The organism is Mycobacterium sp. 852002-51152_SCH6134967, assembly GCF_001667105.1.
In the GTDB taxonomy this organism is placed as follows: domain Bacteria; phylum Actinomycetota; class Actinomycetes; order Mycobacteriales; family Mycobacteriaceae; genus Mycobacterium; species Mycobacterium neumannii_A.
The window spans coordinates 1-96,365 of sequence record NZ_LZIK01000033.1; the positions used below are offsets into that span (position 1 = coordinate 1).

Annotated in this window: 103 protein-coding genes and 1 tRNA gene; 71 read left to right on the forward strand and 33 right to left on the reverse strand. The window is 66.5% G+C overall.

Annotation, left to right across the window (positions count from 1 at the left end; translation table 11 throughout):
- Positions 1-209: 209 nt before the first annotated feature.
- A complete protein-coding gene (locus A5790_RS10700; protein ID WP_066843432.1) occupies positions 210-713 on the reverse strand; it encodes a methylated-DNA--[protein]-cysteine S-methyltransferase in 504 nt (167 codons plus the stop codon).
- Between the two features lie 245 nt (positions 714-958).
- Here A5790_RS10700 and A5790_RS10705 point away from each other — a divergent pair, with 245 nt between their 5' ends.
- On the forward strand, positions 959-1,525 hold the full coding sequence (locus tag A5790_RS10705; RefSeq protein ID WP_066843435.1) for a dihydrofolate reductase family protein: 567 nt from the start codon (positions 959-961) through the stop codon (positions 1,523-1,525).
- A 68-nt stretch (positions 1,526-1,593) separates the two neighbouring features.
- Here A5790_RS10705 and A5790_RS10710 read toward each other — a convergent pair whose 3' ends face one another.
- Entirely contained in the window at positions 1,594-1,890 is a 297-nt protein-coding gene (locus tag A5790_RS10710) for a hypothetical protein (RefSeq protein ID WP_066843438.1), read from the reverse strand.
- Positions 1,891-1,905: 15 nt separating this feature from the next.
- Complete coding sequence (locus tag A5790_RS10715) at positions 1,906-2,721, reverse strand: SDR family oxidoreductase (protein ID WP_082961678.1); 816 nt, start codon at positions 2,719-2,721, stop codon at positions 1,906-1,908.
- A 166-nt stretch (positions 2,722-2,887) separates the two neighbouring features.
- Between A5790_RS10715 and A5790_RS10720 the strand changes: the two genes are divergently transcribed.
- The gene (locus A5790_RS10720; protein WP_066843441.1) at positions 2,888-3,592 is read left to right on the forward strand and encodes a TetR/AcrR family transcriptional regulator; all 705 of its coding nucleotides are present in this window, start codon (positions 2,888-2,890) and stop codon (positions 3,590-3,592) included.
- Here A5790_RS10720 and A5790_RS10725 read toward each other — a convergent pair.
- The gene (locus A5790_RS10725) at positions 3,589-5,082 is read right to left on the reverse strand and encodes a DNA-3-methyladenine glycosylase 2 family protein (protein WP_066843645.1); all 1,494 of its coding nucleotides are present in this window, start codon (positions 5,080-5,082) and stop codon (positions 3,589-3,591) included. The two genes, A5790_RS10720 and A5790_RS10725, sit on opposite strands and share 4 nt — an antisense overlap.
- A 186-nt stretch (positions 5,083-5,268) precedes the next feature.
- Here A5790_RS10725 and A5790_RS10730 point away from each other — a divergent pair, with 186 nt between their 5' ends.
- Positions 5,269-5,799, forward strand: coding sequence for a hypothetical protein (locus A5790_RS10730; RefSeq protein WP_066843444.1), 531 nt, complete (start codon positions 5,269-5,271; stop codon positions 5,797-5,799).
- A gap of 143 nt (positions 5,800-5,942) precedes the next feature.
- Here A5790_RS10730 and A5790_RS10735 read toward each other — a convergent pair whose 3' ends face one another.
- Positions 5,943-6,398, reverse strand: a complete 456-nt coding sequence (locus tag A5790_RS10735) for a hypothetical protein (RefSeq protein WP_066843447.1) — start codon at positions 6,396-6,398, stop codon at positions 5,943-5,945.
- A 98-nt stretch (positions 6,399-6,496) separates the two neighbouring features.
- On the opposite strand from A5790_RS10735, the gene A5790_RS10740 reads away from it, so the two are divergent.
- On the forward strand, positions 6,497-7,381 hold the full coding sequence (locus A5790_RS10740; protein ID WP_231987719.1) for a cytochrome P450: 885 nt from the start codon (positions 6,497-6,499) through the stop codon (positions 7,379-7,381).
- A gap of 38 nt (positions 7,382-7,419) precedes the next feature.
- On the opposite strand, the gene A5790_RS10745 is transcribed toward A5790_RS10740, so the two are convergent.
- Positions 7,420-8,076 (reverse strand): TetR/AcrR family transcriptional regulator, encoded by a 657-nt coding sequence (locus A5790_RS10745; RefSeq protein WP_231987721.1) that lies wholly within the window; start codon positions 8,074-8,076, stop codon positions 7,420-7,422.
- Between the two features lie 65 nt (positions 8,077-8,141).
- Here A5790_RS10745 and A5790_RS10750 point away from each other — a divergent pair, with 65 nt between their 5' ends.
- Together A5790_RS10750 and glsA are read left to right on the forward strand one after the other, a co-directional pair.
- Positions 8,142-9,575: a carotenoid oxygenase family protein gene (locus A5790_RS10750; RefSeq protein WP_066843454.1), complete on the forward strand. Its 1,434-nt coding sequence runs from the start codon at positions 8,142-8,144 to the stop codon at positions 9,573-9,575.
- Between the two features lie 9 nt (positions 9,576-9,584).
- A complete protein-coding gene (gene glsA / locus A5790_RS10755) occupies positions 9,585-10,877 on the forward strand; it encodes a glutaminase A (RefSeq protein WP_066843457.1) in 1,293 nt (430 codons plus the stop codon).
- Here the strand turns inward: glsA and A5790_RS10760 are convergent.
- The gene (locus A5790_RS10760) at positions 10,866-12,467 is read right to left on the reverse strand and encodes an adenylate/guanylate cyclase domain-containing protein (RefSeq protein WP_066843459.1); all 1,602 of its coding nucleotides are present in this window, start codon (positions 12,465-12,467) and stop codon (positions 10,866-10,868) included. The two genes, glsA and A5790_RS10760, sit on opposite strands and share 12 nt — an antisense overlap.
- Positions 12,468-12,512: 45 nt before the next feature.
- On the opposite strand from A5790_RS10760, the gene nucS reads away from it, so the two are divergent.
- Together nucS and A5790_RS26180 are read left to right on the forward strand one after the other, a co-directional pair.
- The gene (gene nucS / locus A5790_RS10765) at positions 12,513-13,184 is read left to right on the forward strand and encodes an endonuclease NucS (protein WP_066843461.1); all 672 of its coding nucleotides are present in this window, start codon (positions 12,513-12,515) and stop codon (positions 13,182-13,184) included.
- Entirely contained in the window at positions 13,184-13,480 is a 297-nt protein-coding gene (locus A5790_RS26180) for a hypothetical protein (RefSeq protein ID WP_082961674.1), read from the forward strand. The genes nucS and A5790_RS26180 overlap by 1 nt, the downstream gene beginning before the upstream one ends.
- Here the strand turns inward: A5790_RS26180 and mce are convergent.
- Complete coding sequence (gene mce / locus A5790_RS10770) at positions 13,477-13,953, reverse strand: methylmalonyl-CoA epimerase (protein ID WP_066843463.1); 477 nt, start codon at positions 13,951-13,953, stop codon at positions 13,477-13,479. The genes A5790_RS26180 and mce overlap by 4 nt on opposite strands.
- Positions 13,954-14,036: 83 nt before the next feature.
- Here mce and A5790_RS10775 point away from each other — a divergent pair, with 83 nt between their 5' ends.
- From A5790_RS10775 to A5790_RS10785, 3 genes are read left to right on the forward strand one after another with little or no spacing between them, the layout of a single operon-like run.
- Complete coding sequence (locus tag A5790_RS10775; RefSeq protein ID WP_066843465.1) at positions 14,037-15,239, forward strand: acetyl-CoA C-acetyltransferase; 1,203 nt, start codon at positions 14,037-14,039, stop codon at positions 15,237-15,239.
- A gap of 44 nt (positions 15,240-15,283) precedes the next feature.
- Entirely contained in the window at positions 15,284-15,667 is a 384-nt protein-coding gene (locus A5790_RS10780) for a DUF3817 domain-containing protein (RefSeq protein ID WP_094292326.1), read from the forward strand.
- Between the two features lie 13 nt (positions 15,668-15,680).
- Complete coding sequence (locus tag A5790_RS10785) at positions 15,681-16,574, forward strand: tetratricopeptide repeat protein (protein WP_197696766.1); 894 nt, start codon at positions 15,681-15,683, stop codon at positions 16,572-16,574.
- A 91-nt stretch (positions 16,575-16,665) separates the two neighbouring features.
- Here the strand turns inward: A5790_RS10785 and glgB are convergent, their stop codons facing one another.
- Both glgB and A5790_RS10795 read right to left on the reverse strand, forming a co-directional pair.
- The gene (gene glgB / locus A5790_RS10790; RefSeq protein WP_066843471.1) at positions 16,666-18,879 is read right to left on the reverse strand and encodes a 1,4-alpha-glucan branching protein GlgB; all 2,214 of its coding nucleotides are present in this window, start codon (positions 18,877-18,879) and stop codon (positions 16,666-16,668) included.
- A gap of 4 nt (positions 18,880-18,883) precedes the next feature.
- A complete protein-coding gene (locus A5790_RS10795) occupies positions 18,884-20,968 on the reverse strand; it encodes an alpha-1,4-glucan--maltose-1-phosphate maltosyltransferase (RefSeq protein ID WP_066843474.1) in 2,085 nt (694 codons plus the stop codon).
- A gap of 220 nt (positions 20,969-21,188) precedes the next feature.
- On the opposite strand from A5790_RS10795, the gene A5790_RS10800 reads away from it, so the two are divergent.
- The 3 genes from A5790_RS10800 to A5790_RS10810 all read left to right on the forward strand — a co-directional run bounded on the left by A5790_RS10800 (position 21,189) and on the right by A5790_RS10810 (position 25,497).
- Positions 21,189-23,813: a glycosyltransferase family 1 protein gene (locus tag A5790_RS10800; protein ID WP_066843477.1), complete on the forward strand. Its 2,625-nt coding sequence runs from the start codon at positions 21,189-21,191 to the stop codon at positions 23,811-23,813.
- Entirely contained in the window at positions 23,810-24,658 is an 849-nt protein-coding gene (locus A5790_RS10805; protein ID WP_066843481.1) for a virginiamycin B lyase, read from the forward strand. The genes A5790_RS10800 and A5790_RS10805 overlap by 4 nt, the downstream gene beginning before the upstream one ends.
- A gap of 104 nt (positions 24,659-24,762) precedes the next feature.
- Positions 24,763-25,497, forward strand: a complete 735-nt coding sequence (locus A5790_RS10810) for an MspA family porin (RefSeq protein ID WP_369816255.1) — start codon at positions 24,763-24,765, stop codon at positions 25,495-25,497.
- Here the strand turns inward: A5790_RS10810 and A5790_RS10815 are convergent, their stop codons facing one another.
- The 3 genes from A5790_RS10815 to A5790_RS10825 all read right to left on the reverse strand — a co-directional run bounded on the left by A5790_RS10815 (position 25,498) and on the right by A5790_RS10825 (position 30,298).
- On the reverse strand, positions 25,498-26,937 hold the full coding sequence (locus tag A5790_RS10815; RefSeq protein WP_066843484.1) for a neutral zinc metallopeptidase: 1,440 nt from the start codon (positions 26,935-26,937) through the stop codon (positions 25,498-25,500).
- A gap of 67 nt (positions 26,938-27,004) precedes the next feature.
- Complete coding sequence (locus tag A5790_RS10820; RefSeq protein WP_066843487.1) at positions 27,005-28,972, reverse strand: ATP-dependent DNA helicase; 1,968 nt, start codon at positions 28,970-28,972, stop codon at positions 27,005-27,007.
- A gap of 18 nt (positions 28,973-28,990) precedes the next feature.
- Positions 28,991-30,298 (reverse strand): nicotinate phosphoribosyltransferase, encoded by a 1,308-nt coding sequence (locus A5790_RS10825; protein ID WP_066843490.1) that lies wholly within the window; start codon positions 30,296-30,298, stop codon positions 28,991-28,993.
- Positions 30,299-30,352: 54 nt separating this feature from the next.
- Here A5790_RS10825 and clpS point away from each other — a divergent pair, with 54 nt between their 5' ends.
- From clpS to A5790_RS10885, 12 genes are all read left to right on the forward strand, one after another.
- Positions 30,353-30,667, forward strand: a complete 315-nt coding sequence (gene clpS, locus A5790_RS10830) for an ATP-dependent Clp protease adapter ClpS (RefSeq protein WP_064397324.1) — start codon at positions 30,353-30,355, stop codon at positions 30,665-30,667.
- 7 nt (positions 30,668-30,674) lie between these two features.
- Positions 30,675-31,259: a DUF2017 domain-containing protein gene (locus tag A5790_RS10835; protein WP_066843493.1), complete on the forward strand. Its 585-nt coding sequence runs from the start codon at positions 30,675-30,677 to the stop codon at positions 31,257-31,259.
- The gene (locus A5790_RS10840) at positions 31,256-32,275 is read left to right on the forward strand and encodes a P1 family peptidase (protein WP_066843495.1); all 1,020 of its coding nucleotides are present in this window, start codon (positions 31,256-31,258) and stop codon (positions 32,273-32,275) included. Before A5790_RS10835 ends, A5790_RS10840 begins: the two co-directional genes overlap by 4 nt.
- 59 nt (positions 32,276-32,334) lie before the next feature.
- The gene (locus A5790_RS10845) at positions 32,335-32,769 is read left to right on the forward strand and encodes a M67 family metallopeptidase (protein ID WP_255361543.1); all 435 of its coding nucleotides are present in this window, start codon (positions 32,335-32,337) and stop codon (positions 32,767-32,769) included.
- A 13-nt stretch (positions 32,770-32,782) separates the two neighbouring features.
- Complete coding sequence (locus A5790_RS10850; protein WP_064397316.1) at positions 32,783-33,064, forward strand: MoaD/ThiS family protein; 282 nt, start codon at positions 32,783-32,785, stop codon at positions 33,062-33,064.
- A gap of 10 nt (positions 33,065-33,074) precedes the next feature.
- Positions 33,075-34,037 carry a cysteine synthase gene (locus A5790_RS10855; protein WP_066843500.1) on the forward strand — a complete coding sequence of 321 codons (963 nt, stop codon included), beginning with the start codon at positions 33,075-33,077 and terminating at the stop codon, positions 34,035-34,037.
- The gene (locus A5790_RS10860; protein ID WP_066843503.1) at positions 34,028-34,711 is read left to right on the forward strand and encodes a rhomboid family intramembrane serine protease; all 684 of its coding nucleotides are present in this window, start codon (positions 34,028-34,030) and stop codon (positions 34,709-34,711) included. The genes A5790_RS10855 and A5790_RS10860 overlap by 10 nt, the downstream gene beginning before the upstream one ends.
- Positions 34,712-34,719: 8 nt before the next feature.
- Positions 34,720-35,541, forward strand: coding sequence for a glutamate racemase (gene murI, locus A5790_RS10865; RefSeq protein WP_066843649.1), 822 nt, complete (start codon positions 34,720-34,722; stop codon positions 35,539-35,541).
- Positions 35,542-35,599: 58 nt separating this feature from the next.
- The gene (locus A5790_RS10870) at positions 35,600-36,379 is read left to right on the forward strand and encodes a cyclic nucleotide-degrading phosphodiesterase (RefSeq protein ID WP_066843506.1); all 780 of its coding nucleotides are present in this window, start codon (positions 35,600-35,602) and stop codon (positions 36,377-36,379) included.
- A gap of 44 nt (positions 36,380-36,423) precedes the next feature.
- Complete coding sequence (gene rph, locus A5790_RS10875) at positions 36,424-37,206, forward strand: ribonuclease PH (protein WP_064397309.1); 783 nt, start codon at positions 36,424-36,426, stop codon at positions 37,204-37,206.
- On the forward strand, positions 37,203-37,811 hold the full coding sequence (rdgB, locus tag A5790_RS10880) for an RdgB/HAM1 family non-canonical purine NTP pyrophosphatase (RefSeq protein ID WP_156656360.1): 609 nt from the start codon (positions 37,203-37,205) through the stop codon (positions 37,809-37,811). Before rph ends, rdgB begins: the two co-directional genes overlap by 4 nt.
- Before the next feature lie 89 nt (positions 37,812-37,900).
- A complete protein-coding gene (locus A5790_RS10885) occupies positions 37,901-39,361 on the forward strand; it encodes an MFS transporter (protein ID WP_066843511.1) in 1,461 nt (486 codons plus the stop codon).
- Here A5790_RS10885 and A5790_RS10890 read toward each other — a convergent pair.
- Both A5790_RS10890 and A5790_RS10895 read right to left on the reverse strand, forming a co-directional pair.
- Complete coding sequence (locus tag A5790_RS10890) at positions 39,339-39,671, reverse strand: DUF3817 domain-containing protein (protein WP_066843513.1); 333 nt, start codon at positions 39,669-39,671, stop codon at positions 39,339-39,341. The two genes, A5790_RS10885 and A5790_RS10890, sit on opposite strands and share 23 nt — an antisense overlap.
- The gene (locus A5790_RS10895; protein ID WP_066843515.1) at positions 39,668-40,045 is read right to left on the reverse strand and encodes a hypothetical protein; all 378 of its coding nucleotides are present in this window, start codon (positions 40,043-40,045) and stop codon (positions 39,668-39,670) included. The genes A5790_RS10890 and A5790_RS10895 overlap by 4 nt, the downstream gene beginning before the upstream one ends.
- A gap of 83 nt (positions 40,046-40,128) precedes the next feature.
- On the opposite strand from A5790_RS10895, the gene A5790_RS10900 reads away from it, so the two are divergent.
- Positions 40,129-40,212: transfer RNA gene (locus A5790_RS10900), tRNA-Leu, on the forward strand.
- A 5-nt stretch (positions 40,213-40,217) separates the two neighbouring features.
- On the opposite strand, the gene A5790_RS10905 is transcribed toward A5790_RS10900, so the two are convergent.
- From A5790_RS10905 to A5790_RS10915, 3 genes are all read right to left on the reverse strand, one after another.
- Complete coding sequence (locus A5790_RS10905; protein ID WP_066843522.1) at positions 40,218-40,709, reverse strand: SRPBCC family protein; 492 nt, start codon at positions 40,707-40,709, stop codon at positions 40,218-40,220.
- 35 nt (positions 40,710-40,744) lie between these two features.
- Positions 40,745-40,963 carry a hypothetical protein gene (locus A5790_RS10910; RefSeq protein WP_066843651.1) on the reverse strand — a complete coding sequence of 73 codons (219 nt, stop codon included), beginning with the start codon at positions 40,961-40,963 and terminating at the stop codon, positions 40,745-40,747.
- 87 nt (positions 40,964-41,050) lie between these two features.
- Positions 41,051-41,365 (reverse strand): WhiB family transcriptional regulator, encoded by a 315-nt coding sequence (locus tag A5790_RS10915; RefSeq protein ID WP_066843524.1) that lies wholly within the window; start codon positions 41,363-41,365, stop codon positions 41,051-41,053.
- Positions 41,366-41,489: 124 nt separating this feature from the next.
- Between A5790_RS10915 and A5790_RS10920 the strand changes: the two genes are divergently transcribed.
- Positions 41,490-42,119, forward strand: a complete 630-nt coding sequence (locus tag A5790_RS10920) for a TetR/AcrR family transcriptional regulator (RefSeq protein WP_066843526.1) — start codon at positions 41,490-41,492, stop codon at positions 42,117-42,119.
- 7 nt (positions 42,120-42,126) lie between these two features.
- Here the strand turns inward: A5790_RS10920 and A5790_RS10925 are convergent, their stop codons facing one another.
- Positions 42,127-42,990: a helix-turn-helix transcriptional regulator gene (locus A5790_RS10925; protein WP_066843529.1), complete on the reverse strand. Its 864-nt coding sequence runs from the start codon at positions 42,988-42,990 to the stop codon at positions 42,127-42,129.
- A 24-nt stretch (positions 42,991-43,014) separates the two neighbouring features.
- On the opposite strand from A5790_RS10925, the gene A5790_RS10930 reads away from it, so the two are divergent.
- The gene (locus A5790_RS10930; protein ID WP_066843532.1) at positions 43,015-44,277 is read left to right on the forward strand and encodes an amidohydrolase family protein; all 1,263 of its coding nucleotides are present in this window, start codon (positions 43,015-43,017) and stop codon (positions 44,275-44,277) included.
- Positions 44,278-44,310: 33 nt separating this feature from the next.
- Here the strand turns inward: A5790_RS10930 and A5790_RS10935 are convergent, their stop codons facing one another.
- Genes A5790_RS10935 through A5790_RS10945 form a run of 3 tightly spaced genes read right to left on the reverse strand, consistent with a single transcriptional unit; the run spans position 44,311 to position 46,412 of the window.
- Positions 44,311-44,541: a hypothetical protein gene (locus tag A5790_RS10935; RefSeq protein WP_066843535.1), complete on the reverse strand. Its 231-nt coding sequence runs from the start codon at positions 44,539-44,541 to the stop codon at positions 44,311-44,313.
- Positions 44,538-45,611 (reverse strand): dihydrodipicolinate reductase, encoded by a 1,074-nt coding sequence (locus A5790_RS10940; protein ID WP_066843538.1) that lies wholly within the window; start codon positions 45,609-45,611, stop codon positions 44,538-44,540. The genes A5790_RS10935 and A5790_RS10940 overlap by 4 nt, the downstream gene beginning before the upstream one ends.
- Before the next feature lie 12 nt (positions 45,612-45,623).
- Positions 45,624-46,412, reverse strand: coding sequence for an SDR family NAD(P)-dependent oxidoreductase (locus tag A5790_RS10945; RefSeq protein ID WP_066843541.1), 789 nt, complete (start codon positions 46,410-46,412; stop codon positions 45,624-45,626).
- 74 nt (positions 46,413-46,486) lie between these two features.
- On the opposite strand from A5790_RS10945, the gene A5790_RS10950 reads away from it, so the two are divergent.
- From A5790_RS10950 to A5790_RS11015, 15 genes are all read left to right on the forward strand, one after another.
- Positions 46,487-47,086: a TetR family transcriptional regulator gene (locus tag A5790_RS10950; RefSeq protein WP_066843542.1), complete on the forward strand. Its 600-nt coding sequence runs from the start codon at positions 46,487-46,489 to the stop codon at positions 47,084-47,086.
- 79 nt (positions 47,087-47,165) lie between these two features.
- Positions 47,166-47,846 carry a hypothetical protein gene (locus A5790_RS10955; protein ID WP_156616988.1) on the forward strand — a complete coding sequence of 227 codons (681 nt, stop codon included), beginning with the start codon at positions 47,166-47,168 and terminating at the stop codon, positions 47,844-47,846.
- Between the two features lie 58 nt (positions 47,847-47,904).
- Positions 47,905-48,507 (forward strand): TetR/AcrR family transcriptional regulator, encoded by a 603-nt coding sequence (locus tag A5790_RS10960; RefSeq protein ID WP_066843653.1) that lies wholly within the window; start codon positions 47,905-47,907, stop codon positions 48,505-48,507.
- A 157-nt stretch (positions 48,508-48,664) separates the two neighbouring features.
- Positions 48,665-50,200 carry a nitric oxide reductase activation protein NorD gene (locus A5790_RS10965; protein ID WP_066843548.1) on the forward strand — a complete coding sequence of 512 codons (1,536 nt, stop codon included), beginning with the start codon at positions 48,665-48,667 and terminating at the stop codon, positions 50,198-50,200.
- A gap of 32 nt (positions 50,201-50,232) precedes the next feature.
- Positions 50,233-51,036: a CbbQ/NirQ/NorQ/GpvN family protein gene (locus tag A5790_RS10970; RefSeq protein ID WP_066843551.1), complete on the forward strand. Its 804-nt coding sequence runs from the start codon at positions 50,233-50,235 to the stop codon at positions 51,034-51,036.
- Positions 51,037-51,049: 13 nt separating this feature from the next.
- Positions 51,050-51,178: a hypothetical protein gene (locus A5790_RS26390; RefSeq protein WP_255361544.1), complete on the forward strand. Its 129-nt coding sequence runs from the start codon at positions 51,050-51,052 to the stop codon at positions 51,176-51,178.
- Entirely contained in the window at positions 51,163-51,858 is a 696-nt protein-coding gene (locus A5790_RS10975) for a hypothetical protein (RefSeq protein WP_066843554.1), read from the forward strand. The genes A5790_RS26390 and A5790_RS10975 overlap by 16 nt, the downstream gene beginning before the upstream one ends.
- Before the next feature lie 16 nt (positions 51,859-51,874).
- Positions 51,875-52,318 (forward strand): hypothetical protein, encoded by a 444-nt coding sequence (locus tag A5790_RS10980; RefSeq protein WP_066843557.1) that lies wholly within the window; start codon positions 51,875-51,877, stop codon positions 52,316-52,318.
- Positions 52,315-53,538, forward strand: coding sequence for a cytochrome P450 (locus A5790_RS10985; RefSeq protein WP_066843560.1), 1,224 nt, complete (start codon positions 52,315-52,317; stop codon positions 53,536-53,538). Before A5790_RS10980 ends, A5790_RS10985 begins: the two co-directional genes overlap by 4 nt.
- Entirely contained in the window at positions 53,535-54,584 is a 1,050-nt protein-coding gene (locus A5790_RS10990) for a dihydrodipicolinate reductase (protein ID WP_066843562.1), read from the forward strand. Before A5790_RS10985 ends, A5790_RS10990 begins: the two co-directional genes overlap by 4 nt.
- On the forward strand, positions 54,577-55,635 hold the full coding sequence (locus A5790_RS10995; RefSeq protein ID WP_066843565.1) for a dihydrodipicolinate reductase: 1,059 nt from the start codon (positions 54,577-54,579) through the stop codon (positions 55,633-55,635). The genes A5790_RS10990 and A5790_RS10995 overlap by 8 nt, the downstream gene beginning before the upstream one ends.
- The gene (locus tag A5790_RS11000) at positions 55,632-56,054 is read left to right on the forward strand and encodes a hypothetical protein (protein WP_066843569.1); all 423 of its coding nucleotides are present in this window, start codon (positions 55,632-55,634) and stop codon (positions 56,052-56,054) included. The genes A5790_RS10995 and A5790_RS11000 overlap by 4 nt, the downstream gene beginning before the upstream one ends.
- Positions 56,051-57,220 carry a cytochrome P450 gene (locus A5790_RS11005; RefSeq protein ID WP_066843571.1) on the forward strand — a complete coding sequence of 390 codons (1,170 nt, stop codon included), beginning with the start codon at positions 56,051-56,053 and terminating at the stop codon, positions 57,218-57,220. Before A5790_RS11000 ends, A5790_RS11005 begins: the two co-directional genes overlap by 4 nt.
- Positions 57,217-58,443: a cytochrome P450 gene (locus A5790_RS11010; RefSeq protein WP_066843575.1), complete on the forward strand. Its 1,227-nt coding sequence runs from the start codon at positions 57,217-57,219 to the stop codon at positions 58,441-58,443. Before A5790_RS11005 ends, A5790_RS11010 begins: the two co-directional genes overlap by 4 nt.
- Positions 58,443-59,018, forward strand: a complete 576-nt coding sequence (locus A5790_RS11015) for an isomerase (RefSeq protein ID WP_066843577.1) — start codon at positions 58,443-58,445, stop codon at positions 59,016-59,018. The genes A5790_RS11010 and A5790_RS11015 overlap by 1 nt, the downstream gene beginning before the upstream one ends.
- On the opposite strand, the gene A5790_RS11020 is transcribed toward A5790_RS11015, so the two are convergent.
- The 6 genes from A5790_RS11020 to A5790_RS11045 all read right to left on the reverse strand — a co-directional run bounded on the left by A5790_RS11020 (position 58,935) and on the right by A5790_RS11045 (position 65,840).
- Positions 58,935-60,239 (reverse strand): MFS transporter, encoded by a 1,305-nt coding sequence (locus tag A5790_RS11020; protein ID WP_066843655.1) that lies wholly within the window; start codon positions 60,237-60,239, stop codon positions 58,935-58,937. The two genes, A5790_RS11015 and A5790_RS11020, sit on opposite strands and share 84 nt — an antisense overlap.
- A gap of 117 nt (positions 60,240-60,356) precedes the next feature.
- A complete protein-coding gene (locus A5790_RS11025; RefSeq protein WP_066843579.1) occupies positions 60,357-61,655 on the reverse strand; it encodes an MFS transporter in 1,299 nt (432 codons plus the stop codon).
- Between the two features lie 29 nt (positions 61,656-61,684).
- Entirely contained in the window at positions 61,685-63,151 is a 1,467-nt protein-coding gene (locus A5790_RS11030) for an adenylate/guanylate cyclase domain-containing protein (RefSeq protein ID WP_066843581.1), read from the reverse strand.
- A gap of 13 nt (positions 63,152-63,164) precedes the next feature.
- On the reverse strand, positions 63,165-63,467 hold the full coding sequence (locus A5790_RS11035; RefSeq protein WP_066843583.1) for a hypothetical protein: 303 nt from the start codon (positions 63,465-63,467) through the stop codon (positions 63,165-63,167).
- 13 nt (positions 63,468-63,480) lie between these two features.
- Positions 63,481-64,980 carry a class I adenylate-forming enzyme family protein gene (locus A5790_RS11040; RefSeq protein WP_066843586.1) on the reverse strand — a complete coding sequence of 500 codons (1,500 nt, stop codon included), beginning with the start codon at positions 64,978-64,980 and terminating at the stop codon, positions 63,481-63,483.
- Positions 64,977-65,840 (reverse strand): NAD(P)-dependent oxidoreductase, encoded by an 864-nt coding sequence (locus A5790_RS11045; RefSeq protein ID WP_066843589.1) that lies wholly within the window; start codon positions 65,838-65,840, stop codon positions 64,977-64,979. Before A5790_RS11045 ends, A5790_RS11040 begins: the two co-directional genes overlap by 4 nt.
- Positions 65,841-66,049: 209 nt before the next feature.
- Here A5790_RS11045 and A5790_RS11050 point away from each other — a divergent pair, with 209 nt between their 5' ends.
- From A5790_RS11050 to A5790_RS11065, 4 genes are read left to right on the forward strand one after another with little or no spacing between them, the layout of a single operon-like run.
- Positions 66,050-67,627 carry a methylmalonyl-CoA mutase family protein gene (locus A5790_RS11050; protein WP_066843592.1) on the forward strand — a complete coding sequence of 526 codons (1,578 nt, stop codon included), beginning with the start codon at positions 66,050-66,052 and terminating at the stop codon, positions 67,625-67,627.
- On the forward strand, positions 67,627-68,043 hold the full coding sequence (locus tag A5790_RS11055) for a cobalamin B12-binding domain-containing protein (RefSeq protein WP_066843594.1): 417 nt from the start codon (positions 67,627-67,629) through the stop codon (positions 68,041-68,043). The genes A5790_RS11050 and A5790_RS11055 overlap by 1 nt, the downstream gene beginning before the upstream one ends.
- Before the next feature lie 36 nt (positions 68,044-68,079).
- Positions 68,080-69,036, forward strand: coding sequence for an LLM class F420-dependent oxidoreductase (locus A5790_RS11060; protein WP_066843597.1), 957 nt, complete (start codon positions 68,080-68,082; stop codon positions 69,034-69,036).
- Positions 69,033-70,085 carry a CaiB/BaiF CoA-transferase family protein gene (locus A5790_RS11065; RefSeq protein ID WP_082961675.1) on the forward strand — a complete coding sequence of 351 codons (1,053 nt, stop codon included), beginning with the start codon at positions 69,033-69,035 and terminating at the stop codon, positions 70,083-70,085. The genes A5790_RS11060 and A5790_RS11065 overlap by 4 nt, the downstream gene beginning before the upstream one ends.
- Here the strand turns inward: A5790_RS11065 and A5790_RS11070 are convergent.
- Positions 70,073-70,375: a 2Fe-2S iron-sulfur cluster-binding protein gene (locus A5790_RS11070; RefSeq protein WP_066843599.1), complete on the reverse strand. Its 303-nt coding sequence runs from the start codon at positions 70,373-70,375 to the stop codon at positions 70,073-70,075. The two genes, A5790_RS11065 and A5790_RS11070, sit on opposite strands and share 13 nt — an antisense overlap.
- A gap of 112 nt (positions 70,376-70,487) precedes the next feature.
- Here A5790_RS11070 and A5790_RS11075 point away from each other — a divergent pair, with 112 nt between their 5' ends.
- The 4 genes from A5790_RS11075 to A5790_RS11090 are packed head-to-tail and all read left to right on the forward strand — an operon-like array spanning position 70,488 to position 74,526.
- Positions 70,488-71,885 carry a class I adenylate-forming enzyme family protein gene (locus tag A5790_RS11075; protein WP_066843601.1) on the forward strand — a complete coding sequence of 466 codons (1,398 nt, stop codon included), beginning with the start codon at positions 70,488-70,490 and terminating at the stop codon, positions 71,883-71,885.
- Positions 71,870-72,682, forward strand: a complete 813-nt coding sequence (locus tag A5790_RS11080; protein ID WP_066843603.1) for an acyl-CoA dehydrogenase family protein — start codon at positions 71,870-71,872, stop codon at positions 72,680-72,682. Before A5790_RS11075 ends, A5790_RS11080 begins: the two co-directional genes overlap by 16 nt.
- Positions 72,669-73,757, forward strand: coding sequence for an acyl-CoA dehydrogenase family protein (locus A5790_RS11085; protein ID WP_066843608.1), 1,089 nt, complete (start codon positions 72,669-72,671; stop codon positions 73,755-73,757). Before A5790_RS11080 ends, A5790_RS11085 begins: the two co-directional genes overlap by 14 nt.
- A 1-nt stretch (position 73,758) precedes the next feature.
- Positions 73,759-74,526, forward strand: coding sequence for an enoyl-CoA hydratase/isomerase family protein (locus tag A5790_RS11090; RefSeq protein WP_066843610.1), 768 nt, complete (start codon positions 73,759-73,761; stop codon positions 74,524-74,526).
- A 225-nt stretch (positions 74,527-74,751) separates the two neighbouring features.
- Here the strand turns inward: A5790_RS11090 and A5790_RS11095 are convergent, their stop codons facing one another.
- Positions 74,752-75,516, reverse strand: a complete 765-nt coding sequence (locus A5790_RS11095; protein ID WP_066843611.1) for an SDR family NAD(P)-dependent oxidoreductase — start codon at positions 75,514-75,516, stop codon at positions 74,752-74,754.
- A gap of 74 nt (positions 75,517-75,590) precedes the next feature.
- Here A5790_RS11095 and A5790_RS11100 point away from each other — a divergent pair, with 74 nt between their 5' ends.
- Together A5790_RS11100 and A5790_RS11105 are read left to right on the forward strand one after the other, a co-directional pair.
- Positions 75,591-76,736, forward strand: a complete 1,146-nt coding sequence (locus A5790_RS11100; RefSeq protein WP_066843614.1) for a thiolase family protein — start codon at positions 75,591-75,593, stop codon at positions 76,734-76,736.
- A 47-nt stretch (positions 76,737-76,783) separates the two neighbouring features.
- Complete coding sequence (locus tag A5790_RS11105) at positions 76,784-77,671, forward strand: ArgK/MeaB family GTPase (protein ID WP_066843616.1); 888 nt, start codon at positions 76,784-76,786, stop codon at positions 77,669-77,671.
- Here A5790_RS11105 and A5790_RS11110 read toward each other — a convergent pair.
- Positions 77,626-78,252 carry a TetR/AcrR family transcriptional regulator gene (locus tag A5790_RS11110; RefSeq protein WP_066843619.1) on the reverse strand — a complete coding sequence of 209 codons (627 nt, stop codon included), beginning with the start codon at positions 78,250-78,252 and terminating at the stop codon, positions 77,626-77,628. The genes A5790_RS11105 and A5790_RS11110 overlap by 46 nt on opposite strands.
- Positions 78,253-78,339: 87 nt before the next feature.
- Here A5790_RS11110 and A5790_RS11115 point away from each other — a divergent pair, with 87 nt between their 5' ends.
- The 4 genes from A5790_RS11115 to A5790_RS11130 are packed head-to-tail and all read left to right on the forward strand — an operon-like array spanning position 78,340 to position 80,773.
- On the forward strand, positions 78,340-79,047 hold the full coding sequence (locus tag A5790_RS11115; protein ID WP_066843621.1) for a hypothetical protein: 708 nt from the start codon (positions 78,340-78,342) through the stop codon (positions 79,045-79,047).
- A complete protein-coding gene (locus tag A5790_RS11120; protein ID WP_066843623.1) occupies positions 79,044-79,883 on the forward strand; it encodes a hypothetical protein in 840 nt (279 codons plus the stop codon). Before A5790_RS11115 ends, A5790_RS11120 begins: the two co-directional genes overlap by 4 nt.
- Entirely contained in the window at positions 79,880-80,476 is a 597-nt protein-coding gene (locus A5790_RS11125; protein ID WP_066843625.1) for a cytochrome c oxidase subunit 3, read from the forward strand. The genes A5790_RS11120 and A5790_RS11125 overlap by 4 nt, the downstream gene beginning before the upstream one ends.
- Positions 80,477-80,479: 3 nt before the next feature.
- On the forward strand, positions 80,480-80,773 hold the full coding sequence (locus A5790_RS11130; protein ID WP_066843628.1) for a cytochrome C oxidase subunit IV family protein: 294 nt from the start codon (positions 80,480-80,482) through the stop codon (positions 80,771-80,773).
- Positions 80,774-80,870: 97 nt separating this feature from the next.
- Here the strand turns inward: A5790_RS11130 and A5790_RS11135 are convergent, their stop codons facing one another.
- Positions 80,871-82,475 carry an FAD-dependent oxidoreductase gene (locus A5790_RS11135; protein ID WP_066843630.1) on the reverse strand — a complete coding sequence of 535 codons (1,605 nt, stop codon included), beginning with the start codon at positions 82,473-82,475 and terminating at the stop codon, positions 80,871-80,873.
- A gap of 29 nt (positions 82,476-82,504) precedes the next feature.
- The gene (locus A5790_RS11140) at positions 82,505-83,281 is read right to left on the reverse strand and encodes an IclR family transcriptional regulator (RefSeq protein ID WP_082961676.1); all 777 of its coding nucleotides are present in this window, start codon (positions 83,279-83,281) and stop codon (positions 82,505-82,507) included.
- Positions 83,282-83,422: 141 nt separating this feature from the next.
- On the opposite strand from A5790_RS11140, the gene A5790_RS11145 reads away from it, so the two are divergent.
- The 13 genes from A5790_RS11145 to A5790_RS11205 are packed head-to-tail and all read left to right on the forward strand — an operon-like array spanning position 83,423 to position 96,266.
- Positions 83,423-84,340, forward strand: coding sequence for an alpha/beta fold hydrolase (locus A5790_RS11145; RefSeq protein ID WP_231987746.1), 918 nt, complete (start codon positions 83,423-83,425; stop codon positions 84,338-84,340).
- Entirely contained in the window at positions 84,337-86,037 is a 1,701-nt protein-coding gene (locus tag A5790_RS11150) for a bifunctional 3-(3-hydroxy-phenyl)propionate/3-hydroxycinnamic acid hydroxylase (protein ID WP_066843633.1), read from the forward strand. The genes A5790_RS11145 and A5790_RS11150 overlap by 4 nt, the downstream gene beginning before the upstream one ends.
- Positions 85,985-86,905, forward strand: coding sequence for a 3-carboxyethylcatechol 2,3-dioxygenase (locus tag A5790_RS11155; RefSeq protein WP_066843664.1), 921 nt, complete (start codon positions 85,985-85,987; stop codon positions 86,903-86,905). Before A5790_RS11150 ends, A5790_RS11155 begins: the two co-directional genes overlap by 53 nt.
- Entirely contained in the window at positions 86,898-88,670 is a 1,773-nt protein-coding gene (locus A5790_RS11160) for an FAD-binding protein (RefSeq protein WP_066843635.1), read from the forward strand. Before A5790_RS11155 ends, A5790_RS11160 begins: the two co-directional genes overlap by 8 nt.
- Positions 88,667-90,007, forward strand: coding sequence for an LLM class flavin-dependent oxidoreductase (locus tag A5790_RS11165; protein WP_066808152.1), 1,341 nt, complete (start codon positions 88,667-88,669; stop codon positions 90,005-90,007). The genes A5790_RS11160 and A5790_RS11165 overlap by 4 nt, the downstream gene beginning before the upstream one ends.
- 23 nt (positions 90,008-90,030) lie before the next feature.
- Positions 90,031-90,849: a coniferyl-alcohol dehydrogenase gene (locus tag A5790_RS11170; protein WP_066843636.1), complete on the forward strand. Its 819-nt coding sequence runs from the start codon at positions 90,031-90,033 to the stop codon at positions 90,847-90,849.
- A gap of 30 nt (positions 90,850-90,879) precedes the next feature.
- The gene (locus A5790_RS11175) at positions 90,880-91,875 is read left to right on the forward strand and encodes a cyclase family protein (RefSeq protein ID WP_066843637.1); all 996 of its coding nucleotides are present in this window, start codon (positions 90,880-90,882) and stop codon (positions 91,873-91,875) included.
- Between the two features lie 11 nt (positions 91,876-91,886).
- On the forward strand, positions 91,887-92,477 hold the full coding sequence (locus A5790_RS11180) for an NADPH-dependent FMN reductase (RefSeq protein WP_066843668.1): 591 nt from the start codon (positions 91,887-91,889) through the stop codon (positions 92,475-92,477).
- Positions 92,478-92,512: 35 nt separating this feature from the next.
- A complete protein-coding gene (locus A5790_RS11185; protein ID WP_066843671.1) occupies positions 92,513-93,313 on the forward strand; it encodes an alpha/beta fold hydrolase in 801 nt (266 codons plus the stop codon).
- Complete coding sequence (locus A5790_RS11190) at positions 93,310-94,119, forward strand: SDR family NAD(P)-dependent oxidoreductase (RefSeq protein ID WP_066843638.1); 810 nt, start codon at positions 93,310-93,312, stop codon at positions 94,117-94,119. The genes A5790_RS11185 and A5790_RS11190 overlap by 4 nt, the downstream gene beginning before the upstream one ends.
- The gene (locus tag A5790_RS11195; RefSeq protein WP_066843639.1) at positions 94,116-94,832 is read left to right on the forward strand and encodes a TetR family transcriptional regulator; all 717 of its coding nucleotides are present in this window, start codon (positions 94,116-94,118) and stop codon (positions 94,830-94,832) included. The genes A5790_RS11190 and A5790_RS11195 overlap by 4 nt, the downstream gene beginning before the upstream one ends.
- Positions 94,829-95,023, forward strand: coding sequence for a ferredoxin (locus A5790_RS11200; protein WP_066843674.1), 195 nt, complete (start codon positions 94,829-94,831; stop codon positions 95,021-95,023). The genes A5790_RS11195 and A5790_RS11200 overlap by 4 nt, the downstream gene beginning before the upstream one ends.
- 10 nt (positions 95,024-95,033) lie before the next feature.
- The gene (locus tag A5790_RS11205; protein ID WP_066843640.1) at positions 95,034-96,266 is read left to right on the forward strand and encodes a cytochrome P450; all 1,233 of its coding nucleotides are present in this window, start codon (positions 95,034-95,036) and stop codon (positions 96,264-96,266) included.
- Positions 96,267-96,365 lie beyond the last annotated feature (99 nt).

Sequence of the window (96,365 nt, forward strand, 5' to 3'; positions counted from 1 at the left end):
CCGGAAGCTAAGCCTGCCAGCGCCAATGATACTGCCCCACCCGGGCGGAAAAGTAGGACACCGCCGAACACAAATTAAGCCCTGTGGCCCCCAATTCGATTGGGGGCCACAGGCATTTGTACGGCACGTATCATTACCGGCGCTCTGAATTCGGAGTGGCGCCCCGCGCGCTAATTGCCGTGTTGATTGCCGTGGCCGTGTCGGCCGATTCAGTCGAACAACGTCAACGCCGGAGAGACACGACTCTTCTCCATGTCGAGCAGCGCCCTTTTACGGTCGAGGCCGCCGCCGTATCCGGTCAGGCTGCCGTTGGCCCCGATGACCCGATGGCACGGCACGATGATGCCGATCGGGTTGTGCCCGTTGGCCAGACCGACCGCACGGAATGCACCCACGGCTCCGATCTGGCGGGCGATCTCACCGTACGACCGCGTCTCACCGTAGGGAATTGTCAGCAGCGCCGCCCACACCTTTCGTTGAAACGCCGTACCGACCATGTCGAGCTCCAAGTCGAATTCGGTGAGCTCACCGGCGAAGTAGGCCTCGAGCTGTCCGACAGCCTCGGGAAAGGCGCCATCGTCGGCAATCCAGCCTTCGCGACTGGGCTCATACGTCTGGGCGACCATCCGTAGGTGCCTCAGCCGCGTGTCCTTGCCCGCAAGGGTAAGCGGACCGACCGGGCTGTCGATAACGCGAAAGTGTATGGCTTCCATCGCTTCTCCTTTGGCAGCCACCGTCCGTCTGGCATGCGACCGCCGATGCTGGTCACCGGTTCTCGCCGAAGCGGCCAACCCCGTCGTGGTCAGCTCACTGTGGATGTCGTGCACATCCCACGATGGCACGTGTCCACGGCTCAAGCTGGCGGAAATCCGACATCGTCGTCGCGAGTGCTCGCGGCGCCAGGACGACACGGTGTGGCATCGCGATGACTTCTGCCCTCCGGTGCAGTCTGATCGTCGTGGGCAGACTCATTTATGGCTTCAACGTGTCGGTGGACGGGTACATCGCGGACGCGCACGGCAGCATCGACTGGTCCGATCCGAGTGAAGAACTGCACCAGTACTGGAACGACTTCGAGCGGCAGACCGCCTTGTCGTTCTACGGGCGGCGGCTCTACGAACTGATGTCAGCGTACTGGCCGACCGCCGACGAGGCACCGGACGCGACACCGTTGATCGTCGATTACGCCCAGATCTGGCGGGATATGCCCAAGGTCGTGTTCTCTCGCACCCTGGAGTCCGTTGACTGGAACTCGCGCCTGGAGCGCGGCGACCCCGTTGAGGTGGTGACAAAGGTGAAAGCCGAAACCGACGGCAATTTGGAGGTCGCCGGTGCGACGCTGGCCGCACCGATCGTGCAAGCCGGCCTGGTGGACGAGTATCGGCTCGTGTTGGCGCCCACCGCTGTGGGCGGCGGAACTCCATTCTTTCCGACACTGCCGTCCTGGACCTCGTTGCGGCTGTTGGAGAACCTCACCTTCGGGTGCGGCACGGTCCTGCTGCGCTACGAAGCCAAGCGGGACTGATCGGACACAGCTAACGGCCTGCGGTCGCACGATCAGCGAGCTGTAGGTATCTCAGCCGCCAGAGGCGGTCAGCACCGAACCGTGACGTAGACCGTGCTGTAGCGGATGCGCTCCTGAGAACCGGTGGTACCGACGGGATCACGCACCGTGACGTCGTGTCCTTCGGCCACGCTGCTCACGTTGCAGTGTGACAGTGGCGCTGTGCCCACGCGGTTGACGATCACCCTCTTACCCTGGCTCTCGAGGTTGCGGATGGTGTCAATGGCGGTGCCGGGACCCGACGGCGCGGACTGCGCGACGCCGGCCAGGCCGACCGCCGAGAGCAGCGCCGCCGCGGCCATGGTGGAGACAATCGGTGTTCGCATTGCGCTTTTCCTTCCTCATACGATGCCGCCGTTGGCGAAGACGGTCTGGCCGTTGACCCAGCCGCCATCGTTGCTGCAGAGCCCCGAGACGACGTCGGCGATATCGGATGGTTCTCCCAACCGTTGGTGCGGCGTGCGCTGCGTGAAGCCCGCGATCTGATCAGCGCTCTTACCGTCGGTGAACAAGCTGGTATTGACGACGCCGGGCGCCAGCGCGTTGACCGAAATTCGTCGTCCCGCAAGCTCTTTGGCTAGGACCGCGGCAAACATGTCCTGGGCCATCTTCGTTGCGGCGTACGGCCCGTAGGTGGAGGTCCGCAACTGAGTGATGCTCGAGGAAAGCGTCACGATCCGCCCGCCGTCGCGGATTCGGCGGGCCGCTTCGCGCAGCGTGTTGAAGCTGCCTTTGGCGTTGACGGCGAACATCCGATCGAAGTCGCCGTCACTCATCTGGGCGAAGGGGGAGAGGCGCATGATCCCGGCGTTGGCGACGACGGCATCGACGCCGCCGAAGGCTTGTTCATGTTCGTCGAACAAACGGCGGACCGACACGGGATCACTGACGTCGGCCTGGACCCAGATCGCGCGTCCGCCGTCCGACTCGATGCCGCGGACCACCTCGGCGGCCAGGTCGCGGTTCACCACGCAGTTGACGGTGACGGCATAGCCGTCGCACGCCAGCCGTCGTGCCGTCGCCGCACCGATGCCGCGCGACGAGCCCGTGACGAGAGCCGACATGCCATTCGAACGTCGATCGTCGCCGATGGTCGCCGTCGCGATGCCTGCGACGCCGGCCGCGCCGACGCCTGCGGCAACGACCGCGGAAAGCATCGACCGTCGTGACAATCGAGTCGCGGCGCCTTTGCCTCCGCTTCCGGTGTCTCGTCCGGCGTCCGTCGGTTCCACAGCCCGGCGCTCCGATCCGTTATCGATGGTATCCAACTAGTGATATCGCTGATGTTATCAGTAGAACCTTGAAAGTGCTATCGTCGATAACGTGCAGAAAACCGAACTCGGGCCGCGAGAGCGCATCCTTCGCGCGGCCGCCGACCTTCTGACGAGGGAGGGCCGCGATGCGGTCACGACGCGCAGCGTCAGTGCGGCCGCGGCAGTGCAGCCGCCCACGATTTATCGGCACTTCGGTGATATGCAGCAACTGATCGACGATGCCGCCAGCCTCGGCATGGTCGAGTACCTCACCGAGAAGCGAAGTCGACGTCTGACCGATGATCCGATCGAAGACCTGCGAGGCGGGTGGGATTCACATATCGACTTCGGCGTGCGTAATCCACACGTCTACGCGGTGCTGTATGCAGACCCGCGGCCCAACGCCAGACCCAAGGCAGTGGTCGAGGGTGACGCGATCCTGCGCTATCTGATGCAGCGCATCGCCGAAGCCGGCCGCCTTCGCGTCGATGTCGACCGTGCCGCGGAGATGATGCATTCGGCCTGTCGCGGTGTCGCGTTCACGCTGATCTCGCAACTACCCGAGGACCGTGACCCCGGCCTGTCGCATGCGACGCGAGAAGCAATACTGGCGGCCATCACGACCGAAGGCTTCGACGACCCGTTCGGCGACACCCGTATCGCCACCCGCGCCATCGCCCTGAAATCTCTGCTGGAGTCGGCTGATACGAAAACCCTCAGCCCCACCGAAGCCGCACTGCTGCGAGAGTGGCTCGACCGTCTCGTGCGGAGCTAGACCGAGCCGCGCGCTTTCGGAGGCCAGTCGTTGACCGCATGATCGAGCGCGGTCCACAGGTGCTGGGTCACGTATGACCGCCACGGTCGCCAGCGGGTGCTGTGCTCGGTGAGCGAGCGTGCCTCGGCGGGCAGGCCCAGCTGTTCGGCCGCCATTCGCACGCCGAGGTCGGTGACCGGGAACGCGTCGGGGTCTCCCAACCCCCGCATGGCGATGATCTCCGCGGTCCACGGGCCGATGCCGGGCAACGCCTGCAGCTGCCCACGCGCGCTGTTCCAGTCGCAGCCGGCATCCAGTACCACGTCTCCGTCGGCCAGTGCGCGGATAAGCGATGCCAGGGACCTTTGTCTGGACGTCGGGAAGGCCAAATGGGCGGGGTCGATCTCCGCGAGATGCTCGACGGTCGGAAAGACGTGCGCCAGACCACCGTTCACATCGGTGATCGGTCGACCGTACGCCGACACGAGCCGGCCGGCATGCGTGCGCGCCGCCTTCACCGACACCTGTTGGCCGAGCACCGCTCGTACGGCCAGTTCCTGTTCGTCCACGGTGCGTGGGATGCGCTGTCCGGGAGCCTTGGCGACCAAGGCACTCAGGTCGGCGTCGGCGCCGAGCGCGTCGACGACCGCCTCGGGGTCGGCATCGAGGTCGAGCAGCCGTCGGCAGCGGGCGATGGCCGTGGCGAGGTCGCGGAAGTCGTCGAGCGCGACGCGGCACTGCACATGGTCCGGCTGCGGTGTGAGACAGACGATCCCGTTCCCGTTGGGCAGGCGCATGGTGCGGCGATAGGCGCCGTCGCGCACCTCTTCGACGCCCGGCACCGCACTGGCTGCCAGGTGCCCGAACAACCCCTCGTATGCGAACGGGGTGCGGACCGGCAGCCGTAGGGATATGGTGCCGGCACCGTCCTCGCTTCGGCCCATGCGCGTTCGCGCGCGGTGGCGCAATGCGGTTGGAGGTAGGTCGTACACCGTTCGGACGGTGTCGTTGAACTGGCGGATGCTGGAGAACCCTGATGCGAATGCGACGTCGCTGAATGGCAATTCGGTGGTCTCGATGAGCACACGTGCCGTCTGCGAACGCTGCGCCCGCGCCAGCGCGAGCGGATTGGCGCCGACTTCCGCCTGCAGGAGCCGCTCGACCTGGCGGGTGGTGTAGCCGAGCTTGGCGGCCAGCCCGGTGACACCTTCGCGGTCGACGATGCCGTCGGCGATCAGCCGCATGGCCCGCGCAACAACGTCGCCACCGACATTCCATTCCGGCGAACCCGGCGAGGCGTCGGGTCGGCACCGCTTACAAGCGCGGAATCCGGCCTTCTGGGCAGCCGCAGCGGTCGGATAGAACCGCATATTGCGGGCGTACGGCGGGCGGACCGGACAACTCGGCCGGCAGTAGATCCCGGTGGTCAGCACCGCGGTGACGAACCAGCCGTCGAACCGGGCGTCCTTGGACTGGACGGCCCGGTAGCAGCGGTCGAAATCGTCGTACATGCCTCTCACCATTACACGCGGCCCCCGAGGGGACTAGCGGAAAACCGACATCGTCGTCGGAGGCTCATGAGTCGACGATCGAGACGGTTTGATCCTGCTAACGGGCTGGTTTCGGCGTGCTAACGATTCGAACCCGTCTGTCATTGTCGGGTGCGCGGATGCCGATGTCGTGGTGTCGTGGAAGCAATGTCGAATCGAGGGTGGGTTCTTGTCGGTGCCGTGGCCGCATGCTCGGCCGCGGCTGCGTTCACCGTGCCGTCGGCCGTCGCAGCGCCGGCATCCGACACCCGCGGCTACGTCGACTCGACCGCGCGTTGTGCGGCGCCCTACTCGGCGGTGGTGTTCGGCAGTACCGCCACGTCGCGCGTGGCGATCTGCGAGACACCCAACGGCAGCTATGAATACCGCGGAGTGCGGTTGCGCGACGGCGCCAAACTGATCAAAACCGCCGAGAAGTCGGGCAACACGTTCACGGTCGACAACGACGGAATCACGTATACCGTGTCCGAGGAATCGCTGATCCTCGCGGCGGGGTCGCGCGTCATCCGCGACGAGGCGATGCTGGATTTCCACGAGGTCTCCGCGTCGAGCCCAGGGAAGTCGCCGCCCGCATCGAACCCGGGGGCGTCGCCGCCCGCGGCGAGTTCGGCCCCCACGACATCGCAGAAGCCGCTGCCACCACCGCTGCCCGCCGAAGTGGGGCACGACGAGAGCTGAGCGGACCGCAGCCTCTCAGTCGGCGACGTTGGACACCCGGCTCGACGGGGCGGCTCCGGCTTCGTGATCGCCCATCAAACGTCCTCGCGCGACTGAGGCGGCGCCGTCGCCGGTGATCAGCCACAGCGTGGTCAACTGAGAGATCAGCTCGTCGACGGTGATCGCCGCGGTGCCGTCGACGAAGGCCAGAACAGCATCGGCGGTGCCTCCGACCAGAAATGCCGGCGCGACCTTCGCCAGCGGTCGCGGGCGAGTTCGACGCCGTGCACCGTGCGCGCGTGCTCGATGAGCACGTCGGTCAGGCTGCGCATCACCGCAACGCGGTGCGTGCGCAGACCCGGGGTCGCAGCGACCCCACCCAGCAGGACCCGCGCGCGGCGCGGACCGTCGACCAGGCTGTGCACCAAGGCCGTGACGCACGCAAATGCCTGCTGTTCAACGGGTTTCGTCTGCGTTTGGACGGCAGCGCCTACGGTTGCGTCGCGGACGGCGGCGGCGATGTCATCGATCACGGCACCAGCCACCGCATCGACCTCGGTGAAGCTCTCGTAGAAGTAGCGCTTGTTGAGGCCCGCGTCGGCGCACAGGCGCTCCTGCACTCAACACATATCTCACCGAGACTGCTGAAAGCATCGACCGCGCGCTGGCCACCTGGCGGCCGGCGACCCGCTTTCCGATGTATCCGTCGATCAAACAGATGTTGTTGCAACAGGCGGCCGAGGTGTTCATCGGCACCGAAATCGGCGCGGAGTCCGACCAACTCATCCGCGACTTCCACGACACCGTGCACGGCGGGCAGGCCATCGTCCGCGCCGATGTGCCCGGCGGGACGTGGGCGCGAGGACTGCGGGCGCGAGAACGCCTCGAGCGCTACTTCGGCAGGCAGATCGCGGACCGCCGTCGCGGCGAGGGCGCCGATCTGTTCTCGATGCTGTGTCGCAGCGAATCCGACGACGGTCAACGTTTCACCGACGCCGACATCGTCAACCACATGATCTTCCTGTTGATGGCCGCTCACGACACCACGGCCATCGCCCTGGCCATGCTCGTCTATGAGCTGGGGCGAAACGGTCACTGGCAGAACATGCTTCGTGACGAGGCTGTCGCCCATCCGATCGATTCGCCCACCCTCGACGACCTGGAACAGTGCGCCTTGCTGGACGCTGCGTTCAAGGAAGTGCTGCGCATGTATGCCCCGGCGGGATCCCTGTTCCGCCAGGCGATTCGCGACACTGAGATCTGCGGGCACTACATACCGCGCAAGGCCCAGATCGCGATCAGCGTGCACGCCTCGATGCGGCTGGCCGACTGGTGGCCCGCGCCCGACACGTTCGACCCTTCGCGGTTCACCGACGCGACCAACCGCGCGGCGGTCAACCGCTATGCGTTCGCGCCGTTCGGGGGCGGCGCCCACAAGTGCATCGGCCAACAGTTCGCCGATATGACGGTCAAGACGGTGATGCACAAGCTGTTGCGTCGCTTCCGCTGGAGCGTGCCCGACGGATACCGCGTGCCGCTCACGTGGGGGACCGGACCCACACCGGCCGACTCACTGCCGATCGAGCTCGAGACTCTCACTTGAGATTTCGGTCCTGCGCGGCAGCCCATGGCGCGTGATGGCTACGACCCGAACAGGGTCGTCATCGCGGTCGTCAGAGAAGCCATCGTGCGGTCGCGTTCGTCACCCAGTCCGACCAGCGCGTCGACGGTCAACGGACCGAGGATCTGAGTCAGGCCGTGCCCCTCGTGCCCGAAGAACCCGGCGATCTCCAGCAGCACCGCACCGTGGCAGATGCTCCACAGCCGCCCCGCGACGGCCGCCTCCCCGTCATCGCGGATGCGCCCGGCCTCGATCATCCGGCGCACGCCGGTGAGTAGTGCATCGAACGACACCGCCCACTCGCTTCGGGCGCTGGCGCTGCCGGTGACCGTGAGGTCGGCGTGGTACCGGTTCAACGACTCGGCCGCGGTGCCGAACATCATCTGGTAGCGCTGGGGGTTCTGCAGCGCGAATTCCCGGTAGCGAGCGCCCATCACGAAGAAGTCCGCGACCGGGTCCTCGGTCGGTGCCACTTCAGTCAAAGCCCGCGTGAAGCGGGCGAACGACTCGCCGGCGATCGCGTCGATCAAACCGGACATGCCCTCGAAGTGGGTGTACACCGCCATCGTGGACGTACCGGTTTCGGCGGCCAACTTGCGCGCGCTGAGGGCGGCCAGGCCGTCGCGTTCGAGGATGCGGATGCCGGTCTCGACCAGGTGCTCTCGAGCGCCGCTCACCCTTGCCATGGTGCCATAACGGTGTTATACAGAGGGTGTCATAACACTGTTATAGGGATGACCCGATGACGAACCGTTACCTCGATGGCGTCTTCGCGCCGATTCACGACGAGCACACGCTGACCGACCTCGAGGTCACCGGGACGATTCCCGACCACCTCGACGGTCGCTATCTGCGCAACGGCCCGAACCCGATCGGGGAGCTCGATCCCGAGCTGTACCACTGGTTCATCGGAGACGGGATGGTGCACGGCATCCGGATCCGCGACGGCAGGGCGGAGTGGTATCGCAACCGGTGGGTCCGTGGCCCGCAGACCGCGCGGGCCCTGGGAGAGCGGCCGCCGAAAGGGTCCTTCCCGATCTCGGGAATCGGCGCCAACACCAACATCATCGGGCATGCCGGCAAGACGATCGCGCTGATCGAGTCCGGCGTGACGAACGTCGAACTCACCGACGAGCTCGACACCGTCGGCGCATGCGATTTCGACGGGACGCTGACCGGCGGTTACACCGCGCATCCGAAGCGTGACCCGGACACCGGTGAGCTGCACGCCGTCTCGTACAGCATGTACCGCGGCAACACGGTGCAGTACTCGGTAATCGACACCGGCGGACGCGCGCGACGCACGGTCGACGTAGAGGTCGCGGGAAGCCCGATGATGCACGACTTTTCGCTGACCGAGAACCACGTCGTGTTCTACGACCTGCCGGTGACCTTTGACGCCGGTATGGCAGTGGAGATGACGGTTCCGCGCGGTCTTCGGTTCGTCTCCCGGCTGGTGTTGTCGGCCCTCATCGGCCGGGTCCGCATCCCCGACCCGATCAGCGCACGGCAACCGCGGGGCGAAACCACCGATCGCCGCTTCCCGTACTCGTGGAACCCGCGGTATCCGGCGCGCGTGGGTGTGATGCCACGCCAGGGCGGCAACGCCGATGTGCGCTGGTTCGACGTCGAACCCTGCTACGTGTTCCATCCGATGAACGCCTACGACGACGGCGACACCATCGTGCTCGACGTCGTTCGTCACCCGAAGATGTTCGACACCAACCGGCTTGGCCCCGACGAGGGACCCCCGACGCTCGACCGCTGGACGGTCGATCTCGCCGACGGCAAGGTCCGCGAATCGCGCATCGACGATCGCGGTCAAGAGTTTCCCCGTGTCGACGAACGCCGCGCCGGTAGACGCCACCGCTACGGGTATGCGCCGAACGTCGGCGAGGGCGAGACCGCCGACGTCCTGCTCAAGCACGATTTCGTCGGCGGTGCAACCCAGTCACGGTCATTCGGTGACGGAAAAGTGCTCGGGGAGTTCGTCTTCGAGCCGTCCTCGCCGGAGGCGGCCGAGGACGACGGCGTGTTGATGGGCTATGTCTACGACCGCCGGACCGACCGCAGTGAGCTGGCGCTGCTCGACGCCCAGACCCTCGAGGACGTCGCGGCCATCCGGCTGCCGCACCGCGTGCCCGCGGGGTTCCACGGGAACTGGGTACCGGCCTAGGATTGCGCCATGGCCGAACTGGTGCAGAGGTTCCTGGACCAGATTCGGGAGCAGCACGCCGACAACGACGAAGGTGCGCTGGCCGACTACATCCCCGAACTGAGATCGGTCGACCCGAACGGCTTCGGTCTGTCGCTGTCCATGGCCGATGGCCACGTCTACGAATCCGGCGACACGGCAATCGAATTCACCATCCAATCGATATCGAAGCCGTTCACCTACGCGCTCGCGCTCGAGCGCGTCGGCATGGAAGCCGTCGACGCCAAGATCGGCGTCGAACCCTCCGGCGAGGCGTTCAACGAGATCAGTGTGGACGAAACCACCAAGACGCCGAAGAACCCGATGATCAACGCGGGCGCGATCGCCGCGGCCTCGCTGATACCCGGCGCCACTGCTGACGAGCGGTTCAACCAGATCCACGAGTTCTATTCGGCGTTCGCGGGCCGCGAGCTCGCAATCGATCACGACGTCTACGGTTCAGAGCAGGCCACCGGTAGTCGAAACCGCGCGATCGCCTACATGCTGCAGAGCTTCGGCGTACTCGACGGCGATCCCGACGAGGCTCTCGACGTCTACTTCCGGCAGTGCTCGATCAAAGTGACGAGCACCGATCTGGCCGTCATGGCCGCCACGCTCGCTCGCGGTGGCGTCGAGCCGGTGGCTGGGCGGCGCGTGGCCAGTGCGGCGGTCGTGCAACGCACGCTGAGCGTGATGGTCATGTGCGGGATGTACGACGCGGCAGGGGATTGGGCGAGCGCCGTCGGCATGCCCGCCAAGAGCGGTGTCGGCGGCGGCATCGCGGCCGTGCTGCCGGGGCAGCTCGGAATCGGCGTCTACTCACCGCGGTTGGACGCCAAAGGCAACAGCGTGCGAGGGACCGAAGTGTGTCGCAGCATGTCGGCGGAGCTCGGCCTGCACTTCCTCGCGCACACCCGGGAATCCCGGTCGACAATCCGCAACGCGTACGACGTCGAACCGGGTGTGCGGGTTTTCGAACTGCACGGCGACCTATTGTTCGCCGGTGCCGAACAGGTGCTGCGCAGGGTCTATCGCGAGCGCGACGTATTCGACGTCGCGATTCTAGAGTTGTCACGGGTCGACGACATCGACGACGCGGCGCGTCGCATGTTCGCGGGCATGCGCGAATCGCTCGTCGCGGCCGGCAAGGAGGGCTACGTGGTCGACCCCGACCGGGTCCTGACCGCGAGCCACACCGAAGGCTTCGACGCCAGGGTGTACGGCACGCTCGAAGACGCGCTGAGCGCCACGGCGAACCTGCGCACCGGTGACTCAGGCGGGTAGGGCCAACCTCGTCGGCTCGTCGTGGCCCCGCAACGTCACCTCGTCGCCCAAACGCCAGTGGACGCGCTCGGTTTCGCTCGCGCCGGACACCGCATCAGAGCTGGCCAGTACGTGGCCGGGAGTTTCCTTGGCCAGTTCACATAGCCGTGCCGCCTCGTTGACGGGCTCGCCGATGACGGTGTACTCGAAACGTTCTCGGGCGCCGACGTTGCCCGCCACCGCTTCGCCGGCGGCGACCCCGATGCCGGCGTCGAACTCGGGCACCTCTTCGTGGATGCGCCGCGCGATCGCCCGCGCGGCGGCCAGCGCCGAATCCTCCGGGTTCTCCAGACGCACCGGAGCCCCGAACACCGCGAGCGCACCGTCACCCTCGAACTTGTTGACGAAGCCGTGATGACGATCCACTTCCTCGACGACCACCGCAAAGAACCGGTTGAGAAGGCCGACGACGTCGGTCGCGCGCTTGGACGTGACCAGCTTCGTCGACCCGATGATGTCGACGAAGATGACCGCGACATGACGCTCCTCGCCGCCGAGCTTGGGCCGTTGCTTCTCGGCCTCGGCGGCGACCTCCCGGCCGACGTGGCGCCCGAAGATGTCGCGCAGGCGTTCACGTTCCTTGAGCCCGTGCACCATCTTGTTGAACCCCCGCTGTAGCTCACCGAGTTCGGTGCCGTCGAAAACGACGAGACTGCAGTCCAGATCGCCCTCCTCGACGTGCTTGAGAGCCGAGCGCACAACTCGGACCGGGGTGGCGATGAGCCACGACAGCAGCCACATCAGAGTCAGCCCGAAGGCGAGGGCGATCACCGCGATGATCATCACGGCTACCGCGAACTGGGTAGCGGTGAGGTTCCGCAGCGCCAGTGTGAACACCGCGAGCAGAAGGATGCCGAGCACCGGCACCCCGGAACTGAGCAGCCAGACCGTCATCGTTCGCCCCATGACGCCGTGCGCCAACCGCCGCGGAGGACGACCGGCCTCGAGTGCCTGAGCGGCGATCGGGCGCAGAGCGAACTCGGTGATCATGTAACACGCGGTCGCCACCACGATGCCGGGGAAGCCCACCGCGAGCAGGAACCGCGGAATGAACGCCGGGTCCTGCATGCCGTACAGCACGGTCAGCAGTACCGTGCCGATGCCCCACAGCAGAAGAAGCTTCTTGGCCACTCGCCATGGCGCCAGGAACACGTTTCGCTGGTCCTCGCGGGTGGGGGGCCGCTCCTCGATCGCCCACCGCAGCGAGCCGACGGTGCGCGAAGTGATCCAGGTCGTGCCGAAGACGAGCGCGACCACCATGTAGGCCGGCACCACGCCCCAGGTCAGCCAGGCCGGTGCGTCGGTGAAGACACTGGGAACCGGGATGGCGACCCCGTTGAGCAGCAGCGAGACCGCGATGCCGAGGATGTTGGTGAACAGGATGAAGAACGTCAGGATCACCTGGATACGGACGCGTCGGCGCGCCTGACTTTCTTGGGGCTTTCCGAGTAACCACGACCCGTATTCCGGGGTGCCCAACCGTCCACTCTGGCGGGTCACCGTCTCCAGGACGCGACCCAGCCGATGTGCGACGCTCCTGTTGGCGGTCATCGTCCCCTCAGCCTAAATTGCCGGGCGGCCACCTAAGGTGGTCGGGTGCGTCTCGTGATCGCCCAGTGCACTGTCGACTACGTCGGACGCCTGACCGCTCACCTGCCTTCGGCGCGGCGGCTGCTGCTGATTAAGGCGGATGGTTCGGTGAGCGTGCACGCCGACGACCGTGCCTACAAACCGTTGAACTGGATGACCCCGCCGTGTCGCCTGACCGAGGACACCTCCGGCCCGACCCCCGTGTGGGTGGTCGAGAACAGGGCCGGTGAGCAGCTGCGGATCACCGTCGAAGCTATCGAACACGACTCCAGCCACGAACTCGGCGTCGATCCCGGCCTGGTCAAGGACGGCGTCGAGGCGCATCTGCAGGAGTTGTTGGCCGAGCACGTCGAATTGCTCGGGGCGGGTTACACGCTGGTGCGGCGCGAGTACATGACTGCGATCGGACCGGTCGACCTGTTGTGTCGCGACGCCAACGGCGGGTCGGTTGCGGTCGAGATCAAGCGCCGCGGCGAGATCGACGGAGTGGAGCAGCTCACCCGTTATCTCGAGCTACTCAACCGCGACACCCTGCTGGCCCCGGTCGCCGGAGTCTTCGCCGCCCAGCAGATCAAGCCGCAGGCCCGCACGCTGGCCACCGACCGCGGCATCCGCTGCGTCACGTTGGACTACGACAAGATGCGCGGCATGGACAGCGACGAGTTCCGGCTGTTCTGATGGCCCGCAAGCGGTCTCGTCGGCGGTCCGAGCGGCCGCCACCGCCGCTGCCTGCATCCCGACGCGTCGAGACCGGGCCGGACGGCTACGAGTACGAGGTGCGTCCGATCGCCGCCGCGCGGGCCACCAAGACATACCGGTGTCCGGGCTGTGATCACGAAATCCGGCCTGGCACAGCACATGTCGTGGTACTTCCGGCCGATGTGGGGGAGCGGGCGGCCGACGACCGTCGGCACTGGCACACGCCGTGCTGGACGCACCGCGCGACGCGTGGCCCGACCCGCAGGTGGTCTTAGTGGTCGCCGTCCGCAGCGGGCTCGACGAGCTCGATGAGGACGCCGCCGGCGTCCTTCGGGTGGATGAAGTTGATCCGTGAGTTCGCGGTGCCGCGGCGCGGGGCGTCGTAGAGCAACTGCACGCCGTCGGCGCGCAGGCGCTCGCTGAGCGCGTCGATATCGCTGACGCGGTAGGCCAGTTGCTGAAGACCGGGGCCGCGTTTGTCGATGAATTTGGCGATCGTCGAGGTCTCGTCCAGCGGCGCCATCAACTGGATCTGCGCGCTGCCCACAGGGGCGCCACGCACCGAGAGCATCGCCTCGCGCACGCCCTGGTCCTCGTTGATCTCCTCATGGAGAACGATCATGCCGAGATGATCGTGGTACCACTTGATCGCGGCGTCGAGGTCCGGAACGGCGATCCCCACGTGATCGATCGCCGTCACCAGTGCGCTGGCGAGCGCTGGACGTGCGCCTACGTGTTCGGTGGTCATAGCGTAACGGTAACCTTGAGACAGATGTTTGTGGAATGTGTCATGGAACACAGATCGCTATACCCACTTTTCGGAGGTAGTAAATGACCACGTCGGTGATCGTTTCCGGGGCACGCACACCGGTCGGCAAGCTGATGGGCTCGCTGAAGGACTTCTCCGGCAGCGACCTCGGCGCGATCGCGATCAAGGCGGCGCTCGAGAACGGCAACGTCGACGCGGCTGCCGTCGAGTACGTGATCATGGGCCAGGTCCTCACCGCGGGCGCCGGGCAGATGCCGGCCCGGCAGGCCGCCGTCGAGGCGGGTATCGGCTGGGACGTTCCCTCGCTGACCATCAACAAGATGTGCCTGTCGGGTATCGACTCGATCGCGCTGGCCGACCAGTTGATCCGTGCCGGCGAGTTCGACGTCGTCGTGGCCGGCGGCCAGGAATCGATGACCCAGGCGCCGCACCTGCTGATGAACAGCCGGTCGGGCTACAAGTACGGCGACGTCACAGTGCTCGACCACATGGCCTACGACGGTCTGCACGACGTGTTCACCGATCAGCCGATGGGCGCGCTCACCGAGCAGCGCAACGATGTCGACCAGTTCACCCGCGCCGAACAAGACGAGTTCGCCGCCCGGTCCCACCAGAAGGCCGCAGCCGCTTGGAAAGACGGTGTCTACGCCGACGAGGTAGTGCCGGTGCAGATCCCGCAGCGCAAGGGCGACCCGCTGGAGTTCGCCGAGGACGAAGGCATCCGCGCCAACACCACCGTCGAGTCGCTGGCCGGTCTGAAGCCGGCATTCCGCAAGGACGGCACCATCACCGCCGGGTCGGCCTCGCAGATCTCCGACGGCGCGTGTGCCGTCGTCGTGATGAACAAGGCCAAGGCCGAGGAACGGGGGCTGTCGTGGCTGTGTGAGATCGGTGCGCACGGTGTCGTCGCAGGCCCGGACTCCACGCTCCAGTCGCAGCCGGCCAACGCCATCAAGAAGGCGGTTGCGCGTGAGGGCATCTCGGTCGATCAGCTCGACGTCATCGAGATCAACGAGGCGTTCTCCGCGGTCGCGCTGGCCTCGACAAAGGAGCTCGGAGTCGATCCCGGCAAGGTCAACGTCAACGGCGGTGCGATCGCCATCGGACATCCGATCGGGATGTCGGGCGCCCGCATCACGTTGCATGCGGCGCTCGAGCTCGCCCGGCGCCGGGGCGACGGGAAGAAGCAAGGTTCTGGTTACGCCGTGGCCGCGCTGTGCGGGGCCGGCGGTCAGGGTGATGCGCTGATCCTCCGCGCGCGCTGAGGTCCTACGACGGCGTGTAGTAATCGACACGTGTTTCGGGCACAATGGCGGCCATGACTCGCCTGCTGAATCAGCGCACCGTCGCGGGATGGTTCCGTTTCGTCGCCCTGCTCGAGGCGGTGAGCTGGGTCGGACTGCTGATCGGCATGTACTTCAAGTACCTCGGCACCCCGCGCACCGAGATCGGCGTCAAGGTGTTCGGCCCCGCCCACGGAGCGGTCTTCGTGGCGTTCGTCGCGCTCGGGTTGCTCGCGGCCGTGATGTTCAAATGGGCGACTGGTACGTGGTTGCTGGGGATCGTCGCGAGCATCGTGCCGCTCGCCAGTGTGGTCTTCCTCATGTGGGTGGAGCGCACCGGCCGGCTGGGAGCGGAGTCCGTCGTTGCGCCGATCGCGCAACCGGGGCAGCCGGTCGGTGAAACGACGTGACAAACTTATGGGCGTGAGTCGTCCACGCCCCTCTATCGCGGCCTCGATGGCCGGTGCGGTTGATCTGTCCGCCCTCAAGCAGCGGCCCTCGACGGGTGGTAGCGAATCGTCTTCGCCCGCCGGTGGAGTGGAAGTCACCGAGGCGAACCTCGAAGCCGAGGTGCTGGTCCGGTCCAATCAAGTTCCCGTCGTGGTGCTGCTGTGGTCACCGCGCAGCGATGCGAGCGTCCAATTGGGTGATGCCCTCGGTCAACTGGCCACAGCCGACGGCGGGAAATGGGCGTTGGCGACGGTCAACGTCGACGTCGTCCCCCGCGTGGCGCAGATGTTCGGTGTGCAGGCGATCCCGACCGTGGTCGCGCTGGCCGCCGGACAACCCCTGTCGAGTTTCCAGGGCATGCAGCCTCCCGAGCAGTTGCGCCGGTGGATCGACTCGCTGCTGAACGCGGTCGCGGGTAAGTTGCCCGGCGGAGCTGAGGAGGGGGAGTCCGAAGAGGTCGATCCCGAACTCGCGCAGGCGCGTTCGCATCTGGACGCCGGTGACTTCGATGCCGCGCGCTCCGCGTACCAGGCGATTCTCGACGCCAACCCCGGTCACGCCGAAGCCAAGGGCGCCGTCCGCCAGATCGATTTCCTGCAGCGGGCCACCACCCGGACGCCCGACGCGATCGCCGCCGCCGACGCGGACCGCGGCGACATCGAGTTGGCGTTCGCCGCCGCCGACGTCGAGGTCCTCCAGCAGAACATCGCGGCGGCCTTCGACCGGCTCATCGACCTCGTCAAGCGGACGTCCGGCGACGACCGCACCACCGTGCGTACGCGACTGATCGAGCTGTTCGACCTGTTCGATCCGGCCGATCCCGAGGTCATCGCCGGTCGGCGCAAGCTGGCCAACGCGCTGTACTGACCTTCAATACCTTTCGTCGAAGCCGACGAATTGGCGGTTTCTCGTTGTGTTTTTCCGCCATTGCGTCGGTTGCGGCGCAACCTGGCGTCCCCTACTCGGCGACGTATTCGAACCAAAGCGCGGACAGCGGGGGCAGCACCATGACCGCCGACGCCGGACGCCCGTGCCACGGCTCGTCGGTCGCCTCCACCGCACCGTAGTTACCGATGCCCGACCCGTTGTAGATGTCGGCGTCGGTGTTGAGCACCTCGCGCCAGGTGCCTGCGTGCGGTAACCCCAGGCGATAGCGGGAGTGCTCGGCGCCGGAGAAGTTGAACACGCACGCCAGCACGGAGCCATCGTCGCCGTAGCGCAGGAAGCTCAGCACGTTGTTGGCCGAATCGTTGGCGTCGATCCAGCTGTAGCCCTCGGGTCGGGTGTCTTGGGACCACAGCGCCCGCCGGGTTCGGTAGACGGTGTTCATGTCGTGCACCATGCGCTGGATGCCGGTCGAGAAGCTGTTCTCGTCGAGCTGATACCAGTCCACGCCACGCTCCTCGGACCACTCGGCGCGCTGGCCGAACTCCTGGCCCATGAACAGCAGCTGCTTGCCTGGATGCGCCCACTGATACGCCAGCAGGCTGCGCAGCCCGGCGGCCTTGTTGTGGTCGTTGCCCGGCATCCTGCCCCACAGCGTGCCCTTGCCGTGCACGACCTCGTCATGGCTGATCGGCAGCACATAGTTCTCGCTGAACGCGTAGAGCATCGAGAAGGTGATCTCGTGGTGGTGGTAGCTGCGGTGGATCGGATCGCGTTTGATGAACTCCAGCGTGTCGTTCATCCAGCCCATGTTCCACTTCATCGAGAAGCCAAGGCCGCCAAGGTTCGTCGGCCTGGTCACTCCGGGCCACGAGGTGGACTCTTCGGCGACCGTCACGATGCCGGGGGCGGCCTTGTGCACGGTCGCGTTCATCTCCTGAAGAAACTGCACGGCTTCGAGGTTCTCGCGACCGCCGTAGATGTTCGGGGTCCATCCGCCTTCGGGGCGCGAGTAGTCGAGGTAGAGCATCGAGGCGACCGCATCCACCCGCAGGCCGTCGATGTGGTACTCCTGCAGCCAGTACAACGCGTTGGCCACCAGGAAGTTGCGCACCTCGGCACGGCCGAAATCGAAGACGTAAGTGCCCCAATCCAATTGCTCTCCGCGGCGAGGATCGGAGTGCTCGTAGAGCGCGGTGCCGTCGAAACGGCCGAGCGCCCAGGCGTCCTTCGGGAAGTGGGCGGGCACCCAGTCCATGATCACGCCGATGCCGGCCTGGTGCAGCGTGTCGACGAGGTGGCGGAACTCGTCGGGGGTGCCCAGCCGCGACGTCGGCGCGTAATACGAGGTGACCTGATAACCCCACGAGCCGCCGAACGGATGCTCGGCCACGGGCATCAGCTCGACATGGGTGAACCCGTTCTCGACAACGTATTGGGTGAGCTGGGAGGCCAGTTCGCGATAGCTCAGACCAGGACGCCACGACATCAGGTGCACCTCGAGGGTGCTCATCGGCTCGAACACCGGGTTCTGGGCCGCGCGGCGCGTCATCCACTCGTCGTCCGCCCACGTGTAGTCGCTGCGGGTCACCTTCGAGGCGGTCTTGGGCGGCACCTCGGTCGCGAACGCCATCGGGTCGGCGCGCTCGCTGACCGAACCGTCGGCGCCGTGGATGCGGAACTTGTACAACCCGCCGATCTCGAAGCCCGGCCAGAACACCTCCCACACGCCGGTCGACCCGAGCACACGCAACTGGGCTTCGTTGCCGTCCCAGTGGTTGAACTCGCCGATCAGGCTGACGCCCTTGGCGTTCGGCGCCCACACCGCGAACGAGACACCGTCGACGACGCCGTCGGGGGTGGTGTAGCTGCGGGGGTGTGCCCCGAGGATCTCCCATAACCGCTCGTGGCGGCCCTCGGAGAAAAGGTGCAAGTCGACCTCGCCGAGCGTGGGCAGGAACCGGTACGCGTCGGCCACCGTGTGCACCTGGGTCGAGCCGTCGCCGCCGGGGTAGTGCACCTCGAGCCGATAGTCGGCCAGCCCGGTGAACGGCAGCGCGACCGCGAACAGCCCGGCTTCGATGTGCTGGAACACATATCGCTCACCGCCGATGACCGCGACCACCTCGACGGCATGGGGTCGATAGGCGCGGATCACGGTGTGGTCGTCGTACTCGTGGGCGCCGAGCACCGAATGCGGGTCGTGGTGCTCGCCGGCCAGCAGCCGGTTGAGGTCGGCGGTGTGCGGCCGCAGATGTGGGCTGCTCGCTTGTTTGGTCTGCGTCATGTCGTCACTCCCTACGCAGCAGATTGAGTCGTTGGTCGGCGGGCACCTGCGGCATGTTCAACACGTGTGCCACCGCGCGCACCGGGTCGAGGCGCACGTAATTGGACTGCCCCCATTGGTATTCGTCACCGGTGATCTCGTCGCGGACCCAGAACCGGTCGTAGGGCTCCATCCCGAGGGCGGGCATGTCCAGCCACAGGGTGGCCTCCTCGGGTCCGAACGGGTTGAGCGTGACCACCACCAGCACCTGGTCTCCGGTGGCCGGATCGAACTTGCTGTAGGCCAGCAGCGCGTCGTTGTCGGCGTGGTGGAACGTGATGGTGCGCAACCGGTGTAGGGCGGGATGCAGTCGACGGATCTCGTTGAGCCGGGTGATGAACGGCTCCAGCGATTCACCGTCGGCGAGCGCTGCGTCGAAGTCGCGGGGTCGCAGCTCGTACTTCTCGGAGTTGAGGTACTCCTCGCTGCCTTCCCGGACCGCACGGTGTTCGTACAGTTCGAATCCCGAGTACATCCCCCACGCCGAACTCATCGTCGACGCCAGCACCGCGCGGATAGCGAACATCCCGGGGCCTCCGCGCTGCAGGCTTTCGTGCAGGATGTCGGGCGTGTTGACGAACAGGTTCGGGCACGCGTAGTCGGCGTGCTCGGCGATCTGTTGGCCGAACTCAGTGAGCTCCCACTTGGCGGTGCGCCAGGTGAAGTACGAATACGACTGTGTGAACCCCAGTTTGGCCAATCCGTACAGCCGTGCGGGACGGGTGAATGCCTCGGAGAGGAACAGCACATCGGGGTGCTCGTTTTTCACCTGGCCGATCAGCCAGGCCCAGAAGTTCGGCGGCTTGGTGTGCGGGTTGTCGACCCGGAAGATCTTGACGCCGTGCGAGATCCAGTGCCGTACCACCCGCAGCACCTCTTCGTAGAGCCCGGCGGGGTCGTTGTCGAAGTTCAGCGGGTAAATGTCCTGGTACTTCTTCGGGGGGTTCTCCGCGTAGGCGATGGTGCCGTCGGGCAGCACGGTGAACCACTCGGGGTGTTCCTTGGCCCAGGGATGGTCGGGGGCGCACTGCAGCGCGAGGTCGAGCGCCACCTCCATGCCGTCGTCGCGAGCCGCGGCGACGAAGTCGTCGAAGTCGTCGATCGTGCCCAGGTCCGGATGGACCGCGTCGTGGCCGCCCTCGTCGCTTCCGATGGCCCACGGCGAGCCGACGTCGTTGGGCGCGGCGGTGACGCTGTTGTTGCGGCCTTTGCGGTGCACCTTGCCGATCGGGTGGATCGGCGGGAGGTAGACCACGTCGAAGCCCATCCGGGCGATCCGGGGCAGCGCCTTGGTGGCGGTGGCGAAGGTGCCGTGCACCGGGTTGCCCTTGGCGTCCCAGCCGCCGGTCGAGCGGGGGAAGAACTCGTACCACGCGGTGAACCGCGCCTCGGCGCGGTCGACCCAGACGCCGTACTGCTCGCCGCGGGTCACCAACTCGCGCAGCGGATATTCGTCGAGCAGACGGGTGACCTCCGGTGCCAGCGCGGCGCCGGCACGGGTGAACGGATCGCCTGGCTGGCGCAGCCGTGCCGCAGCCTCGATCAGCGGATAGCGATGCTGACGCGGCACACCGGTTGAGGCGCGTTCCAGCAGCCGGGCGCCGACCAGTAGGTCGTTCGACAGCTCCGATTCGCTCTGGCCCGCGTCGAGCTTGGCCGTGACGTTCTTGCGCCAGGTCGCGACCGGATCACCCCAGCCGTCCACCCGAAACGTCCACAGACCGGGGCAGTCGGGGGTGAACGCACCATGAAAGACGTCGGGAGTCCGCCCCGTCGTCATCGGCAGATGCTGCGGCTTCTTGCGCGGCGTAGCGCCGAGCACGGTCTCGATGGGCACCGCTTCGGCGGTCACCAGCCCCGGCGGATCGTCGGCGAGCTGGGGATATGCCGTGCCGTGGTAGCGCACCACCAGGGTGGCCGCGACGGCGTCGTGGCCCTCGCGCCAGACTGTGGCCGCGACCGGAACGATTTCGCCGACGACCGCCTTCGCGGGGTACCGCCCCTCGGAGACGACAGGCGCGACGTCATCGATCTCGATTCGACCGGCCACCTATCACTCCTCCTTCTGGCGCGGCCGCCGAAGTGCTCTGCCGGCATCGCCGGCGTGGCCGCTGTGTCGTCTTGGTCGCGTTCACAGTCAAGATGAATAAGCCTCGTCGCGCCCTATACCCACGTTAGTGCGCAGCCCAACCCGAAGCGGGCCAAGCAGTCCGACCGGGCGCCCTGCGAGCCGCCGGATTGTCAGTAATGTTGTTCCGCGTGATAGCCCGATGAAAGCGCTGAGAAGGTTCACCGTCCGAACGCATCTGCCCGACCGGCTGGCTGCGCTCGAACGGCTGTCGATCAACCTGCGCTGGTCCTGGGACCGACCGACGCAGGATCTGTTCGAGACGATCGACCCCGAGCTGTGGAAGCGGGTCGGCTGCGATCCGGTCGGCCTGTTGGGGCAGGTCAGCCCGCAGCGCCTGGACACGCTCGCCGGCGACGAGGAGTTCTTGCGCCGTCTCGACGGGCTGGCCGCCGATCTCGACGACTACCTCAACCGGCCGCTGTGGTACCAGCAGGAGCTCGAACACGGTGCCCAACTGCCCAACGGCATCGCGTACTTCTCGATGGAGTTCGGGGTGGCCGAGTCCCTCCCGAACTACTCGGGGGGCCTGGGCATCCTCGCCGGCGACCACCTCAAAGCCGCGTCGGATCTGGGCCTGCCGCTGATCGCGGTCGGGCTGCTCTACCGTTCGGGTTACTTTCGTCAGTCACTGACCGCCGATGGCTGGCAGCACGAGAGCTATCCGGCGCTGGACCCGCAGGGGCTGCCGCTTCGGCTGCTCACCGACCGCGACGGGCAACGGGTCCTCGTCGCCGTGGCGATGCCCAGCGAGAACGGGTACGACGGTCAGCTGCAGGCGCGGGTGTGGATCGCCCAGGTGGGCCGAATTCCGTTGCTGCTGCTGGATTCCGACGTCCCGGAGAATGACCACGACCTGCGTGGCGTGACCGATCGGCTCTACGGCGGCGATCAGGAGCACCGGATCAAACAGGAGATCCTCGCCGGTGTGGGCGGGGTGCGGGCGATCCGCGCGTTCATCGAGTTGGAAGGCCGGCCCTCGCCCGAGGTGTTCCACATGAACGAGGGACATGCCGGCTTCCTCGGTGTCGAGCGCATCCGGGAACTCATCGACGCCGGGCTCGACTTCGACACCGCGCTGACGGTGGTGCGGTCCTCGACGGTGTTCACCACGCACACCCCGGTGCCCGCGGGGATCGACCGGTTCCCGGTGGAGATGGTGCGGCGGTACTTCGGCGGTTCGACCGACGGCCCCTCGGGTGCGATGTCGCGGCTGCTGCCGGGCCTTCCGCTCGATCGCATCATCGCGTTCGGCGAGGAGGACGACCCGACCAAGTTCAACATGGCCCACATGGGTCTGCGGCTGGCCCAGCGCGCCAACGGTGTCTCGATGCTGCACGGCAACGTCAGCAGGCACATGTTCAACGAGCTGTGGCCGGGTTTCGATCCCGGCGAGGTGCCGATCGGGTCGATCACCAACGGTGTGCACGCGCCGACCTGGGCGGCGCCGCAGTGGATGGAACTCGGCCGCGAGCTGCTCGGCAGCGAGGACCTCACCAGTGCGCGCGAACCCGCGGTGTGGGGCCGCCTGCAGCAGGTCGACACCGGCCACCTGTGGTGGATCCGCTCGCAGCTGCGTGAGCAGCTCGTCGAGGACGTGCGCGCGAGGCTGCGCCGTTCCTATCTGGAACGCGGCGCGGCGGAAGCCGAACTGGGCTGGATCGCAACGGCTTTCGATCCCAACGTCCTGACGATCGGGTTCGCGCGGCGGGTGCCGACCTACAAGCGTCTGACGTTGATGCTGCGCGACCCCGAACGGCTGGAGCGACTGCTGCTCAACGACGAGCGGCCGATCCAGCTCATCGTCGCGGGGAAATCCCACCCCGCCGACGACGGCGGCAAGGCCCTGATCCAGCAGGTGGTGAAGTTCGCCGACCGGCCCGAGGTCCGGCACCGGATCGCCTTTTTGCCCGACTACGACATGTCGATGGCCCGCCAGCTGTACTGGGGATGCGACGTGTGGCTCAACAATCCGCTGCGGCCGTTGGAGGCGTGCGGCACGTCGGGCATGAAGAGCGCGCTCAACGGCGGGCTGAACCTGTCCATCCGCGACGGGTGGTGGGACGAGTGGTACGACGGCGAGAACGGGTGGGAAATCCCCACCGCCGACGGTCTGGCCGACGAGAACCGGCGTGACGACCTCGAAGCGGCCGCTCTGTATGACCTGCTGGAGACGACGGTGGCGCCGAAGTTCTACGACCGCGACGAGCGTGGCGTCCCGGCGCGGTGGGTCGAGATGGTGCGGCACACGCTGATCGTGTTGGGTCCCAAGGTGCTGGCGTCGCGGATGGTGCGCGACTACACCGAGAAGTACTATGCGCCGGCGGCGCAGTCGCTGCGACGCACCGTCGAACCCGGTAATGATGGTGAACCGTTCGGCGCCGCAAGGGATCTGGCCGGCTACCGGCTGCGTGCCCAGGAATCGTGGCCCAAGATCCAGATCACCGACGTCGACAGCTACGGTCTGCCCGACACTCCGCTGCTGGGTTCGGAGCTCACGTTGACCGCCACCGTGTACCTGGCGGGCCTGCGCCCCGAAGAGGTTGCCGTGCAAGCGGTGCTGGGTCGCGTCGACGCGAGCGATCAACTCGTCGAACCGGTGACGGTGCCGATGGCGCACACGGGGAGCGCCGACGCCGGCAGGGAAGTGTTCTCCGCGACCGCTCCGTTGCCCGTCGCAGGGCCGGTGGGTTACACCGTGCGCGTCCTGCCGCACCACCCGCTGCTGGCGGGCGACAACGAGCTCGGCCTCGTCACGCTCGCGTGACACACGCGATCAAGGTCGCGCTCGACGGCGGGCCCTACGGGATCGCGGCAGGTCCGGACGGCGCGCTCTGGGTGACGCTGGTGCACGACGGCGCGATCGCGCGGGTCACCGACAGCGGCGAGGTCGCGACGTATCCCGTAGCGCCGGGCTGTCGGCCTTCGATCATCACCGCGGGCCCCGACGGAGCGCTGTGGTTCACCCGCAACGGCGACGACCACATCGGCCGCATCACCACCGCCGGCGAAGTGGGCGCGTTCGAACTCCCGGCGGGAAGCGCTCCATACGGCATCACGACGGGCCCCGACGGGGCGCTGTGGTACACGGCGATGGGCTCCGGAATGGTCGCTCGGATGTCGACGGACGGTGAGGTTTCGGAGGCTCACCGTGTCGGCGGGGCGCCGGCGATGATCGTCACCGGTCCCGACGGCGCGCTGTGGTTCACGCTGAATCAGGCCAGCGCCGTCGGCCGCCTCACCCTCGGCGGTGACGTTTCCATCCGCGAGACACCCACGGCCGCCTCGGGTCCCGTCGGCATCACGGCAACCCACGACGACGCGCTGTGGTTCACCGAGATCGTTGCCGAACGCCTCGGCCGGATACCGATCGACGATGCCATCCAGGAAATCGACCTGCCCGGCAAGCCGCATGCGGTGATCGCCGATCCCAGCGACGGCGTGTGGGTGACGCTGTGGGGGTCCAGCCAGCTCGCCCGCGTCGGCGGCGACGGTGACATCGTGACGATCGACCTGCCGCCGGGCAGTGAACCGCACGGGCTCGCGGTGGACCGCGATGGCGCCGTCTGGGTTGCACTGGAGGCAGGTCACGTCCTGCGAATGCCGTCCTGACCGGGCAATCGGAACGATTCTGGGAGCATCCGCACGCGTCGCACATCGGGCGCGGTAGGTTCCCAAGCGTTGCTAACGACGGAGGGTGGCCAGTGACGATTGGGATTGTGCTGCGGCGAGGCCTCACCGTGATCACGGTCGCGGGGGTGCTCGGCAGTTTGGGCGCCGCATCCGCGTCGGCCGATCCGGAGGCCGAGCCTGTCGTGGCCGAAGTGCCCGCCGAGGGGGCGCCCCCTCCGCCGCCGCCTCCGGACGGCGCCGTCGAATCCACCCCGCCCGCGGTGACCGAGACTCCCGACGGTTGGCGCCTGGAAATGAGCGCCGAGAAAGAGACCCAGGCACCGACACCTCCCCTGACGACCGCACTGTCGTCGCGCGAGTACGTCGTCGGCGGCACCTATAAGGGTCGGCTGATCGGCCCGGGGGGAGGCGAAGCGCCGGAGGGCAGCCTTGAAGTCGGTTACGAGATCGGCTGCGGCATCGACATGAGCACCTCGAACGGCGTCTCCCTGACCGGCACGGCAGGCATCAACCCGTCCATCGGGCTCCTGGGGCTCACCGTGGTCGGTGGTGGAGAGGACTTCGGAATCCTGCCAAGCCTCGGCGGCAATGTCGGCGGCGGTATCACCGTGGGCCTCAAACCGGGTCTGGTCAACGTGGTGCCGGTGACGAAGAAGAAGTTCACCGGCGCGGAGCCATGGGTGATGGTGAGCAACTTCCGGGTCAAGATCGACGGCTGCGTCGGCGAGTCCTTCATCCGCTCGTATGCGTACCTCAGCCATTCCACCGACCAGTCCGAGGCGATCGTCGCCTGGTACGGCGTGACGAAAAAGATCTGATCAGTCGAAGCGCTTGAAGCAGCGTTCGGTGTCCCCGAGGACGCCGACGCGGAAGGCGTCGATGCGGGAGAAGCCCGAGGGCACCGATTCGCCGTTGACGTCGCTGGCCGCCAGGCCGTTCATCAGGATGCCCGACACGGCCTCGTCGACGTCGCCTGCGGTCAGCGCGACGGTGTTGCCGTCGGGGGTGGTCACGCTCTTCGAGAGTTTGGTGGTGGCGACACCGGTCAGGCACGCCGTGCGCAGCGCGGCCTCGGCGTTGTCCAGTGCGACGCCGCCGTGCTCGTTCTGGATCGCCTGCATGTACCGCGACACCAGTACCGAGTAGGCGGTGTTGTCGCCGGTGGCCAACCCGACCGGGTCCTCGAGGTCGGGCTGGGCGCCCATCACCGCCAGCTCGTCGAGGTCCACGGCGATCGTGTTGGTCGCCGGGCAGTAGGACACCGGCGGACTCGGTCGCGCGTTCGTGCACTGCGGGGGGTCGAAGCTCAGCCGCGGTGGGTTGGCGGGTGTGAAGAGGATGTTCATCGCGTCCATGACGGCGCGCACCGACTCCTCGGAGACGGCCCATTCGCCGGTCTCGTCTTCTTGCAGGAGCACCGGCAGATCACCTCGGCGTTGGCCGATCTCGCGCATGTCGATGGCCGCGCAGGCCGATGGTCCGTCGGTGAAGCCGAACTGGAAGGCCGACAGGCGTTCGAACGCCGAACCGTGTTCGTCGACACCGACTTCGGGGTCGTCCTCGCTCAACAGCGGATCCCGGAACGCGATGACGGACGCCAACACGTTGTTGAGCCCTTCGCCGGTCGACAGCGTGAATCGCGGCGAGTTGTCTTCTGCGACCCAGCGCATGTAGGCGCCCGCCAGACAGTCGGCCTGCTGTTCGGACACCAGCGTCGGGGTGTCGTCATCGACCAGGCCCGCCTGCCTCTGCACGGCGTGGCCGTATTCGTGGGCGAGCACCATCGTCACACCCATGTCGCCGAACTCCTGCCGCAGACTGGGCAGGAGCTCGCCGCGATCCCATCCGATGGTGTTGTCAGTGGTGCAGTAGCCGGCGTTGACCAAGGCGTAGGTGTCGGTGTCGCAGAACCCGGTGCTGTCGAATCCGTTGGCGTCCCAGGAATAGACGCGGTCGACCGGCTCGAACCGGCCGTCGAACGCGGTGCCGTAGGCGCCTTCCCAGAACTCTTCGATGTCGCTGATCGCCTGGCGGGCCAGCTCGTCGGAGTCACTCCCGTTGGTGCCCACCACCACTCGCGTCGGATCGCGCGCGTCCGGCCGTAAACCGGTGGGGCCGTCGGTCGCAGGCATGCCTGCGACACGGAACGGATCGTTGAACACCGATACGGGTTCGCCGCGAAGCGTTGTGGTGCAACCGGTGATGACGAGCACCGCCGACATCGCGGTCACGGCGCCCCGCACGTGTCGTCGATTCATGGACGCCGCCCTTCACGTCGAGGCGGCCGCAGGGCGCGCACTGAACCGTTGTCAGAATAGAAAACAATCACCGCGCGCGGAGACGTTCGAGTGCCTGACGCACGCGGCTCGAGTCGGTCGTCGCCCAGAACGGTGGCAGAGAGGCTCGCAGGAATCCGCCGTAGCGGGCGGTGGCCATCCGCGAGTCCAGCACGGCGACCACGCCGCGGTCGTCGACGGTGCGCAACAGCCGTCCCCCACCTTGGGCCAACAGCAGCGCGGCGTGGCTGGCGGCAACGGCCATGAAACCGTTGCCCCCTCGGGCAGCCACCGCCCGTTGCCGCGCGGTCAGTAGCGGATCGTCGGGGCGCGGGAACGGAATCCGGTCGATGAGCACCAGCGACAGTGACGGGCCGGGCACGTCGACGCCCTGCCACAGCGACAGCGTGCCGAACAGCGACGTCTCGGGATCGTCGGCGAACCGCTTGACCAACGCCGACGTGGTGTCCTCGCCCTGGCACAGCACCGGAGTGTCCAGCCGCTCCCGCATGATCTCGGCTGCCGCCTTGGCCGCACGCGTCGAGGAGAACAGACCGAGGGTGCGGCCACCCGCCGCGGTGATCAGCGTGGCGATTTCGTCGAGTTGTTCGGCGGACCCGGTGCCGTCACGTCCCGGCGGCGGCAGATGTGCTGCGACGTAGAGGATGCCGGACTTCGCGTGCTCGAACGGGGATCCGACGTCGATGCCCTTCCACTCGGTCTCCCCGCCCGTCAGCCCCCACGCCGATGCCATCGCGTCGAACGTGCCGCCGATCGTCAGCGTCGCCGATGTCAGAACGGTCGTGGTGTTCTCAAAGAGCCTGGTGCGCAACAGACCCGACACCGAAAGCGGGGCGACGCGCAGTATGGTCCGCACCGCTGCGCGCGTGTCCTCGCGTTCGATCCACACCACGTCCGTGCGGTCGGGGATGGCGGGCAGGAAGGAGTCGAGGACGCGGGAGGCGGTGTCGCCGATATCGGTCAACGCCGTGACGGCTTCGGTGCGCGCGGACGCGGCCGCCGGGTCGCTCGGCGCGGTGTCGATCGTCGACCGGGCCCGGTACGCGGCGTCGCGCACCGCAGTCAGGTAGGTCGCCAATTCGTCGTCGAGGACGTCGATGCGGCCCGGCTCGGTGTCGTGGATGGCCGACGACAGCGTCGCCGTCGCCGCCTCCAGCCGTTGTGCCAGTTCCTGGTCGACCAGGCGCGCGGCCCGGCGGTGGGCGATGCCGAGCGAGGTCGCGGACATCTCACCGGTGGCCACCGACGTCACGCGGTCGACCAACTCGTGCGCCTCGTCGACGACGAGCAGGTGGTGTTCGGGGAGTACGGCGGCATCGGAGATCGCGTCGATGGCCAGTAGAGCGTGGTTGGTGACGACGACATCGGCACGGCCGGCTTTCTCCCGTGCCTTTTCTGCGAAACAGTCGGTGCCGAACGGGCACCGGGCGACTCCGATGCATTCACGCGCCGACACGCTGACCTGTGACCAGGACCGGTCCGGAACGCCCGGGGTCAGCTCGTCGCGGTCGCCGGTGTCGGTGTCCGACGACCAGGCGATGAGCCGCTTCACATCTCGACCCAGGGCACTGGTCGCCACCGGTTCGAAAAGATCTTCCTGGGACCGGTCGTCGGGCTCGGTGACACCGCCGGCCGAACTTCCGTTGTGAATCTTGTTCAGGCACAGGTAATTACCGCGGCCCTTGAGCAGGGCGAACTCGGGGGCGCGCGGCAGCATGTCGGCCAGCGATTCCGCCAGCCGCGGAAGGTCGCGGTCGACGAGTTGGCGTTGCAGCGCGATGGTCGCCGTGGACACCACGACGGGGTCGTCGGCGTCGACGGCACGGGCTAGTGCGGGCACGAGGTAGGCCAGCGACTTCCCGGTGCCCGTCCCGGCCTGGACGGCAAGGTGCTCACCGGTGTCGAAGGCATTGGTGACGGCCTTCGCCATCTCGACCTGGCCCGCGCGTTCGCGTCCACCGAGGGCCGCGACGGCGGTGGCCAGCAACTGGGTGATGTCCGACGTGGTGACCTCCTACGCGCCGGGAGGGATCAGCCGCGTCGGCACGGCGGGTTCGCCGCGGGACAGTTTCAACCCGTCCCACGGCAGGCTCGTCAGGCCGTCTCTGACCCGGGCGCGGGCCGCGGCGAGGCCCAGATCGGCGACCGGTTCGCCATGCCGTATCAGTGGAACGGTCAGAACTCGCGCGGTGAGGCCGTCGGGGTCAGCCGGCGGGCGCTCGTAGGGGAAGACGACCTCTTCGACGATCGTGCCGGTCGTTTTGGCCATCCGCATCGCCTGTTTACGTCCGCCGTGAGACTGCTTGTGGCTGCTGCGCTTCTCCACCGGAAGGCCGTCCACCTCGGTCAGCTTGTAGACCATTCCGGCCGTCGGGGCGCCGGAACCGGTGACCAGCGACGTGCCGACGCCGTAGGTGTCGACCGGTTCGGCGCGCAACGCCGCGATCGCGAATTCGTCGAGATCGCCGGAGACGACGATCTTCGTCTCGGTGGCGCCGAGGTCGTCGAGCTGAGCGCGCACCTGGCGCGCGAGCACGCCGAGGTCTCCGGAATCGATGCGCACCGCACCGAGTTCCGGACCGGCGACCTCGACGGCCGTCGCCACCCCCGCGGTGATGTCGTAGGTGTCCACCAGCAGCGTCGTGTCCACACCGAGCGCCTCGACCTGCGCTTGGAACGCCGCACGCTCGTCGGGGCCGTCACCGGTGGTGTACAGCAGTGTGAACGCGTGCGCGCTGGTGCCGAGCGCCGGGACCCCGTAGTCGCGCTGGGCCTGCAGATTGGACGATCCGGAGAAGCCGGCCAGGTACGCCCCACGAGCGGCGGCGACGGCGGCGTGCTCGTGGGTGCGCCGCGAGCCCATCTCGATCAGGTGGCGGCCCTCGGCGGCGCTGACCATGCGGGCGGCGGCGGATGCGATCGCGGTGTCGTGGTTGAAGATCGACAACGCCAATGTCTCCAGGACGACACATTCGCCGAACGTGCCGTGCACCGAGAGCACCGGTGAACCCGGGAAGTAGAGCTCGCCTTCGGCGTATCCGTCGACATCGCCTCCGAATCGGTACTCGGCCAGGTACGCGAGCGTCTCGGCGTCGAGAAAGTCCGCGAGCGAAGCCAGCGCCGCATCGTCGAATTCGAACTGCGCCAAAGCATCCACGAACCGTGCGGTGCCTGCCACCACGCCGTAGCGGCGGCCTTCGGGCAGTCGGCGCGCGAAGATCTCGAAGGTGGTGCGTCGGTGCGCGGTGCCGTCGCGCAACGCGGCCGCGAGCATCGTCAGCTCATACTTGTCGGTGAGCAGGGCCGGGGATGCGGCGGTCACACCGTCACCGTAGTAGCTCGAAGTGCCGGATATGCGTTGGCTATCCTGAACGACATGGTTACGCCGGCGAAGGCTCGACCGGGGACTCGCGAAGAGCGGAACGTCAAGTCCGTCGCGACTGAAGACGCCGCCGTCGACACGCCCTGGGTGACCATCGTGTGGGACGACCCGGTGAACCTGATGACCTACGTGACCTACGTCTTGCAGAAGCTGTTCGGCTACCCCGAGGCGCACGCGACCAAGTTGATGCTCCAGGTGCACAACGAAGGCAAGGCCGTGGTCTCGGCGGGCAGTCGCGAGGCGATGGAGATCGACGTGACCAAGCTCCACGCCGCCGGGCTGTGGGCCACCATGCAGCAGGACCGCTGACAGACACGTGCGTAAGTGGAAGCGGGTGGACACTGCCGATGGAGCGCGTTTCCGGTCGGCCATCGCACCGCACGAGGCCGCCCTGTTGCGAAGCCTGGCCACCTCGGTGGTGGGAATGCTGGAGGAGCGCGAATCATCAGCGCCCGCAGACGAACTCGAAGCGATCACCGGCATGCGTACCGGCAATTCGACGCCACCCGAAGACGACACGATGAAACGGTTGCTGCCGGATTTCTACCGGCCGCAGACCGAGCACCCCGCCGGCTCCAGTGCCGCCGAGAGCCTCAACAGTGCACTGCGCGGCTTGCATGAGCCCGACATCATCGATGCCAAACGCGAAGCGGCGCAGACACTTTTGGACACCATGCCGGCGCAGGGCGGCAAGTTCGAGCTGAGCGAGGACGACGCGCACGCGTGGGCCGCCGCGGTAAACGACATGCGCTTGGCGCTGGGCACCATGCTCGCGATCTCACCGGAGGGGCCCGACGAACTGCCGCCCGACCATCCGATGGCCGGGCACCTCGACGTCTACCAGTGGCTGACCGTGCTGCAGGAGTATCTGGTGCTGGGACTGATGGGGAAGTCGAGATGACCTCGATCACCGACGTGGCCGGCATCCGGGTGGGGCAACACCATCGCCTCGATCCGGACGTGACGTTGGGTTCGGGTTGGGCCAGCGGTACAACCGTCGTCCTGACGCCGCCGGGCACCGTGGGAGGCGTCGACGGCAGGGGAGGGGCGCCCGGCACCCGAGAGACCGACCTGCTCGACCCGATCAATTCCGTTCGGCACGTCGACGCCGTGGTCCTCAGCGGCGGCAGCGCCTACGGGCTGGCGGCCGCCGACGGGGTGATGCAATACCTCGAGGAGCAGGGTCGCGGCGTCGCACTGGACGGCGGCGTGGTCCCGATCGTGCCCGCCGCGGTCGTGTTCGACCTCCCGGTCGGCGGTTGGCAGTGCAGGCCGACCGCGGAGTTCGGCTACCAAGCGGCCGCAAACGCAGGCACCGAGGTGGCGACCGGCACCGTGGGCGCGGGCACGGGAGCGCGCGCCGGTGTGCTCAAGGGCGGTGTGGGCACGGCTTCGATGCAACTGGATTGCGGCGTCACTGTCGGCGCGCTGGTGATCGTCAACTCCGCGGGCGAGGTCTTCGACACGGCGACGGGCCTGCCCTGGCTGGCGTACCAGATCGAGGAGTTCGGGTTGGTCCCGCCGCCCGCCGACCAGATCGCCGCCTACGCCGACCGACACCAGGAGTTCAGCCCGCTCAACACGACGATCGCCGTGGTGGCCACCGACGCGGCGATGAGCCCCGCGGCCTGCCGACGGGTCGCCGTCGCCGCACACGACGGTTTGGCGCGCACCATCCGGCCGTGCCATACGCCGCACGACGGGGACACGGTGTTCGCGCTGGCCACCGGTGCCGTCGAGGTGCCGCTGGATCCCACGACCCCGGCGTCGATGACCCCTGAGATGCCGCTGATCACGCAGGTGGGCGCCGCCGCGGCGGACTGTCTGGCCCGCGCGGTGATGATCGGGGTACTGGCCGCCGAGTCGGTGGCCGGAATACCGGCGTACCGGGACATGTTGCCTGGAGCGTTCGAGTAATCGCGAAATTGCATTCCAGCAGCCGTTTACTCGATTTTTCGCTGCTGGAATACAGTTTCGTGCAGAAAGGGGTAGCTGCTGTGTTGGTGATCCGAGCGGATCTGGTCGACGCCATGGTCGCCCATGCCCGCGCCGACCATCCCGACGAGGCCTGCGGGGTGATCGCGGGACCGGAGAACTCGGACCGTCCGGAGCGCTTCATCGCAATGACCAACGCCGAGCGCTCGCCGACGTTCTACCGGTTCGATTCGATGGAGCAGCTGCGGGTGTGGCGGGAGATGGACGACGCCGACGAGGTCCCTGTCGTGATCTACCACTCGCACACCGGGACCGAGGCCTATCCCAGCCGCACCGACATCTCACTGGCCCAGGAACCCGACGCCCACTACGTGCTGGTGTCGACCCGCGACCCCGAGGAGCACGAACTGCGGAGCTACCGCATCGTCGACGGCGTCGTCACCGAGGAACCCGTCAAGATCGTCGAGCAGTACTAGAAAGGCTTCACCGATGGCAGTCAACGTTTCCATCCCGACCATCCTGCGCACCCACACCGGAGGCGAGAAGCGCGTCACCGCCTCGGGCGACACCGTCGCGGCCGTGATCAGCGATCTGGAGGCCAACTACTCCGGCATCTCCGAGCGCCTGATGGACAAGGACAACCCCGGGAAGCTGAACCGGTTCGTCAACATCTACGTCAACGACGAGGACGTGCGGTTCTCGGGTGGGCTCGACACCACGGTCGCCGACGGCGACTCGGTGACGATCCTGCCCGCAGTGGCTGGAGGGTAACGGGCGTCTGATGGCGCGATACGACTCGCTGCTCGACGCGCTGGGCGGTACCCCGTTGGTGGGCCTGCGCCGGCTCTCACCGCGCTGGGACGAGGCGCCCCATGTGCGGCTGTGGGCCAAGCTCGAGGACCGCAACCCCACCGGCTCCATCAAGGATCGGCCGGCGCTGCGGATGATCGAGGAGGCCGAACGGCAGGGCCTGCTGCAACCCGGTGCGACGATCCTGGAGCCGACGAGTGGGAACACCGGCATCTCGCTGGCGATGGCGGCCCTGCTCAAGGGCTACCAGATGATCTGTGTGATGCCGGAGAACACCTCGATCGAACGCCGCCAGCTGCTCGAGTTGTACGGTGCGCGGATCATCTACTCGCCCGCCGAGGGCGGCTCGAACACCGCCGTCGCCCACGCGAAAGAGCTTGCGCTGCAGAATCCTTCGTGGGTGATGCTCTACCAGTACGGCAACGAGGCCAACTCGCAGTCGCACTACGAGGGCACCGGCCCCGAATTGCTCGCAGACCTGCCGGAGATCACCCATTTCGTCGCGGGCCTCGGCACCACCGGCACCCTGATGGGGACCGGGCGGTTCCTGCGCGAGCGCAAACCCGACGTCAAGATCGTCGCCGCCGAACCGCGCTACGGCGAGGGTGTCTACGCACTGCGCAACATCGACGAAGGGTTCATCCCCGAGTTGTACGACCCGGACGTGCTCACCACGCGGTACTCCGTCGGCTCCTACGACGCGATCAGGCGCACCCGCGATCTGGTTCAGGTGGAGGGGATCTTCGCGGGCATCTCGACCGGCGCGGTGCTGCACGCGGCGTTGGGCATGGCGGCCAAGGCGGTCAAGGCCGGCGAGCAGGCCGACATCGCGTTCGTCGTCGCCGACGCGGGTTGGAAGTATCTGTCGACCGGCGCGTACGCCGGTAGCCTTGATGACGCCGAAGACGCGCTCGAAGGGCAGCTATGGGCATGACCGAATATCCGGGGACCACACCGTCGCAACCGCGCAAGCGGCCCGCGTGGGTGATCGGCGCCGTCACCGTCTTCAGCTTCGTCGTGCTGCTGTGGGTCATCGAACTGTTCGACTCGTTGTCGAACCATCGCCTCGACGACAACGGGATCCGGCCACTGGAGTCCGACGGGCTCGTGGGCATCCTGTTCGCCCCGCTGCTGCACTCGAACTGGGACCACCTCATCGCCAACACCGTTCCGGCCCTGGTGCTGGGCTTCCTGATGACGCTGGCGGGGATGTCGCGATTCATCTTCGCGACCGCGATCGTGTGGATCCTCGGCGGTCTGGGCACGTGGCTGATCGGCAATATCGGCATGCACTGCCCGTACGTGGGGGTGCGGTGCGAGGCCAACCACATCGGCGCTTCGGGGCTGATCTTCGGTTGGCTGGCATTCCTCATCGTGTTCGGGTTCTTCACCCGCAAGGCCTGGGAGATCATCGTTGGCGTCATCGTGATGCTGGTCTACGGCAGCGTTCTGCTCGGCGTACTGCCCGGCACGCCGGGGGTGTCGTGGCAGGGCCACCTGAGTGGGGCGGTCGCGGGCGTCATCGCGGCGTATCTGCTGTCCGGTCCGGAGCGCAAGGCTCGCGAGAAGCGCAAAAGCGTGACGTCGAACCCGTACCTGCCGTCGTGAACCCGGCCGTGTCGGCCGAGGCGCCCGTCGGCATCTTCGACTCGGGTGTCGGCGGGCTCACGGTCGCTCGCGCGATCATCGACCAGTTGCCCGCCGAGAACATCGTCTACGTCGGCGACACCGCCAACGGGCCGTATGGGCCGCTGTCCATCCCGCAGGTCCGCGCACACGCCCTGGCGATCGGCGACGATCTCGTCTCGCGCGGGATCAAGGCACTCGTCATCGCCTGCAACACGGCGTCGTCGGCCTGCCTGCGCGACGCCCGCGAACGCTATGCACCGGTGCCCGTGATCGAGGTGATCCTGCCCGCGGTGCGCCGCGCGGTCGCGACCACCCGCAACGGTCGCATCGGTGTCATCGGCACCGCGGCAACGATCGCGTCGGGTGCCTACCAGGACGCGTTCGCGGCGGCCCGCGACACCGAGGTGATCGGTGTGGCCTGCCCGCGGTTCGTCGACTTCGTCGAGCGGGGCGTGACCAGTGGGCGCCAAGTGCTCGGGCTCGCCGAGGGATACCTCGAACCGCTTCAACGCGCCCACATCGACACGCTCGTGCTGGGCTGCACCCACTACCCGATGCTGTCGGGACTGATCCAGTTGGCGATGGGCGAGAACGTCACGTTGGTGTCGAGTGCCGAGGAGACCGCGAAGGACCTGCTGAGGGTGCTCACCGAGCTCGATTTGCTGCGGCCGCACGACTCCGCGCCGCCGCAGCGGATCTTCGAGGCGACGGGCGACCCGGATGCCTTCACCACCCTTGCCGCACGGTTTCTCGGCCCGACGCTCGACGGCGTTCGACCTGTTCAACGTCACGTCAGCGCGCAGAGATGACTTCGGTCGCTCAAACCGGCCATGTTTTCGTCAACTGTGGACCGGGCATGGCAAGCTAGTGACTGTGCGAATCACCGTACTCGGTTGCTCCGGCAGTGTTGTCGGGCCTGATTCGCCGGCGTCCGGATATCTCGTCACAGCACCCGACACCCCGCCGTTGGTGCTCGACTTCGGCGGTGGCGTGCTCGGTGCGCTGCAACGCCACGCCGATCCCAACGACGTTCACGTGCTGCTGTCGCATCTGCATGCCGACCACTGCCTCGATCTGCCGGGCCTGTTCGTGTGGCGGCGCTACCACCCGTCGCCGGCGCAGGAACGCGGAATCATGTACGGCCCGGCCAACACCTGGGCCCGGCTCGGTGCGGCGTCGTCGCCCGAGGGTGGGGAGATCGACGATTTCTCCGATGTCTTCGAGATCCGCCACTGGGTCGACAACGAAACGGTCACCATCGGCTCGCTGAACGTGACACCGAAATTGGTTTGCCACCCGACCGAGTCCTACGGAATGCGCATCACCAATCAGGACGGTGCCACGCTCGTCTACAGCGGCGACACCGGCTACTGCGAGCAACTCATCGACCTCGCCCGCGGCGCCGACGTGTTTCTGTGCGAGGCGTCCTGGACGCACTCGCCGGACCGGCCGCCGAGACTGCATCTGTCGGGCACGGAGGCGGGCCGCGCCGCCGCCGAGGCCGGCGTCGGCGAGTTGCTGTTGACCCACATTCCGCCGTGGACGTCGCGCGAGGACGTCATCAGCGAGGCCAAGGCCGAGTTCGACGGTCCGGTGCACGCGGTCGTCTGCAACGAGACGTTCGATATCGTGCGCGCGACGGCCTGATGGTCTCAAGCGATGGGGTCGGAGTCAGCCGATAGGGTTGGCTCGTGTCCCGAAGAGAAGACGGCCGGCTTGACGACGAGCTGAGGCCGGTCCGCATCACCCGCGGTTTCACCACCCATCCCGCCGGTTCTGTGCTGGTGGAATTCGGCGAGACGCGCGTCATGTGCACGGCAAGCGTCACCGAGGGCGTGCCGCGCTGGCGCAAGGGCTCTGGAAAGGGCTGGCTGACAGCCGAATACGCGATGCTGCCCGCCGCAACCCACGATCGGTCCGATCGCGAGTCGGTCAAGGGCCGTGTCGGTGGCCGCACCCAGGAGATCAGCAGGCTGGTCGGCCGGTCGCTGCGGGCGTGCATCGACCTCGCCGCGCTGGGCGAGAACACGATCGCAATCGACTGCGACGTGCTGCAGGCCGATGGGGGTACGCGAACCGCCGCGATCACCGGGGCCTACGTCGCGCTCGCCGACGCGGTGACCTATCTGTCGGCGGCGGGCAAGCTCTCCGATCCGCGACCGCTGTCGTGCGCGATCGCTGCGGTCAGCGTCGGCGTTGTCGACGGGCGCATCCGCGTCGACCTGCCGTACACCGAGGACTCGCGCGCCGAGGTCGACATGAACGTCGTGGCCACCGACACCGGCACTCTCGTCGAGATCCAGGGCACCGGTGAGGGCGCAACGTTCCCGCGCTCGACGCTGGACAAGATGCTCGACGCGGCGATGACGGCGTGTGAGCAGATCTTCGAGATCCAGCGGGAGGCGTTGGAGTTGCCCTATCCCGGGGTGCTGCCCGAACCGAAGGACCCGCCCAAGAAGGCGTTCGGAAGCTGACCGAGCTGCTGGTGGCCAGCCGCAACCCGAAGAAGCTGGCCGAGTTGCACCGGGTGCTCGCGACGGCGGGGGTGTCGGGGTTGACGCTGCTCTCACTCGACGACGTGCCCGCCTTCGACGAGGCGCCCGAAACCGGGACGACGTTCGAAGAGAACGCGTTGGCCAAAGCACGCGATGCTCACCGCGCGACGGGTCTTGCGGCGGTCGCCGACGATTCCGGGCTGGAAGTCGCGGCGTTGAACGCAATGCCCGGGGTGCTCTCGGCGCGGTGGGCGGGCCGGCATGGGGACGACGCCGCGAACACGGCGCTGCTGTTGGCGCAGCTTTCGGACGTACCCGACGTGCGGCGCAGCGCGGCGTTCGTGTCTGCCTGCGCGCTGGTGCACTCGGCCGGCGAGGTCGTGGTGCGCGGGGAGTGGCTGGGCAGCATCGTGCGCTCACCGCGCGGGGAAGGCGGGTTCGGCTACGACCCGGTTTTCCTGCCCGCCGGGTCGACGCGGACCGCGGCCGAACTCGACGCCGCCGAGAAGGATGCGGCCTCGCACCGGGGCCGTGCCCTGAGGGCACTGCTGCCCGCGCTGCGGGAGTTGGCCGCCCGAACCTGACTTTGTGCGCGAGATTCGGCCCTGCGATCACAAGCTCACGCTGGGCAAGGAAATTTTGTATAGCTCAACTAAGCGGTAGCATCCCCGGGGTGCGCCGCCCCTCCGCCCAAGCCGACGTCGGCAGGACTCGGCACCCGGCGATCGTCGTGGCGGTGCTCGCGGCGGCGGGCATCAGCGTGTCGCTGATGCAGACGCTCGTCATCCCGCTCATCCCCGAACTTCCCACACTGCTGGACACCAGCGCGTCCAACGCATCGTGGGTGATCACCGCGACGTTGCTCACCGCGGCCGTGGCAACCCCGATGTTCGGCAGGCTCGGCGACATGTACGGGCCCAAGCCCATCCTGATCATCTGCGCCGTGCTGCTCACGGTGGGATCGTTGATCGCGGCGACGACGACATCGCTGGTTCCGGTGATCGTGGGCCGCGGGCTGCAGGGCTTCGGAATGCCGATCATCCCGCTGGGCATCAGCGTGATGCGCGCATCGGTGCCGGCTCACCGGGTCGGCACCGCGATGGGTTTGATGAGCGCATCGCTGGGTGTCGGTGGGGCGCTTGGGCTTCCACTGTCGGCGATCATCGCCGATCGCTTCGACTGGCACGCGTTGTTCTGGTTCGGCGCCGCACTCGGGGTGATGTCGGCGGTGTCATTCGCGGCGCTGGTACCGCGGTTGCCCTCGGTTTCCGCCGATCGCTTCGACGCGCTGGGCGCGATCGGTCTCGCGGGCGGGCTCGTCACGCTATTGCTGGGCATCTCCAAGGGCGGAAGCTGGGGCTGGTCCAGTGCGATCACCGTGACGATGTTTACCTCGTCGCTGGTGATCTTCGGGTTGTTCGCGCTGTGGCAATTCAGGACCGTCGCCCCGATCGTCGATCTGCGCACGACGCTGAAACGGCCGGTGCTGACGACGAATCTGGCGTCGATCGCGGTGGGCTTCTCGTTGTTCGCGATGTCGTTGATCGCGCCGCAGATCCTCGAGCTGCCTGCCGGCTCGGGTTACGGCCTCGGCCAGTCGCTGTTGCAGACGGGTCTGTGGATGGCGCCCGGCGGACTGGCGATGATGTTGACGTCTCCGGTGGCGGCGCGGATCGCCGATGTGCGCGGTCCGCGGTTCACGCTGTTCGTCGGGTCGACGGTGGTGGCCGCCGGCTATCTGTCGGGACTGGTGCTGATTAACAGCGCGTGGCAACTGTGCGTGTTCAACGTGATGGTCAGCATCGGCGTCGGTTTCGCGTTCTCGTCGTTACCCGCGTTGATCAACGCGGCCGTGCCAGTCTCGGAAACGGCCGCTGCCAACGGAATCAACGCGCTCGCGCGCTCGCTGGGCACATCGATTTCCAGCGCGGTGATCGGTGCGGTGCTCACCGTGATGACGACGACGGTGGCTGGGCACGACGTGCCGTCGTTGGCCGGTTTGCGGGTCGCGCTGCTGATTGCGGCAGGTGCGGCCGTCGTCGCCGCGCTCACCGCGCTGGCCATTCCGAAGGCCGGTGCGGTGAACGAGTCAGCACCCGGTCTGGTGCTGACTACAGGCCGTAGCGGTCCTTGATCTCCCTGGTCTGGACCTGCTCGACGATGATGCCGACGAGCGGGATGGTCCCTGCGAGCAGTACGCCGATCGTCTTTCCGATCGGCCAGCGCACCTTGACCGCGAGGTTGGCGGTGAAGAGCAGGTACACGAAATACGCCCAGCCGTGGACGACCGCGATCCAGTTCAGACCCTCGACGTGGTAGACGTACTTCATCACCATCTCGTAGCAGAGCGCGATGAGCCAGATGCCCGTCGTCCAGGCCAGCACCCGGTAGCCCAGAAGTGCCTTGCGGACGTTGTCGGCGGAGGTGATCGGCGGTTCGGTCATGTGGCCGGGTGTTCCTTGTCCTTCTCGGCGAGCTCGGCCAGGTAGGCGTTGTACTCGCGCAGTGCGGGGTCGTCGACGTCATCGTCGGATGGGGGTGTGGCTGAGGGTTTTCGCGGAAGCAGGTCCTCGGGGATCTCGGTGATGTCGCTTCTGGCCGGCTCGGGTGGTGCTTCCTCGTAGCGCACGAACTTGTAGTAGGCGTACACGACGAAGCCGGCGAACAGCGGCCACTGCATCGCATAGCCGAGATTCTGGAAGCTGCCCGAGGCCGACTCGAAACGGGTCCACTGCCACCACGCCAGCGCAAGGCAGCCGACGGCGCCGACGATCACCAAGGCGATGAGCGCCGGCCTCCTACGTTGCGTAGTGGACACCTTCCAACGGTACCGCGACGTCCTTCGGCCCGACGAACTCATCGAGGCGGGCCGACCGGCGGCGGGTAGCATCGACACGCGTCGCGGGCGTGGCGCAATTGGCTGACGCGCCGGCTTTAGGTGCCGGTGTTCGAGAGAACGTGTGGGTTCGAGTCCCACCGCCCGCACCGACTCACGTCGTGGCGAAGTACTTCTGTCCGCCGCTCGGTATGCGCCCGAATCCGGCTTTCAGCAGCGGCGCGAGGATCGCGACCGGCAGGCTCATGGCCCTCTTCGGTTCGATGGCGACCACCCAGGTGAAACTCGTCTGGCCGCCGTCGGCGTCGACGATGTAGTCCTCGGCGAAGCGTTTGAACAGCGGCAGCGTCGACTCGTAGACGTAGAAGGACTTTTGATGGCCCTCATCCCAACGGAAGAAGCGCTCGCGCAGGATGGCGCCGCCGGGAGCGGTCACTTCGCGGGTGGTCCCGACTCCGAACGGGCGCGGTGAGGTCCAGGTGACGTTCTTGACCGCAGGGCCCCACGCCGCCAGCGACTCGTCCGACGTCAGCGACTGCCATACCTGCTCCGGCGTCGCGGCGTAGCGCTTCTCGTAGCGGAAGACATGAGGCGCCGAGACCAGAAAGTCAGCGTCGGCGGACAGCAGCGGATACCAGCGGGCCATAACTGGCCATCATCGCAGGCTTGTACCGGCGCGCGTCAGTCCTCTGCGCTCTGCTTGCCGAAGCAGACCAGGCTGGCGGTGAAGCTGATTGCGGCGACCGCTCCCGCGACGGCGGCCAGCGGTGCGTCGGAGGCGCCCCAGCTCGACAGGCTCACCGCGACCGCGATGATCGCGGTGAAGATGAGAAAGAGGCCTGTCGTGGCGATCGCCTCGGCGGACGGGTCGTCGGCGGGGGCGAGAGCGCGCTCGCGCATCGAGGTCTCCTGGTGGCTCGCGGAATCGGTTGCGCAGAGGTTGCCCACTGGCAACGCCGGTGAAACCCGCGGCTTCGAAGATGCGGCTCAGCCCGCCTTTTGGACGGTGAAGCCATTGCGTTCGGCCAGCGACTGCAATTGCCGCAGTGCGAACTGGCGTGCTCGGCCCGTGTCGGGAATGTAGATGCCGGCCCACACCCCGACCGCGCCGGGCGTCCGGCACGCCTCCTGGGCGCAAAGCCAACGACGAGGGCATGTCCGGCACAACTCCTTGGCGCCCTCGTCAGCCCCGAGGGCCCACCGGTCGGGGTCCTGAATGCAGGCGCCGAGTGCCGTGTCCTGGGGTTTGTTGACCGGAACGGGGTGCGCCGTCCGGCCGTTCGGCCGCGCGTCGACGGGCATCTGCGTTTCCTTTCGGTCGGGGCAAGTTCTCGTCGGTGAGACCGACAATACGCATGTATCGGTTTTTACGGTACACGCGTATTGGCTACTGTGAGGGGGTGGGCACTCTAGGCTTCGGGTTCTGATGACGGCCTTACAGTCAGATGAACAGGTCCCCGGCGCCGGGACGCGTTCGAGCGTCGACCGGATTCGCAACGCTGCCCTCAAGTGCTTTGCAGCGCGTGGCAGTTCTGCTACGTCGTTACGCGCGGTCGCCGCGGAAGCCGGCGTCTCACTGGGACTGGTACAGCATCACTTCGCAACCAAGGCGAACCTGATCAAGGCGGTTGACGACCACGTGCTCGGTGTGATGGCCGAGGCGTTGACGCAACCGATTCCGGAACCGCCGGCCGACACCATCGCTGACGTCGGTAGCCGGGTGACATCGCTGGTCGCCGGTGAACCCGACGTGGTGGCCTACGTCGGCCGGGCGCTGACCGACGGGAGCTCGCTCGGCGCGCAGCTGTTCGACTCGTTGGCGACCATCGGTGCCGAACGGTGGCGGGTGCGCGCAGAGCAGGGTTTGACGCGACCGGACCTTGACCCGATATGGGGCACGCTGAACCCGTTGGTGCTGGCTCTCGGGGCGTGGGTACTACGCGCCCATATCGAACGCCATCTCCCAGAACCGCTCGAGACGCCCGAGCAACTGCAACGGTGGCAGAACGCGACTGATTCGCTACTGCGTGACGGGCAGATGCGCCACGATTCCTGACGCGTCGTTACAGCGAGGTACCACCGATCCGCTTTCGGTAGCTCGTCGGCGTCTCCCCGCAGAACTGGGCGAACGCCCGCGTGAAGGAGCTGAGGCTGTCGAAACCGACCGCCGACGACGTCTCCTGCACCGACTGACCCGGTGCGGCCAGCAACGCCATGGCTTTCAGCATGCGGGCGTGCAGAAGGTATGTGCGCCACGACAACCCGACCGAATCCCGAAACAGCCGCCGCAGCGTGCGCTCCGAAACCGAAACCGCCCTGCTCACCTCTTCGGCGGTCACACCGTCGAGATGCTCCTTGGTGTAGGCCATGGCGGCGGCGACGATCGGATGCTCGGACGTGGGCAGGCTCAACGGCGCCTCGTGGTCGAGCGCCTCGGCCACGAGATTGGCCAACGTGCGGAAGAACGCCTCGGAGACCTCCTCGTCCTCGGCGGGCCCCGGCCGCCGGTCGATCGGCCAACGCAACGCGTAGATCATCATCTCGCGGATCAGCGGGGACACCGCGAGGATGCGCGCGCGGTCGCCCGCGTGCGCGATCAACTGTGGATCGAACATCACCGCGACGGTCCGGACGTCTGGATTCATGGTCGCCTGATGTTCGAGACCCACCGGAATCCAGGCGGCCTGCTGGGGTGGCAGCAGGTAGTGCGCTGAGTCGGTCTCCACCTCGACGACCCCGCCGAGCGCGTACTCGATCTGGTGCACATCGTGCGAGTGCCAACCGGTGATCAGCGCATCGCCCTCGTACAAGTAGCTGCCCCCCAGCGCTCGCCCACCGCGCCGAAGGTCGATGATGCGCCGCTTCGCGCTGACCGCCAGGTTGGCCGGTTGGGCAAAACCTCTGTCCGATAGCGCAGAGACGGTCACAGGGCTAGACGGTACTACTGGGGTATGAACGTTGACGACTTGATCCTGGTGAGCATCGACGACCACGTTGTGGAACCGCCCGACATGTTCCTTCGGCACGTGCCGGCCAAGTACAAGGACGAGGCGCCCATCGTGGTCACCGACGACAAGGGTGTCGACCAGTGGATGTATCAAGGTCGGCCCCAGGGCGTCAGCGGTCTGAACGCCGTGGTGTCCTGGCCGGCCGAGGAGTGGGGACGCGATCCCGCGGGCTTCGCCGAGATGCGTCCCGGTGTGTACGACGTGCACGAGCGCGTGCGCGACATGAACCGCAACGGCATCCTCGCGTCGATGTGCTTCCCGACGTTCACCGGCTTCTCAGCGCGCCATCTCAACATGCACCGCGAAGAGACCACGCTGGTGATGGTCTCGGCCTACAACGACTGGCACATCGACGAGTGGGCGGGTTCGTATCCGGACCGGTTCATCCCGATCGCGATCATGCCGACGTGGAATCCGGAGGCCATGTGCGACGAGATTCGCCGTGTCGCGGCCAAGGGCTGCCGTGCGGTGACGATGCCGGAACTGCCGCACCTCGAGGGTCTTCCGAGCTATCACGACGAGGAGTACTGGGGTCCGGTGTTCCGCACGCTCTCCGAAGAGAACGTGGTGATGTGCCTGCACATCGGGACCGGCTTCGGTGCGATCAGCATGGCGCCCAACGCCCCGATCGACAACCTGATCATCCTGGCCACCCAGGTGTCGGCAATGTGCGCGCAGGACCTGCTCTGGGGGCCGGCGATGCGCAACTACCCGGACCTGAAATTCGCCTTCTCCGAAGGCGGTATCGGCTGGATACCGTTCTACTTGGACCGCTCTGATCGGCACTACACGAACCAGAAGTGGCTGCGGCGCGACTTCGGCGACAAGCTGCCGTCCGACGTGTTCCGCGAACACTCGCTGGCCTGCTACGTGACCGACAAGACGTCACTGAAGCTGCGTCACGAGATCGGCATCGACATCATCGCGTGGGAATGCGACTACCCGCACTCCGACTGCTTCTGGCCCGACGCGCCCGAGCAGGTTCTCGCCGAACTCAACGGGGCAGGCGCATCGGACGCCGACATCAACAAGATCACGTGGGAGAACTCCTGCCGGTTCTTCAGCTGGGATCCGTTCAAGCTCACACCGAAGGAGCAGGCGACCGCGGGTGCGTTGCGCGCCAAGGCAACCGATGTCGACGTGTCGATCCGGCCGCGCAAGGAGTGGGCTCGGCTCTACGAGCAGAAACAACTCGCCAAGGCGTGAGACCGGGCGTGCATGCACACCGCTGGCGTTCGGTCAGCGGCGTGCGTCACCGTCACGCGGCGGGTCGCCCAACCGCAGCCTCAGCACCGAGGCGATTATCGACGCCGCCCCGATGCCGACGAAAAGTACGCTCAGCATCAGAAATATCAGGCCACCGTGCGCGAAGAACGCGTATCCGCGCAGCACACCGAGCACGAGGGCAAATATCCCGCCGAGGATCAGCCACCGCGCCTGACGGACAGTGGGCGGTACGAGGCTGTTCACCAGATCAGGCCGCGGACCATCTCGGCCGGCGGGATCTCCTCCATCGAGATCAGACCCGCGGGGGCCCGGCACACCCAGTCGATGACGTTGACGACGCGAGCAGCGGTGGAAACGCAACCCGCTTCGGTGACGTCGAGCACCGGGTGCGACAGCAGCGTGTTGACCTCCACGCGCGGCTCACCCTCGATGATCACCTTGTGCACGCCGCTGTGTCCTTCAGGCGGGTACTCCCAGTCGGGTGCGGCCGCGGGAGTGAGTCGCGTGGTGTGTTCCACGGTGATGAGGGGCGCACCGTTGCGGAAACCTTCGGCGGCGAAGCGCACACCTGCCAGCCCACCGGGTTCGACGGTCATCATCTTGCACTCGATGCGCTGATCGGTGTACCAGGGCTCGAAACGCTCGGTGACGTCATCGAGTTCGACGCGGAGATGATCGGCGATGTTGCGCACCAGCCCGCCGAACATCGTGGTGACGACGCCCGGCAGGAAGGCCATCGCCGGCTCGTCGCCCGGTTTGCTGCCGAATCCCATTGCGGTGCCGGTGTACTCGTAATCGTCGTAGTTCCCGTAGTCGAAGACTTCCTGGACGGTGACCGACTCCGCACGGGTGACCAGGCTCAATGCTGACAGGACCGCGGTGTCACCCGAGTACCCCGGGTCGATTCCGTTGACGTACAGCGAGGAATTACCTTCAGTGCAAGCCTGTTCCAACGGCGTGCGCAGCCAGTCGTCGATCTGGTGCGGTGTCACCAGCCACACCATCGACGTGCCGACGACGTTGATTCCGGCGGCCAGGAAGCGCGACATCTGCTCGATCGCTTCCATCGGCCGGGTCTCGCCCAGCGCGGTGTAAACCACGCAATCCGGCTTCAGGGCGATCAGCGCGTCGATGTCGTCGGTGGCGATGACCCCGGTCGGTTCGGGCAGGCCGCACAGTTCGGCGGCGTCGCGCCCCACCTTCTCGGGGTTGGCGGCGTGCACACCGACGAGCTCCAGGTCGGGTCGCCCGATGATGGCTTTCAGCGAATGCTGTCCAACATTACCGGTTGAAAACTGGACCACTCTTCGCATTTCAAGCCTCGATCAGTAGTCGGGTATGGGCAGCGGCAGATTGTTCGAGTCTATTCCGCCGTCGACGTGGAAGATGGCGTTGGTCGCATAGCAGTCCTTGGTCGAGAGGTAGACGCAGAGCCGACCGAGATCCTCGACGTCGCCGAGCCGATGCAGCGGAGTGAGCGAGAGCATCGTGTCCAGTGCCCCTGGCATCATATCGAGGCCGCTTTGCAGTCCCTCGGTTGCGAATGAGCCGAGTGCGATGGCATTGACGCGGATCTTCGGTGCCAACTCCTGGGCCATCGCCCGGGTGAGCGCTTCGAGCCCACCCTTCGCGACGCAGTACGCGGTAAGCGCGCGGATGCCGAAACGTGCTGATCCCGAGGAGATGTTGACAATGTTGCCATGTCCGGCCTCGATCATGTGACGGGCGGCGAGTTGACTCATGATGAACGCTGACGTGACACACCAGTCGAAGGTGTGCCGGAAGTCCTCGTCGGTGATATCGAGAAACGAGCCGAACGTCGAACCACCCACATTGTTGATGAGGATGTCGATGCGCCCGAACTCATTCATCGCCGTGTTCACCACACGTTCGCCGTCTGGACGGTTGATCGCGTCGGCCACCAGGGCGAGTCCTTTACCGCCGCTTTCCTCGATGCCTTTGATCGTCGCGACGATGTCGGATTCGGTGCGTGCGGTGCCGACCACTGTCGCACCCGCTTCGGCCAGCACCCTGGCGATACCTTGGCCCACGCCCTTGCCGGCTCCGGTGACGATCGCCACCTGCCCATCGAGATTGAACTGCTCCAACGCCATTGAGCCTCCTCCGTCAAACTGACCGCAGTCAATCACAAATGTGAAGCCAACGAAAGTATTGATATCGTCGACGTATGGCAGTGGTAGACAAGCCATCGGCGCGCGAGGCCAAGCGACTACAGACGCGAGAGCGACTGATGGGCGCGGCCATCGCCGAGTTCAAGCGGGCGGGAATGGCCGATGCCGACGTGGGAGCGATCGTCGCTGCTGCCGGAGTTGCCCACGGCACCTTCTTCTTCCACTTTCCGACCAAACAACATGTGCTGCTCGAGTTGGAGCGCCGCGAGGAAGAACGCATCGCCAAACAACTCGGCCGGTACGCGGATTCCAAACGCACCCTGCCCGCGATTCTCAAAGAGGCCGTCCGGTTGGTACTCGGGCTGGAACGTCGTCTCGGTGCTGAGTTGTTCAAAGACTTCATCGCACTGCACTTCTCGCAGAGCCGACCGGCCGACGAGAGCCAGGAACACCCTGTCATCGTCAGGGTGGCCCGCGAGATCGAACGCGCCCAGAAGGCCGGCCGAGTGGCCCCCGACGTCAATCCGATGAACAGTGCGGTGTTCTTCCTGCTGGGCCTGTACGCACTGCTCACCACCACGACCCAGTGGCCGACCCAGAGCGCGATGCTCGACGACTACATCGCCAGGACATTGCGCGGTATCGAGGTGCGCTGACTGGTTGACTTGAGTCAGCCCCACTGACAAGCTCATGGGCACTTACCGGTTTCAGGAGGTGCCTGTGAATTCGCCCGCAATGACCGCAACCGCAAGCGGGCTGGACGAGCATGCGGAGGCCTCGCGGCTGGCGCAGCGCCAGGCCGACAAGTGGCTCATCTCGGGCAGTGTGCTCATCGGCACCGCAGCGCTGGGAATCTTCGGGCTGCCCCTGTTCCTGCGCGGAGTGTGGCTGCTGCGCAGGGCGCACCGAAACGGGCTGTCGGTGCGGCCGATGTTGGTGACGCTGCTGGGATACTGCGTGATCGTCGACGCCGCGATCAACGTGTTCGGCTGGGCCCTGGACCTGGTAGCCCACCACACGATCCTGGCCCGAGTGTTGTTGAACGGCTGGGGGGCGATGTTCGACGCCGGATATTTCTGGCACTACAACGAACTGTGGATCGGCGGTGCGGCCGGACCGGGGGAGAAGGCGCTCGAAGTCGGCCTGATCCTCACGGTGTTCTGTATGCGCATTGCCGCCGGCATCGGCTTCTTGCAGATGAAGCGCTGGGGCCACCAGTGGATGATCATCACCTGCTGGATGGGCGTGGTGATCTGGTGCGTGTACGTGTTCAACATGACGATGTATGCCGACGTCCGCTACGCCGGGGTGATCCTGCCGGTCGTGGGTTGGTGGATCTACGACATCTTCTACATCACCCCGTTCCTGGCGATTCCGTATCTGCATTCGGTGAACAGGGAAATCTTCACCGACTGAGACTCGGCTGACTGAACTCATTGACTTCAGTCAGTCCATGGGATACAAAGAGCGAACCATGACATCACAGGTGAAGGTGTCGGCGCGTCAAGCGCAACGGCTGCAGACGCGCGAACGCATCCTCGGCGCGGCGGTCACGGAGTTCACGAAGTCCGGGATGGCCGGCGCCGACGTCAACATGATTGCCGCGGCGGCCGGTGTCGCGCACGGCACGTTCTTCTTCCACTTCCCCAGCAAGGAACACGTGCTCCTGGAGTTGGAGAGCCGCCAGGAGGCGCGCATCGCCGCGGAGTTCGCGGAGTTCCTCGAACACCGCCACGATCTGGTGACCACGTTGACCGCAGTGGTCGACCTGGTGACCGATCTGGAACACCGCTTCGGCCCAGTGCTCTTCAACGAACTGCTGGCGCTGCACTTCTCGCCGACGAGGCCGCACAAAGACGATTGGACCGACCATCCGGTGATCGTCCTGCTGGTGCGCGAACTGGAACGCGCCCGCGGCGACGGCGAAGTCCATCCGGAGGTCGACGCCTTCTACAGCGCGACCTTCTTCCTGCTCGGCATCTACGGCGTGCTGACCACCACCGACAACCCGAAGACCCGAGAGATCATGCTGGCCAAGTTGGTCTCGACCGCCATGCGCGGCTTGGAAGTGCGATGACGGGTTCGTACAGGCAACGACACAACAACCGAGGAGTTCGACGTGTGGGCTTGGATATGGGAGATCTTGCGCTACGTAGGGGCGTGGGGCGGCGCCGCGCTGGTCATCTGGTTCTGGTATTGGATGTTCTCCAGCCTCGGCACGTTCTAGGGCCGCGATGACTGATCTGTCCGACGCTCACGCACTGGCGGTCGAACGCAGTTGCGCCGTCACCGCTGTCGCACTGAGCGGCCAACGCCGCGAGGGGGTGCGCCTGGTAACCGGTGAGCATCGCCAATTCAGCCTGAACCCGGGACTGGATCACGTGCTGGTGCCGTACCCGTCTTTGGCCCGCGACTGGACCCGCAGAACGCTGACATGCGGTGTTGCGCTTCAATGTTCACCGTCCAAGGAGCGCCTCGCCCACTACCGGCTCAACGAACTCACCGGGCGCGAGCTTCGTGCGCTCACGCTGGTCGAAGCCGGGGTTGCATTGGGCTGGGTCGCGGCCAACTGGCCCGGGCTGGTGGTCGAAGCGCGGCGATTGCTGCCCGATCTGGAAATGCTGCCCGACGATATGACGGCCGACGCGATGCTCGAACACGCGATCTCGGTGTCGCGCAACGGCCAGCCGGTCGGCGACGTCCCGGGTGTGGTGGGCAGGCTGCCGCTGGCGTACACGGTGCCGCAGGGCCTGTCGGACAAACTACGGCGCAGCTTTGGCCGGATGCCGTGGACCACGACGCAAAAGCGGCTGCCGCGTCCGTACTCCGTTCCCGTCGGCGGCGACGGGGGAGTCCGCAACCCCAACCTGCCGCCGCCCAGCCGCCCCCAGGACAACGACCTCGATCTCACCCCGGATCACCGGCCCGGCATTCCCTACCCGGAATGGAACGAATTGACAAAGAGTTTCATGCGCGACCACGTCGCGGTGCTCGAACGCGCTCAGGCCAGCCGCAACCGCCAACCCGGAACGGTGTCGGCCGATCTGCGCAAGTGGTTCAGCGAACACACCCACCGCTCGATGAAGAACCGTCTCGAAGACGGTTCCGACCTGGATGTCGAGCAGTATGTGAACCACTACATCGACCTCGCCACCGGGGAGGCCGTCGAACCGCGAATCTTCCGCGAACTGCTGCCCAGCAGCCGCGACGTCACCACCGCGCTGCTGTTGGACGGCAGTTCGTCGCTGGGCGTGCACGGCGGCCGGATCTTCAAACTCGAATTGACTTGCGCCGACGCACTGTCACGCGCGATGACGCTCGCCCGAGAACGACATGGCATCTTCGTGTTCACCGGCAACACCCGGCACCGGGTCGAGGTCAACTGCCTCAAGGACTTCGAGGATCGGCGCTTCGTCCCGCCCAGCCGCCTCGGCCTGTCGGCCGGCGGCTACACCAGGCTCGGTGCACCGCTGCGGCACTTGACAAGCCGCCTGCTGGCGCAGCCCTCCGAACGTCGCCTGCTGATCGTCATCGGGGACGGCCTGATCTCCGATGAGGGTTACGAGGGCCGTTACGCGTGGGCCGACGCCGCCCACGCTGTCGAGGAGGCCAACGACGCGGGCGTCTCGATGTATTACGTCGGTGTCGGACCCACCCGGGTCGACCCGCTGCCCGAGGTCTTCGGACCTCGCCGCTCCCAACGCATCCGGCGCGTCGAAGACCTGCCGCGGGTGCTCGCCCACGTCCACCGCGAACTTGTCGCCGCCTGAGCGCACAACCAACCGAAGGAGCTCGAGCACCGATGACCACCGACACCTACTACTCGAACAGCAACGAGGTCCAGTTGTTCGAGCAGGCTTACCACCAGCGCCTGCCCGTCATGCTCACCGGGCCGACGGGTTGTGGTAAGACGCGGTTGGTCGAGCACATGGGGGCGCTGCTGCGCCGCCCGGTCGTCACGATCAGCTGCCACGACGACCTCACCAGTTCGGATCTCGTCGGCCGGTTCATGGTCACCGGAGGTGATGTGGTGTGGACCGACGGACCGCTGACCCGGGCGGTCAAGGCCGGTGCGATCTGCTATCTCGACGAGGTCGTCGAGGCGCGCCACGACTCACTTGCCGTGCTGCACTCGTTGACCGACCACCGGCGCACGCTCTACCTGGACCGGGCCGACGAAGTCGTCCAGGCGCCGGAGACCTTCATGCTGGTGTGCTCGTACAACCCCGCCTACCGAAGCTCGCTCAAGGAACTCAAGCCGTCGTTTCGGCAGCGGTTCGTCACGCTGCCGATGAGATATCTCCCGCCTGACCGTGAGGCCGAGGTGATCGTCGCCGAAACGGGCATACCGCTGTCGGCGGCGAGCCGGCTCGTCGCATGCGCCACTGCGATCCGCACCGCCGACGAAGCGTTTCACTTCGAGCCGCCGTCTACCCGCGTGCTGGTCACCGCCGCACACCTGATCGCCGCGGGCGCAACCGAATTGGATGCCGCCGAAGCCTGCATTCTCGCACCGCTGTCCAGCGACGGTGCGGTCACCGAAGGCCTGCGTGAAGTGGCCGTGGCCAGCCTGGCCGCCGCCAACAACTCGAGCAACCCGAACTGAGAAGGGAGTTCAGATGGACCCCAAGGAGAAGCAGCGCAAGAAGGCGCTCATCATCCTGCAGATCGTCATCTACGGCTATCTGCTGGCGATGTTCCTCATCCAGCTCTACATGTCATTCGACCGGGGATGGTGGTCGCTGTGACCGCGACCGCCACAGTCAGTCTCGAAGACCACCACGAAGAATCGCGGGTCGCGCAACGCCGGGCCGACAAGTGGATGATCGTGGGCGCCGCGCTGATGGGCATGTGGGCGCCGGGCCTGATCGGTTTCCCCATCTTCATGCGCGGGGTCTGGCTGCAACGCCAGGCCGCACGCGCGGGCCTCTCGGTGCGACCGATGATCGTCACCCTCATCGGATACCTGGTGTTGATCGACGGCATGCTCAACAGCCTCGGTTGGGCGCTGGACTTGGTGGCCAACCACACGCTGATCAACCGTGTGTTGATGATCGGTTGGGGTCATATGTTCGACGCCGCCTACTTCTGGCACTACAACGAGCCGTGGGTCGGCGGTTCCGCGGTGCCGGGCGAGAAGGCGTACGTCGCCGGCCTGATCCTGACCGTCTTCGCGATGCGCTGCGCCGCGGCGATCGGCTTCCTGCAGATGAAGCGCTGGGGCCACCAGTGGATGATCATCACCTGCTGGATGGGTGTGGTGATCTGGTGTGCCTACGTGTTCAACATGACGATGTATGCCGACGCCCGGTACGCCGGTGTGCTGTTCCCGGTCATCGGGTGGTGGCTCTACGACATCTTCTACATAACCCCGTTCCTCGCGATCCCGTATCTCCACACGGTCAACCGCGAAATCTTCTCGGACTGAACAAAAGGAGCACGTCATGACACCACCTGCGAGCCCATCGACAACCGATGAGAAAGACCCGGCCGAAGACCTTCCCCCGGGCACCACGCCGTACTACGCGCGGATGCACAAGTACATCAAGCGCGCGGTCCTGGTGTGTTTGATAGCACTCGTCATCGAGGGCGCGTTCACGTTGCCGTTCATGGCGGTGTGGTACGGGTACCCGACCCTGAGCCTCACCGAGATCTGCAGCGGCCTGCTGAAGGTCCGCTACTCCGACGACACGCTCGAGTGCAAGGTTCCGTATCCGCCGCTGGGTCCGCCTGAGGGCGCCGAAGGCAAGGACACCGCACGCGACGAGTGGGGGATCCAGCCGGTGCCGAAGTACGACCGGATCGGGTTCCGCGAGCTCGTGCGGATCCACGAGGAAAGCGAAGCCCGCAAGGCCGCCCAACAGCAGCAGGAAGATTCGGCTCCGTGAGCGGCAAGTCGGCGGCCGAACACGCGGACAACTGGGATCTTCGGCACGAGGATTTCAACAACAACGCCTTCCTCTACGACGTCTACGCCGTGATGCGGCAGAAGTCGGCGTTCGCCCATACCGACCACCCGTTCCTCTCCGCGACGCCCGGCGGCGCATGGGTGGCGGTGCGGTACGCCGAGTGTTACCGGATCCTGCAGGACTGGCAGCACTTCTCGAGCAATCCGACACCGGAGGCGTCCGAGCACCTCGCGGGCGATCTGGTCATCACGCTGGATCCGCCGCGGCAGCAGAAGTTCCGCAGGGTTCTCAACCCGTACTTCTCGCCCGCCCGGATGAAGGCGCTGCGACCGCAGATTCGCGAGGAAACGGACCGGTTGATCGACGGCTTCATCGAACGAGGAGCAGGGGATCTCGCCGAGGTGGCATGGCGGCAGCCGGGCATCGTGTTCTTCAAATATCTCCTTGGGATGCCGATCGATGACGTGCCGCTGTGCATCGAGTTGACGGACACCGCTCTGAACGGGGTCACCGAGGACTCGCGGATGGCTGCCTGGGGCGGGCTTTATCAACATATTTCCGACGCGGTCGCAGCGCGCAGCACCGTTGCCGCGCAGGACGACATGATCGATGTGCTGCTGTCGGCCGAGATCGACGGGGAGAAGCTGTCGTTCGCCGACGTCGTCTCCAATGCGATGTTGCTGGTGCAAGCGGGTCTCGAGACCACCGCGAGTGCAATGTCATTCGCGTTTCACTATCTGGCCACTCACCCCGAGGAACGCGACCGGTTGGCCGGGGATCGCGAGATGCTGCCGCGTGCTGTCGAGGAGTTCATCCGGTTCGGGGGCTCGATACACGGGATTCCGCGCACCGTCGCGAAAGAGGTTGAGCTGGGCGGACAGACGTTCCGGCCCGGCCAGTCGGTCATCGTCAACTACGCCTCCGCGAATCGGGATGAGCATGAGTTCCTTGACGCCGGCCGGTGTGTCCTCGACCGCCGCGAAAACCGCCATCTCGGCTTCGGTGCGGGTGTCCATCGATGCCTCGGCTCGAATCTGGCACGCTTGGAGTTTCAGGTGGGCCTCGAGCAGGTGCTGGCGCGGATGCCGGATCTGGCCATCGACCCGGATGCCTCGCCGCACTTCCACGGAAGTTCGGTTACGCGCGGTTTCCGTTCGGTGCCCGTGGTCTTCAGCCCCGCCGAACGGTCGGCGGCATGACGTATCGGATCGTCCAATGGACGACGGGAAACGTCGGCAAGCGATCTGTCCGCGCCGTCGCGAACAATCCGCAGCTGGAGCTGATCGGCTGCTATGCGTGGTCGAAGGACAAAGTCGGTCGCGATGCGGGGGAGCTGTGCGGCATCGACGCGCTCGGCGTGTCCGCGACCGATGACGTCGACGCCCTGCTGGCGCTGGAGCCGGATTGCGTTGTCTACAACCCGATGTTCGCCGATGTGGACGAGATGGTCCGGATTCTGCGCGCGGGCGTCAACATCGTCTCCACGTCCGAGTTCATCACCGGACACTTCTTCGGCGACGACCGCGACCGCATCGTCGAAGCCTGTCGGGACGGCGGCTCGACCATCTTCGGTAGCGGGATCAACCCCGGGTTCATCCAACTCTTCGCCGTCGTTTCGGCCGGGCTGTCGGAACGCGTGGACAAGGTTTCGGTCGTGGAGGCCATCGACACCACCATCTACAACTCACCGGACACCGAGAAGCCGATGGGCTTCGGGTATCCGATCGACCATCCGGACCTCAAGTCGATCACCGAGAAGGGTTCGGCCATCTTCCGCGACGGTGTCCTGCTCGTCGCTGACGCACTCGGCGTCCAACTCGACGAGGTCCGCTGCGACGTCGCATACGCGCAGACCACCGCTGACCTCCAACTGCCCGGCGACTGGTTGATCGCCAAAGGCTGTGTCGCCGGAGTCGATGTCGGCTGGAAAGGAATCGTCGGCGGCAAGGAGGTCATCGAAATCCGCGGCCGGTGGCGCAAAGGCCAGACACTCGAACCGGATTGGGAACTCGACATGGGCTACACCGTGGAGGTACAAGGCACACCCACGATCAAGACCACCCTGAGTTTCCTTCCGCCGGAAGGCTTCGTCGGTGAGACCATCGACGACTACATCATGCTGGGCCTGTCGATCGTCGCGATGCCCGCGATCACCGCGATCCCGGCCGTCGTGGCCGCGCCACCGGGCATCGCGACCTACACCGATCTGCCGCTGCTGCTCCCGAGAGGAGTCCTCAATGTCTGACCGGAAGTATCGCGTGATCCAGTGGATGACCGGCGACGTCGGCCAGGTCGGAGTTCGACACTTCGCCCAGTGCCCGGTGTTCGAACTTGTCGGTGTGCTGGTGCACAGCAAGGACAAGGTCGGCAAGGACGCGGGGGAGATCGCCGGCATCGGGGAGACCGGGGTCATCACCACCGACGACGTCGAGGCGGTCATAACTCTCGATGCGGACTGCGTCTTCTACACCCCGGTGATCATGGATGTCGACACCGTGTGCCGGCTGCTGCGGTCGGGCAAGAACGTCGTCACCACAAGCGGATTCTTCCATCCCACAGAGCATTTCCGCGAAGCTGGCGACAAGATCTGCTCCGCGTGCGTGGACGGCGGCACGTCGTTTCACGCCGGCGGCATCCACCCCGGCTACGCCGGTGACATCCTGCCACTCACGCTCGCTCGGGTCGCCTCCCGCGTCGACAGGGTCGAGGTGTGGGAGGTCGTCAACGTGCTCACCGATGCGCCGATGGACCACATCGACTGGATGGGATTCGGTAAGGACAAGGACAAGTTCCTTTCGGAGCCGACGATCCTCGGCCTCGGCGTACCGTTCTTCGCCCAATCGATGCACATGGTCGCCGATGGCCTGGGCGTGACCATCGACGATGTCACCGCTGCAGACGTCCGGGCCGCGGTCGCCACCGAGGACATCCCCCACGACGAGGGTGCGATCACGCGCGGAACCGTTGCTGCCCAACACCACACATGGACCGCACGAGTCGATGGCGAACCGCTGATCGTGTACCACGCCATCTACCTGACCGGCGGACCCGACGAACTCGATCCGCCGTGGGACTGGGGCCGGACGCGGTACCGCATCGTCATCGAGGGAGATCCGCCGACCGAGCTGACGATGCACGGCCGGGTCGCCGCGGACGGCACCATGACCCACCCCGGATACACCTGGACGGCGATGGGCGCGATCAACGCCATCCCCGATGTCTGCGACGCGGCGCCGGGTTGGCTGACCCATGTGGACCTGGGCCTGATCCAACCGCGCGGGCTGGTGCGCAGATGACGGCCAGTGCGGAGCCGCGCTTGCACCACGTCGTGTTCGCGGTGGCGCCGGAACGTCGCGCCGAGGCGGCCGCGTTGTTCACCGAGCTCGGGTTCGCCCTTCAGGAGGCCGAACTGACCGAACTCGGTGTGCGCGTCCATCTGGACTGGGATCGCGGCATCGAATTGATCAGCCCGGTACCCGGATCGACCGCTTCGGTGGCAGCGCACGTCAACGAATTCCTCGAGCGTCACGGCGACGGGGTGTACACCGTCGTGCTGCGGGTGCCGGATGCCGCGGAGGCCGAGTCCGTCGCGCAGCGATACGGATCGAGTATCCGTTTCCGACAGGGATTCTCGGGAGAAGGTTCATATCTCGACGAGATCGATCTGTCGGTTCTCGGGCTCCCAGTGACGCTTCTGGCCACCAACGTGTCATGACCGAGGTACCGGGCTTGACGCAGGTCCTCTACGAGGATCTGCCGATGGCGCGCGACCGCGGCGAAGGTTGGGCCAAGCTGCGGGGCCTCGGGCCGGTGCTCTACGGCGAGGGCTGGTATTACTTCACGCGGCGCGACGATGTGCTCGCGGCACTGCGCGACCCGGAGACGTTCTCGTCGAGGACCGACTACGACGACATGATCAGCCCGGTGCCCCTGGTACCCCTCGGGTTCGATCCCCCCGAGCACACCCGTTACCGCCGGCTCCTGCATCCGTATCTCAGCCCGCAGACACTGAGCGCGCTGCTGCCGTCGCTGCAGGCACAGGTGATCGACATCATCGACGAGATCGCCGGGCGCACCGAGTGTGAAGTGATGGCCGATCTCGCAGTCCCGTACCCGTCGCAGGTGTTCCTCACGTTGTTCGGCCTTCCGCTCGAGGACCGCGAACGCCTGATCGCCTGGAAGGATGCGATCATCGCGGTCAGTCTGGCCACGGATCCGACCAGTGTGGATCTGACCCCGGCGGCCGAGCTCTTCGGCTATCTCACCGAAGCCGTTCAGACACAGCGGGAATCGCCACGCAACGGCATACTGTCCGACGTTCTACACGGCGAGGATGCGCTGTCGGATGCCGAAGCGACGGGGATGTCGCTGGTGTTTGTCCTCGCGGGCCTCGACACCGTCACCGCCTCGATCGGTGCCGCGATGCTGGAGCTGGCCCGGCGCCCGGAACTGAGTCGGCACCTTCGGGACAACCCCGACGACGTCGGCGCCTTCGTCGAAGAGGTGATCCGGTTGGAACCCGCCGCGCCGGTGCTCGGGCGTGTGACCACCCGGCCCGTGACGGTCGCGGGGGTCGCGTTGCCCGCAGGGGCGCAGGTGCGGCTCTGTGTCGGCGCCATCAACCGCGACGGTAGCGATCCGCTTTCCGGCGACGATCTGGTGATGGACGGCAAACTGCACAAGCACTGGGGTTTCGGCGGCGGCCCGCACCGGTGCCTGGGCGCTCACCTGGCCCGGATGGAGCTGCGACTCGTCGTGACCGAGTGGCTGACGCGCATAACGCAGTTCGACCTCCGCCCGGGCTATGTTCCCGAGATCGCCTGGCCCTCGGCGACGTGCGCGCTTCGCGAGCTGCCGCTCATGATCGGGAAGACGCCGTGACCGTCGAGGCCGGACGGCCCAGCGTCTTCGACGCCGGGTTGCCGACGCTGACCTACGACATCACCGCGACGCCTCAGGAGATCTACCCGCAGTTCCAGGCAGCGCAGAAGCAAGCGCCGGTCGCGCTCGGCCCGATCGGACCGGAGGTGCTGTCCTACGAACTGGCCAGGACCGTTCTGCGCGACCCGCGGTTCGGGATTCCGCGGGGCATTCACCTGTCGGCGCACGGAATCACCTCAGGGGAGCTGTGGGACAGGGTGACTCGCAGCATCCTGAACATGGACGGCGATGAACACCGCCGGTTGCGCGGTCTGGTTTCTAAGGCCTTCACACCGCGGGCGACCGCTCGCATGGACCCGACGATCCACACCGTCGTCAACGAGCTCATCGACCGCGTCGCGGACCTCGGCCGGTGCGAGTTCGTCGAAGACATCGCGAGGCCCTACCCGATCCCGGTCATCTGCGCCCTGCTGGGTGCGCCCAGGCAGGACTGGCAACGGTTTTCGCGCTGGGCCGAGGACATCTTCAAAATCGTCAGCTTCGACTGCGATCTCGTCGAAGAGGAACCGACGATCCTGCGGGCCTGGGACGAGTTCGACGGCTACATCGACCAGATGATCGCCGATCGGCGCGAGGACCTCACCGATGATCTGCTCTCCGAGCTCATCCGCGCCGAGGACGACGGCGACCGGCTCGACGCCGGCGAGCTGCGCATGCTGGCCTTCAGCGTGCTGATCGCCGGAACCGACACCACCCGAAGCCAGCTCGCGGCGTCCATGCAGGTGTTGTGCGAGCACCCCGAGCAGTGGGAGCTGTTGCGGGACCAGCCCGGCCTCGCGATGCGCGCCGTTGAGGAGACCATGCGCCACTCCCCGTCGATGTGCAGCACCGTCCGAAGTGCGCTCGACGACGTCACGGTCGGCGGAGTCACGTTTCCCGCCGGAACGTTCATCATCGTCAACACCTACGCCGCCAACCGCGATCCGACCGTCTACGACGACCCGGCCCGCTTCGACGTCACCCGTAGCGATCCGCCGCCCATCCTCACCTTCGGTGGCGGCGCGCACTACTGCCTGGGGGCCAACCTCGCCCGGCGCGAGCTCTGCGAGGCCCTGGTCATCATCGCGCGACGAATGCCGAATCCGCGCGTTGCCGGACCGGCACCGTGGAAGCCGCTGCTGGGTATGAGCGGACCGACGAGCCTGCCGATAGAGTTCGGTTGATGCGGTACAGGATCGATCCCGACGTGCTGCACGGCGTCGCCCAGCAGGTCGTCGGATTGCCCGTGGACAGCGGCGAACTCACCACGCGCGCCGTCGAACTGCTCGCCGACGCATACCCCGACCTCATCGATGCGACACCGGGACGATGGGTGGCGAGCAAAGCGGGCGGCATCCTCGGCAAGGTGCGGTTCGTGTACTTCAGCCCACGTGAGTACATCGTGATCTTCGGTTCACCGACGGGCACGCAGGGTTTCTCCGGTCGATACAAGCGGGTGCAGATCCACAAGTTCCTGATGGCGGGCCGGATCGACTCCTACGACGTCGAATCCGACGACAACACCGCAATGGCGTTGCTTCCGGGTGAGCGAACATGCTTGGAGAAGGGGCAGGCGCGGGGCCTGACCATCCATCCCGGGTCGTGGCACATCGAATACGGGCGCGGTGCAGTAGCGACGACTCTGCCGTTCGCGATGGTCGACACGCTGCTGGTGTCACTCGAATTGGACTCGGTCCGCCGTTCGATGGTCGAGTTCTCGCGGTTGATCCGTCGCCGGTCGCGTCCACGCGCCCGGTAGGAAGCAGGCCGATATCGCCGAGATCACCGAAACCGCAACGAGATAGGCCACAATCGAGTTGCTCGTTCTGGTCGCCGTGTACAGGGCGGTGGCGATCGTCGGAGCGAACGCCGAACCCACCACCTGGGACAGGGTGTAACCGATCGACACACCGCTGTAGCGGACGTCGGGGTCGAACGCGAGGCTGAACAACGAGCCGGTCACGCCCGCGGCCGGCGCCATCGCGAGGCCGAAGACCAGCAGGAGCGCGACACCGAAGAGCACCGCGCTGCCCGTGTTGATCAGCGCGAACGCCGGGCCGATCGAGATGCCCATCAGGATCACGCCTGCCAGGAAGACGGGTTTTCGGCCCAGTCCGTCAGATAGCGCTCCGAACATCGGGTAGGTCGCGACCGCTACCACCGCCGCCACGGCCACCCCGAAAAGCGCTTGCGTGCGGTCGATCCCGGCGACGGTCGTGCCGTACGACACCAGGTAGGCCACGCAGATGTATGCGAACACTCCTTGAGACAGGTACGCCCCGGCGACCAGCAGTATCTGCTTTAAGTGCCTGCGGAACGCGTCGGCGATCGGCATGCGCACCACTTGTTCGCGCCGCCGCAGAGCCGCGAAGTCCGGGCTTTCCGATATGGACAGCCGGATCACCAGGCCGATGACGATGAGCAGGGCGCTGGCCACGAACGGGATGCGCCACCCCCACGCCAGGAACTGGTCGTCGGGGAGTCGTGACACCGCCCAGAAGGCCAGCGTCGCGCATGCCGTCCCGGCGGGCGCACCCATCTGAGGGAACGCCCCGTAGAGCCCTTTGCGGCGGTCCGAGGCGTGCTCCACGGCCATCAGCGTCGCACCGCCCCACTCGCCTCCGACCGCGAAACCCTGCGCGAGCCGCAACACGGTCAACAGGATCGGGGCGGCGAGGCCGATCTGGGCGTAGGTCGGCAGAAGCCCCATGAGCACCGTCGCGGTCCCCATCACGAGCAGCGAGTAGACGAGCATCTTCTTGCGCCCCAACCGGTCCCCGAAGTGACCGAACACCACGCCACCGAGGGGGCGCGCGACGAACCCGACGCCAAAGGTGGCGAACGATAACAGCAATCCCGTGGCAGGTGACACGGCGGGAAAGAACAGTTTCGGGAACACCAGCGCGGCGGCGGTGCCGTAGATGAGGAAGTCGTAGAACTCGACCGTTGTTCCGATGAAGCTGGCCAGCCCGACGCGCATCGGCGAGACCGGTGAAGACACCGTCGACATGCATCGATTGTGTGCCATGCCCGATTTCGGTGCACCCGGTTGCGATGAGCGCGACCAAATACGCCGAAATCGCCCCACTTGTGTGCGTTATGTGTGCACCGTTGCCCGCAACGGCTGCCGCGCGGTTTCCCGCATCGTCAAAAGTGTCGCAATACTGATAACGGCCGCGGCGATCACGTAGTAAGCCGGGGCGATCTGGTTGCCCGTGCGGTCGACGAGCCATGTCGCCACGTACGGCGCGGTACCGCCGAAGACGGCCACCGACATGTTGTATCCGATGGAGTAGCCGCTGGAGCGGACTCTGGTGGCGAACAACTCGGCGCCGGCGGCCAGGGATGCCGACACGAACACCGACTCCAGCGCCGCCAGGGCGGCGTGGGCGGCGACGGCAGCGGCCAGCGAGCCCGAATTCAATAGCAGGAACAGCGGATAGGCGAAGACGGCGAAACCGGTTGCGCCCGAGTACAGCAGCGGCTTGCGTCCGATCCGGTCGGACAGAGCGCCGAGCGGCGGGATCAAGATAATCGCCACGATGCTCGCGACGGCGATCGAGACGAAGGCGTCGACCTTGGTGAACTCGAGAGTCTCGGTGAAATACGTTGGCAGGTAGGTGAACACGATGTAAAAGCCGACGTTGTGAATGACAACCAGGCCGGTGATCTGCAGGATGGGGCGCCACGAGGTGCGCAGCGCCTCGCGCAGCGGCGACGTGGCTACCTCACCCTTCTCGCGCAGGTTTTCGAACTCCGGCGTGTCGCTTAACTGCAGCCGGATGTAAAGGCCGACGACGCCGAGCGCACCGGCGATCAGGAAGGGGATCCGCCAACCGTAGGAATCCATCGCCGATTCGGACAGGACGGTTTCGAGACCGGTGACCGTCAACGCCCCCAGAAGGAAACCGACGACCACCGACCACACCAGGAACGACACGATGAAGCCGCGGTGTCTGTCGGTGGCGTACTCGGCGAGGAAGCAGGCCCCGCTGCCGTACTCGCCGCCCGCCGAGAAGCCCTGCAGACACCGCAGAAACAGCAATATCAGCGGTGCCGCCACGCCGATGGAGTCGTAGCTGGGGACCAGGCCGATGACCAGAGTGGAGGCCGACATCAACAGAATGACCAGCGCCAGAACGCGTTGACGGCCGATCCGGTCGCCGAGTGGACCGAAGAAGAAGCCGCCCAACGGCCGCATGAAGAACGCGGCCGCGAAGACGGCGAAAGTGCTCAACAGCGCGGCGGTCTCGTCACCCGGAGGGAAGAACTTGTCGGCGATATAGGTTGCCAACAACCCGTAGATGGCGAAGTCGAACCACTCCACCGCGTTGCCGATCGACGCGCCGGTAACCGCTTTGCGAACTGCCCGGGGTTCTGCGGTGCGCACAGCCATGCCGCTGTATTCCCCGCCCGCCTACGTCTTTAACCAGGTCCGGCGGTGGGTGTCCACAGGTCGGTGGGCGCGGATCGACCGCGCAGCGTTTCCGACCCGTGCGCCTCCCAGCACCGCCGTTCCGGTTCGCCGGCACGCTCGAGCGCGCGGCCCGAGCACAGCGCTCGCGCGGGAAACTCCTTGGCGCGGTCGGCCAGCCGTGCCGCCTCGTTGACCGCGTCCCCGACGACGGTGTATTCGTACCGGTTCTCGGCGCCGATGTTGCCTGCGAACACCGGGCCCGCCGACACCCCGATCCCGAAGTCGAGCTGCAGGCGCTGCAGGTCGGTGACCAGCACGCGTGCGGTCGTCAGCGCCGCCGCCGCCGGGTCATCGACGCGCAGGGGAGCGCCGAACACGGCCAGTGCCGCGTCGCCTTGGAACTTGTTGATCAATCCGTGCCGCTGATCCACGGCCGCGACGACGACGCGGAAGAACTCGTTGAGCAATCCGGCGACCTCGGCCGGCTCGTGGGTGACCGCCAACCGGGTCGACCCGACCAGATCGATGAACAGCACCGCGACGTCGCGTTCGTCGCCTGACAACGATTCGTTCTCCTCGACGGCTCGCCGGACCACGTCCTCGCCGACGTGGCGGCCGAACAGGTCGCGTAGCCTGTCACGCTCGCGCAGCCCGGCCACCATGCTGTTGAAACCGCGTTGGAGGCGGCCGATCTCGGACCACTCATAGACCTCGACGGATCGCTCGATATGGCCGCGCTCGACCTCTCCCATCGCGGCCACGACTTCTTGAACGGGGTCGGAGATCGACATCGAGGTCAGGATCAGCGATCGCAGACCGAGCACGACCGCCACCAACGCGAGCACGATCAGCGCCAACTCGATCGGGGCCGTCTCCTCGATCAGCCATCCGTTGTTCCGCATCACCAACAGCGCGGCGATCGCCACACCCGGAAGCGCGGTGCACACGGTCCACATCAGCAGCAGCCGTGCCCGGACCCCGGGTGCTGTCAACCGCGATGTGCTGGAATCCACTGTCACGCTGGCCAATACGGGTCGTAACGTCCGCAGCGTGAACAGGAAGCCGGTGCACACCGTGGCGATCGTTCCGAAGAGCATCGCCGATCCGATCACCGCCAGCGCCTCAGATCCGGCGTCGAGGTTCCGCGGTACCAGGACCGCGGCTGTGAGGATCCACGGTGCTACCGTGGCCGCGGCCTGGCGACGCATCATCCTCAGCGTCGAGTGCCGTTCGTCGGCGGTGGGAGGGCGCCCCTCGCGCAGATACCGCAGCGCCGGGCGCAAGATGTAGGCGGCGCTGAAGCCGACCGTGGCGGTACCGACAGCGAGCAGCGCTGCCGCGGTGATCGCATTGCCGAGGTTGACCACGCTGCGCCCGGCCAGCAGCCCGACGATCACGATGACCTCGATCGCCGTCAGTAGGTAGGCAGACGCAAGGCCGGCCACGTACCGGGTGAGCAGGCGGCGTGGCCTCACCCAGTGGAAGGTATCAGTCGCTGGCAGGTAGCGGCTTGGCTTCCTTGAGAGACAGCGGCGTGGTGCCCACGCTCAGTGTTCCGGTCCCGGCTTTGGTCACCAGGACCTCGGCGCCGTTCTCGTCGACGTAGCGCTTACCCATCGCGTTGCCGCCGGACAGTTCCGGGTCCATCTGGGCGTCGGCGGACTTCTCGGCGTCCAGGGGCACCATCGGAACGCCGCCCGCACGCAGGTCGTCGAGGCTGTCCGAGCTGCGCACGACGATGACCTGGGTGTCACACACCTGGCTCTGCAGTCGCGTGCCGTTCTTGATCATGCTGGGCTCCTTGCTATTTGGTGGCTGTCAACTCGGCGATCAGTTCTCGACGCAGCACCTTGCCGGTCGCGTTGGTCGGCAACTCGTCGCGGAACACGACGCGGTCGGGCGTTCGCGATCCACGCAACTGGCGGCGCACATGCTCACGCAGTTCGTCGGCGTCCGGGGTGGCCGGGCCGTCCGGAGTGTCGGCCGGGACCACGACCGCGACGATGATCTGTCCCCACTGCGGGTCCTCGGGCCCCACCACGGCACAATCGCGCACCGCCGGATGCTCGACCAGGACGTCCTCGATCTCGGCCGGTGCGATGTTCTCGCCACCGCGGATGATCGTGTCGTCGGAGCGCCCACCGATGAACAGGTAGCCGTCCTCGTCGAGCATCGCGATGTCCTTGGTCGGGAACCACCCGTCGGCGTCGAGCACCGATCCGATCTCGGTGTAGCGGCCGGACACCTGTTCGCCGCGGACGAAGAGTTCCCCGGTCTGCCCGGGGCCGAGCACTTCGCCGTCGGAGTTGCGGATCTGAACCTCGATCCCCGGCACCGGCTGGCCGACCGAGCCCAGCCTGCGCAGCACGGACTCGACGGATGAGGCGAGCGCCTCGCGGTGGTCATCGGGCCCGAGCACGGCGATGGTCGAGCTGGTCTCGGTCAAGCCGTAGGCGTTGACGAAGCCGACGTCCGGCAGCAGCGAAAGCGCCTTGCGCACCAATGGAAGTGGCACCTTCGAGCCGCCGTAGGCCAGGCTGCGCAGGGTCGGCAGCGCCACGTTGTCCGACTCCAGGGCAGCCACGATGCGGTCCAGCATCGTCGGCACGACCGTCGCCGACGTCACGCCCTCATCGCGCACCAACCGGATCCATTCGTGGGCGTCGAACTGCGGCAGGTACACCATCTTTCGGCCGGCGTACAGGTTGGACAGCGCCGCACTGACACCGGCGATGTGATACGGCGGAACACAGATCAACGCGGCGTCGCCGGCTTCGGCGGAGTCGAACTCCACCGTGCCGGTGATATAGCTGGTGAGGTTGCTGTGCGTCAGCTCAACGGCTTTCGGCCGCGACGTGGTTCCCGACGTGAACAGCACGACCCCCACGTCTTCGGGGTCGGGGAACTCCGCGGCCGGCTCGGCGGTACGCGCGGCGTGGAGAAACTCGTCGGACCCGATCACCTGCTTGCCCACGCCGGCCACCATCTCGCGGTATTCGGCGTCGGCGACGACGAGGGGCTGGGGGAGGCGATCGATGAGCTCACGAAGCCCGTCGGCGGACAGCCGGTAGTTCAGCGGCGTCACCGGCACCGCGGCGCGCGCGGACGAGAACAGCAGCAGGGGCAGCATCGCCCCGCCCATGCCGACGTACGCGACGTGCGACGCGCCCGACGCCGCGATGACGCCGGCCCCGCCGTCGGCCAGGGCGCTCAACTCACCTGTGGTCAGCCGCAATTCACCCGACACCACGGCGGTGCGGTCCGGATTGCTCGAGGCCATCTCGAGCAGCAGTGAGATGCTCATGACTTGTCGACGAAGATATCAAGGATGGGGTCGTCCCCACCGCCGTAGCGCGACAGGTCCGTCACGCCGGATTCAGCGAGTAGTTCGGAGTCGATGAAGCATTTGCCGTTCACATCGGCGGCGGGTCGGGACAGGATCAGCGCGGCCGCGTCGCCCATGATCTGAGGGTCGCGCGACCGCTCCAGCATTTCTTGGAAGCCCGGGGCGTTGGCGACCGCGGAGGTCGCGATGTAGGTCTCGGGCCACAGGCAGCTGAATCCGATGCCGGCCCCACCCCGTTCCTGGCGGAACTCTTCAGCCCATCCCAGCGAGAGCAGGGTCATTCCGTACTTCGACAGGGTGTAGGAGGGGTGGGCGCCCAGCCAGCGCGGGTTCATGTTCAGCGGCGGCGCCAGCGTGATCACATGCGCTCCCGGCTGCTCGGCTCCTTCGGCGCGCGCCGCCGACTTGCGCAGATACGGCAGCGCCGCCTTGGTGAGCAGGAACGTGCCGCGGACGTTGATGTCCATCATCAGGTCGAACTTCTTGGCGGCCAGTTGCTCGGTGGGTTCGGTGGCGATGGCGCTGGCGTTGTTGACCACGACGTCCACGCCGCCGAAATGCTCGACGGCCGCGTCGACCGCGCGCTGCACATCCTCTTCTTTGCGGACGTCGCCGACCACCGCCACGCCCTTGCCGCCGGCGGCCTCCACCTCGGCGACTGCGGTGTGCACGGTGCCCGGCAGCTTCGGATGCGGTTCGGCGGTCTTGGCCAGCAGCACGACGTTGGCCCCGCGCCTGGCCGCGGCGAGGCCGATCGCGAGACCGATGCCGCGACTGCCGCCGGAGACGACGAGTGTGCGGTCAGTGAAGGCGGACATGGACCTCCTTTGTCTGCGACCAGCGTCGCCCCACGATGCTAGCCGACACCGGACGTGGCCGGTATTAGCGTTCTCATTTTACGCAAGTGCCATATTCGCTGTGTACCGCGCCTTCGGCACCTTTTACCGCCGGGTCACGCCCTGTCCTCGGTGCACGTTTCCGGCGTGCGGTATTGGCATTCTCATTTTTTGCAAGTACGTTATCCGTGATGAGCGAGCCAGTACAGACCCCGTCGGGGCTCCCGCTCGAGCCGGTTTATGGGCCAGCGGACAGGGTGACGGAGCCGCCTCCGCCCGGCACCTATCCGTTCACGCGCGGAAACTTCGCGACGGGCTACCGCGGCAAGACGTGGACGTTTCGCCAGTACTCGGGGTTCGGTACGCCTGAGGAGTCCAATCGGCGCTACCGCTACCTGCTGGATCAGGGCGGCACCGGGCTGTCGGTCGCGCTGGATCTGCCCACGCAGTGCGGCTACGACTCCGACGACCCCGAATACGGCGAGGAGGTGGGCCGCGTCGGTGTCGCGGTCGACACCCTCGCCGACGCGGAGATCCTCTTCGACGGCATTCCGCTGGACAAGATCAGCACCAGCTTCACGATCAACGGCACGGCGGCCATCCTGCTGGCGTTCTACGTCGCGGCCGCGGAGAAGAAGGGGGTGCCGCGGGCCAAGCTCACCGGCACCATTCAGAACGACATCCTCAAGGAGTACGCGTCGCGCGGGACCTGGATCTGGCCGCCCGAGCCGTCGCTGCGACTGATCGCCGACACCATCGAGTTCTGCGCGGCCGAGGTGCCCAAGTTCAACGCGATCTCGGTGGCCGGGGCGCACTTCCGCGACGCGGGCGCCAACGCGGTGCAGGAGATGGCGTTCACCCTCGCCGACGGCGTCACGTACTGCGACACCGTCGTCGAGCGCGGGCGCATGACCATCGACCAGTTCGCGCCGCAGATCTCGTTCTTCTTCTACACCCACGGGGACTTCTTCGAGGAGATCGCCAAGTACCGCGCTGGTCGGCGGCGCTGGGCGACGATCGTGCGCGAGCGCTACGGGGCGTCGTCGGACAAGGCGTCGATGTTCCGGTTCGGTTGTGTGGCCGGCGGCGCATCGCTGTTCGCGCCGCAGGCCCAGAACAACCTCGTTCGCGTCGCGTATGAGGCGATGGCCGCGGTACTGGGTGGTGTGCAGTCGATGTTCACCGCGGCGTGGGACGAACCGTTCGCCCTGCCCAGTGAGGAGTCGGCCACGCTGGCGTTGCGTACGCAGCAGATCCTCGCTTATGAGACCGGCGTGACCAAGGTCGCCGATCCGCTCGGCGGGTCGTACTTCGTCGAGGCGCTCACCGACGCGACGGAGGAGAAGATCATCGAGATCATGCACGATCTCGAGACCCACGGCGGCATGGTCCGTGCGATCGAGGACGGCTACCTGCAGGGTCTGATCGCCGACGAGGCGTTCAAGATCCACCAGGAGATCGAGTCCGGTGCGCGACCGGTGGTGGGGGTCAACAAGTTCGTCTCCGATGAGCCGCCGCCCGAGATCGCGACCTACGAACTCGACGCCGAGGGCCGCGACCTGCAACTCAAGCGGCTGGCGAAAGTCAAGGCCGAGCGCGACGCCACCGCGGTCAAGGAGGCGTTGGCGGCGCTGGCGCGTTCGGCGGAAGGCGACGACAACCTGATGCACAAGCTGGTCGACTGCGCCAATGCCTACTGCACTGTGGGAGAGATGGTTTCGACGCTCAAGTCGGTGTGGGGCGAGTTCCAGCAGCCGGTGGTGTTCTGATGGCGGACTCTTCGACGGCCGGCCCGGTGCGGGTTCTGGTCGCCAAACCCGGGCTGGACGGACACGACCGCGGCGCCAAGATCGTCGCACGGACGCTGCGCGATGCGGGTTTCGAGGTGATCTACACCGGAATCCGTCAGCGCATCGAAGACATCGTGTCGATCGCTTTGCAGGAAGACGTTGCGCTGGTGGGTCTTTCGATCCTCTCCGGCGCGCACGTGGCGCTCACCACGCGGACGGTGGAGGCTCTGCGCGCGGCCGACGCCGGCGACATCGCGGTCGTCGTCGGCGGCACCATCCCGCAGGGTGACGTGCCCAAGCTCCTGTCCGCGGGCGCGGCTGCGGTGTTCCCGACGGGCACGTCGCTCGACACCCTGGTCGACGAGGTCCGCAAGCTGACGATGAGCCACCAGTGACCTGCTCGGCACTGAATTTCCGGAGGACGAACTGACATGCGCCTTGGCGTGATGATCGGGGCCGAACGCGGCGATATGGCGCGCAAGGTGAACAAGCTGGTCTCCGATATCGAGTGGGCCGAATCGGCGGGAATGGACACCGCGTGGATGCCGCAGGTGCCCAACGACTTCGACTGCCTGACCATGGTGGCGCTGATGGCCGCCCACACCTCGAAGATCGAGCTGGGTACCGCGGTGGTGCCGCTGCAGGCGCAGCACCCGATCGCACTTGCGCGTCAGGCCTTGTCGGTGCATGCGATGGCGGGCGGGCGCCTCGCGCTCGGCGTGGGACCGTCACACCACTGGATCGTGCGCGACATGCTCGGGATTCCCTATGAGAAGCCGGCCGCCTACACCCGCGACTATCTTGAGGTGCTCAACGCCGCGCTCGCAGGCCCCGGCGACGTCGACGTCGAGAACGACACCTTCACGGTGCACAACCCCACCGTCCTCGGCGCGGAGCGCCCGCTGCCGGTGCTGGTGGCCGCGTTGGGCCCGGTGATGCTGCAGATCGCCGGGGAGCGCGCCGACGGCACCGTGCTGTGGATGGCCGATGAGAAGGCGATCGGCGAGCACATCGCGCCCAAGATCAACAAGGCTGCCGCCGAGGCGGGCAGGCCCGCTCCGCGCATCGTTGCGGGCATTCCGGTGTGCCTGTGCGCGAATTCGGAGATCGAGACGGCCAAAGCGCGGGCGAACCGTATTCTCGCCGAGGCCGAGACGTCGCCGAACTACCAGCGATTGTTGGACCGTGGCGACGCGCGTGACGTGGGTGACTTGTGTGCGGCCGGTGACGAGGAAGCCATCCTGGCGCGGTTCAAGCGGTTCGCCGATGCGGGAGTCACCGACCTGTCGGTGCGGCTGCTGCCGATCGGCGAGAGCCGCGACGAACTCATTGCGTCGAAGTACAGGACGCGCGAGGTGATCGGCGAACTGGCCAAGGCTGTGCGGTGAGCGGCCCGCTGGCCGGTATCCGCATCATCGAGGTTGGCGTCATGCTGGCCGGGCCGTACGCCACCATGCTGTTGGCGGACCTGGGCGCCGAGGTCATCAAGGTCGAGCCGCCGGGTGGCGAGATCTCGCGGCAGGTCGGCGACAGCTACTTCGCCAGTCTCAACCGCAACAAGAAGAGCGTCGTGCTTGACCTGCGGTCGGACGCCGGGCGGCAGCGACTGGGCGAACTCGTCGCGGATTCCCATGCGCTGCTGGTGAATATGAAACCGTCGGCGATCAAGAAGCTCGGCCTGACGTACGATTCTCTCAAGCGGTTCAACGAACGCATCGTCTGTGTGGCGATGACGGGCTTCGGGCTGGAGGGCGGCGACGATCCGGCGTTCGACTACGTCATTCAGGCGGCGACCGGCGTCGCGGCCATGACCGGACATCCGGACGAACCGCCGACCTTGCCGGGGTACTCGTCGGCAGACAACTCGACCGGGCTGGCCGCGGCGTTGGGTCTGCTGGCGCAGATCGTGTCGGGCCGTGGTGGTCAGGTCGACGTGTCGCTGCGGGATGTGATGTTCTCCCAGTTGAACTACCGCGCGTCGGCGTACCTCAACGACGGTGCGGAGCCGTTGCGCTATCCGTTTGGGGCGCACTCGTATTACGTTCCGGCGCAACTGTTCGCGACGGCGGACGGTTATCTGGCGCTGTTCATCACCCATGACGGGTTCTGGCGGGCGTTCTCGGCCGAAGCGGGTATCGAGGGTTTTCCGACCATGGCCGAACGGGCAGCCCAGCGCGACGAGGTGCTGGCGGTGGTGGCCGCGGCGTTGGCCACCGACACCGCCGCGAGTTGGGAGTCGCGGTTGCGTCCGCTGGGAATTCCCGTCGCCGCGGTGCGCACACTGCCCGAAGCGTTGGAGCAGACGCCCGAGGTGGTCGTCACCGCGGGGGATTTCCGGTTGGTGCGCAGCCCGATTCAGATCGTCGGCTATGACCCCGAATACCGGCCGGCACCCCGCGTCGACGAACACGGCGATATCGCGGCTCAGTCGTCGTAGGTCACGCTGATCGTGTCGGTTTCCGGGATCGCTTGGCAGGTCAGGATGTATCCCTCTTCGACCTCGTCCTCGTCGAGGGCGTCGTTGATGCGCATCGTCGCGCGGCCCTCGGTCAGCTTGCCCATGCAGGTGCCGCAGTTGCCGGCTTCGCACGAGAAGGGCGGCGACAATCCGGCTCGCCTGGCGCTTTCCAGCAGCGTCTCGTTGGCGACGCGCGACACCGATACCTTCTTGCGGTCGAGGACGATCGTCACCTGTCCTGGTTGGTCAGGCATCGGATCCGCCGTCATCTATAGCTCTCCTGGCATATCGGTTCTAACTGAGCGAGAATATCATTCTCGTTAAATGATACGCTATTCTCAAAGCGAAATCCGGCTCGGTTGACACTAGTGAGGACAGAGTGTGAGTGAGGCGATCGCGCTCGCCTTCGAGCAGCGTGAATACACGCTGTCGCAGCTGGATGCGCTGGCCGCAGGCATGGCGGCCACCCTGGAGCGGCGCGGTGTGCACGCCGGAGACCGAGTGGCGCTCATGTCGTCCAATCGCCCGGAGTTCGTCGTCGCGCTGCGCGCCGTCTGGCAGCTGGGCGCCTCGGCAGTACTGCTCAGCCCGGCGTGGCGGCGCGCAGAGATCGAGCACGCCCTCGCACTGACCCGACCGACGCACGCGGTCGGCGATCACCCGGTGCTCGCCGAACTCATGCCGATGCTCTCGCTCGACGACCCGATCGAGCCGGGGCGGCGCGAGTTCCACTCACCCGATCCGCAGAGCGACGCGATGTTCGTGTTCAGCTCGGGCACCACCGGCATGCCGAAGGCGGTACGTCATACCCATGCGGCGTTCGATGTCGCGGTGCGGCACTGGCGCGACGCGCTGCAGCTGTCTGCCTCGGACCGCATGCAGATCATGACGCCGCCGTCGCACATTCTGGGCCTGCTCAACATCGTCATGGCGCTCGAGACCGGCACGTGGATCCGACTGCATCGGCGCTTCGACATCGAGCTCATGCTGCGACATATCGAGAGCGACCGGATCACCATCGAGATGGCGGTCGCCCCAATTGCTTTGGCGCTTGCTGCACATCCCGATCTGGAGTCCTACGACCTTTCGTCTCTGCGCTACATCATGTGGTGCGCGACCCCTGTCACGGCCAGCGTCGCCGAAGCCGTCACCGCCAGGACCGGGGTGAAGTGGGTGACCGCATACGGCGCAAGCGAGTTGCCGGTGATCTCGTGCAACGACATCGACGGCAACCACCTGGACACCGTGGGCCGGCCCGTACCGGGCGTGCGCGTGCGGGTGGTGTCACTGGACACCGGTGCGGTCCTCGGGGTGGGTGAGGCCGGCGAGATCGAGGTGCAATCGGATTCGGTGATGGCGGGTTATCTGCCCTCGTCCGCGACCGCCGGAGCATTCCACGACGGCTGGTATCGCACGGGTGACGTTGGTTTCCTCGACGACGACGGGTGGCTGCGCATCACCGACCGGTCGAAGGAAATGATCAAGGTGCGTGGTTTTCAGGTCGCACCCGCGGAGGTGGAGGCGATTCTGCACGGGCACGCCGCCGTCGAGGACTGCGCGGTGTTCGGTGTGCCCGACACCGTCAACGGCGAAGCGATCATCGCCGCCGTGAAGGTGAATACATCAGTGCCGGAGAATGATCTGGTGTCGTGGGTCGGGGAGCGGTTGGCGTCGTACAAGCGACCCAGCCGGGTCCTCGTCGTGCCCGAGGTCCCGCGCCTGCCATCGGGCAAGGTCTTGCGTCGAGTGCTGAAGGAGCATTTGTGGACGTCCGTCTGACCAGTGAACAACAACAGCTGAGGTCCGCCGCCGCGAGCCTGGCCGACGACCTCGGTCCTGGGTCGGTGGCCGACCTCGACGATGCGAATCGGGTTGCCAGGCTGGAGAAGGCCGTGGACGCCACGGGATTTCGCACGCTTCGCTCGGACGGCGCATCGGGGGTCGAAGTCGCGATCGTGGCCGAGGAGTTCGCCCGAAAGCTTGTCGACGTGCCCTTCATCGGGCCCGTGCTCGCCGACGACCTCAAGATGCGCAGCGGTCGTGAGCCGGTTGGCGCGGAGGCGGCGGAGTCGGTGGACCTGACGAAAAGCCTTGACGGCGTGGTCGAGTCGCCCGCCGAGCTCGACGGTCTGTCCGAGCAGGACGCGGGCCGGTGGCGCGCGCTGGCGTTGACGGTGACGTGCGCCGACCTGGTCGGCGCGGCCAGAGGAGCGCAGGATCTGGCCGTCGAATACGCCAAGGTGCGCGAACAGTACGGTGCGACGATCGGCTCCTATCAGGCGGTCGGTCATCTCCTGGCCGAGAGCCTCGCGCTGATCGAGGGCTCGGTCAGCGTGCTGCGGCATGCCGCGTGGGCGGTCGACGAGTTGCCGCCCACCGAGGCGATCGAGGCGGCGCGGGTCGCCAAAATCTACTGTGCGCGCTCGGCTTTGACCGTCTGTGAGACCTCGATACAGGTGCACGGCGGAATCGGTAACACCTGGGAGTGCCTGGCCCACGTCTACCTGCGCCGGGTGTTGGCCGCCACCGAGACGTGGCCCGTGAAGTTGGAGGAGCTGTCCATTGGACTTTCGTGACTCACCGGAGGAAGCCGCGTTCCGCGAGCGGCTACGCGGCTGGCTGACCGAACAGAAGGGCAGGTTCCCGACGTCGGGCGACGAGTACTGGGCCGCCCAGGGAGCCTGGCACCAGGCACTCTACGAAGCCGGCTTCTTCGGCACGTCGTGGCCGAAAGAGTATGGCGGACAAGATCTGCCGCCGGTTTACGACGTCATCGTCGACGAGGAGATCGCCAAGGCGGGGGCGCCGGCGCGGCCGAGCCTCGGCTATCTGGTGGTCGGAATGTCGCACCACGGCAGCGAGGAGCTTCGCCAGCGCTTCCTGCCCGGCATGATCAACGGCACGGAGCGGTGGTGCCAGGGCTTCTCCGAGCCGGGTGCGGGTTCCGATCTGGCATCGCTGACGACGACCGCGACTCGCGAGGGCGACGAGTACGTCGTCCACGGCCACAAGATCTGGACCAGCTATTCCGACGTGGCCGACTGGTGTCTGCTGCTGGCCCGCACCGAGAAAGATGTGCCCAAGCACAAGGGCATTTCGGCGTTCATCGTGTCGATGCACCAGCCGGGGATAGAACAGCGGCCGTTGAAGATGATCAGCGGCGTCACCAAGGAGTTCGGCCAGGTGCTGTTCGATGGGGCCCGGGTGCCGGCGGAGAACATGGTCGGTGCGCCCGGTGAGGGCTGGAAGTTGGCTATGACCGTCGTCAGCCACGAGCGCGAGCCGTCGACGCTGGGGTTCTCGGCCCGCTATGGAAAGCTGGTGCGGCAGTTGGCCGCCCGCGTGGAAGGCCCGGCTCCCGAGGAGCTGGCGTGGGCGTGGGTGCAGACCGAGATGCTGCGGCTGCACGTGCGCAGGCGGCTGTCCGAACAGCTCGACGGGCTGACGCACGGGCCGCAGGGCTCGCTGGACAAGCTGCTGATGACCTGGACCGAGCAGTCGGTCGGCCACGCCGCGCTGGCCACCGTCGGCACCGGCGATCCCGAGTTGTTCGGGGCCTATATGTACAGCCGCGCGCAGAGCGTGATGGGCGGTACCTCCCAGATTCAGAAGAACATCATCGCTTCGCGCATTCTCGGATTAGGAGTCTAAGTTGTACGACCTACCACCGGAGATCGACGTTCAGGCCGACGGCCCGTTGCGCATCATCACCCTGAACCGGCCGGACTCCCTGAATTCGGTCAACGACGACCTGCACAGCGGACTCGCCTGGCTGTGGCCGCGGCTGGCCGAGGACCGGGAGGCTCGCGCGGCGGTGATCACCGGTGCGGGAAGGGCATTTTCGGCCGGCGGCGACTTCGGTTATCTCGAGGAGCTGCGTCAGGACGCGGACCTGCGTGCCAAGACGATCCTGCACGGGCGCGAGATCGTGCTGGGCATGGCGCGCTGCCGGATTCCGGTGGTGGCGGCCGTCAACGGTCCCGCGATGGGGCTGGGCTGCAGCCTGGTGGCGTTGTCCGACATCGTCTACATCAAAGACGATGCCTACCTCGCCGATCCACACGTCCAGGTCGGGTTGGTCGCCGCCGACGGTGGACCGCTGGTGTGGCCGCTGGAGATGAGCCTGCTGCACGCCAAGGAGTACGCGCTGACCGGCGCGCGGATCTCGGCGCAGCGCGCCGCCGAACTGGGCCTGGCCAATCACGTCGTCGAAGACCCGCTGAGCGAGGCGATCGCCTGTGCGAAGAAGATCATGGAACTGCCGCGCCAGGCGGTCGAAAGCACCAAGCGGCTGTTGAACATTCACCTCGAGCGGTCGGTGCTGGCCGTGCTCGACTACGCCAACACCGCGGAGGAGCAGTCGTTCAAGACCGACGACTTCCGCGAGATCGTCACCCGCCTGAACGCCAAGAAGAAATAGGCGCGAGCGTGCGTGTCTGCACACGACACGCCGCTCTTTGTCGGCATTTTGGGCACGCTCAAGGCATGGCGAGCGTGCGCACAAAGCGGCCTCAAAGCGCGCGGCACGGTTCGTCATGTGCAAACGCGCACCGTCACGCTGGCGCGACGGTGCGCAAACTGCTGTAGAACCGCGGCGTGTCGTGTGCAGACACGCACGCTCGCGGAACAAGGAGTAAAGAAGAAACTACTTGGGTGGGAAGCGCAGTGCTCCGTCGAGGCGGATGATTTCGCCGTTGAGATAGTCGTTCTCGATGATGCTCTGCGCCAGTTGCGCGTACTCCGTCGACCGGCCCATCCGCTTGGGGAACGGCACCTGCGGACCCCAGTACTGCTCGAGTTGGTCGGCGGCCTGTCCGTACGCGGGGGTGTTGATGGTGCCCGGCGCGATGGTGACCACGCGGATACCCAGCGGCGAGAGATCGCGGGCCGCATTCAGCGTCATGCCGATCACGCCGCCCTTGGCCGCGGCATACGGCAGCTGGCCGATCTGACCCTCGTAACCGGCGATCGACGCGGTGTTGACGATCACGCCGCGGGCGCCCTCGTCGAGCGGCTCGGACTTCGCGATCTCGGCAGCCGCCAGCCGCATCACGTTGAAGACCGCGGTCAGATAGAACTCGATCGTCGTCTTGAAGCCGTCGAGGGCCAGCGGGGAGCCGTCCTTGCCGATCAGCCGGCCACCGCTGGCCGGGCCGCCGTGGGTGTCCACGGAGATCCGCAGGGGCGCCAGCGCCGCGGCCTCGGCGATCGCCGCGTTGACGGACTCCTCGGACGTCGCGTCGGTGCGGACGTAGCGCACACCGAGTTCGCTCTCCAGCTTCTTGCCCTTGTCGTCGGCCATGTCCGCGACGACGACCTTGGCTCCCGCGCCGTGCAACCGGCGCACCGTCGCCTCGCCGAGACCGCCGGCGCCACCAACCACGATTGCCGAGCTACCCGCGATCTGCATATGGTTCCCCTTCTTGCAACTGGCACTCTCGGCTTGAGAGAATAACATTCTCATACGTCGAGACGGAGATACACATGCCTGAAGCCGTGATCGTTTCTGCACTGCGCACCCCCATCGGCACCGCGATGAAGGGCACGTTGCGAGACACCGACGCCTACGAGCTGGCCGAGCACGTGGTCGGCGCGGCAGCCGGCGAGGTGAACGGGCTGCCGATCGACGACGTCATCCTCGGCGAGGGGCTCTACGGCGGCGGTGTGATCGCCCGCCACGCCGCAATCACCGCGGGCCTGACCTCGGTGCCCGGGCTGTCGAACAACCGGCATTGCGCCGCGGGCCAGGCCGCGGTCCAGAGCGCCGCCGCCAGCATCCGCGCCGGCATGGACCAGGTGGTGATCGCCGGTGGGGTGAACTCCGCCTCCACCACGCCGCGCTTCACCCGCCGCGCCAGCAGCGCGAAAGACGCCGCGATGCTCGACTGGTTTCCCCCGACGCACCCTGACCGCGCCGACGCGCCGAACATGGACATGTCGATCACCGTCGGCTGGAACGCTGCCGTGCGCGCGGGCGTCAGCCGCGAAGAGATGGACGAGTGGGCGCTCGGCTCGCACCGCAAGGCGATCCAGGCGATCGACGAGGGCCGCTTCAAGGACGAGATCGTTCCGATCGAGACGCCCTACGGACAGTTCGATACCGATGAGCATCCGCGTCGCGACACCAGCATCGAGAAGCTGGCCGCGCTCAAGCCGCTGCATCCTGAGATCGAGGGCTTCTCCATCACCGCAGGCAACGCCTGCGGCGCCAACGACGGCGCCGCCGTGCTGACGTTGGCCAGCGACCGGCTCGGGCTGGCCTCGTTGGGCACCGTTCAGGCGTGGGCATCGGTCGGCGTCGATCCTGCTTTCACCGGACTGGCGCCCGTCGAGGCGATCCCGAAAGCGCTCAAGCGAGCGGGTATTTCGCTCGCCGACGTCGATCTGTTCGAGATCAACGAGGCGTTCGCGGCGATGTGCGTGGCCACCGTCAAACTGCTCGACATCAACCCCGACCGCGTCAACGTCAGCGGAAGCGGTTGCTCGCTCGGCCACCCCGTGGCAGCCACCGGCGCGCGGATGCTCGTCACGCTCGTCCACGAATTGCGCAGGCGCGGCGGGGGGATCGGGGTCGCCGCGATGTGCGCGGGCGGCGGCATGGGATCGGCAACGGTCATCGAGGTGGCCTGAGCCGCCCGGCGGCGGCATCAAGCAGGCGCTCCGTAGACTGCCAGACGATGACCAGCTCAGACGATATTGCGGAGCTCATCGAGGCGGCACGCAACGGATCGGCCCGCGCGACCGGCCGATTGCTCAGCATTGTCGAAAGCCCCCGGCGCAGCGAGCTTCTCGACGCGCTCGGGCCCGTAGAGGTGCCGCGAGTGGTGGGAGTGACCGGGCCGCCGGGTGCGGGGAAATCGACGACGGTCGGTGCGCTCGTCGGCGCGTACCGTGAGCGAGGCGTGCGCGTCGCGGTGCTCGCGGTCGACCCGTCGTCGCCATACAGCGGGGGAGCGCTGCTCGGCGACCGGATCCGCATGGCCGCCCACATCAACGATCCCGATGTGCTGATCCGATCCGTCGCCGCCCGTGGGCATCTCGGTGGGCTGGCCGCCGCGGTGCCCGCAGCCATCCGCGTTCTCGCGGCGCTGTCCTACGGGCTGGTGGTGCTGGAGACCGTCGGGGTCGGACAGTCCGAGATCGAGATCGCCGCGGTCGCCGATCCCACCGTCGTCATCCTCAATCCCGGCGCCGGTGACGCCGTGCAAGCGGCCAAGGCCGGCCTGCTGGAAGTCGCCGACATCGTGGTGGTGAACAAGGCCGATCGCGAAGGGGCCGACCAGACCGTGCGCGACCTTCGCGCCGAGAGCAGCGCCCCCGTCCTGAAACTGATTGCCGCACAAGGCGACGGTCTTCCTGAACTCGTCGACGCGATCGAGGCGCATCACCGCTCCGACAGCCCGGAACGGCGCGCCGCGCGCGCCAGGACGCAGATCTTGTCGCTGGCGCAGACGCTGCTGCGCACGCATCCGGAACTGGACCGGCTGGCCGCAGCCGTCGCCGACGGCACCGACGACCCCTACACCGCCGCCGAGCGCCTCTTCGTCGACCGGGAGCGACCCTGAGCCTGCTCCGGTAGGTCGAGCAGCCGGCGGGACATCCGAATCAACTGAGCGCGAAGAATTTCGGCGTCGAGATCGGAAACCAGCGGATGCATCACCGCCACGCTGATCGCACTCGACAGCACCGCCGCGTGCAGCCGGGCCTCCGGTCCGGCCTGGGTGCCCAGCAGCGCGGCATACAGACGCTCGATGAACCGTTGGAACGGCTCATGTTCGGCCTGAAGCCGGATGATCACCGGATCGAACTGCAGCACGCTGACGACTCCGCGTCGTTCGACGGCCTGGTCGATCATCCGGTCGAGCAGGATCTCGCGTGACTTGAGGCCGTGGTCGGCCGACTCGGCAGCTTCGAGCGCGTCCTCAAGATAGCCCATCTCGCGTTCGGTGATCGCGATGACGATCTCTTCCTTCGTCTTGAACTGGCGATACACCGCCGCCTTGGTCACCCCGATTTCATCCGCGATCATCTGCAGCGAGGTGCCGCTGACCCCGTGTTCGGCGATCAAGGCCACCGCGGCGTCCAAGACCCTGGTCTGGGCAGCGGTGCGGGTGATCGCACTGAATTTTTGCTCTGCCACCGCCATGTCGTCGAGGGTAGCCCAGCATTGACCGCTTGGTTGCCGATCGGCTACCGTTCGAGTAGCCGATCGGCAACTGACTTTGGAGCGCACATGAGACGAACTGATGGCGAGTTGATCATGCTGTGGGCCTTGCCCGCGATGGTGATCATCTGGGCGTCCGCGTTCTTCCTGTTTCCCGGCTTCCTGCATCCGATGTCACCGACGATGTCCGCGCAGGAGGTCGCAGACTTCTATCGCGACGAGACGGCCCGAATCCGCTACAGCATGATCCTGTTCAACTGGTTCGGTGTGGGTTTGATCCCGACGGTGATCCTGCTGGCGATGCAGGTACGCAAGATGGCACACCGCACGCCGATCCTGTCCTACTGCCTGATCGCCTGCGCGGGCGGTCCACCGACGCTGTTCCTGATCGCCAACATGTTCTGGCTCTTGGGGTCGTTCCGGCCCGAGCGTGCCCCCGAGCTGACTCAACTGCTCAACGACCTCGCCTGGGTCACCTTCACGGTGCTGGTCCCGTACCTGATTGCGCAGTGTCTGGTGCTCGCCCTGGCGATCTATTGGGATCGTCGAGACCAACCGGTCTTTCGGCCATGGGTGGCGCACTTCAATCTGTTCATCGCCGCCGCATTGGTGCCCGCGGCATTCGGGGCGGTGACGTTCGAGGGCCCGTTTGCGTGGGACGGCGTGCTGTCGTTCTGGCTCAAGAACATCGCGATCGCCGTCTGGATCGTGGTGATGGGAGTCGTTCTCGCCCAGAATATCCGCCGCCAACGTGCCGAAGTCGCGGTCGGCGCATGAGCGCGTTGAGCGCAGAACCGGTGGCGGCGCCCGATCCGCCCAAAGATTCACGGTGGGGCAGGCTGGTCTGGAACTTCCGCTATCACCCCAAGCGTGAGCTGTGGTTCGCGTGGTGGGTGATGGTGGTCTTCTACCAGTTGTACGGCGTGCTGTTCTTCCTCGTCACACGGGTGCAACCGCCGCCGAGCCCCGACTGGGACACGCCGTTGATCGTGCAGTGGTTCGCCGATCGCCATCTCGGCCTGCTCAGCGGGTTCGGCGTCGTGTTCCTGATCTCGGGCATGTGTGCGCCGATGAATGCGCTTCTCGCATACTCGATGTGGCGGATGTCGGTAAGTCGTGTCTTCGCCTACTCGTACCTGATCATGTACTCGCTGGCAGCGCTGCCCGGCATGCTCGTGATGGCGATCGCGATGACCGTCGGCGCGCTCCGGCCGGACCGTAACCCCGAACTGATCGTGTGGATGTACGACTTCGCGTTCCTGTCGTTCAGCGGAACGATGGGCGTCTTCCTGGTCGGCTCGGTGGTCTGGCTGGTGGCGATCCTGCTCGACAAGAACAACGTGTTCCCGAAGTGGTTCGCGTACCTGGGGCTGTGCAATGCGCTGACCGAAGTCGTCGTCGCACCGGCCTGGATCTTCCAACGCGGCGCTTTCGCGTGGAACGGTGCGATCGCGTGGTGGATCAACATGGTCGTCTTCGTCACCTACACCGCGGCGTTCATCATGCTGCTGCGCAAAATGATCGAGCGGGAGGATTTCGGCACGGGACCGCTGCCCGATCTGCCACCGAAAGACTCAACCGAAGCCACCGAAGCGGTGGAGGCGGCCCGATGACCGACGTCGTTGGCGCCGCGCCGAAACCGCTCGAGGATCAGCCCCAACGGCGAGTGCCCGGCCAGCCCGACATGTGGCTGTTCGTGTTGTTCGAGGCGCTGCTGTTCACCGGCTACTTTTCGGTCTACCTGGCCCTGCGCACGCAGAACGAGGAACTCTTCCTGCAGTCCCAAGCCGATCTTGACCTGCGGATTGGAGTCTTCAACACCATTGTCCTGCTGACGAGTTCGTGGGCGATCGCCCGGTGCGTGCAAGCCGCGCGCGGCGGTTCGTACCGTTCGGCGACGACGTACGCCTATGTGACCGTGGGTCTGGGGGTGACGTTCGTGGTGTCGAAGGTGTTCGAGTGGATTCTGGAGATCCGCATGGGGAACACGTTCACCAGCGCCGAGTTCTTCCAGCACTACTTCTTCCTCACGTCGCTGCACTGCATCCACGTGTTGATCGGCTTCATCGTGTTGGGTGTGGTCCTCTACCAGTTGCGCAGCCCGGCGCGACGCTCGCAGGAACTCGTCGAAACCGGCGCGACGTACTGGCACACAGTCGATTTCCTGTGGGTGCTGATCTTTGCAATGCTCTACATCGTGAGGTGATCGGTGAGCAACACCATGAACAAGAGACTCGTCATCGCCTGGGCGATCCTGACGTTGTTGACGTTGGTCTACGTCTGGCTGGATGGGGCGGTCGACCAGAACGGCACCCTGAAGGCCAGCACCGTGGTCACAGTCAGCGCAATCGTCATCTCACTCATCAAGGTGCGCATCATCTTTCGCGAGTTCATGGAGGTACGCCACGCCCCGGACTGGCTGCGCCGCCTCACCGACGGCTGGGTGGTTCTCGTCGCCACTTGCCTGTTGAGCAGCTACTTCATCGGAATGGCCGTAGCCTGAGCGGCACTCGACGCTGAGTGTGCGGTTTCATACGCAGCACGCGCGACGAGCGTATCGGGTCGCACAATCGAGCACCGGCGGGCGTGCGAACCGCGAGTTACACGCGCGCCGAGGCGGCAAGGCCCGCGCGGTAGCCGAACACCATTGCGGGGCCGATCGTTCCACCGGCGCCGCCGTACGCCTTGCCGGTTGCTCCGGCCATCGCATTGCCCGCGGCGAACAAACCCGGGATCGCCGACCCGTTGACGTGCAGCACCCGGCCGTCGCAGTCGGTGCGGGGGCCGCCCTTGGTGCCCATCGCGCCGATCGACACCGGCACGGCATAGTAGGGCGGCGTGTCGATCGGGCCGAGGGTGCGGCCGGGGGGCGTCGGCGCCTTGTCGTCGCCCCAATACCCGTCGTAGGCGCTCGAGCCCCGCGCGAAATCCGGGTCGCGATCGTGGGCGACGCCGTCGTTCCACGATTGCAGTGTGCGTGCCAAGCCGTCGGGGTCGATGCCGGTCTTCTCGCCGAGCTCCACCAGGTCCTTTGACGGTGAGAACCAGTCGGGGGCAGGGCCATCCGGTTCTATGCCGAGGAATCCGTACTTCTTCAGATGCAGCGAGTCGAAGACGATCCAGGCAGGATCGTTGGCATAGCCGAGCTTGGGATCGAGATAGTGAAACGGCCCCGCCATCGAGTTGTACTCGCCGGCCTCGTTGAGAAACCGCTTACCCGCCCGGTTGACGATGATGCTGCGCGGCCGGGTTCTTTCCAGCCGGACGCTGCGGCTGCGCGGCCGACCCTGGAACGTGTCGCCGGGAAGTTGGACGATCGGCACCCACCACGCCTCGCCCATGTTGGCCAGATCGGCGCCGTGCGCCATCGCCATCCGCAGGCCGTCTCCGGTGTTGTTGGGCGGTGAGACGGGTCCGCGCATCGGCCCCCGCAGATACGCCTCGACCAGCTTGCGGTCCCACTCGAACCCACCGGTTCCCAGGATCACGCCTCGACGGGCCCGCACGGTGAACTCGTTGCCGTCCTGCGAGATTCGCGCGCCGGTGATGCCGAGGGGGTCGGAGAGCAGTTCGACCGCGCGCGCGTTGGTCCGCGGCGTCACACCGAGGGTCAGCAACCCCTTCAACAGCCCGGCGACCAGCGCCGTGCCCGCGACGCAGTAGTCGCCGGATTCGTCGTCGACCGAGGCGTGGATGCGCGCGCGCGTCTCGGCGTCGATGCCGACGTTGCTGAAATCCGCCGGAAACGAGGTGATGCGGTCGCGCCACTCACCCAGCAGGCTCAAGTCGAAAGGCTTGGCGTTGAGCGAACGCCCACCGGAGGGCCGCCCCCCGGGGAGCTCGGGCTTGTAGTCGGGGAACCCCTCGGCGACCTCGAAACGCAGATCGCTGTGTGCCTCAACGAAATCGAGCATCTCGGGTCCGGTGCGCACAAATGTCTCGACGAGGTCGTCGTCCATGTATCCCAGCGATTGGGCCCGCAGGTAGGCCATCGCGTCCTCGACAGAAAGCTCACCGTCCGCGGCGCGCTTGTGTGCCGGGATCCAGATGATGCCGCCCGAGACCGCCGTCGTACCGCCCACGGTCGCGGCCTTCTCGTAGATCTCCACCGAAGCGCCATTGGCCGCCGCGGCCAGGGCCGAGGTCAGACCGGCCCCGCCGCTGCCGAGTACGACCACGTCGACGTCATGATCCCAATCCGTCACGTGCTGCTCCTTCCGGCTGGAGTGACCCTCTAGTTGAGGATCGCTGACAACTCGTCGGCCGCCCTGATGACCGCGTCTCTGCCGCGCGTCAGGACGTCCTCGCGATGCGAGATGAGGTTGATACATGTCGGCGGCGCCGGTGGCCGTCGGCGCACCGGGACCGCGAGCCCGTAGGTGTTCGGCTCGATCTCGCCGTGGGTGATCACCCACCCCTGTTCCCGGGTCAGCGGCACCAGGTCACGCTCGTCGGGACGCGGCGGCATGCTCGCCAGCAACGCGATTCCCGCGGCGCCCCGGTCCAGCGGATAGCGGCTGCCCTCATGGAAGGACAGTTGGTAGAAGACGTTGGTCGGCACGACGACGGCGATCGCGACCTGCTGATCACCTTCGGCGACGAGAAGCGACACCGTGCTCGCCAGTTCGTCGGCAAGACCCCGCAGCGTCGGCAGGCTCAACTGGCGCACGTTGTTGTCGAACGACGCGCCGAGCACCGCCAGCGCCGCGGCCGAGCGGTAGCGGCCGTCCTCGCCCTTGGCCACCAACCGGAACTGCGACAGCGTCGACAGCAACCGGTAGGCGATGGTCCGGTGCACACCGATGTCGTCGGCGACCTGCTGGGCGGTCAGGCCGGTGCGGGAGCTCGCGACCAGCTGCAAGGCGGCCAACCCTCTGGCCAGTGTCTGCGAGCCGGGTGCCCCGTTACGCACGGCACTGATCGGCTCCGTCTGCCGGGCCCGGCCGTGCTCGACACGCTGTCGGGCTCCGCCCTGCTCGACCTGATGTCGGGCTCCGCCCTCTGAAGGCATGGCGTCCCTTCCTCGACTTCCCTTGACATCTAGCTGCCGCGAGAGTGATGCTCTGACTATAGTGCACGTGGGTGTGCGATAAATGAGCAGAGTGCTTACAGAATACGAGAATTCAATTCTCGTGGTCAAGAGAGGGTGAGCGTGCCTGAGTCGGATTCGCTGGTGGCTTCCGAGGCCGACGAACGTTCTGCGGCAGCGGAATTCGAAAGCGTCTGGAGCGATTTGCAGGGCGTCTCGTTCGCTCAGGGCTACCTCGACGCCGGTGGGACCCGCACCCGCTATCTGCATACCGGTGACACCGACAAGCCGGTGCTCGTCTTCCTGCACGGCTCCGGTGGGCATGCGGAGGCCTATGTGCGCAACCTGGAGGCGCACGCCGAGCACTTCTCGGTCTGGTCGATCGACATGCTCGGCCACGGCTACACCGACAAACCCGGTCATCCGCTGGAAGTCGGCCACTACGTCGACCACCTGCTGGCGTTCCTCGACGCCGTCGGGGCCGACCGCGCCCACGTCAGCGGTGAGTCGCTCGGTGGTTGGGTCGCGGCGCGATTCGCGGTCGACCACCCCGACCGGCTGGACCGGCTGGTGCTCAACACCGCGGGCGGCTCGCAGGCCGATCCCGAGGTGATGAAGCGGATCATCACCCTGTCTATGGCCGCCGCCGAGAACCCGACGTGGGAGACGGTGCAGGCCCGCATCAAGTGGCTGATGGCAGACAAGACCAAGGATTACGACGACATCGTCGCCAGCAGGCAGCGGGTGTACCGGCAGCCGGGGTTCGTTGCGGCGATGCGCGACATCATGGCGCTGCAGGACCCGGAGATTCGTGCACGCAACCTCCTCGGGCCCGACGAGTACGGATCGATCACCGCGCCGACCCTGGTGGTGTGGACCAGCGACGATCCCACGGCCGACGTGACGGAGGGGCGACGCATCGCCTCGATGATCCCTGGCGCCCGCTTCGAGGTGATGACCGGATGCGGTCACTGGCCCCAGTACGAAGATCCCAAGACGTTCAACCGCCTGCACCTGGACTTCCTTTTGGGGCGGTTGTGACGACGACCGACGTCGACGTCGTCATCGTCGGGGCAGGCCCGTCGGGACTGACGCTGGCCAACATCCTTGGGCTGCACCGGGTTCGGACGCTGGTGGTCGAGGAACGCGACACGCTCATCGACTACCCCCGCGGTGTCGGTCTCGACGACGAGGCGCTACGGACCTTCCAGTCGATCGGCCTGGTCGACCGGGTGCTGCCGCACACCGTGCCGAACCAGATCCTGCGGTTCTTCGACGCCAACCGACGGCTGCTCGCCGAGATGGCGCCGCCCGACGCCCGGTTCGGCTGGCCCAAACGCAACGGCTTCGTGCAACCGATGGTCGATGCCGAATTGTTTGGCGGCCTGGACCGATTCGACCATGTGGAGGTCCGGTTCGGGTGCCGGATGGAGTCTTGCCTCGAGTCTGACGACGCGGTGACGGTGCAGTTCGCCGGCGACAAGCCGTCGGTCACGGCCCGTTACGTGGTCGGTTGCGACGGCGGCCGCAGCGCCACTCGCCGGCTGATGGGCGTTTCGTTTGACGGCACCACGTCGTCGACCCGCTGGCTGGTGGTCGACGTCGCCAACGACCCGCTCGGCCATCCCAACAGCGAGGTCGGCGCCGATCCGGCGCGCCCCTATGTGTCGATCTCGATCGCCCACGGCATCCGCCGCTTCGAATTCCTGATCCATCCTCACGAGACCGACGCAGAAGCCGACGATCCGGCGTTCGTCAGAAGAATGCTGGCGCAGCGGGTCCCGTATCCCGAGCAGGTCGACATGATCCGGCACCGGGTCTACACGCACCACTCCCGCATCGCCGGTTCGTTCCGCAAGGGCCGGATGCTGCTGGCGGGTGATGCCGCGCACCTGATGCCGGTCTGGCAGGGGCAGGGATACAACAGCGGTATCCGCGACGCGGCCAACCTCGGCTGGAAACTCGCCGCGGTGGTGACCGGGCAGGCTGACGACGCCCTGCTGGACACCTACGACGTCGAGCGTCGCAAACACGCTCGCGCGATGATCGACCTGTCCACCATGGTCGGCCGCGTGATATCGCCGACCAACCGCAGGGTAGCCGCGTTGCGGGACCGGATCATTCACGCCGCTTCCGTGGTCCCCTCGCTGAAGCGCTACATCCTCGAGATGCGTTTCAAGCCGATGCCGCGCTACCAACAGGGCGCCGTGTTCCACTCCGCACCGGGTGCCGGTGCGGCAGGGGCGGTCTCGCCGACGGGTACGCTGTTCATCCAGCCGCGCGTCGACACCCGAACCGAGCAGAACGTGTTGCTCGACGACGTGCTCGGACCGGGATTCGCGGTGCTGTGCTGGAGTAACAACCTGCGAGCGATCCTGGGCGACAACGCGTTCAACCGATGGAAGGCGTTGGGCGCGGAGTTCATCGAGGCGCGCCCGATGACTCAGCTGCGCTGGCCGGGCCACGACGACGACGATGTGGTGGTGATCGGCGACAGGACCGGTGCGCTCAAGGCGTGGTTCGACACCTACACCGACTCGGTCCTGTTCCTACGCCCCGACCGCTGCATCGCCGGCGCCTGCATCGCCCAGCGCGCCGCCGAACTCAGCGAAACTCTTTTCGATGTTCTGTGTCTGACCCAGGGAGGAGGCACCGGTTCTCATGGGCACACTGGCCCTGTGCTGCATGTCGCACAGCCCGCTACTGAACCTTCCGGGACCGTCACGGGATCTCCTTGACGACATCGAGACGGCGATATCCGGTGCACGCCGGTTCGTCGCCGACTACGACCCAGAACTCGTCGTCATCTTTTCCCCGGACCACTACAACGGGTTCTTCTACCGGACGATGCCGCCATTCTGCATCGGCACGGCCGCCCAGGGGGTCGGTGACTACGGCACGCACGCCGGCCCGCTGAACGTGCCCGAAGAGGTCGCGACCGACTGTGCCCGAGCGGTTCTCGAGTCCGGAATCGACGTCGCCATCTCGGCGAGCATGGACGTCGACCACGGAACGGTCCAACCGCTGCAGAACCTGTTCGGGGATCCGACGTCGGTGCTGACGATCCCCGTGTTCATCAACTCGGTGGCCACCCCGCTCGGGCCGGTGCGCCGGGTGCGGGCGCTCGGAGCGGCGCTCGGCACCTTCCTCGCGACGCTCGACAAACGAGTCCTCGTCGTGGGGTCCGGTGGGCTGTCGCACGATCCGCCGGTGCCCACGTTGGCGACCGCGCCGCCCGCCGCACTGGAACGGATCGTGCACGGTGCGCCCATGACGCCGGAACAGCGGCAGGCCCGCCAGGTCGCGGTGATGGACGCCGCGCAGGCGTTCGCGCACGGCGAGAGCCCGTTGCAGCCGCTGAACCCGGAGTGGGACACGGCTTTCCTCGAGCTGATCGACAACAACCGGCTCGCCGAGGTGGACGGCTGGTCCAACGAGTCGATCGAGCGCGAGGCCGGCCATTCGGCACACGAAGTACGCACGTGGATCGCGGCTTTCGCCGCGCTAGCCGCGCACGGGCCCTACCGCACCGAACAGCGGTTCTACCGTGCGGCACCGGAATTGATCGCAGGGTTCGCGATCAGGACGGCGGTTCTAGATGTCTGACAACAAGTTCGACCACACCGTCGACGTGCTTGTCGTCGGGTCAGGTGGCGGCGGAATGACCGCGGCGCTGGCCGCCGACGCGTTCGGTCTGGACACGCTCATCGTCGAGAAGTCGGCACAGTTCGGCGGGTCCACCGCGTTGTCCGGCGGCGGTATCTGGGTGCCCGGTGCGCCGTCACAGCGCAAAGCGGGTTACTCTCCGGATCCCGACGATGTCGTGGAGTACCTGCGTCAGATCACCGGAGGCTTGGTCAGCGACGCACGTCTGCGCCAGTACGTCGACACCGCTCCGGAGATGATGGAGTTCCTCGAAAAGCGCAGCCCATGGTTCGAATTCGTCTGGAAGCCGGGCTACGCGGACTACTACCCGGAGCTGCCGGGGGGATCGGCACAGGGCAGCACGATCAACGTGCCCGCCATCGACCTGCGCAAGCTGGGCGACGAGGAGCAGCACCTGCTGCAGCCGCTCGCGCTCGCTCCGAAGGGAATCTGGTTCGCGCCCAAGGACCTTCGGTTGTTCTACCAGGTTCGCCAGAACTGGCGCGGCAAGGCCGTTCTCGTCAAGTTGATCTGGCGGATGTTCCGAGCCCGGGTTCTCGGTGACCGGATGGCGGCCATCGGCCAGTCGCTGGCCGCCCGCATGCGGTTGGCGCTCAAGCAACACGACGTCCCGCTGTGGCTCAATGCGCCGATGAGCGAACTGATCACCGACGTCGACGGAGCGGTGATCGGGGCGGTGGTGGAGCGTGACGGTCGTCAGCAGCGCATCGAAGCCCGGCACGGCGTGATCCTGGCCGCGGGTGGATTCGACCACGACATGGAGTGGCGCCGCCAGCACCTGCCGCTGCTCGAAAAGGATTGGAGCTTCGGCAATCCGGCGTCCATGGGGGATGCCATCCGGGCGGGGGAGAAGGTGGGCGGCTCGACCGATCTGCTCGACGAGGCCTGGTGGTTTCCCGCGATCTGCTGGCCCGACGGGCGGTTGCAGTTCATGCTCAACGAACGCATGATGCCGTCGCAGTTCGTGGTGAACGGCGAGGGCAAGCGGTTCATCAACGAGGCCGCCCCCTACATGGACTTCGCGCACGCGATGATCGAGGGTCACAACAGCGGGGTCACGCACATTCCGTGCTGGCTGATCACGGACATCCGGTCGTTCCACCGGTACGTGGTCGCCGGGCACCTGCCGATCCCCAAGATTCCGTTCGCGCCGGTGCCGACCGGCTGGAAGGTGCCCAAGGCGTGGCTGGAATCCGGTGTCGTACATGAGGGAAGCAGCTTCGAGGAACTCGCGGGCAAGATCGGCGTTCCGCCGGCCCAACTGCGCCAGACCGCCGAGCGGTTCAACGAGCTGGCGCGCAACGGTCACGACGACGACTTCAACCGCGGCGACTCGGCCTACGACAACTACTACGGCGACCCCACGCTGCCGAACCCGAACCTGCACCCGCTGGGTAAACCGCCCTACTACGCGTTCCAGATCATCCTGGGCGACCTGGGCACCTCCGGAGGTCTGCGCACCGACGAGTACGCCCGGGTGCTGCGCGCCGACGACCACGTCATCGGGGGCCTCTACGCCGTCGGCAACACGTCGGCCGCGGTGATGGGCCGCAGTTACGCGGGCGCCGGTGCCACCATCGGCCCCGCGATGACCTTCGGCTATGTCGCGGCCAAGCACATCGCCGAGCAGCTGTCCGGCTCTGGAATTCAGACCGGCTCTAGTACCGATTCGACACTCGATACACATCGGAAGGTAACGAAATGAAGATCTCGCTGTTCTACGAATTCCCACTGCCGCGGCCGTGGAGCGAAGACGACGAGCACAAGCTTTTCCAGGACGGCCTCGACGAGGTGGAGCTCGCCGACAAGGCCGGTTTCTCGACGGTGTGGCTGACCGAGCACCACTTCCTGGAGGAGTACTGCCACTCCACCGCGCCCGAGATCTTCCTGTCCGCCGCGAGCCAGCGGACCCAGAATATCCGCCTGGGCTTCGGCATCATGCATCTGCCGCCGGTCGTCAACCATCCCGCACGTGTCGCCGAACGGGTTGCGACACTGGACCTGATCTCCAACGGGCGCGTGGAGTTCGGCACCGGCGAGTCGTCGTCGGTCGGCGAACTGGGCGGTTTCGGTGTCGATCCCGCCGACAAGCGCGCGATGTGGGAAGAGGCGCTGGAGGTTTCGATCCGCTGTATGACCGAGGAGCCGTTCACCGGTTTCAAGGGAGAGCACATCGAGATGCCCCCGCGCAACGTCGTGCCCAAACCGCTGCAGAAGCCGCATCCGCCCGTCTGGGTGGCGTGCACCAGGCCCGCATCGGTCGCCATGGCAGCCCAGAAGGGCCTGGGCGCACTGAGTTTCGCCTACACGGGCCCGGGGCCGCTGACCGAGCGGGTGAACGGCTACTACAAGGAATTCGAGGAGAACGGCGCGCCGGTCACTCCGCAGATGAACCCGAACATCCTCGCCATCGGCGGTGACCTGTCGATGATGGTGGCGCCCACCGACGAACAGGCGATCGAACGGCTCGGCAAAGGCGGCGGCTTCTTCGCGTTCGGCATCATGCACTACTACATGACCGGTATGCACACACCGGGCCGGACCGGAGTGTGGAAGCGGCACCTCGAGGAGATCGAGAAGGACCCCAGCATCGTTTATGGCCCCGACCGCGGCCCGATCGGAAGCCCGGACACGGTGCGTAACTTCCTGCGCGGCTACGAGGAAAGCGGTGTCGACGAATTGATCCTGCTGCTGACCCCGCGCAGGCACGAAGAGACGATGGAGTCCATCGAGCTGATGGGCAAGGAGGTGCTGCCCGAGTTCATCGAACGCGACGAGAAGGCGCAGGCGGAGAAGGCCAAACGACTCGAGCCGATCATCGAGAAGGTCGAAGCGCGCCGGCAACCGTCGCAGGCACCCGTCTTCGACGAGAGCTATGCATTCGGCGGACTGCCCACGGGCCGCCAGAACTACACGGCCAACGAGGTGTCGCTGGCGATGGACGAGATGAACGCCGGCATCGAGGCGGCGGCCGCCAAACTCAAGTCAGGAGAAGGGTGGGCGAGCCGCAACCCCGAAGCGGACGCCAAGAGCGCGCAGTGACGGGCGCCGGCTGCAGATGAGCCATGGGCCGATTTGAGGAACTGTGGCGCTACGACGGGCGCCGTGTGGTCGTCACCGGATGCGCCTCGGGCATCGGTGCCCACGTCGCCCGTCAGGTCGCCGACCTCGGCGGCGAGGTGATCGGACTCGACATCAAACCGCCGACCGAGCGTATCGGCGAGTTCGTCGAACTCGATCTGTCGGATCAACAGTCGATCGACCGGGCGGCCGACGCCGTCGGCGACTCGGTCGATGCGCTGTTCAACGTCGCCGGGGTGTCGTCGGGGATCAAGGACCCGCTCCGGGTCGTGACGATCAACTTTCTGGGTACCCGGCGGTTCACCGAGGCGCTGGTGCCCCGGATGCGCGCCGGATCGGCGATCGCGAACGTGTCGTCGCTGGCGGCGTCGGCCTACCGGGACAACGCGCCGGTCACCGCCTGCCTGGTCGACACGGACACGGTTGAGGCGGGCATCGAGTGGTGTCGACGCAATCCCGAGGCGCTGGCCGACGGCGGCGGTTACCGGTTGTCCAAGGAGGCCATCATCCTCTACGGCATGGCACAGGTGAGCGCGTTGGGCGCCAGGGGGATTCGCATCAACTGCACCGCACCCGGGGTGACCGATACGCCGATCCTCGACCAGTTGCGCAGCGCGTACGGACAGGAGTTTCTCGATTCCTTCCGGACGCCGCTGGGCCGGGCCGCCGAACCGCAGGAGCAGGCCAGCGTGCTGACCTTCCTCAACAGCAGGGCGGCCAGTTATCTCACCGGCCAGGTGATCTGGGTGGACGGAGGCACCATGGGGGAGACGGACCTCGCGGGATCGGTACGGCGGCGTTGACGTGAAAGTCGGTACAGTGAAAGGCAATCCATGGCCAGCATGAGCGAGTTCCGCCGCGTCGCCGACGACGTGCGCAATTGGGGCCGCTGGGGCGACGACGACGAGCTGGGCACACTGAACTTCATCACGCCCGAGAAGGTGGCCGAAGCGGCCGCGCTCGTGAAGAAGGGGACGGTAATCCCCCTCGGAGGCGACTTCGGCTCGAACGGCCCGCAGGGGGCGTTCCAGTTCCGCCCGAACCCCACCCACGTGATGACGGTGGACGGCGGCGACGCGAACACGCTGGCGCAGTACGGGCCCCAGTGGCTGCGGAACTCGGTGGCTCACCAGGTCAGCGAGTTCTTCGTGGACAACCCGTTCCGCTTCAACGACGACATGATCGTGATGCCGCTGCAGGCGGCCACGCAGTGGGACGCCATCTCCCACGTCTACTACGAGGACAAGCTCTACAACGGCTTTCCCGCGGACTCGGTGACCAGCTTCGGGGCCGTCCACCTGGGAATCGAGAAGGTCGACGTCAAGGGCATCACCTCCCGAGGAGTGCTGCTCGACGCGGTCCGGCACCGCGGCGCCGACGTCTTCCTCGAACCCGGGAACCCGGTCACACCAGCAGAACTCGACGATATCGCCAAGGCCCAGGGCGTGACGATCACGCCGGGGGACATCGTGGTCGTACACACCGGGTGGTGGACGAGGTTCCTGTCGACCGGTGACGGCTCCGAACCAGGATCCGGACTGGACTGGACCTGCGCATCGTGGCTGCACGACCATGACGTCGCCGCGGTCGCTGCGGACAACCTCATGGTCGAGGACCCCGACCCGGCCAACGGAGTCGAGGGCACGTTTCTGCCGATGCACATGGTCTGCCTGCGCGACATGGGCCTCATGTTCGGCGAATACTGGGACCTCACCGGCCTGGCGGCCGATTGCGCCGCCGACGGTGTCTACGAGTTCCAGTTGATCGCACCGCCTTTGAAAGTCGTTGGCGCGGTGGGCGCGCCCGTCAGCCCGATCGCAATCAAGTAGTGGGTGAGGATATGACTGCAAGCACCAGAACCGGCGGTGCGTCGTTCGTCGTGGGACTCGGCGGCACCCTTCGGGCAAATTCGTCGACCGAACGCGCCCTGCGTTATTGCCTGGCGGCGGTCGAGCAGCAGGGCGGGCGGACGCGGCTGTTCGCGGGACCCGACCTGGATTTGCCGATGTATGCGCCGCACTCGCTGGAACGCACGCCCCAGGCTCTCGAACTGGTCAGCGCGCTGCGCGATGCGGACGCCGTGGTCGTCGGCTCACCCGGTTACCACGGGGCGATCTCGGGATTGGTCAAGAACGCGCTCGACTACATCGAGGATCTGCGGGAGGACCCGCGCGTCTATCTGGACAACACGCCGTGGGGTTGCATCAGTTGCGCCTACGGCTGGCAGGCGGCGGTCAACACGCTCGGACAGTTGCGCTCCATCGGGCACGCGCTGCGCGCGTGGCCGACTCCGCTGGGCGTGGCGATCAACTCCGCCGACCAGATCTGGGACGAGACAGGGGAATTGATCCACGACGCCACCCAGAACCAGCTGGACATGCTCGCCACCCAAGTGCTGTTCTTCGCCAAGGCCGCCCGGGAGACCGCGTGACCGAGCTCCAACGCAAGTCGGTGCTGGTCGACGGGATGGTGACCGGTTACCTCGAAGCCGGACAAGGCGATCCGGTCGTCCTGCTGCACGGTGGGGAGTTCGGCGCCGGCGCCGAGATCGGCTGGGAACACAACATCGCCGCGCTCGCCACGCGTTACCGCGTGCTCGCGCTCGACATGCTCGGGTTCGGCGAATCGGCGAAGGTCATCGACTTCAACGACGGCCGCGGTATGCGGATCCGGCACATCGCGCGGTTCTGCGACGTCGTCGGGGTGGAATCCGCGCATTTCGTGGGCAACTCGATGGGGGCCGTGAACCTGTTCGTCGACGCCACCTCCGAAGCGCCGGTGCTGCCCGCCCGCAGCCTGGTGACCATCTGCGGAGGCGGCGAGATCCAGCGCAACGAGCATTCGGCCGCGCTGTACGACTATGACGCCACGTTCGCGGGGATGCGCCGGATCGTCACGGCGCTCTTCTACGACGCCTCCTACCCCGCCGACGAGGAATACGTCCAGCGCCGCTACGAAGCCAGCATCGCCCCGGGCGCATGGGAAGCACTGGCGGCGGCGCGGTTTCGGCGCCCCGGCCTGGAGGCCCCACCGCCGCCGTCGAGTGCCCGCGCCTACGAGCGCATCACCGTGCCGACGCTGGTGGTCGAGGGCGGCGGTGACAAGCTGCTGCCCAGGGGGTGGGCGGGCGAGATCGCGGGCCAGATCCGCGGCGGCCGGTCCGCGGTGATCGATGCGGCCGGCCATTGCCCGCAGATCGAACAACCGGACGCGGTCAATGAACTACTGCTCGGCTTCCTGGCCGACTTACACGAAGGGGTGGCATGACCGGCGAACTCGAGGACAAGGTCGCGGTCGTCACCGGCGGCTCATCCGGACTCGGTGAAGGGCTGGTGCGGCGGTTCTGCGCCGAGGGCGCCAAGGTGGTCGTCGGCGATGTCGATCGTGAGGGCGGCGCCCAACTCGTCGCCGACCTCGGTGACGCCGTCCGCTTCATCGAGACCGACGTGGCCGAGGTCGAGCAGGTCACCCGACTGGTTTCCACGGCGGTCGAGGAGTTCGGCGGCCTGCACGTGATGGTCAACAACGCGGGCGTGTCGGGCAAGATGTTCCCGAAGTTCCTCGACGACGACCTCGCCGACTTCCACCAGGTGATGGCCATCAACGTCCTTGCGGTCATGGCCGGTACGCGCGACGCGGCTCGGCACATGTCGAAACACGGCGGCGGATCGATCATCAACTTGACCTCGATCGGCGGCATCCAGGCCGGCGGTGGCGTGATGACGTACCGGGCGTCAAAAGCCGCCGTCATCCAATTCACCAAGTCTGCGGCCATCGATCTGGCCCACTACGAGGTTCGCGTCAACGCGCTCGCCCCGGGCAACATCCGGACCGCGATCGTGCGCAAGTCGGCAACGGGAGAGGACCTCGAGCGCCTCGAGGCTTTCGAGGCCAAGATCCGCGAACAGATGCGCAACGACCGCCCGTTGAAGCGGGAGGGCACCGTCGAGGACGTCGCCGAGGCCGCGCTGTACCTCGCCGGAGACCGTTCCCGGTATGTCACCGGAACCATCCTTCCCATCGACGGCGGCACCAGTGCGGGGAAGGTGATTGTCCGCAAATCGAAGCCATGACGACTTTAAATCAGTCGCTTGACTTAAGCGCTCGGGAGCGGTTGACTGTGACGGTGACCACTGCCAGAAGCGTGCGCACCGAACGGGCCAGCACCACGCGCGAAGCGATCCTGGCCGCCGCCGAGCGGCTGTTCGCCGAGCACGGTGTCTACGCGGTATCGAACCGTCAGGTCAGTGAGGCCGCGGGTCAGGGCAACAACGCCGCGGTCGGCTACCACTTCGGCACGAAGGCTGACCTGGTGCGGGCCATCGAGCAGAAGCACCGCGTCTCCACCGAGCGTCTGTTGTCGCGGATGGTCGCCGAGATCGGCGACTCGACCGATCTACGCGACTGGGTCGCCTGCCTGGTGCGCTCGCTCACCGAACACCTGGCCCAGATCGGGACCCCGACGTGGTACGCGCGCTTCGCCGCGCAGGCGCTGGCCGACCCCGAGTACCACAAGATCGTGGTCAAGGGTGCTCTCGAGTCGCCGTCGGTGCAACGCGTCGTCGATGGGATCACCCGCTGCCTGCCGGACCTGCCGCCTGCGGTGGTCACCGAGCGAAACATCATGGCTCGCAATCTGATGATGCACACCTGCGCCGATTTCGAACGTGCCTTCGCCGAGGGGACCGACATGCCGCGCACCACCTGGAGCTCCGCGGCGTCCGGGCTCATCGACGCGATCGTCGGGCTGTGGCAGGCACCGATCACGGAGCGCCCGGCATCATGAAACTGACTGTCGACCAAGACAAATGCGTGTCATCCGGTCAATGTGTGCTCAACGCAACTGACATCTTCGACCAGCGCGACGACGACGGTGTCGTGGTCCTGCTGAACGACAGCCCGGCGGACGACCAGGCCGACAACGCCCGCAAGGCGGCGGCGGCCTGCCCCGCACTCGCCATCCACATCGAGGAATGAGAACGACCATATGTCTGAAACCTTGACCGGAACCCCCGACGTGTCCTCGGACATCCCCGAATACCCGATGGAGCGCGACACCCGCTGCCCGTTCGCCCCACCGCCACAGATGCTCAACCATCCCAAAGGTCTTTTCCGCGTAAAGATCTGGAATGGCAGCACGCCTTGGCTGATCACCGGCTACGAGGAGGCCCGCGCGCTGTTCACCGACTCCCGAATCAGCGTGGACGATCGGATCGACGGCTTCCCGCATTGGAACGCGCACATGCTCGCCACCGTCCACAAGCGGCCACGCTCGGTGTTCACCTCCGACGCCGAGGAACACACCCGCTTCCGCCGGATGCTGTCCAAGCCGTTCACGTTCCGCCGCGTCGAGGGCCTGCGCCCTGCGATCCAGAAGATCACCGACGAGTGCATCGACGCGATCCTTGCCGGCCCCCAGCCCGCCGAACTGGTCTCGAAGCTGGCGTTACCCGTTCCCACCGTGGTGATCAGCGAAATGCTCGGCGTCCCTTATGAAGACCACGAGTTCTTCCAGGAGCATGCGAACGCCGGGCTGGCTCGCTACGCCGCCGCGGACGCCATGCAGAAGGGTGCGATGAGCCTGCACCAGTATCTGGTGAACCTCGTCGAGGAGAAGCAGGTCAACCCGTCCGAGGACGCCGTGTCCGACCTTGCTGAGCGGGTCAACGCCGGAGAGATCAGCGTCAAGGAGGCCGCGCAGCTCGGCACCGGCCTGCTGATCGCCGGACATGAGACCACCGCCAACATGATCGGCATCGGGATCCTGGCGCTCCTCGAGAACCCGGAACAGGCCGACTTCCTGCGCAATGCCGAGGATCCGAAGGTGATCGCCAACGCGGTCGAAGAGCTGATGCGTTATCTGTCGATCATCCAGACAGGTCAGCGCCGGGTGGCGCTGGAGGACATCGAGATCGGTGGCGAGACCATCAAGGCCGGCGACGGCGTCATCTTGGACCTGGCGCCGGCGAACTGGGACGCGCGCGCCTATCCCGACCCCGACAGGCTCGACCTCAGCCGCGACGCGGGTCAGCAGCTCGGATTCGGATACGGCAGGCATCAGTGCGTCGGCCAGCAGCTCGCCCGCGCCGAACTGCAGATCGTGTTCCACACCTTGTTGCGGCGCATACCGACGCTGCAACTGGCCGTGCCGATCGAGGAAGTGCCGTTCAAACACGACCGCCTCGCCTACGGCGTCTACGAACTTCCGGTGACTTGGTAGTCAGGTCCATCCCTCAGCCCGATTGGAGTGTCAACGATGTCAGCACCAACAACTCCCGCCCCCCCCCCCCCCCCCCAGCAAAGACGGCGACAAACAGAC

Coding starts and splice junctions, on each gene's coding strand:
- A5790_RS10775 (WP_066843465.1), top strand. CDS start 14,037: ATGACCACGTCGGTGATCGTTTCCGGGGCACGCACACCGGTCGGCAAG.
- A5790_RS10800 (WP_066843477.1), top strand. CDS start 21,189: ATGAAAGCGCTGAGAAGGTTCACCGTCCGAACGCATCTGCCCGACCGG.
- glgB (WP_066843471.1), bottom strand. CDS start 18,879: ATGACGCAGACCAAACAAGCGAGCAGCCCACATCTGCGGCCGCACACC.
- A5790_RS10815 (WP_066843484.1), bottom strand. CDS start 26,937: ATGAATCGACGACACGTGCGGGGCGCCGTGACCGCGATGTCGGCGGTG.
- A5790_RS11125 (WP_066843625.1), top strand. CDS start 79,880: ATGACCGACGTCGTTGGCGCCGCGCCGAAACCGCTCGAGGATCAGCCC.
- A5790_RS10940 (WP_066843538.1), bottom strand. CDS start 45,611: ATGCGAAGAGTGGTCCAGTTTTCAACCGGTAATGTTGGACAGCATTCG.
- A5790_RS10955 (WP_156616988.1), top strand. CDS start 47,166: ATGACCGCAACCGCAAGCGGGCTGGACGAGCATGCGGAGGCCTCGCGG.
- A5790_RS11120 (WP_066843623.1), top strand. CDS start 79,044: ATGAGCGCGTTGAGCGCAGAACCGGTGGCGGCGCCCGATCCGCCCAAA.
- A5790_RS26390 (WP_255361544.1), top strand. CDS start 51,050: ATGGACCCCAAGGAGAAGCAGCGCAAGAAGGCGCTCATCATCCTGCAG.
- A5790_RS11155 (WP_066843664.1), top strand. CDS start 85,985: ATGTCGCACAGCCCGCTACTGAACCTTCCGGGACCGTCACGGGATCTC.
- A5790_RS10990 (WP_066843562.1), top strand. CDS start 53,535: ATGACGTATCGGATCGTCCAATGGACGACGGGAAACGTCGGCAAGCGA.
- A5790_RS11045 (WP_066843589.1), bottom strand. CDS start 65,840: ATGTCCGCCTTCACTGACCGCACACTCGTCGTCTCCGGCGGCAGTCGC.
- A5790_RS11205 (WP_066843640.1), top strand. CDS start 95,034: ATGTCTGAAACCTTGACCGGAACCCCCGACGTGTCCTCGGACATCCCC.
- A5790_RS11160 (WP_066843635.1), top strand. CDS start 86,898: ATGTCTGACAACAAGTTCGACCACACCGTCGACGTGCTTGTCGTCGGG.
- A5790_RS11170 (WP_066843636.1), top strand. CDS start 90,031: ATGGGCCGATTTGAGGAACTGTGGCGCTACGACGGGCGCCGTGTGGTC.
- A5790_RS11095 (WP_066843611.1), bottom strand. CDS start 75,516: ATGCAGATCGCGGGTAGCTCGGCAATCGTGGTTGGTGGCGCCGGCGGT.
- A5790_RS11055 (WP_066843594.1), top strand. CDS start 67,627: ATGGCGGACTCTTCGACGGCCGGCCCGGTGCGGGTTCTGGTCGCCAAA.
- A5790_RS11175 (WP_066843637.1), top strand. CDS start 90,880: ATGGCCAGCATGAGCGAGTTCCGCCGCGTCGCCGACGACGTGCGCAAT.
- A5790_RS11015 (WP_066843577.1), top strand. CDS start 58,443: ATGCGGTACAGGATCGATCCCGACGTGCTGCACGGCGTCGCCCAGCAG.
- A5790_RS10860 (WP_066843503.1), top strand. CDS start 34,028: ATGGGCATGACCGAATATCCGGGGACCACACCGTCGCAACCGCGCAAG.
- A5790_RS11105 (WP_066843616.1), top strand. CDS start 76,784: ATGACCAGCTCAGACGATATTGCGGAGCTCATCGAGGCGGCACGCAAC.
- A5790_RS10750 (WP_066843454.1), top strand. CDS start 8,142: ATGACGAACCGTTACCTCGATGGCGTCTTCGCGCCGATTCACGACGAG.
- A5790_RS10975 (WP_066843554.1), top strand. CDS start 51,163: ATGGTGGTCGCTGTGACCGCGACCGCCACAGTCAGTCTCGAAGACCAC.
- A5790_RS10905 (WP_066843522.1), bottom strand. CDS start 40,709: ATGGCCCGCTGGTATCCGCTGCTGTCCGCCGACGCTGACTTTCTGGTC.
- A5790_RS26180 (WP_082961674.1), top strand. CDS start 13,184: ATGGCCCGCAAGCGGTCTCGTCGGCGGTCCGAGCGGCCGCCACCGCCG.
- A5790_RS10915 (WP_066843524.1), bottom strand. CDS start 41,365: ATGCCCGTCGACGCGCGGCCGAACGGCCGGACGGCGCACCCCGTTCCG.
- A5790_RS10950 (WP_066843542.1), top strand. CDS start 46,487: ATGGCAGTGGTAGACAAGCCATCGGCGCGCGAGGCCAAGCGACTACAG.
- A5790_RS10700 (WP_066843432.1), bottom strand. CDS start 713: ATGGAAGCCATACACTTTCGCGTTATCGACAGCCCGGTCGGTCCGCTT.
- A5790_RS11140 (WP_082961676.1), bottom strand. CDS start 83,281: ATGCCTTCAGAGGGCGGAGCCCGACATCAGGTCGAGCAGGGCGGAGCC.
- A5790_RS11185 (WP_066843671.1), top strand. CDS start 92,513: ATGGTGACCGGTTACCTCGAAGCCGGACAAGGCGATCCGGTCGTCCTG.
- A5790_RS11110 (WP_066843619.1), bottom strand. CDS start 78,252: ATGGCGGTGGCAGAGCAAAAATTCAGTGCGATCACCCGCACCGCTGCC.
- A5790_RS11025 (WP_066843579.1), bottom strand. CDS start 61,655: ATGGCTGTGCGCACCGCAGAACCCCGGGCAGTTCGCAAAGCGGTTACC.
- A5790_RS10855 (WP_066843500.1), top strand. CDS start 33,075: ATGGCGCGATACGACTCGCTGCTCGACGCGCTGGGCGGTACCCCGTTG.
- A5790_RS11195 (WP_066843639.1), top strand. CDS start 94,116: ATGACGACTTTAAATCAGTCGCTTGACTTAAGCGCTCGGGAGCGGTTG.
- A5790_RS10930 (WP_066843532.1), top strand. CDS start 43,015: ATGAACGTTGACGACTTGATCCTGGTGAGCATCGACGACCACGTTGTG.
- A5790_RS10725 (WP_066843645.1), bottom strand. CDS start 5,082: ATGTACGACGATTTCGACCGCTGCTACCGGGCCGTCCAGTCCAAGGAC.
- A5790_RS10960 (WP_066843653.1), top strand. CDS start 47,905: ATGACATCACAGGTGAAGGTGTCGGCGCGTCAAGCGCAACGGCTGCAG.
- A5790_RS11190 (WP_066843638.1), top strand. CDS start 93,310: ATGACCGGCGAACTCGAGGACAAGGTCGCGGTCGTCACCGGCGGCTCA.
- A5790_RS10910 (WP_066843651.1), bottom strand. CDS start 40,963: ATGCGCGAGCGCGCTCTCGCCCCCGCCGACGACCCGTCCGCCGAGGCG.
- A5790_RS10760 (WP_066843459.1), bottom strand. CDS start 12,467: ATGACCGCCAACAGGAGCGTCGCACATCGGCTGGGTCGCGTCCTGGAG.
- A5790_RS11020 (WP_066843655.1), bottom strand. CDS start 60,239: ATGCGCGTCGGGCTGGCCAGCTTCATCGGAACAACGGTCGAGTTCTAC.
- A5790_RS10945 (WP_066843541.1), bottom strand. CDS start 46,412: ATGGCGTTGGAGCAGTTCAATCTCGATGGGCAGGTGGCGATCGTCACC.
- A5790_RS11005 (WP_066843571.1), top strand. CDS start 56,051: ATGACCGAGGTACCGGGCTTGACGCAGGTCCTCTACGAGGATCTGCCG.
- A5790_RS11050 (WP_066843592.1), top strand. CDS start 66,050: ATGAGCGAGCCAGTACAGACCCCGTCGGGGCTCCCGCTCGAGCCGGTT.
- A5790_RS10970 (WP_066843551.1), top strand. CDS start 50,233: ATGACCACCGACACCTACTACTCGAACAGCAACGAGGTCCAGTTGTTC.
- A5790_RS10710 (WP_066843438.1), bottom strand. CDS start 1,890: ATGCGAACACCGATTGTCTCCACCATGGCCGCGGCGGCGCTGCTCTCG.
- A5790_RS10715 (WP_082961678.1), bottom strand. CDS start 2,721: ATGCTTTCCGCGGTCGTTGCCGCAGGCGTCGGCGCGGCCGGCGTCGCA.
- A5790_RS10780 (WP_094292326.1), top strand. CDS start 15,284: ATGGCGGCCATGACTCGCCTGCTGAATCAGCGCACCGTCGCGGGATGG.
- A5790_RS11180 (WP_066843668.1), top strand. CDS start 91,887: ATGACTGCAAGCACCAGAACCGGCGGTGCGTCGTTCGTCGTGGGACTC.
- A5790_RS10920 (WP_066843526.1), top strand. CDS start 41,490: ATGACGGCCTTACAGTCAGATGAACAGGTCCCCGGCGCCGGGACGCGT.
- A5790_RS10850 (WP_064397316.1), top strand. CDS start 32,783: ATGGCAGTCAACGTTTCCATCCCGACCATCCTGCGCACCCACACCGGA.
- A5790_RS11100 (WP_066843614.1), top strand. CDS start 75,591: ATGCCTGAAGCCGTGATCGTTTCTGCACTGCGCACCCCCATCGGCACC.
- A5790_RS11115 (WP_066843621.1), top strand. CDS start 78,340: ATGAGACGAACTGATGGCGAGTTGATCATGCTGTGGGCCTTGCCCGCG.
- A5790_RS11035 (WP_066843583.1), bottom strand. CDS start 63,467: ATGATCAAGAACGGCACGCGACTGCAGAGCCAGGTGTGTGACACCCAG.
- A5790_RS10890 (WP_066843513.1), bottom strand. CDS start 39,671: ATGACCGAACCGCCGATCACCTCCGCCGACAACGTCCGCAAGGCACTT.
- A5790_RS10965 (WP_066843548.1), top strand. CDS start 48,665: ATGACTGATCTGTCCGACGCTCACGCACTGGCGGTCGAACGCAGTTGC.
- mce (WP_066843463.1), bottom strand. CDS start 13,953: ATGACCACCGAACACGTAGGCGCACGTCCAGCGCTCGCCAGCGCACTG.
- A5790_RS11060 (WP_066843597.1), top strand. CDS start 68,080: ATGCGCCTTGGCGTGATGATCGGGGCCGAACGCGGCGATATGGCGCGC.
- A5790_RS10840 (WP_066843495.1), top strand. CDS start 31,256: ATGACCTCGATCACCGACGTGGCCGGCATCCGGGTGGGGCAACACCAT.
- A5790_RS11040 (WP_066843586.1), bottom strand. CDS start 64,980: ATGAGCATCTCACTGCTGCTCGAGATGGCCTCGAGCAATCCGGACCGC.
- A5790_RS10995 (WP_066843565.1), top strand. CDS start 54,577: ATGTCTGACCGGAAGTATCGCGTGATCCAGTGGATGACCGGCGACGTC.
- A5790_RS11165 (WP_066808152.1), top strand. CDS start 88,667: ATGAAGATCTCGCTGTTCTACGAATTCCCACTGCCGCGGCCGTGGAGC.
- A5790_RS10980 (WP_066843557.1), top strand. CDS start 51,875: ATGACACCACCTGCGAGCCCATCGACAACCGATGAGAAAGACCCGGCC.
- A5790_RS11000 (WP_066843569.1), top strand. CDS start 55,632: ATGACGGCCAGTGCGGAGCCGCGCTTGCACCACGTCGTGTTCGCGGTG.
- glsA (WP_066843457.1), top strand. CDS start 9,585: ATGGCCGAACTGGTGCAGAGGTTCCTGGACCAGATTCGGGAGCAGCAC.
- A5790_RS11200 (WP_066843674.1), top strand. CDS start 94,829: ATGAAACTGACTGTCGACCAAGACAAATGCGTGTCATCCGGTCAATGT.
- A5790_RS10730 (WP_066843444.1), top strand. CDS start 5,269: ATGTCGAATCGAGGGTGGGTTCTTGTCGGTGCCGTGGCCGCATGCTCG.
- A5790_RS10740 (WP_231987719.1), top strand. CDS start 6,497: ATGTTGTTGCAACAGGCGGCCGAGGTGTTCATCGGCACCGAAATCGGC.
- A5790_RS11070 (WP_066843599.1), bottom strand. CDS start 70,375: ATGACGGCGGATCCGATGCCTGACCAACCAGGACAGGTGACGATCGTC.
- clpS (WP_064397324.1), top strand. CDS start 30,353: ATGGTTACGCCGGCGAAGGCTCGACCGGGGACTCGCGAAGAGCGGAAC.